The following is a 114,038-nucleotide window of genomic DNA, read 5'->3' as shown; positions in this document are numbered from 1 at the left end:
CTTCTCCCAGTCGCAATATCTGGAATTCCCGCCACGGGAATGGTCGTTGCGCTGGTACGAGGCCTATTTCTCCTCGTCGAGCTGGATGGCGGCGACCGCGACCTCGTTCAAGGCGGGTTTCTGCACCGCGCTCTTGGCGACGCCGATGGGCACGCTCGCGGCCTATGGCCTGCACGCCGCGCGCCTGCGTTTCGCCGGGCTTGCGATCCTCGCTTTGCTGACGCCGACGATCGTGCCGGTCATCCTCGTCGGTATCGCGCTGTTCTACGCCTATGTGCAGCTCAAGATGGTCAATTCCTTCCTGGGCATCGTGCTGGCGCATACGATGCTGGCCGTGCCGATCGTGATGATGATCGTCGGCTCGGCCCTGAAGAGCTTCGATCTCGATCAGGAGCGGGTGGCGCGCAGCCTCGGCGCGACGCGGACGCAAGCCTTCCTGCAGGTGACGGCGCCGCAGATCGGCTTCGCCCTCGTCACCTCGGCGGTGCTGTCCTTCCTGACCTCCTTCGACGAGGTCGTGGTCGCGCTCTTCGTCTCCGGCGGCGACAATGCGACATTGACGCGGATGATGTTCCTGGCGTTGCGCGACCAGATCGACCCGACCATCGCCGCGATCTCGACGATCATGATCGTGATCACGTCGCTGCTGCTGGCGGTATCCCAGCTCTTCGGCAAGAGCGAGAGCTGAGGCATCACCGGTAACCCTGGCCGCAGCGCGCCAAAGCGGCTGCCGCCGGGGCAAGTCGATGCACTCAGCCGCTGGTCGCGAGACCACGGCAGGCCAGCCGCACCAGTCCCTCGATCTGGCGGTCGAGTTCGCGGCGGGGCACCGCGATCAGCTTCTCTTCCAGTCCGATCGCGACGACGCCATGGACGGCCGAGAACAGCGTCCGGCCCAGCAGGTTCCTGTCGTCCTCGCTGCGATCAGGCACCAGCATGCCCAGCGGTCCAAGGATGTGCCGGAACATCGTCATCTGTTCGGTGACGGCCCAGTCGGGCACGGTCGAGCCCTCAACCATCCGGTGTTCGAACAGAACGCGCCAAAGCTGGAGGTTGTCGCGGGCGAAAGCCGAGTAGGCGAGGGCGACCGCGACGAGCGCCTCGGTGGCCTCATCCCGTGACGAGACGGGCGGCGATGCGGCGCTGAGCGTCGCGTCGAGCCGGGCAAGCGTGCGCGAGCCGACCCGCAGGACGAGCTCGTCCATATCCGCGACCAGATTGTAGATCGCGCCGAGCGAGCAGCCGATCTCCTGGGCGAGCTCGCGCGCCTTCAGGCCCGCGAGGCCTTTCGCGGCGATGGCCCGTTCCGCCGCCTCGATCAATTGCTCGCGCTGCCGGTCCCGTCTCGCCGCGGTGCTGGTCATCTCGTCGCTCTCGTCATGTCTTTTCCAGTGATTTGAACGTCGTTCAAAATATATCTTGAACGTCGTTCAAGCATGCGCTATCCATCTTCCTGTGAACGATGTTCATAGCAGGGGAAAGCCAATGCTCAAGATGTTTCTCACTTTTGTTCGCGGCGGTGCTGCCATCGCTGAGGAGCGCTATGCCGACCGCAACGCCCTCTTGATCCTCGACCAGCAGATGCGCGATGCCGCCGGCGCTTTCGAACGCGCCAAGAAGGCGTTGGCGATCGCGATCGCGCAGGACCGGCAGGAGACCGATCGCTTGGCGGCCAGCAAGGCCCGCATCGCCGATCTGGAAAACCGCGTCGCGGCGGCGCTGGCGGCCGGTGATGAAAGCCTTGCCCGCGAAGGCGCCGAGGCGATCGCCGCTCTTGAGGCCGACCGTGATGCTGCCGCGAGTGCGCAGGCGCTCTTCGCGGCGGAAATCCTCCGCCTGCGCCGGCATGTCGCCCAGGCTCAAGCCCGGATCACCGAGCTCGACCGTGGCCGGCGCCTCGCTCGTGCCTCGGAAGCCGTGCGCCAGATGCGGCAGGGCCGGATCGAGCCCGGCCCCGCTCATGAGGCGACGCTGGCCGAGGCCGAGCAGACGCTGAAGCGATTGCGCGAGCGCCAGGTCGAGGCGGAAGCCGCGGAGACCGCGCTCGACGAACTCGATGGGGCGGCTGCGGCCTCCGTCACTGAGAAGCTGGCGGCCAAGGGTTTCGGGCCTCGCTTGCGCACCACCGCCGAGGACGTGCTGGAGCGCTTGCGCAGCCGCGCGGCCGCTCCAGCCAACTGATCGCAACAATTGCATTTCAAACAGGAGATCGCCGTCATGAACCAGAACGTTCAGCCCCATAGTGGCGCCTGGGTCAGCTTCACCTACGCCTCCTTCTTCGCCGCCGCCGCGATGGTCGGCTCCGGCATCCTGTTTCTGCCGCTCGACTGGTGGGCCAAGGGCTATCTCGCCATGGGCTGCGTCATGCTGGTCCAATCCTGCATCACCATGACCAAGACGGTGCGCGACATGCACGAGGCCGCCAAGCTGGTGAACCGCATCGAGGACGCCCGCACCGAGCGCCTGCTGATGGATGCCGGCAAGCCGGCGCTTTGAAGCGCTGCCGGTAAGTCCCGCTTAACCGCAAGATCGCATCGCCCGCCGTAGGCAAGGATTGCTTTGCACGGGCGATGCGAACCTCCCTCGAACCGCGCGAGTGCATGATGTTCGACACCTTGATGCTGAAACGGCGCTTCGCGCCGCTGTTCTGGGCGCAGTTCTTCTCCGCCTTCAACGACAATTTCCTCAAGAATGCGCTGGTCTTCATCATCCTCTACCGGCTCGCCGGGTCGCATGGCGAGGCGCTGGTGACGCTGGCCGGCGGGCTCTTCATCGCGCCTTTCTTCCTGCTCTCCGGCATCGGCGGCCAGATGGCCGACCGCTTCGACAAGGCGATGATGGCTCAGCGCCTGAAGCTCGCCGAGATCGGCGCGGCCGGCGTCGCAGCGCTCGGTTTCACGCTCCATTCCGTGCCGATGCTCTTCGCCGCGCTCTTCCTGTTCGGCGTCATCGCGGCCCTGTTCGGGCCGATCAAATACGGCATCCTGCCGGACCATCTGAAGCGCGAGGAACTGCCGGCCGGCAACGCCCTGATCGAAGGCGCGACCTTCATCGCCATCCTGCTCGGCACCATCGCTGGCGGCCTGACGGCGCGCGAGGGAGGCGACGCCGCGCAGCTCAGCCTGTTGATCATGGTCTTCGCGCTCGCCTGCTGGGTCGCGACTCTGTTCATCCCGAAGACCGGCGCGGCCGCGCCCGATCTCGCGATCGACCGCAACATCCTGCGCTCGACCCGCGACCTCCTGAAGGACCTCTGGGCCGATGCGCGCTTGTGGCGCACCGGCGTCATGGTCTCGCTGTTCTGGCTGATCGGCGCCGTCGTGATGGCGCTGCTGCCAGCGCTGGTGAAGAACGGCATGGGCGGCACGGAAATGGTCGTCTCGGCCTATCTCGCCACCTTCGCCATCGCGATCGCCGTTGGTTCCGGCATCGGCTCCTTCCTGGCGAGCGGGCGCATCGTGCTCCTGCCCGTGCCGGTCGCCGGCATCGTCATGGGCCTGTTCGCGCTTGATCTCGGCTGGGCGGTCTCCGGCGTCGTCGCGCATCAGCCGGCGCAGGATATCGACGCTTTCTTCGCCAATGCCTCCGCCTGGCGCGTCGGCATCGACCTCGCCGGTCTCGCCATCGCCGGCGGCATCTTCATCGTGCCCTCCTTCGCCGCGACCCAGGCCTGGGCGCCGGTCGAGAAGCGGGCGCGCATCGTCGCCGCCGTCAACGTGCTCTCGGCCGCCTTCTTGGTCGCGGGTGCCGCGCTCGTCGCCGTGCTGCAGGCGGCGGGCCTGACGCTCAGCCATCTCTTCCTGCTGATCGGCGCCCTGACCATCGCGGCGTCCGTCTGGATCTTCCGGACCCTGCCGACCAATCCGCTCAGCGACTTCCTCTCGATCCTGTTCCGCGCCTTCTACCGCGTCGAGGTCACTGGCCGCGAGAACATAGCCAAGGCCGGCGACAACGCCATCATCGCGCTGAACCACGTCTCTTTCCTCGATGCGGCGCTGGCGCTCTCGATCCTCGACAAGGAGCCGGTCTTCGCCATCGATCACGGCATCGCCCAGCGCTGGTGGGTGAAGCCCTTCCTGAAGCTGACGCGCGCCATGCCGCTCGATCCCTCGCGCCCGCTGGCGACGCGCTCGCTGATCAACGCGGTCAAGAACGGCGAGAGCCTGGTGATCTTCCCGGAAGGGCGCCTCACCGTCACCGGCAGCCTGATGAAGGTCTATGACGGCGTCGGCATGATCGCCGAGAAATCCGGCGTCCCGATCGTGCCGGTTCGCATCGAGGGGCTGGAAGCGACGATCTTCTCGCGCCTGACCCGCGAGCAGGTCCGCCGCCGCTGGTTCCCGAAGGTGCGCGTCACCGTGCTCGATCCGGTCTCGCTGACCGTGCCCGACGCGCTCAAGGGCAAGCCGCGCCGTCAGGCGGCCGGTGCCGCGCTCTACCAGATCATGTCGGACCTGATCTTCCGCACCACCGATATCGATCGCAGCGTCTTCGAAGCGGTCGCGGAAGCCGCCAAGCTTAACGGCAAGGGCCGCGTCGCGGTCGAGGACCCGATCACGGGCACGCTGACCTACAAGCGCCTGCTGATCGGCGCCGAGGTGCTCGGCCGCAAGCTCATGCCGCTCGCGGCGAAGGGGGAGGCGGTCGGCGTGATGCTGCCCAATGCCAATGGCGCGGCAGTGACGCTGCTCGGCCTGATGTCGGCGGCGCGCGTGCCGGCGATGATCAACTTCACGGCCGGCGCCGGCAATATCGCCGCCGCCTGCAAGGCGGCGCAGGTGAAGACCATTGTCACCTCGCGCGCCTTCGTCGAGAAAGGCCGGATGGGGCCGCTGGTCGAGGCGCTCTCGACCGATGTGAAGATCATCTACCTTGAGGACGTGCGCGCCACCGTCTCGACCGCCGACAAGCTGTGGGCGCTCTGGCGCCATGGCGAGGCGATTGAGCCGGCGAAGGGCTCGGATCGCGCCGCGATCCTGTTCACCTCGGGCTCGGAGGGCGCGCCCAAGGGCGTCGTGCTCAGCCACGCCAACATGCTGGCCAACGCGGCGCAGGCGGCGGCCCGCATCGATTTCGGCCGGCGCGACAAGGTCTTCAACGTGCTGCCGGTCTTCCACTCCTTCGGCCTGACGGCAGGGCTGATCCTGCCGCTGGTCTCGGGCGTGCCGGTCTATCTCTATCCCTCGCCGCTGCACTACCGGATGGTGCCGGAGCTGGTCTACGGATCGAACGCGACGATCCTGTTCGGCACCGACACCTTCCTGACCGGCTATGCCCGCGCCGCACACCCCTACGATTTGCGCTCGCTGCGCTATATCGTGGCCGGCGCCGAGCCGGTGAAGGATACGACACGGCGGACCTATGCGGAGAAGTTCGGCCTGCGCATCCTCGAAGGCTATGGCGTGACTGAGACTGCGCCAGTGCTGGCGCTGAACACGCCGATGTTCAACCGCTTCGGCACGGTCGGCCGGATCATGCCGGGCATGGAAGCCAGGCTCGAACCGATGCCGGGCGTCGAGGAGGGCGGAAGGCTCCATGTGCGCGGCCCCAACATCATGCTGGGCTATCTCAAGTCCGAGAAACCTGGCGTGCTGGAGCCGCCGCCCGAGGGCTGGCACGATACCGGCGACATCGTCGTCATCGACAAGGACGGTTTCGTCACGATCAAGGGCCGCGCCAAGCGCTTTGCCAAGATCGCCGGCGAGATGGTCTCGCTCGCCGCGGTCGAGGCGCTCGCCGCCGAATGCTGGCCGGGCGTGCTCTCCGGTGTCGCCAGCCTCCCGGATGCCCGCAAGGGCGAGCGGCTGGTGCTGGTGACGCAGCAGAAGGACGCGACGCGCGCCGCCTTCCAGGCCTTCGCCAAGGGCAGGGGCGCGGCGGATCTCATGATCCCGGCCGAGGTCGTGGTCGTGCCGGCCGTGCCGGTGCTCGGCTCCGGCAAGCTCGACTTCGCCGGCATCGCCCGGCTGGTCAACGAGCGGGCCGCGTCGCCCGCCTTGGTGGAGGTCTGATGCTCGGTTTCTGGCTGAAGGCGCTGACCCGGCCGACGCTGGACCTGACGCTGGCGACGGCGCCAGGCCAGCAGACCCGCATCATCGAGCGGCCCGGCTTGGTGCTCGACGATGCGGAGCTGGCGGCGCTGGTCGAGCATTTGCGCACGGTCGCGGGGCGGACGCTGGCGCAGGGCACCCTGACGTACGGTGTCTTTTCCGGCGAGCGCGAGCGCCTCAGCCAGAGCATCATTACCCTGATCAGCGAGACGGCGACCGGCCGGCCGATCGCCTTCAACGCACTGGCGCAGATGCCATTGACGCTCAATGGCGAGCCCGAGCAGGTCACGCATCTCGGCCTCGTCATGGTCGATCCCGAGGTGCGCGGGCGCGGTCTCTCCTGGGTGCTCTACGGCCTGACTGTGCTGGTGCTCTTCGTCCGTGGCGGCCTGCGCCCGCGCTGGATATCGAACGTCACGCAGGTGCCGGGCGTGGTCGGCATGGTCTGCGAAACCTTCTCGGAGGTCTATCCCTCGCCCGATCCGGGCAGCCGCCAGAGCTTCGCGCATCTTTCGCTCGCGCGGCAGATCATGCGCGACCACCGCCATGTCTTCGGCGTCGGCCTTGAGGCCGGCTTCGACGAGGTCAATTCGATCATCACCGACGCCTATACTGGCGGCTCCGACGATCTGAAGAAGAGCTTCGAGCAGGCGACGCATCACCGCGAGGAGCGCTACAACGCCTTCTGCCGCGACAAGCTCGATTACGCGCGCGGCGACGACGTGCTCCAGCTCGGCCGGATGGATCTTGCCGCGGCGCGGCGCTACCTGCTCGGCCAGGTGCCGCGCGCCTCGCTGCCGGGATTGCTCGGAGCCTCCGCCTTCCTGCTGGTGCAGCGCCTGTTGCTGCCGCTCGTGCACTGGCTCGACGATACCCGACGCTTCGGCACATTGCGGCCGCGCACGGCAAGGGCGAAACCATGATCCCCGGCTTCAGCTACGAGCTCTTCGCCACCCGCAATATCGGCTTCGTCTCGGAGGCCGAGCAGGCGCGGCTCAGGCAGGCGACGGTCTTCGTCTGTGGCGTCGGCGGCATGGGCGGCGCCGCCTTCATGGCGCTGGTGCGGGCCGGTATCGGCCGCTTCGTCATCGCCGATATCGATGTCTTTGAGATATCGAACCTGAACCGGCAGGTCTTCGCCCATGCCGGCACGATCGGCCGGCCCAAGGCGGAAGCGGCGGCCGAGGCCGCGCGCGCTATCAACCCGGGGATCGAGATCGAGGTGCTCGGTGCGGAATGGGTCGATCGCCTGCCCGAGATCGCCCGGCGCTGTCCCGTGATCGTCAACGGCATGGACGATATCGCAGCTGGCCTCCATCTCTACCGCACGGCCAAGACAGCCGGCGCGACCGTGATCGACGCCTATATGGCGCCATTGCCTTCGGTGATCGTGGTCCGCCCCGGCGACCCGCGCCCTGAGGAACGCCTGGGTTTCCCGACCGTTGGCAAGGACTGGAGGACGTTGTCCGAGGATGACAAGCGCGCCGCCATGCTTTGCGAGGTCACGCATGTCATGCTGCATTCGCGCTCGCGCCATCATGTCGACCTCGCCATCGCCGGCGAGGTCGCGGCCGGGCGGCGCAGCCGCATGTCCTTCGCGCCGATGGTGATCACGACGGGCATGATGATGGCTTATGAGGCGATCGCCCTGACGCTCGGCCGGCGCACCGGCACCGATTGCCGCGGCTGGTTCTTCAACCCCTACCGGCCGGCGGTGGAGCGGCCCTGGCCGGCGCCGATTGCTGCGCTGCTGAAGCCCTTCGTGGTACGGGCGCTGAAGCAAATGGTGTCCGGCCGATGACCGGCGGCTTCGCCAATCCCGGCCTGGTCGCGGATTCGATCGTCGATCTCTGCGGCGCGCTCGGCCTCGCCGTCGCCATGGTGACCTTGCGCCGGCGCGATCCGCGCGGCGCGCTGACGCGGCGCTTCCTTGTCGCGATGGGGCTGGTCGCGGCGCTTTTCCTGCTGCGGGCGCTGGGTTGGTGGAGCGGCAGTGTATTGCTCGGGCGGCTGGCACTCGCCTGTGCCGCCCTGTTCCCGCTCGGCGCGTTGATCGTGACCGAGGGCATGCTGCGCCGGCATGCGCCGCGTCCCGGCAAGATCGCGGTACTCGGCGGTTCGGTTCTGCTCGTCCTCGCCAGCCTCCTCGGCCTCGACGACCCCGGGCAGCTTTATGATCTGGCGCTGGCCGGTTTCCAGCTCCTGACGATCGCGTTTTGCGGCATCCTGTTGTTCCGCCGCGATCAGGCTGCGCTGACGGCATCCGAGAATGCCGGCGTCTGGCGGCTCGGGCTCTGCGCCTTCCTGATCCTGCCCTTCGCGCTCAGCGATTTTCGCGAATTGCTGCCGGATATGCCGGTGAGGCTCGGCGGCGTCGGCGCCTTGCTGCTGGTCTCGATTCTGCTGGTCGCGGGCGGCGCCGCGCCGGCCCGTCGGCAGCGTGTCGCGATGCTCAGCCTGCGTGTCGCGACCGCGCTGCTGCTCGGCTTCGCGGCGGCACTCGTCACGCCGGATGCCGGCTTTGCCCATATCGCGCGGCTTTGTGCTGTCTCGCTTGCCGGCGTGCTCGCCATCGCGCTGGCGGTCGATGCGCTCTCCAGCTCCTTCGACGCCGAGGCGCCGGGCGTGCTCGACTCGCTCGCCCGCTCCAAGGCAGGCACGCGCGAGGCCTTGATCGCTCAGCTTGCCGCCCATCCCCTTTTCACCAGCGCGCGCCGGCTCGATGAAGCCGCGCTCGCCGATTACGACCCCCTGATCCTGCGGCCGGCCTTGCAGGGCATCGGCGTGCTCCATGCTTCCGGGCGTGGCTGGCGCTGGCCGCCGACCGATCCGGCCGCCGAGCGATTGGCCGCGCTGATGGCTGTGAATTCCGCGAGCCATCTGCTCGTGCTTGGTGAGGCGCCGCTCGACCTCCTGCTGGTGACGGTGCCGGTGGTCTCGGCCGATCCGGCGACCGAGACGGCGCTGGCGCTGGTGCGCCGCCTGCTCGCGACCGCACCGAGCGAGGCACGCGCATGATCGAAATTCGCAGCAACGACCGCAAGGCGGCTTTCGCTGTCACCGCCAATGCCTATCCGGCTGACAACCCCTACGTTCCGCCGATGTGGTCCGATTTCGACCGCATGCTCGATCCCGCCAGAAATCCGCTGGTGACGCAGGGCCATGGCCGCTTCGAACTGTTCACGGCGTTGCGTGACGGCCGTCCGCTCGGGCGCATCGTCGCGACGATCCATGACGCCTCCAACGCCCGGCACGGCACGATGCGTGCGCAGTTCGGCTATTTCGACTGCACTGATGATCCCGAGATCGCCGCCGCCCTGCTCGGCGCGGCGGAAGGCTGGGCGCGCGAGCGCGGCATGGTTGAGATTACCGGCAACTTCAATCTGACGGCGATGCAGCAGGCCGGCGTCGTCACCGGCGGCTTCGACAACGCGCCCTTCACGGACATGCTCTGGAGCCCGCCGCATATCGCGCGCCTGCTCGAAGCGAACGGCTATGCCCCGGCCTTCCCGATGACGACCTTCCGGATCGATCTCGCCGATATCGATCCGCGCGGCCTGCTCGGCCCGAAGCAGCAGGAGATCCTGGCCGATCCCGACTACCATTGGATGCCGATCGACCGCCGCCATTTCACGGAGCGGCTGGAGGATTCCCGGCTCATTCTCAATGACGGCTTCGACGCCAATCCGATGTTCGTGCCCCCGACCGCTGCGGAATACCGCTTCCAGGCCGGCGACATGATGTGGGTCATCGACAAGCGCATCTCGACCGTCGTCCACCACAAGGGCGAGCCGGTCGGCGCCATCATCGCCATCCCCGATCTCAACCCGTTGGTGAAGGCGGTGGGCGGGCGGCTGGGCCTGAGCTTCCCGTTCCGCTTCCTGCGGCATCGCTGGACCAACCGGCGCGCCGTCATCGTCTATCAGTCGGTCAGTCGCGCCTTCCATAATCGCGGTCTCAACGGCGCGATGCTGTTCAAGGTGGCGAGCGCGCTCAAGGCAGCCGGCTATACCGAGCTCGGCGGCACCTGGATCGCCGACGTCAACGGGCCGAGCCTCCGGCAGGCGGAGAAGGCCGGCGCGAAACCGCTGCATCGGCTGCATCTCTTCGCCAAGCCCCTGCGAGATTGAGCGATGCTCGATAGCGATCTCTTCCGGAGGTTGATCGCCGAGGCGAGCCTCGCGCCAAGCGTCCATAATATCCAGCCGACACGCTGGCGCCTGCTATCGGCTGATACGGTGTTGCTGCTTGAGGATGAGCGACGGCGCGTGCCGGCGGCCGACCCGACCGGGCACGATGTCCGTCTGTCGCATGGCGCTGCGCTCGAAGGATTGTCGCTGGCCGCTGGCCGGCACGGCTTCAGGATCATGCGTGTGGAGTTGGACGAGCGGCCGGACCGCGCATCGGGGTTGCGCGTGATCGCCCGGCTGACGCTCGCCTCCGGAGGAACGCTCGACCCGCTGGCTGCGGCGGTTGCCGGGCGCAGCAGCTGGCGCGGCCGGTTCCTGCCTGTCGATGCGGCGTTACATGACGCACTCGGCAAGCTGGCGACCGTGCCGGATCTCCGTCTCGTTCCACCTGGTCCGGCAGTGGCGGAGATCGCCGAACTGGGAGATCGCGCCGGCTTCCATTTCCTCGGCGAGGATGAGCACCGGCGCGAGCTGCTCGCCTGGATGCGGCTTTCGCGCAGCGACCCGCGTTACGGCCGCGACGGCCTCAATGCCCAAGCGATGGGGTTCGGGCGCATCGAAGCGGCGGGCGTATCGTTCGTGCTGGGGCCTCTTTTCCCATGGTTGAAGCGTCTCGGCCTCGCCGAACCGCTCTCGCGGGAGCGCGGGAAGGCCACATACAGCGCGATGGCGCTGTTTCATCGGCCCGAGGGCGAGGACCCACTGGAGACGGGGCGAGCCTTCTACCGGGCCTGGCTCGCGATCACGGCACAGGGGCTCGGCGCCTGCCCGGTCTCGGTGCTCGCCGACTGGCCTGTCAGCAACGCGGCGCTCGTCGCACGCCATCCGCTGCCGGCCGGGCGCCGGCTCGTCAATGTCTTCCGGCTGGGCCGTGTTGCGCCGGGTGCCGGCGCGGCACGCGCGCGCCTGCCGCTTGCTGAGCTGATCGTCTGACGGTGCTCAGTCCTGCTTGCGGCGCGAGCGAAAGCGATCGAGCAGGCCAAGGCACCACAGGGCGAAGCGCGCCATCGGCCGTTGCAGGATCGGCATGTCGGCGGCGAGCAGCAGCAGGCCGAGCGGCAGCATCCAGGCCCCGAGCAGCGGCAGGAACGAGAAGATCCCTCCGGCGATGAGGCCGATCCCGGCGGGAATGCGGACCAGTCGAGACTTGGGATGGCGCAGCCAGCGCAGGCCTGCGGCCAGCCGGGGCGGCAACTCGTGTTCGATGCGCTTGAAGGCGCGGCGCAATTCCTGCCTGGAGGATAGCGGCTCCATGATCTGGTGTCTGTCGCCTCTTCGGGGCTAGCGGGCGACGAAACCTTGCCGACGCCCTTTGGACGTGCGGCAGGAGCAATCGTCCCCGAGCGCGGCCGGCCGCGCCAGCGTGCATTGCCGCGTCGGCGTCCGGCAATGACGTCCGAGGCTGCTCGTCCGCTCCGCCCTGCGATAATAGCGACCCGATGACGGGCTCGGCTCGTAGAAGCGCGGGCTGGGGGCGCCGGCCCCGACCGGCGGCCCGGCTCCCGGAATGCCGCCCTGGCTCGAACGCAGCCGGAGATCCGGCACGTTGTCCGTGATCGATGGCGGACCCAGGCCTTGCCGCGGGCCGCCCGGATAAAGCGGGCCGTTGCCGGGTGTCGCGTCGAACTGGGCGCTGGCTGGCAGCGAGGCCAGCATGGCCAGCAGGGCAGCCATCGCTGCGATGAGATTGCGCGTCATGCCGTGCCTGGCCTCCCTGAATGTTCCACCGATCTAGGCGTCCAAAGCGATGAGCATAAGGCCGGTCTCGTGATCCCGCTTCTTTTTCAGGTAGGTGGGCTGCTCGGTCAGGATGATTTCCAGCGTCGGGCGGACGATGCCCTTGTTGAGATGTCCCGCGAGGGCGCTGCCATCGCGGCGCCCGAGGACGGCATGGACATGGACGCCCGGCTTGCCGCCGGGCTCGACAGCGATGTCTCCGGTCAACGACGCGACTTCGACCTGCTCATCGACCGGGATAGGCTCATAGGTCTTCGTCGCCCAATCGAAGAAGCTCAGCTCGGCACGTTCGAAAGCGCCGATGGCCTTGAAGCTCGCGGCCGTCAGCCGCTTGTCGCGGGCGAAGGCTTCCAGCGAGGCGATGGCCTCATCGCCGACATCCAGGATGATGGCAAACGTCTTCTGCCCGTCGGCTTCATGGATCAGTTTGTGTCGCATCGCCCAACCATGTGCTCGCGTCAGCATGGAACGCGAGGCGGATGGTCGTGTTCCGGGATCTTAGCGCCCCGGGCTGATCACCGACGCCACCTCCGACCATTGTGTCCAGCCGAGCGTCTGATAGAGGGCCCGGCCGTCCGGCGAGGCGATCATGATACCATGTCCGGCGCCGCGTTCGAGAGAGCGCTGCGTCAGGGCGCTCATGACCGCGGTGCCGAGGCCCAGGCGCCGATGCTCCGGCTGGGTGAGGATCTGGTCGTAGACCGTATGGCCATCGACCACCCCCGCCATGCCGCTCGCCGCCAGCTCTCCCGTCTCGTTTCGGATCTCGACCCTGATCGCGGCACCATTCTCGTTCGTCACGGTCCCGTATCCGGGTGGGAGGACAGGAGTCGAGGTTTCCAGCGTGGTTGTCATGAGATAGGCGCGCTCGCGTGCGGTCCAGTTTTCCGGCAGCAACGCCGCGGCGGTCTCGCGGGGCGCGGGGATCTCGATATAGATGTTCCGCTCCTCGATCGAGCGCGCGAGTTCCGGAAGAATTGCCGGGTCGAATCGGGGTAGCACGAACCGCCCGCGCTGGTCGGGCTTGCCGACCTCCAGCCAGAGGCCGGTGGGAACGGCGCCGGGCGCCGGATAGCCCCGTGTCAGGGCATAGCCGAACGCCCAGGTTTCCATCGGATTCATCAGACGGTCTCCAACTGCCAACGGGCCGGGAAAATCCCGACCCGCGTGACGAGCCTCGCTCGGCCGCTTCCTTACGCTTGAAAAGCCCATTCCGCAGCCATCCAGCGCAGCCGACCTTGGTCGGAGACGATGCGGCCGAGGCCTGGGAACGGCATATGAGTCGCGGCGATCAAGGCCTTCTCCTCGGCCGCGCGCGGGAAGAAGCGGGCGCGCATTGCGCGGGCAGCTTCCGGATCCTGCTCGAAGATGAAGCCGATATCGGTAGCGGCCGGGTGAAGTGACGGGTGGAAGAGCATGTCCCCAACCATCAGCAGGCTTTTGCCGCCATCTTCGATGCGCACCCCGATATGGCCGGGCGTATGGCCGGCAAGGTCGATGGTCGACACGCCTGGCACGATGCTGCGCTCGCCATCGATCGCCTGCAGCTTCGGGTAGAGCCGGATGAGCTCTGCCGACGCGTCGAAGCTGCTTTTCAGGAAATCGGGTGCTGCCGCGCGTTGCGCCGGGTCGGTCCAGTGCGCGACCTCGCGCCGGCCGATATAGATCTCCGCATTCGAGAAGTTCCGTCGGCCGCCCGCGACGAGGCCGCCGATATGGTCGCGATGCATATGGGTGACGATCACCGCATCGATATCTTCCGGCGCAAGCCCGACCGCTTTCAGGGCCGAAGGCAGCTTGCCGCTTTCGCCGAGCAGGCCCGCCGGGCCCGTATCGATCAGGATGCGCCGGTTGCCGTCCTCGATCAGGTACTGGTTGAACACCAGGCGGATGCCGCCGGGCCTTGCGGCGAACTGCCCTGCCGCGGCGGCTTCGATCTCCTTGGGTGAGCGCCCGACGAAATAGGAGAACGGCATGTCGGCGAAGCCGTCGGTCAGGGCCGTGACCTTGAACCGGCCGATCGAAATCTGCGCCAGAGGCGGCACGGCAGTCGTGACAGCGGCAACCGGGGTTGCGACGGCCCTGCCGGCGGGCAGCACTGCGCCGGCGGCGATAGACAGGGCAGGGGCCGCAAAGGCGAAAGCGCGGCGGGACAGCATGGTCATTGAAGGACTCCAGAAAGCGCGAGGGCCGTCTTCAAGCGCGGCCGCTCGGGTTGAGGATGGTGTAGGCCCTTCCTTGAATCCGAGGTATCTGGATATTTCGGGACTTTCCCTCCCGAAATATGGAAGGGTTCGATGGATCGTTTCGATGCCATGTCGGTGCTCCTCGCCGTTGTCGAGGAAGGCAGTCTTTCGGCTGGCGCACGCCGCCTGCGCGCGCCGCTCACAACGATCAGCCGCAAGGTGGCCGATCTCGAACAGCATCTCGGAACCCGTCTACTGATCCGCACCAGCCGGCGGGTCGAGTTGACGGATGCGGGCCGCGACTATGTCGCCGCCTCCCGTCGCATTCTGGAGCAGGTCGAGGAAGCGGAGCGTACGGTTGCCGGCGAGTACAGCGAGCCGCGCGGCACCCTGGCGGTGACGGCATCGGTGGTTCTCGGGCGACGTCATGTCGTTCCGCTGGCGGCTGAATTCCTGGCCGAGCATCCCCGGATCGACCTGCGTCTGTTCCTCATCGACCGTCACGTCAATCTGGTGGAGGAGCATCTCGACCTCGGCATTCGGGTCGGCCATCTCGAAGACAGCAGCCTGATGGCGCGGCGTGTCGGCGAGGTCAGGCGCATCTTCTGCGCGAGTCCGGGTTATCTGGCGCGCCGCGGCGTTCCGGTTCGGCCCGAGGACTTGAGCGACCATGACGGCATCACATTCCGGGGCTTCACGATATCGCCGGAATGGCGCTACCGCGGCGATTTAGCTGCCCTTTCGGTGGAGCCGCGTACGAGGCTCGCGGTCAATTCGACCGAAGCGGCGATTGATGCCGCCCTGGCAGGGGTCGGCGTCGCCCGGGTGCTGTCTTATCAGATCGTCGATGAATTGCGGTCCGGTGCGCTGGTGCCGCTGCTCGAAGCGTTCGCTCCGGAGGCGATCCCGGTTCAACTCGTCTATGCCGCCCAGGGCCAGTTGCCCATCAAGGCGCGCGCATTCCTGGACTGGGTCGCGCCGCGCTTGCGCGCTCGTTTGCTGCCGAGCGATGCGTAAGCCGGTCGGTGCGCCGGGGACTCAGCTTTCCTTGGCCGAGATGTAAAAGCCGAAAGCCGAAGCGCAGGCCAGAACCACGCTGATCTCGATCAAGCCCATTGTTGCCTCCCTCTTTGCGATGGAGGGGAAACCGTCTTGGACCTGCCATTGTTCCGCCGCGTATGAGGCCGGCCTTCTGAAAGGCCGCTACCTGTCCCATCGGATCAAGGCGCGCCCGCTGGTCAGATCCGTCACCAGCCGGCTGAGACCGTCGATTTCGGCCTTCGGTGCGCTGACCGAGAGGATCGCACCGGTATCCGTGAAGGCCTGATCACGCAGTTGCACGCCGGGAACTGCGCCGAGACGTGCCTGGACGCGCGTCAGGTCGCCGAAGCTGCAGGTGATCGTCGCCGCTGCCGTCTCGACGAGCTCGACCTTGCGGGCCTCGCGCAGGCACAGTGCGGCCGTGCCGCCATAGGCCCGGATCAGCCCGCCGCTGCCCAGCAGGACGCCGCCGAACCAGCGCGTGACCACGACGGCGACACCGTCGAGAGCCTGTCCGTCGATGGCCGCGAGGATCGGCTTGCCGGCCGTGCCGCTCGGCTCGCCGTCATCGTTGAAGCGATAGCTCTGCCCGAACCGCCAGGCCCAGCAATTATGGTTGGCCTCGGGATCGGAATGCGCGGCGATGAAGTCCTTCGCGGCCGCTTCGTCGGCAACCGGCGCGGCCATCGCAACGAAGCGGCTTCTCTTGATCTCCTGCCGGGCGGAGCAGGGTTCGACGAGGGTGAAACGCGCGGCCATCAGGCCCTGTAGCATGCCGGTTTGCCGAGGGAACCATCCGCTTTCGGCCGTGCTCCACGCCCGATGCCGCGCGGTTTTCCACGACCGGGAGTGGCGGGAGATGAGCACCGTTCCCGGGCCAGGCCCGATCGAAAGCGCTTCCGGAACAAGCCCATGGGCGCAGCAACATGGAAGAGTTCTAATTCAATATCAAAAACAATGGCTTGGTGGAATTTATGTTACAATGTACATGGGTTCTCAGCCGCTGGAGGCCACCCATAAAAGCTGATCCATGATCGAGTATTCCGAAGACCATCGGCTCCATGTGAGCGGCGAGATTTCCTATCGGGACGTCGAGGCCTATCTCGACGGTACGGTCTACCTGTCGATTGCCGCTCCGCGACAGGTGCTCCAGACCGGCGTCTCCTTCGCGCGTGGCAGCTACTGGATCGAACCGATCAGGCCCTCCGTCCATCTCACCGGCTGCGACCTCGAATATCTCGATGACGAGCGGGTGGTTGGCTCCTACCGGCCGAGCCTCTTCGTCGGCATTCTGCTCGCCGGCGAGCATACCGGTTTCGTCGATGGCCATTCGATCGCAACGACGCGGATTGGTGTGCCGACGTTGCTGGGCGTCAGCGATCAGGTCGATATCCGCTCGGCGCAGCGGCCCGGCCAGACCTGCCGGATGAGCGGTTTCCATGTCGGAGCCGAGTTCCTCCGCGAGCTCGGGGAGGAGGCTGGGTTGCCGGGCTGCGAGACGATGCTGGACAGCTTCGCCGACGGCTTTCTCTGGCAGGAGGTCGAGGCCCGGACGGCCTTACGGGCCCATCTCCTACAGCTCGCCGAGAATCCCTATCAGGGCAGGCTGGCGCAGCTCTATTCCGAGAGCCGGGTGCTGTCCGCGCTTGTCGAGGTCGCCAGCATCTTCCGGGAGCAGCGCCGCGGCATGCCGCAGCTCTCCCGCTCACATCGCGAACACTCCGAGCATGCGCGCCTGATCCTCGACAACCAGCTTGCCGATCCGCCAGCGGTCTCGGAACTCGCGCGCCTCGTCGGCCTCAACGAAACCAGCCTGCGGCAGGCCTTCAAGGCGGCCTTCGGCTCGACCATCATCGACTACCTGCGCGACCGGCGGCTGGAAGTGGCGCGGGTGCTCGTGCGGGAGCGGCGCCTGTCGATCGCCGAGATCGGCTATCGCGTCGGCTTCTCCAGCCCGGCCAATTTCGCCACGGCCTATCGCCGGCGTTTCGGCCTGTCGCCGAGCCAGGATCTGTAACCCTTCCAAATCCTGCGGACGCGCAAAGGAAAAACGACGGCCGGCAAAGGCCGAATGCATGGAGGCGCCTTCGTCGCGCCAATAAGAAGACGGTCCATCCTCGGATCGAAGGTCTGCCGTGACGGTCAGCGCTTCCACAGAGGCCCTCGATGTAGACGCGCGCGGGCCGGTTACGGACAAGACGGAGAAGGCCGCGACGGAGCCGCGCGCCTCGGTCTCGATTGGCGCGGTGGCCCTTCGGCTCTTTGCGATGATGCGGGAGCGGCGCTGGCTCCTCCTGCTCTCGATCATCTTCGGAACGCTGGCGGCGCTGCTCTCGCTTGCGCCCTATGCCGCAGCCGCTGTCGCTCTGGTCGCGATTCTGCAAGGCCAAGTCGACTGGCACTGGATCGGTCTGGTCGGCGCGGCGGCTCTCGCTACGGTGGCGGGGCGGCACCTGTTCTTCTCGCTGGCGACCGGTCTCTCGCATCGGATCGCCTTCCAGACCCAGCAGGAGCTGCGGCTTGCGCTGGCCGCCAAGCTTGCACGCGTCCCGCTCGGCTTCTTCGACGACCGCTCCAAGGGTGAATTGCGCACCATCCTGCTCGACGATGTCGAGGGCGTCGAGGACGGCATGGCGCATCTCGTGCCGGAGCTGAGTGCGGCGATCGTCGCGCCGGTCGTCGCGCTCGTGCTGCTGGCCGTCATCGACTGGCGCCTGACGCTCCTCGCGCTTCTTCCGATCGCGCTCGGGCTCGTCCTGATCGGGCGGGTGATGAAGCAGGGCGAAGGCCCGACGCATGACTATCTCGCGATCCAGTCCCGCATGGCCGAGACGGTCGCCGAAATGGCCGATGGCCTGCCGACGGTCCGCGCCTTCAATCAGGACGAGCAGGCCACGGCGCGCACGCAGCGCATCTTCGCCGAGATGACGCATTTCTCCGATGCCTGGATGCGCCATGCCGTGGTGCCGGGCTCGGCCGCGCAGGTGCTGCTCTCGAGCCATCTGCTCTTCGCCGCGCCTGCCGGGTTGCTGATGGCGGCGCAAGGCTGGCTCAGCGCGACGACGCTCGCAGCCTTCCTCGCCATCGCCTACGGGCTCGGTGACGTCTTCGCCTCGCTGCAGGGCATCAGCCATCGCCTGATGCGGCAGGTGCAGTTGCTCGACCGGATCGATGCGGTCATGGCGGCGCCGGAACTGCCGGTCAGTGCCACGCCGGCCGAGCCGGCCGATAAGCTGCTGCGCTTCAAGAATGTCGGCTTTTCGTACGGCGCGCGGCAGGTGCTGCATGGCGTCGATTTCACGGTGGCGCCGGGGCGCTGCCTTGCGCTGGTCGGGCCGAGCGGTTCCGGCAAGTCGACGCTCGCGCGCCTGATCGCGCGCTTCCACGATGTCGGCAGCGGCGCCGTTTCGATCGGCGGCGTCGATATCCGCGAGATGGCGCCGGATGCCCTCAACCGCGCCGTCTCCTTCGTCTTCCAGGAGGTCTTCCTCTTTGCCGGCACCATCGCCGACAATATCCGCCTCGGCCGGCCGGATGCCGATGACGACGCGGTGATCGACGCAGCCAGGCGCGCCCGGGCACATGATTTCATCGCGGCATTGCCGCGAGGCTACGAGACCATCGTCGGTGAGCGCGGGCTCGGGCTTTCCGGCGGCGAGCGCCAGCGCATCTCGATCGCGCGCGCCATCCTGAAGGACGCGCCGATCCTCGTGCTCGACGAGGCTACGGCCTTCGCCGATCCCGAGAACGAGGCGCTGATCCAGGACGCGATCGCGGAATTGTCGCGCGAGCGCACGCTGATCGTGATCGCCCACCGTTTGCACACCATCGTCCATGCCGACGAGATCCTGGTGCTCGACGCCGGCCAAGTAGCTGAGCGCGGCAGCCATGCCAAGCTGATCGTGCAGGGCGGGCTCTATGCCCGGATGTTCGCGGCGCATGAGGCGGTCGCCAGTCATCGTCATGCCGATGCGCTCAAGGGCAATGAGGTCGGCCAAACCCAGAGCACAGCGGAGGCCCGGCCATGAAGCTGCTCGCCTTCATCCACGCCCATCTCGGCGATGCGCGCGGCCTGTTCCGGCGCGCCATGCTCATCACCTTCCTCGAAGGGCTGGCGACGGCCGGGCCGGTGATCGCGGTCGCGCTCGGCCTGATGCGGCTGGCGCAAGGCCCCGCCGACGCGCTGGCCCTGCTGCCTTACGCCGTGGCGGTGGTTGCTGCCGTCGCGTTGCGCATTGTCCTGATCCGCCTCGCCTGGTCGTCCGGGTTCCGGGCCGGCAATGCCGCGACCGAGGCGATCCGCAACCGGCTGGTCGGGCATATGCGGGCCGTGCCGCTCGGCGCGCTCGGGCGCTGGAGTGCGGCGCGGCTTGCAACCCTCGTCACCGAGGACGGGCGCTGGATCAACGAAGCCTCGACCTTCACGCTGAACCGGCTGTTCGGCGGGCTCGCCGCCGGCCTGTGCCTGTTGCTGGCGGCGGCCTGGTTCGACCCGCCGACCGCGCTCGCAGTGCTCCTCGCCTTCGGCCTCGGCCTGCTGTCGCTGCCCGTGGCCGGGCGCATCCTCAAGGGCCTGATCGCACGCCGCAATGCCGAGCTGACCGATATCAGCCAGCGCATCGGCGAATATGGCGAGGGCATCGCGGTGTTCCGCTCCTTCCGCGCCGGCGAGGGCGCCTTCGCCCGCTTCGCCGAGGCCGTCGATCGCCTGCGCCGCCTGATGCTCGGCTACACGCCCGTCCTCGTCTCGCTCCATGGCGTCGCCGCGACGTTGATGGGCGCCGGCCTGCTTCTGGCGCTGATGATCCTGGCCTGGCGCGGTGGCGAAGCCGCACCGTCGCTGATCCCCGCGCTGCTGCTCGGGCTTGCGGCGAGCCATGCCCTCTCGGCGGCCGTGCTCGGCCAGATGCTGCCCTTCAGCCTGGGCATGCAGGCTGAAGCCGGCATGGCCCGCTTCCTCGCCGAGCCGGTGCTCGCACATCGGGGCAGCGAGCCGGGCATGCCGCTTGATTTCACGCTCGAACGCGTGGCGTTCAGCTATGACGGCGAGCGCGGGGCGGTTGATAACATCGCGCTGGCGGCCCGGCAGGGCGGCATGACCGCGATTGTCGGGCCGAGCGGGGCCGGAAAGTCGAGCGTCATCGGCCTGATGATGCGCTTCTTCGACCCCCAGAGCGGCCGCGTGACGGTCGGCGGCGTCGACATCGCCGATATCCCGCCGGCCCGCTTGCAGGCGCTGACGGCGCTGGTGAACCAGGACGTCCACCTCTTCCGCGACACGCTGCGCGCCAACATCCTGCTCGGTGCGCCCGGCGCCGACGAAGCCCGGCTCGCTGTCGTTATCCGCGCGGCACGGCTGGAGGAACTGATCGCGGCCCTGCCGGACGGGCTCGACACGGTGATGGGGGAGGGTGGGCGCACCCTGTCGGGCGGCGAGCGTCAGCGCGTCGCGGTCGCGCGGGCGCTGCTCAAGGACGCGCCGATCCTGCTGCTCGACGAAGCCAGCTCAGCCATGGACCCGTTGACCGAGCGGGCGATTCAGCAGGCGGTCGCGGCGCTGGAAAACGGGCGCACCCTCGTCGTCGTGGCCCATCGCCTGCGCAGCATCGCCGAGGCCGACCGGATCTACGTGATGGACCAGGGGCGGATCGTCGAGGAAGGCCGGCACCCGGACCTGCTCGCGCTGGACGGTCTCTATGCCCGGCTCTGGCAGGCGCAGGAGCGCGCCGCCGGTTGGAGGTTGAGATAAGTCGTGTCGGAATCCACCGCTCACAGCGTGCCTGAGCCCCTGCTGTTGCAGCGGTCGCTGCGCCTCGGCATCGGCGCGGTCTATGGCGCGGCGGCCGTCCCGCTCTTCTTCATCTACAACATCCTGCCGGCAAGCCTCCGCCAGGCCGGCCAGTCGCCGGAAGTCGCCAATCTTGTCTTCCTGGCCTATCTGCCCTTCGCGTTGCGTGTCGTCTGGGCGCCCGTCGTCGCCCGCATCGGCCGAGGGCAGACCTCGGTCTTCCGGCGCATCGTGCTCGCCTGCCTCGCGCTTGCAATGGCGATGACGGGTTGTCTCGTCGCGTTCGAGCCGAACAGCGGCACGCTCGGCATCATCGCGATCGCCACGCTCGCGATCATGGCGATCGCGACGGCGGCCGTGGCGCTCGACGGCTATTTGCTCGCCGGCTTCCCGCCTGAGGCGCGGGTGCGCTGCGCGCCGTTGCAGGGTATCGGCTTCGCGCTGGGTGGCCTCATCATGGGCGTCGGCATCATGTTCTTCGAGGGCGCGGGCTGGAGCGGCATCATCCTGCTGCTCGTCCTGATCACGACGGCATTGGCGCTGCCGGCTGTGCTGCTCCCGGTTGCCGGAACCACGACGGATCAGGGCGAAGGTCGTCCCGAGGCGCCATCCGGCCTCTGGCGCTTTCTGAAGAGCGCTCCCGCGCGCCGGAGGCTGGCCTTCTCGCTGCTCGGTCATGGCGGGCTCGGTCTCGCCGGCGGCATGCTGCCGGTCCTGCAAGTGGACGCGGGCCTGAGCCTCGGGCAGATCGGCCTCGTCGCCGCCGTCGGCGCCAACGGCGTCGGCGTGATCGCCTCCTGGGCGACCGGACTCATGCTGCGCGGCAGCGAGGTCTGGCGCGTAGCGCTCTTCGTCACCCTTGCCTCGGCGCTCTGCTTTGCCGGCTTCGCCGTCGCGGGCTTCCGGGCCGAGCCGGTCGTCGCCATCGTTCTGTCGCTCGCGGTGATGGCGCTCGGCTACGCCTTCTTCGTCGTCTTCCGCGCGCTCGTCCTGCCGGTCTGCGCCGGCGATGGCGGCACGACTCAGGCCGCGGCCCTCTCCAGCATCGACGCCCTCGTCGCGACGGTCTCGGCCATCGCGGCCGGCTTCGTCCTCAGCCTCGGCGGCCTGCCGGCGGTGCTCGGCCTTGCTGCCGGGTTCTGTGCCGGGAGCGTGCTCGTCGCCTGGCTCGCGGGTCGCAGCGGCGAAAACCTCAACGCATCATCATCCCACGGAGCCTGACCACCATGAAGCGGCCTCTCAGCCACTCAGCCAGCCCTTTCATGCTGCTTGCGACGACCGCGCTCGCCGGAATGCTCTGTCCGCTCGCGCCGCCCGCCCAGGCGCAGGGCCGGGATACGCAGGTGCTGCAGCTCGACGAGATCACTGTCACGGCGCGCCGGCGCGACGAGACGCTCCGGGACATCCCCTTCACGGTCGATGTGCAGACCCGCGCCCAGCTCGACGAGAAGCGCGCCTATGACGCGCCATCGGCTCTGAAGGACGTCGCCGGCGTCTACATTCCGGGCTTCGGTGACCGCTCGACCTCGTTCCTGATCATGCGCGGCGTCGGACCGATCCTGTTCCCGCTCGGCCCGGACGATTCCTCCGTGCTGACCTTCGTCGACGGCACGCCGCTGCCGATCGGCTCCTCCAACGCCAATTATCTCGATCTCGATCGCGTCGAGGTGCTGAAGGGGCCGCAAAGCACGCTGTTCGGCCGCAACACCACGGGCGGCGCCGTCAACCTGGTGCCGGCCCTGCCCGACGAGACCTGGAAGGGCTATCTGCGCTCCGAATACGGCACGCAGAACCACCGCATCCTCGAAGGCGCGGTCGGCGGTCCGCTGATCAAGGACAAGCTCGGCATGCGGCTGGCCTTCCGCCTTCGTGGCATCGACGGCTTCGTCAACAACGTCGTCGGCCCCGATCTCGGCCGGGAACAGAGTGCGACAGGCCGCCTGACGCTGCGCTTCACGCCGACCGACCGGACCACCTGGACGCTCAGCGGCAGCGCCGATTCCTCGGATGGCGTGCCGGTCTATTACGCGCTGAAGGGAGACGGCTTCCCGATCCTCGCCGCCCAGAACCTGGGGCGCGAGGTCACCAAGAACTACGCCTTCCAGTCGAAGTTCGAGCACCGCTTCGACCATTTCACCTTCACCTCGCAGACCTCCTACAACGCGATCCGGGCCGACCTGACCTATAACGGCGCCGATTTCTTCCTCGGCAACCGCGTCTCCGGCCTGCCGTTCGGCGCCTTCGGCAACATCGCTGGCAACTATTTCGACCGGAATATCGACCAGACCCGCTTCACCCAGGAGCTGCGCCTGAGTTCCAATCCCGGCGACAAGCTGCAATGGGTCGCCGGCGCCGCCTATTACCGCGACGAGGCGAAGCTGTTCTCGATGCGCAACGTCTTCCTCTATGGGCCGGCCGTCTCGGGCTTCGACAACCTGCACCAGGCGACGACCGGGCAGGCGGTCTTCGGCGAAGTGACCTATCCGGTGATCGACCGGCTGAAGCTCTCGCTCGGCGGCCGCTACACGCGCGAGCAGAAGGACTATGATGGCCAGTTCTACAGCGACGGCACCCCCGGCACCGTTCCGGTCTTCATCGAGGCCGGCAAGAAGGACTACAATTTCTGGACCGGCCGCGCCTCGCTTGCCTACGACTGGACCGACAAGGTGACGAGCTTCGCCTCGGTCTCGCGCGGCTACAAGAGCGGCGGCTTCGGCACCTTCAACTCGCTGATGTGGGCCGGCGTGCCGCGCACGCCCTATGATTCGTCGAGCATCCTCTCCTACGAGATCGGCGGCCGCGGCTCCTTCTTCGACGACCGGCTGAAGGTCTCGGCCGCCCTGTTCTACAACGATGTCAGCAAGGAGCAGATCCTCGCCTACGATCTCCAGAACTTCGCCCAGCAATCGCTCAACCTCGACACCAGGAGCTATGGCGTCGAGCTCGACGCCACGTGGCGCGTGAACGGGAACTGGGAGATCGCCGGCGGCATCACTTATACCTCGACCGAGATCACCGACGTGCCCGCTGCGGCTGCCGCGGCGCAGGCCGGGCTGAAGAAGGGCAACCAGCTGCCGCAGGTGCCGGAATGGGCCGGCAAGGCCTCGGTGACCTACCGCGCCCCGCTTGGCACGCTCGGCATCGCGGCTTTCGGCCCGGCGAACCTGCTCGCCCGTGTCGGCTACAACTATATCGGCCCGCGCTATTCGGAGGCCGGCAACCTGGCCAAGCTGAAGCCGGTCCACCTGCTCTCGGCCCGGCTCGGCGTCGAATGGGAAAAGGGCGAGGCCTATCTCTTCGGCGAGAACCTGCTCGACAAGCGCTACGTCACCTTCGCCCAGCCCTATGGCACGAGCGTCCTGACCGGCGGGCCGGTCTACGGCACGGTCTATGCGCGCGGTGCGACGATGGGCGTCGGCGCGGCGATCAAGTTCTGAGCCGGGCGCGATGATCGACAGCTCATCCTGGCCGGTCGTGCGCTGGACCATGCCGGCCCGCATCCCTGACGAGGACGCCGAGCGCGTCCTCGCGGAATTCGATGCGCTGCTCCGGCGCGGCGAGCGCTTCGTCGTGGTTTTCGACGGGGCGGAGCGGCCCGAGCAATCGCCGCTGTTCCTGCGGCTCTACAAGGATTGGTATCGCCAGCGCCGCAAGGAGCTCGGGCGATGGGTCGCCGGCGCCGTCCGGATCGAGCCGGACGAAGCCAGGCGCAAGGCCGTGCTCGGCAAGCTGATGAATGCCGCGCTCGCGGCGTTCATGCCCTATCCCTTCCGGGTCTTCGCGTCGGACGCGGAGGCACGCCCACAGCTCGATCAATGGCTCGGGCGCTAGCCTCGTTGCCGCCTTACACCTTCTCGTCGCGGGTCAGCCGCCAAAGCAGATAGAGCCCGCCCAGCAACCCCGTCGTCAGTCCGATCGGCATGTTGAGACCGGACGGGAAGCGCTGGCTGATCAGGTCGGCTGCCAGCAGCAGGATGGCGCCCATTGCCGCGCCGGGCAGGAGCGGCACGTCCGGCGAGCGGCAGAGCCGCCGAGCAAGCTGCGGGCCGGCCAGCGCGATGAAGGCGATCGGGCCGGCCGCGGCCGTCGCCAGCGCGGTCAGGCCGACCGCCGTCATCACCATCGCGAGCCGCGTGCGCTCGACGGAGACGCCGAGCTGGCTCGCGGCGTCGTCGCCCATCTCCAGCAGGGCGAGCCGCCGGGCATGCCACAGCGCGACGGGCACGATCAGCAGCAGGCCGAGTGCGGCCGGCACGGCATGCGACCAGCTGCGCGCGGCGAGCGAGCCGGCAAGCCAGATCTGCGCCGAGACCGATCGATCGAGATCACTCGCCACCAGCAGGACGGTGTTGACGCCGGACAGGGTCGCTCCGATGCCGATGCCGACGAGCACCAGCCGGTAACCGCCGGTGGCGCGCCCCTTCAGTGCGAGCAGGAAGACGAGCGCGGCCGTCGCCATGCCGGAGAGAACGGCCGACAGCGAAACGGCGAGCGGGTCCGCACCGAACAGGATGATCTGGACGATCGCGCCGGTTGCGGCCCCCGTGGTGAAGCCGATGATATCGGGCGAGCCCAGCGCATTGCGCGAGATTGACTGGAAGATCGCGCCGGCCATGCCGAGCGCCGCGCCGACGCAGGCCGCCGTGACGACGCGCGGCAATCGCAGGCCCCAGACGACACGCTCGGCCATCGCATTCCCACTTTTGCCGAAAAGGGCGGCGGTGACCTCTGCCGGGGTGAAGGTGAGTGTGCCCGTGCCCAGCAGCGCGATCGCGAGCACGAGGCCGATGCCGGCAAGTGCTACGCAGACCCATGCGGTTCGTGGGCGCCATAGCAGCGAGAGCGATCCGAAACGGAGTGGAATGGGAGCGCTCATGGGCGGCTCACCCGGAAGCGACGCACCGCCATGATGAAGAACGGGCCGCCGACCAGGGCTGCGACGATTCCGGCCGCGACCTCCGAGGGGGCCGCGACCACGCGTCCGATGAGATCGGCGCCGAGTAGCAGGATCGCGGCGGCAAGTCCCGCGCCGGGCAGAATCCAGCGATGGTCCGCACCCAATAGGGCACGCGAAAGATGCGGCGCGATCAGCCCGACGAAGCCGATCGGGCCCGCCGTTGCGGTGGCAGCACCCGCCAGCAGCATCACCGCCAGGCAGGCGGCGAGCCAGATCCTGTGCGGTGCGGCGCCGAGTGCCTGCCCGAGTTCCTGCCCCAGCGCGAGGGCGTTCAGGCCGCCGACGACCGAAAGGGCGACGAGGAGCCCGGCAATGACGCAGACGGCGAGCGCTGCGACGGCCTCGAAGCTCGCACCCTCGACCGAGCCGGCTGCCCAATGCCGGAAATCGTCGAAGGCGGTGGGCGGTGCATTGATCGCCACGATGCCGATGATCGCGCCGAGCACGATCGAGAGCCCGGCGCCTGCGAGCACGAGCCGGATCGGATTGGTTCCGGTTTCATGCGCCCGCCCGAGCAGGAAGACGGCGCTGCCGGCAAGCCCGGCCCCGAGCGCGGCGAGCCAGACATAATGCATCGGCCGCGTCAGGCCGAAGACGGTGACGCCCAGCACCACTGCGACCGCCGCGCCGGCATTGATGCCGAGCAGGCCAGGCTCGGCCAGGGGATTGCGGGTCACGGCCTGCATGATCGCGCCGGCGACGCCGAGCGCCGCACCGGCGAAGACGGCTGTGATCAGGCGCGGCACGCGCAATTCCCGGACGATCAGGTGGAGATCGTTGCCGGGATCATAGGCCCGCAAGGCGTTGAGGGCCGTCGCCAGCGGAATCGGGCGGGAGCCGATCGCCAGGCTTGCCAGTGCGAGCAGGGCGAGCACGCCCGTGCCGACGGCGAGCCACCACCCGCGCCGGAGCCTCCTCATGGCTTGCCGAAGCTCGCACGCACCTGCTCGAGGATCTGCCGGCCGGAATAGGGATCGATGCGGAACGAGGTCAGCCCGAGCGGATAGACGCGCTTGCCGATGACGGCCGGATGATTGGCGAGCACGGGCTCTGCCAGGAAGGCCGGCACGTCCTTCTCGGTCGCGCGCAACAGGAGGACGACGTCCCCGGTAATGGCGGCTGAGAGGTTCTCGCGCGAGAAGAACTCGAAATCCGAGGTGCGCCCCGTATTCGGCCGCAGCTCAGGCGGCAGGCCGACGATCTCGAAGCCCAGCTCCGAGAGCAGCTTGGCGACCGGGCTCGATGTCCGCGCGACCGAATAGCTGCCGGCGATGTTGTAGCCGACGATGCTGGCCTTCGTGCCTTTCGCTGTGAGCGTGCGGGCCGTGGCTGCGAGATCGGCGTCGAAGCTCGCGATTGCCGCCGCTGCTTCGCTTTCGAGGCCGGCTGCCTTGCCGAGTTCGGTCGCGAGCTCCTGCCAGCTGCGGCTGGAGTAATCGACGACCATCGTGGGAACGCCGAGCGCCTCCAGCTCGGCCCGGTGCTGCAGGATGCTGTCGGCGCCGGTGGTGGAGGCGATGACGAGATCGGGCTTCCAGCCGAGCACGGCCTCGATGTCGAATTTCAGGTTGGGATAGAGGACCTTCACACCTTTTCGATCGGCATCCCCGGCCCATTGCGAGAAGAAGCCCTTGCCATCGGTCAGCGGACTCGGCGTTGTCGCGGTGCTTGCCACCAGTGGCGCCTCGATCGCCAGCAGGATGCCGGTCACGCTCGGTGTGGTCGAGACGATCCGCTTCGGCTTCGCCGCCAGGGTCAGTTCCCCCGCGACATGCCGGATCGTGCGCGGCCAGCCGGCTTCCTGACTGCGCGCGGGCGCGCCGCCCAAGCTCAGGGCGCCTGCGATGGCGATGATGGCGATGAAAAGCTTGGCGAAAGGCATCGTCGTTGTTCCCGGGCGGGAGTGTCCTGTCGAGCCTGCGGGTCGTGCGCTGCCGGGCCGGCGACATCATACCGTCCGGCTCACCGCCATGCGCATCCGCGTGAAGGCTCGATATTCCTCATGGCGGATCGCATTCTGCAATGCAATATGAGCGTGTGAATTCTGTAGCGTTATCGGGTATAAACCGACGGATGTACAGGATTTCGAGGCAATATAGGTGGTGATTGCAGCGCAAGGATGGAAATCTGTAAAGCAATCGTCAGGATATAGAAGAATTAAAAAGTAGATCGATGTTCGAGAGTCTAAAGAGAATAAGCGCAGAATCCCCTCGTTCCGGCCCCACCGGTGCGGGAGTCGAGCCCGCTCTTGCGCGTCACTCCGAGGCCCGCCTCAGCGCCGAAGCCGTCACGCTCCGCTACGATGCGCGCACGATCTCGACCGGGCTCTCTGTCGCGATCGCCGATGGCTCCTTCACCGTGATCGTCGGTCCCAATGCCTGTGGCAAGTCGACCCTGCTGCGCGCCCTGTCGCGATTGCTCGTCCCGACCTCCGGGCAGGTGATCCTCGACGGATGCGAGATCGGCGAGCGCCCGGCCAAGGAGGTCGCGCGGCGCCTCGGCCTGCTGCCGCAGAGCGCCATCGCGCCTGACGGCATCACGGTGGCGGATCTCGCCGCGCGCGGGCGTTATCCGCATCAATCCTTCCTGCGGCAATGGTCGAAGGCGGACGAGGTCGCGGTTGCGGATGCGATGCGGGCAACGCGCGTGGACGGGCTTGCCGCCCGCGCCGTCGACGAGCTTTCCGGCGGCCAGCGCCAGCGCGTCTGGATCGCGATGGTGCTGGCACAGGAGACGCCGATCCTGCTGCTCGACGAGCCCACGACCTTCCTCGACATCGCCCACCAGATCGAACTGCTCGACCTGCTGGCCGAGCTCAATGCGCAAGGCCGCACCGTCGTCGCCGTGCTGCACGACCTCAACCAGGCCTGCCGCTATGCGTCCCATCTCGTCGCCATGAAGGACGGTGCCATCGTCGCCGAGGGCAACCCGGCCGAGATCGTCACGGCGGAATTGGTCGAAGCGGTCTTCGGCCTGCCCTGCATCGTCATTGCCGACCCCGTCGCGGGCACCCCGCTGATCGTGCCCAAAGGCCAAGGCCGGGTGCGCAATCCCAGCTTTTGAGAAACCAGAGACAAACGCCATGGCCAGGGCCAGACAGCTTCATATCGGATTGAGCCTGACGCCGACCTGGCTGAAGGGCCGGCCGGCCGATGATGGCGAGCCGCGCCCGAATGGCGATCCGACGGATTTCAATCTCGAACTGACCCGTATGGCGGAACGGGCGAAGCTCGATTTCGTCTTCAAGCCGGACTACCTCCTCCTGCATCCGGGCATGGGCGGCGGCTTCGTCGGCCTCGATCCGACGCTGCTGATGGCTGCGATCGCCCGCGAGACCGAGAAGATCGGCCTCGTCACCACGGTCTCGACCAGCTTCAACCCGCCCTATGTGGTGGCGCGCCAGATCCAGTCGCTGCATTGGATCAGCAACGGCCGCGCCGGGCTCAACATCGTCACCTCGATCGAGGGCGCCGAGAATTTCGGCGACGAGCCGATGCCGCCGCCGGATATACGTTACCGCAAGGCGGCGGAGTTCACCGATGTCATGCAAAGGCTCTGGCAGAGTTATCCGAACGCGGCACTGAACGGTGCGGCGACCAGCGCCGCGATCGACCATCGCGGCGCGTTCTTCAGCGTCAGGGGGCCGCTCAACGTGCCCGGCCATTCGGCAGGGCCGCCGCCGCTCTTCCAGGCGGGGGCCTCCGATATCGGCCGTGACTTCGCGGTTTCGATCGCGGATGCGACCTTCGCCGCCATGCCCGATCGGGAGGCCGGCATCGAGTTGCGCGCCGACCTTCGCCGCCGTGCCGAAGCGCGTGGGCGCAGCGCTGCGTCCGTGCGGGTCCTGCCCGGCCTGCATTTCTTCCTCGCCACGACGCGGGAGGAGGCCTGGGCGCTACACGCCCGAGCCCACGCTCATCTCACACCGGACCAGCGCCGCAAATCGGTGAAGACCGTGCTCGGGCTCGATCTCGGCGATCTCGCCCCGGAAACGCGGGTGACGGCCGCGATGCTGCCCCCGGCTGATGCGCCGGTCCGCAGCCGGACCCATGCCACGCTGCTGCGACGCTTCGTCGAGACGAGCGAGCCGACCGTGGCGGAATTGCTCTCACGCCCGGAGGTCGTGGGCTCGGCGCATTGGGTCTCCGTCGGAACGGTCGACGAGGTTCTCGCCGAGATCGTCGACTGGTTCGAGGCCGGCGCGATGGACGGCTTCATCGCGATCCCCGGCGGCTCCTTCCGGTCGCTGCGCCTTTTCACGGAGGAGCTGGTCCCGGCCCTGGCGCGGCGGGGCCTGTTTCGCGGCGAGTACGAGGGATCGACGCTGCGCGAGCACCTGCGGCTCGACGCGGCGTGCTAGGCTTGAACTCAGCCGCCGGATTCCCGCGTCGCGGCCTTCGCCGCCGCATAGAGCGCGGCGCGGTGGCCCTCCGCCTCCGCCGTCTTGACGAAGGACACCGTGGTCACGACGCAGGCGATCTCGCCGAGTGCGTTGAAGACCGGCGCGGCCTTGCCGGTCAGCAGCGAGAACAGATGCTCGTTCAGTTCGGCGCCGCCATCCTGCCGGATCGCATCGAGCATCGCGCCGGCCGGCCGGCTGCCACGAAAGGACGCCGGCTGCTGCTTGCGCACCGCGGCGATCGCATCCTTCGGCAAATGGGCCTGGAAGACGAAGCCGCAGGCGGTGTTGTCGAGCGGCAGGACGTCGCCGAGTGTCACCGTGCTGATCGCGAAATCGGTGCTGCGATACCAGCGCACGATCGTCGGGCCGCGCTCCGTCCAGATCGCGACGCCGCAGCTCGCGGCGATGCTGGCGGAGAGCGTCTTCATGGCACGCGCCGCGACTTCGACCGCATCGATACGCCGAAGTGCTCTGACGCCGATGCTCAGCGCGACGGGGCCGAGATCGTAATATCCGGTTACCTCGTCCTGTGCCGCGAGCCCCTCGCGCACCAGGCTCTGCATGTAGCGATGGGCGGTGGAGGCGCCGGTGCGCGCCCGCCGTGCGATCTCGCCCAGCACCAAAGGGCCGTCTGCCTTGGCGAGGATGTCGAGGAAGCGGGCCGCGATCGAGATCGACTGGATCGTCGCCGAGCGCTTGGCCTTGGGCGCGCCGCGGCCCTCGGATGGCGGGGGCGTCACCGACACCGCTCCGGATCGGGCGAGGCGGAGGCGCGCGCGACGGCAGAAGGGAAAAAGCTGGTCATCATGCGAATCGCGGTGAGGCTCCCGGCGGCCGCCGGAACAGGCTTTCTGCCATTGGCGGCCTTGTCAGGACAAGCGGGCCGGTGCGGCCGGCAATGGGCGTCGCACGGCTGCGGCCGGAAAACAACAGGCCGGGACAATACCGTACAGGTGCCGGCTCTCGTGTTGACATGCGGAATGCATTCCACATTGTAGGATCATCATTGCAAGCTCGCGAGCCACGGCCCTGTCCCCAGCCAGCGAGACGTCTTCGGATTGCGGGGAACATCATGTCGTCCAGGTTCGCTCTGCTGCGCGGCGTCAGCGTCGTGTCGCTCATGGCCGTCGCCGCCGCCTCGCCGGTCTTCGCGCAAGGCGCGCCCGCTCCGGCGGCCGGCACGACGATCGAGCTCGACACGATCATGGTCACCGGCGAGAAGGTCGAGCGCGACCTGCGCAGCACTGCTTCGTCGGTCGCGGTCAAGACGGCCCGTGACATCGCTCGCGAGAACACCGGCAACAGCTCGGTCTCCGAAGTGCTCGTCGGCACGCCGAACGTGACTTACACCGACACGGTCGGGGCGCCGGTCATCCGCGGCCAGGATACGCAGGGGCCGCTCACCGGCCAGAACTCGTTCTGGGGTGGCACTGTGCCCCGTGCCACGATCAACGTGGACGGCCACTATCTCAGCTATAACGAGTATTATTTCGGCGCGACCTCGCCCTGGGACGTCAAGAGCATCGAGGTCTTCCGTGGGCCGCAGACGACCTCGCAGGGCGCCAACGCCATCGCCGGCGCGATCATCGTCAACACCAAGGACCCGACCTTCACGCGGGAAGCGGCTTTCCTGACCGAGTTCGGCAGCTATGCGTCACGGCGCACCGCGATGATGCTGTCCGGTCCGATCATCGCCGAGCAGCTCGCCGGCCGCATCTCGCTGGACTATTCGGCGCGCGACACCTTCATCAACTATGTCAGTCCGAACTTCCAGACGCGCTATGCCGACCAGGACTTCAGGGCGCTCAACCTGCGCGCCAAGCTGCTCTGGCGCCCGACCGCGCTGCCTGGCTTCGAGGCGAAGCTCACCTTGTCGCGCAATTCGACCAACCGGCCGAGCCAGGAAGCGGCATCCGCCCCGTTCCACAGGCTGAGGCACATCACCACGACCATGCCGAGCTGGCGGCAGGACACCACGACCGGCATCCTCGATCTCAGCTATGATTTCGGCAACCGCTTCAAGCTGTTCAACCAGACCCAGTACAGCGATCTCTCGACCAGCCGGAAGACCGGCATCCTCGGCAGTGGCGATGCCTATATCAAGCAGACGAATGCCTCGAACGAGACGCGGCTGACCTACGGCGATCCGAGCGACGTACTCAGCGGCGTTGCCGGCATCTACTACGCCCACACCAAGACGGACGAGGACCTCTACCTCACCGGCCGCTCGACCTTCGACGACACCAAGCGCAATCTCGGCATCTTCGGCGAGGCGAGCTACCGCCTGACCGATCGCTGGACCTTCACCGGCTCGCTGCGCTTCCAGCAGGACCAGATCCAGCGCGTCGGCAGCACGGTCTTCGCACGGCAGGGCGTCGATTTCGACAAGACCTTCCAGGCGGTCCTGCCCAAGGCTTCGCTGGCCTATGCGGTGACGCCGGACTGGACCGTCGGCGCCATGGTCAATCGCGGCTACAATCCCGGCGGCGTCTCGCTGAATCTTACCGCTGGCCGCTGGCAGTCCTTCAAGGAAGAGACGCTCTGGAATTATGAGCTGTTCACCCGCGCCAGCCTGTTCGACAACAGGCTGAACGTCAGCGGCAACCTGTTCTACACCGACTTCCGCAATGCCCAGTACTTCATCCCGGTGGTGCTCGCGACGGGCGTCGTCCAGTCCTATGGCATCAATGCCGAGAAGGCCCATGCCTACGGGCTTGAGGTCAATGCCGACTATCGCATCCTCGACAATCTCACGCTCAAGGCCGGGGCAGGCCTGCTGCGCACGGAAATCGACAGGATCTCGGCCAATGCCGGCTACAAGGGCAACGAGTTCGCGAAGTCGCCTGGCTACATGCTCAGCTTCGGCGTGAGCTGGGACGTCACCAGCAAGTTCAACGTCACCGCGCAGATGCGCCATACCGACGGATACTATTCCGACGTGGCCAATACGCGCCTCTACCTGATCAAGCCCTACACGATCGCCGATCTGCGCGCGAGCTACCAGTTCACCGACAACCTGCAGCTCTACGGCTATGTGAAGAACATCTTCGACGAGCGCGCGCCGACCTATATGCAGCAGAATCGCGGCATCGGCGGCACCGAGGCGAGCATGACCGAGCCGCGCATGTTCGGCGTCGGTCTCAAGGGCACGTTCTGAGCGGATGATGCGGGCCGGCTTGGCGCGATAGCATGACGCGCCAGGTCGCTTTTCCGAAGGCAGGGAGGGCAGGGTGGCTTCACCGTCCACCCGCCCCCCTTCACTTGGTCAGGATCAGCTTTCCCTGCCGGGTGATCTTCAACCGGTAGAGCTCGCCATGATGCTCGATGCCGATCTCGGTCGCGCCGTTGAAAACGGCCGAGCTGGTGAGGCTCTTCGCGGGCTTGGCGTCAGGCTTCGCGGGAGCCTGCCTGGGGTTGCTCAAGGCGGCCCGCCCCGTGGGCCGGCGCGGATTCGGGGTGTTCATGAGAGCGCTCTGGTGATCAACGATGCCGCACATGGGTGTCGGAAACCTGCCATCGTACAAAAAATATAGCAATTACAATAGTTTATACGTGTAATCATTCAAAGTTTCCCGGTCTGCACGCGATCCGGGCAACTGTTGCCGGCGCATGATGATTTGCGGCGATCGCCGAAGCGCGAATGCCTGCTTCGGACCTCCTCTTGCCTCTGGCTGGCTTGCATCACCCAGGCTCGTGACGACGGTACCGCGTGCCGGCGTCGCTGAGGGTTTCGTCGTGTCGCCGGCGCGTCGCGAGGCGTCCGGTGCGCGAGAAAACTTCTAATTGCTAATCAATCGCACTTGCAAAATTGCTCGACTTCGGGTTAGCAATGAGTTGTTGCAATTCATTGTCAATAAGGATGCCTCGATGGCCGTTGGTTCGCGTAGATCGGGTCTGATCGGTTTGGTGGGCGCCGCTTTCGTTGTCGCTTTCGGCGGCGCGCCCGCTGCGGCGCAGGAGAAGTTCAAGGCTGTCACGACCTTCACGGTGATCGCCGATATCGCGCGCAATGTCGCCGGCGACGTCGCCGTGGTCGAGTCGATCACGAAGCCGGGTGCGGAGATCCATAACTACCAGCCGACGCCTGGCGACATCCAGCGTGCGCAGGGCGCGCAGCTCATCCTCTGGAACGGCCTCAATCTCGAACTGTGGTTCGAGAAATTCTTCCGGAACCTCAGGAATGTCCCGAGTGTCGTCGTCTCGCAGGGCGTCGAGCCGATGGGGATCAGCGAGGGACCCTACAAGGGCAAGCCGAACCCGCATGCCTGGATGTCGCCGGCGGCTGCGCTGATCTATGTCGACAATATCCGCGACGCCTTCGCCAAGCACGATCCGAAGAACGCCGAGGCTTACAGGGCCAATGCCGAAGCCTACAAGGCCCGGATCAAGGCGGCCGTCGATCCGATCAAAGCCGAGCTCGCTGCCGTTCCCGCTGAGAAGCGCTGGCTCGTCTCCAGCGAGGGCGCGTTCTCCTATCTGGCGCGTGATTTCGGGTTGAAGGAACTCTATCTCTGGCCCATCAATGCGGACCAACAGGGCACGCCGCAGCAGGTCCGCAAGGTCATCGACGCCGTCAGGAAGAACAAGATCACCGTGGTCTTCTCCGAGAGCACGATCTCCGAAAAGCCCGCCCAGCAGGTCGCGCGCGAGACCGGCGCGAACTATGGCGGCGTGCTCTACGTGGATTCGCTGAGCGAGGCGGACGGCCCGGTTCCGACCTATATCGACCTGCTCAAGGTCACGGCAGACACGATCGCGAAGGGATTGACACGGTGAACGCTCCCGTTGCCGGCCGCTCGCTTCCCACCGTCGTGGAGGAGGGCTCAGGCATCGCGGTGACCGACGCGACGGTCACCTATCGCAATGGCCATACCGCCCTCCGGGATGCGAGCTTCCGCATCCCCACCGGCACGATCGCCGCACTCGTCGGCGTCAACGGCTCCGGCAAGTCGACGCTGTTCAAGGCGATCATGGGCTTCGTGCGCCTTGCGAAGGGTGAGATCCGCATCCTCGGCCTGACCGTGCGCGATGCGCTGCGCCGCAACCTCATCGCCTATGTCCCGCAGGCCGAGGAGGTCGACTGGACCTTCCCGGTGCTGGTCGAGGATGTCGTGATGATGGGCCGCTACGGCCATATGGGCATGATGCGCATCGCCAAGGCCGCGGATCACGAAGCCGTCGCCACGGCGCTCGACCGCGTCGACATGAGCGCCTTCCGCAAGCGCCAGATCGGCGAACTCTCGGGTGGGCAGAAGAAGCGCGTCTTCCTCGCGCGCGCGCTCGCCCAGGACAGCCGGGTCATCCTGCTCGACGAGCCCTTCACCGGCGTCGACGTCAAGACCGAGGACCAGATCATCGCCCTGCTGCGGGAACTCAGGGCGGAGGGCCGCGTCATGCTGGTCTCCACGCATAATCTGGGCTCCGTGCCGGAATTCTGCGACCGCACCATCCTGATCAAGGGGACGGTGCTGGCCTACGGTCCGACGGCTGAGACCTTCACGCAGGAAAACCTGCAGCGCGCCTTCGGCGGCGTGCTCCGCCATTTCGTGCTGGGCGGAGCCGGCCACGAAGGGCAGGCCCCGGTCGGCGTCTTCACCGATGACGAGCGACCCCTGATCCTGCGCGAGGGCAAGGCATCGCGCCGGGAGGCCGAGGCGCCTGACGGAGAGCGGCAATGACCGCGCTCCTGCTCGAGCCCTTCGCCTATGGCTACATGCGCAATGCGATGTGGGTCTCCGCCCTCGTCGGCGGCGTCTGCGCATTCCTGTCCTGCTACCTCATGCTGAAGGGCTGGTCTCTGATCGGTGATGCGCTCTCGCACGCGATCGTGCCGGGTGTGGCCGGCGCCTATATGCTGGGGCTGCCCTTCTCTGTCGGCGCCTTCTTCTCCGGCGGGCTCGCGGCCGGCGCGATGCTCTTCCTGAACCAGCGCACGCGGCTGAAGGAAGACGCCATCATCGGCCTGATCTTCTCCAGCTTCTTCGGGCTCGGCCTGTTCATGGTCTCGCTGTCGCCGACCTCGGTGAACATCCAGACCATCGTGCTCGGCAATGTGCTCGCCATCACCCCGGCCGACACGATCCAGCTCGCGGCCATCGGTTTCGTCTCGCTCGCCATCCTGCTCGTCAAATGGAAGGACCTGATGGTCACCTTCTTCGACGAGAGCCATGCGCGCTCGATCGGCCTCAACCCGACGGCACTCAAGCTGATGTTCTTCACCCTGCTTTCGGCCTCGACGGTGGCGGCGCTGCAGACGGTCGGCGCCTTCCTCGTGATCTGCATGGTGGTCACGCCTGGCGCCACCGCCTATCTGCTGACCGACCGCTTCCCGCGGCTCCTGACGATCGCGGTCGCGATCGGCGCGCTGACGAGCTTCATCGGCGCCTATGTCAGCTATTTTCTCGACGGCGCCACCGGCGGCATCATCGTCGTGCTGCAGACGACGGTCTTCCTCATCGCCTTTTTCCTCGCGCCCAAGCATGGCCTCTTGGCCGCCCGCCGCCGCGCCGCCTGCGAGCTGGAGGCCGGGTGATGGTGCTCATCGAGACATTGCTGTCGCCCTTCCGCTTCGATTTCATGGTCAATGCGCTGGTGATCTCGGCGATCGTCGCCGTGCCGATGGCGCTCCTGTCCTGCTTTCTCGTGCTGAAGGGCTGGTCGCTGATGGGCGATGCGATCAGCCACGCCGTGTTCCCCGGCGTGGTCCTCGCCTACATCTTCGGCTTTCCCTATGCGATCGGCGCCTTCGCCGCCGGCATGATCTGCGCCACCGCGACCGGCTTCCTGAAGGAGAACAGCCGGATCAAGCAGGACACGGTGATGGGCGTGGTCTTCTCCGGCATGTTCGGGCTCGGCCTCGTGCTCTACGTCAAGATCCAGTCCGACGTGCATCTCGACCACATCCTCTTCGGCGACATGCTCGGCGTCTCCGGGGCCGACATTGCAGGCGCGGCCGCGATCGCGCTGTTCACCGCGGCGGTGATCGGCATCAAATGGAAGGATTTCCTGCTGCATGCCTTCGACCCGGCGCAGGCCCAGGCGGTCGGCTTGCGGGTCAAGCTGCTGCATTACGGCCTGCTCGGTCTGATCTCGCTGACGATCGTCGGCGCGCTGCAGGCCGTCGGCATCATCCTCGCCATCGCCATGCTGATCGCGCCCGGTGCCATCGCGTTCCTGCTCACGCGCCGTTTCAGCTCGATGCTCCTGGCGTCGGTGGCCATCGCCGTGAGTGGTTCAGTACTCGGCGTCTATCTCTCGTTCTTCCTCGACAGCGCGCCGGCCCCCACGATCGTGCTGCTTTTGTCGTTCGTCTTCGTCCTCGCGCTCCTCCATACCAGCCGAAGGGCGGCCGTGGTCTCTTGAGGTCTGCCTGACCCATAGAGCGCGCCGGACAGGCAGTCGGGGCCGGGCAAGGCTCCTCGCCGGCCGGCTCCGCTCTTCGCCTTCAGGCTTTCGCCTCATCGTCCGGGTGGGGCATCTCGCAGAAATGGCCGCCGAGATAGCGCCCCGTTGGCGTCTTCGGATCGAGAGCAGGCGCCTTCGCCTCGACCTTGGCCCGGAACGGTTCCGAGCTGTCCTGCGGGCGATAGCCGAGATGGCCGGCACCGCTATTGTCCACCGCCTTCACCGTGTTGTCGGAGGTGCCGAATGTGATCGTATGGCCGACGAAGGGCGCGGTCAGCGACGCCGTGACGAGGCGCACGCAATCGGCAAAGGACAGATAGGACCAGAGCATCCGGCGATCGGCCGGCTCGGGGAAAGACGAGAAGATGCGCAGGCACGCCGTCTCGATGCCGTACTTGTCCCAGTAAAGCCGGCTGAGGCTTTCCACGAAGGTCTTGCCGACGCCATAGAGGCAATCGGGGCGGACCGGCGCATCGACCGAAATATGCGCGCCGATCTCATGGAAGCCGATCGCATGGACGGACGAGGCGTAGATGATCCGCTTGACCCCGTGTTTCCGGGCGCCCTCGTAGATGTGATAGGAGCCGCGGATACTGGAATCGAGGATGACCTGCCATTCGCGTTCGGTCGGTGCTCCCCCGAAATGGACGATGGCATCGCAGCCCTCCGTCGCGGCGATCGTCGCCTCCATGTCGGCGAGATCGAAGATCGCCTCCTCCTCATGGGCGTCGAGCGGGCCGAGCGGCTCGCGATCGGCGAGGCGGATCACTTGCGCGAGCGGCGCAAGACCCGCACGGAGCTGCGAGCCGAGGCGCCCAGCCGCGCCGGTGATCAGGATGCGGTTGTAGTGCGGCATGCGATCCTCGCGTCTGACGGCAGCATCGCAGCGATGCTGCCCTGTTCAGGCCATCCATATCGAAGGACGCAATGAGGCATTGACCGGTGATCGCTGGCAAGCCGCGGCGCGGCTGGGCCGCACTGCGCAGGGTACGGGCCGCCTCGCGGCAATCTCCCGGCTAGCGAGGCAATTCACCCCGCCGGGCTGTGGCTACCACATCGATCACGCGCTCCTCGGGCAGGCCATAATCGGCGCGAGCCGCCGCGGCGGAAACATAGCCCAGGGCGAGGTCGCGTTCGATACTGCGCTGATCCCGTTCCGCCGGTAAGCCGTAGCCGGCACCGCCTGGGAAGGCCATGACGACCTTGCGGCCGTGCGGCACGAACTGCTTGCCCTTGCCCTTCATCGCCGTGCCGTCGTCGAGCGCGATGGTCGTCGGCGCGCCGCCACCCCCGCCGCGCCGGCCGCGGGCGGGATGGTGGACACGATCGAACATGGCCTGGATGTCGAACTCGTAGCCCTCCCAGGCGCCGACCTCCATATGCTGGCCGAGGCCGCCACGATGCTGGCCCTTGCCGCCGGAATCGGGCCGGAGCTCCTTGCGCCAGACGATCACCGGGCCGACCTGCTCGGTCGCCTCGACCGGCATCGTCATCACGCCGGAGGGGAAGGCGGTGGCGTTCATGCCGTCGAGCGCCGGCCGTGCCCCCGAGCCGCCCGAGTTGAAGGTCAGAACCTCCGCGCGCACCGCGTCAGCCGGCCATGGGCCGTCGCTGCGCGGCCGGAGCGAGACCTGGAAATTGCAGAGGCTCCCGGCGCCCTCGGCCGGAACGAGGCCGGGCAGGAGCTTGTCGAGCGCGTCATAGATCGTGTCCGGCACCATATGGCCGATGATGTGGCGCAGCGCGACCGGCGCCGGCCAGACCGCGTTGACGATGGTGTGCTCCGGCGCCGTGATGCGGAAGGGCTCCAGCGAGGCCGCGTTGTTCGGGATTTCCGGCGCGATCGCGCATTTCAGTGCATAGCAGGTATAGGCCTTCGTATAGACCAGCGGCACGTTGATGCCGTTCTTATCGACGCCGGATGTGCCGGCCCAGTCGCAGAGCACGCCGTCCGGCTCGATCGAGATCTTCACCTTGAGGTCGATCGGCCGGCTGTAGCCGTCGATCCGCATATGACCCTCGGCCTCCCCACGCGGCAGGGCGGCGATCCTGTCGAGCGTCGCCTGGCGGGAATTGGCCAGGATGAAATCGGAGATGCCGGCGAGATCGGCGAGCTTGAACTCGACCATCATCTCGATCAGGCGGCGATGGCCGATCTCGTTACAGGTCGCGAGCGCATAGACGTCGCCGACGAGCTGGTCGGGTTCGCGGACATTGCCGCGGATGATCATGACCAGCGTCTCGTTGACCGTGCCGCGATCGGCGAATTTCATGATCGGGATATGCAGGCCTTCCTCGTAGACCGAGTTGGCATCGGCGCCGAAGCCGCGCCCGCCGATATCGACGATATGGGCGGTGCAGGCGAAGAAGCCGACATGGCGGCCCTGGTGGAACGAGGGGCTGACAACGGTGATGTCGTGGAGGTGGCCGGTGCCTTCCCAGGGGTTGTTGGTGATGTAGACATCGCCTTCGGCGATGTTCTCGCGCCCGATCCGGCGGATGAAATGGGCGACCGCATCGGCCATGGCGTTGACGTGGCCGGGCGTGCCGGTGACCGCTTGCGCGAGCATCTCGCCCTTCTCGTTATAGACGCCGGCCGAGAGATCGCCGGCCTCGCGCACCGAGGTCGAGAAGGAGGTGCGGATCAGCGCCTGCGCCTGTTCCTCGACGACCGAGATCAGGCGGTTCCACATGACCTGATAGGCGACCTTGGAGATCTCAGACATGGGCGGGCTCCTTGCGCGCAGCGACAGCGACAGCGGCGGCGGGTGCGGCTTCGGCCAGGCGAATATCGATGCAGCCGTCGTTCAGCGTCACGGCGAAGCGGCTCGACGGCAGGACGATGGTGGTCTCGTCCTCGGTGACGATGCCGGGACCGTTGATCCGGCTGCCGGCGGGCAGAGCGGTACGGTCATGGGCTCCAGCCTCGACGCGGCGGCCGAGGCCGGCATCGAAGACGGAACGGCTGCCTTGCGCCGGTGCATCGCGCATCTGCGAGACCGGCGCGACCGGGGCGACAGCCTCCTGCGGCGTATGGGCATTGACCGACCAGACCGTGATCTCGGCGGCGAGCCCCTTCACCGTGCGCCCGAACAGGTTGGCGTATTCGTGCTCGAAGCGCTGGAGGATGACGGCCGGGTCGGCAGCGCGCGCTTCCTCCGGCGTCAGCGTGACCGGGATCTCCCAGCCCTGGCCCGCATAGCGCATGTAGATCTTGTACTCGGCCTCGATCGCGCCGGACCAGCCGCAGGAGCGCACCACCCGCGTCGCTTCCTCCTCCATCTCGCCGAAGAGTTTCGTGACGCGCGTGGTGTCGAACTGGGCCAGCCTCATGAACAGCGTGCGGTTGGCCTCGAAGCTGAACGGCGCCCTGAGGAAGCCGATGGCCGAGCCGACACCGGCGCCGGGCGGCACCAAGCATCTGACGATGCCGAGCTTCTCGCAGAGGCGCCCGGCATGCAGCGGTGCCGCGCCGCCAAACGCGATCATCGTGTATTCCGAGAGGTCCTCGCCATTCTCGACGGCATGGACCCGCGCGGCATTGGCCATGTTTTCGTCGACGACCTCGGCTACGCCCCAGGCGCTTTCCTCCGCCGCCATGCCGAGCTTGCCGCCGATCTCGGCCTCCAGCGCCTTGGCCGACTGGTCGGCGAAGAGCGGGATCGTGCCGGCCGCGAAATTGTCCGGGTCGATCTTGCCGAGGATGACGTCGGCATCGGTCACGGCCGGGCGCTTGCCGCCACGACCATAGCAGGCCGGGCCGGGCTCGGAGCCTGCGCTCTCCGGTCCGACGCGGATCTGGTTCATCGCGTCGACATGGGCGAGGCTGCCGCCGCCGGCCCCGATCTCGACCATGTCGATCACGGGGATCGAGATCGGCATCCCCGAGCCCTTCTTGAAGCGATAGGTCCGGGCCACCTCGAAGACGCGCGCGGTCTTGGGCGTGTAGTTCTTGATCAGGCAGATCTTGGCGGTGGTGCCGCCCATGTCGAAGGAGAGCACCTTCTTCAACCCGTGCCGCGCGGCGATGTCGGCGGCAAAGACCGCGCCGCCGGCCGGGCCGGATTCGACGAGGCGGACCGGGAATTCCGAGGCGCTTTCGAGCGAGATGATGCCACCGCCCGAATGCATCAGGAAGATCGGACACGCCGCGCCTTCAGCCGCGAGCCGCCCCTTCAGCCGGACGAGATAGCTCTTCATCAGCGGCTTGATATAGGCGTTGGCGATCGTCGTGTTGAAGCGCTCGTATTCCCGCATCTGGGGCGAGACTTCCGAGGAAAGCGAGACCATCGCGCCCGGCAGACGCTCGGTCAGCACCTCGTGGATCAGGCGCTCATGGGCGTCGTTGACATAGGAATGCAGCAGCCCGACCGCGACGCTCTCATAGCCGGCTTCGCGCAGTTCATCGACCAGTGCCTCGACAGCGGCGCGATCGAGCGGGATCAGGACCTTGCCGCGCGCATCCATGCGCTCCTTGACCGTATAGCGCCGGTTGCGCGGCAGCAGCGGCTCGGGCAGCGTCAGGTTGAGGTCGTATTGCTCGAAGCGGCTCTCGGTCCGCATCTCGATGACGTCGCGGAAGCCCTCGGTGGTGATCAGCGCGGTCTTGGCGCCGCGCCGCTCGATCAATGCATTGGTCGCCAGCGTCGTGCCGTGGATGATCTGCCCGATCGTCGAAGCCGCGATGCCGGCCTTCTCGCAGACGCGGTGCATGCCCTCGATGATCGCATCCTCGGGGGCGGTGTAGGTGGTCAGGACCTTGGTCGAGAACCGCTGCCCGCCCTGCTCCAGCACGACGTCGGTGAAGGTTCCCCCGATATCGACGCCCAGGCGGGCCCCGAGAATGGACATGGCTTACGCGCCTCCGTTGTCTGAGGCGGCGAGGATGGAACGCGGCGTCGATGGCGTCGAACTATTATTTTCTATGTGTTCGATAGGGAGCTTTATGGCCGCATCGCGCGCGCGGCGGCCCCCACAGTCCTTTGTGCATCGCCCTGGCGCGCGCGGTCCACATCGGCCTGACGGTGCGCCGCCTAGAGGCGTCGCGCCGTCAGGCCCTTGGCGATGATCGGGCCGGTCGGGCGTCCGGTAGGCGATCCGGAGGCCGGTTCCACAGTGATCTCGAAGAGCTGGTCGGCGCCGAGCGGCAGATTGTCCAGCCGCAGCGGCACGGCGCGGGCACGATCGATCAACCCGACGGAGCGTGGCCCGGTGGCGCGGTCCCACAATGTCCAGATCTCCAGCGCACGCCCCTGCGGCACCGCGATATCCTGAAGCGGCAGCAATTCCACGCGCCCGTCGGCGAACGTGTTCACCACGGCCGCGGCGACATTGGTGTCCGTCAACAGGACGGCGACCATCACGGGCTGGCGGCGGGCACGATCGAGGGCCGCGACAAGCCCGATGGCGAGCAGGATGGCTACGGCTGCCCCGGCAAAGGCGGCACCGCGCCAGAGCCAGAGATCGTCCCACCATCGCGCAAGCCGGGTGCCGAGCGCAGGCGATGAAGACGTCGTCCGGAGCGGCGCGGAGGTGCGGCCAAGTCCGCTCTCGATGCGCTGCCAAAGCCCGGCGGATGGCTCGATTTTGCGCGCGGTCGCGTCGATCGGCGCCAGCCGCATCTGCCAACGGACCACCGCGGCATCCAGCTTTGCGTCGCCGGCCATCTGCCTTTCGAACGCATCCCTCTCGGCCTCGTCGAGCAGGCCCAGCACATATTCTCCGGCGCGGATTTCGGGGTTCGGTTCCTGCGTCATCCGAGGCACTCCTTGAGTGCGATCAGCGATCGCCGGATCCAGGATTTCACCGTCCCGAGCGGCATGCCGAGCTTGCCGGCGATCTCGCCATGGCTCAGCCCCTGCACGAAGGCGAGCAACACCATCCCGCGCCGGGGTGCCGGCAAGGTCTCCAGGCAGCTGCGCAATGCCTTGGCGTCGGAGAGCTTCGCCATCACCGTTTCGGGGTCATCCTCCTCGCTGGCGGCTTCCGCGGCGATCGGGCTTTCGTCGGTCTCCATGCGCTTCTCGTCGCGCAGGATCGAGAGCGAGCGATTGCGCAGGATGGCGTAGATCCAGGTCATGCCCGAACCGCGTTGCGGATCGAAGCGTCCCGCATGCCGCCAGATCAGGATGAAACTGTCCTGCACCGCTTCCTCCGCCAGTGCGCGGCGCTTCAGCATGCGCTGCGCCACACCGATCATACGCGGGCACTCCTGGTCGTAGATGCGCCGGAGCGCGTTTTTATCGCCGCTGGCGCAGGCTGCCAGCGCCAGCTCGATGCCTGTTGCGTCCGACTGCGCGGCATTGACGGCCATGCGGTGTCCCTTGCTCGGCGGTCCCGGTTGGGCTGCACGACGGAAGGATACGCTGCCCCCGCTGCGATGGATGCACCCCGGCGGCTTTATTTTTTCAAGCGCATCCAACGCCTTGCCCCGGCTCTATCCGGCATGAGCGCCGCCGGCAGGTATCGAGGCCGCGGCGCCTGACAGAACCGGAGGACAAGATGACCAAGACGATCCGTTTCGCCCTCGTCGTTTCCACCTGCCTTGGCAGCGGAATCGCCGCGCAGGCCGCCACGCTCGCAGCCCTGACCGGCGACGACACGCTCACCATGATCGACACCGCAACGATGAAGGCCGGCCAGTCGATGAAGGTCAGCGGCATCGCCGGCAAGATCGCCGGCATCGATGTCAGGCCGGCCGACGGCATGCTCTACGCGCTTGGCGTCGATGGCACGATCTACACCGTCGACAAGGCCGGCAAGGCGACCATGAAGTCCAAGATGGACACCGTGTTGTCCGCCAGCGCCATGGCCACGGTCGATTTCAACCCGGCCGCCGACCGGCTGCGGGTGATCGGCTCCGACGGCACGAACCTTCGCGTCAATGTCGATGACGGCAAGACCACGGTCGACGGCAAGCTGAAATTCGCCGAGACCGACATGCACAAGGGTGAGGCCCCGATGATCGTGGCCGGCGCCTACACCAACGCCGTCAAGGGCACCAAGGAAACGGCGCTCTACGACATCGACGGCAAGATCGGTGGCCTGATCAAGCAGGCTCCGCCCAACGATGGCGTTCTCGGCGCGGTCGGCAAGCTCGGCGTCATGCCGAAGGCGATCGCCTTCGATATCGAGACGGCCGCCGACGGCTCCAATACCGGCTGGCTGCTCGCTGACGGCGCGTTACACAAGGTCGATCTCGCGACCGGAAAGGCGACTGCAGTCGGCAAGGTTACGGGGCTTGCAGCAGGGGCGAGGGACATTGCCGTCCTTCCTGCGATGTAGGCTTCTCGCCTGGCCGGGACGCTCGCTATCGCGCGGGCGTCCCGATCAAAGCGGTCCGGACTCGCATACGATCAGGCCGTTGCGACCCTCATCCAGCGCGCTCACGCGATCGCTTCCTTGTCGAACTCGATCGCGCATTCGCGGATCCGGGATCGTGATGCGCGATGGAGCGACGCCAGGCGTCGACAGTACGAATCGCAGCGGCGGCGCCGGTTCGGAAGTCGGATAGGCCGCACGCCTTCCAGGGACATTTGAGCCCAGACCATTTCCAACTGTGATGCGAGAGCGTTCGCGGATTTGTGCGCCTGAGGCAGCGAACGGGTGTGCAGGCAGGTGACGACGCGTGCCTGATCGAAGCGAGGCTGGAGCGATTGCGGTACCCTGCGGGAGAAGTAGAAAACACCCCCGCTTTTTGAAGGTATAAATCGCCTTCTGGTCTACCACTTGGCACACTCCAAGCATGCTCAACGTCAGAAAACGCCTGCTCGCCAGACACTTGGAGGAGATTGAGGGGAAGATTGACGGCGCGCCATTCAGGATAAAACTGCGAACACTTATGTGTTTGAAATAGCGATATGATTTAGTCTGCCGCAAGCCGAGGCCGCCTCGTCTCGACGCTTCCGGTCGGGGCCCTTTACGGACTCTCGAAACGTCCGCTTCCGGACAATCCGATGCTCGCTTTGCCCAGCTAGAGCGGTTCCGGACTTGGTTGAATCGAGTGTGATGTGACGTGGCGCCGGCCGGCTGATTCAACGTGATCGTTGATGAGGTGGGCGATGGCACGAGCACTGAGCGATGATCTGCGTGGACGTGTTTTGACGGCTTCAAGCACGGGGCTTTCAGCCCGGCAGGCGGCCCGGTTAGGGATCGGAAACTCGACGGCGATCCGCTGGATCGCGAGGGCCCGGCTAGGCGAGACGACGGCGCGTGTTCAAGGCCGGTGGCGTGCATCACGCCTCGATGCGCAAGAAGCCTTCATCGTGGGGCTGACCGAGGACCGCCAGGACATCACGCTGAACGAGATGATGGCGCGGCTGCGATCACATACCTGGACGTTCAAAAAAGTCCGCCCATGTACTGGAGCAGGAGCGCCCCGACGTCCTGAGACGGCGCCGGGACTGGTTCGAGGCCCAGCCCGATCTCGATCCGCAACGCCTCGTCTTCATCGACGAGACTGGCCTGTCGACCAAGATGGGCCGCCTGTGTGGCCGTGCCCCGCGCGGCGAGCGCTGCCGGGCTGTCATTCCTCACGGGCGTTGGAAGACGACGACCTTCGCCGGAGCCCTGCGCCTCGGCGGCATGACCGCCCTTTTCGTCTACGAAGGAGCCATGAACGGCACAGCCTTCCTGGCTTATGTCGAGCAGGTCCTGGTTCCGACCTTGAGACGGGGCGATGTCGTCGTGATGGATAACCTGCCTGCTCACAAGCCCGCCGGCGTTCGCGAGGCGATCGAACACGCCGGCGCGACGCTATCCTTCCTGTCGCCTTACAGCCGAGACATGAACCCGATCGAGAATGCCTTCGCAAAGCTCAAGGCCATGCTCCGAGCCAGAGCCGAGCGCTCGATCAGCGCCCTTTGGGATGCCGTCGGCACCATCGTGGACCTGTTCTCGCCAGCCGAATGCGAAAATTACTTCAAAGCCGCAGCCTACGACCCAGATTAAACCGGAAACGTTCCAGAGTATAGCTCGTTCGGGCAGTGCTGATCGCCATACCCTATAGAATGACTATCGGAGCAAAGAACTGGCCAATCGCCGAATGGAGCGAGTGAGCAACGATTTGTGAGCTCTTGGGGTTCGACTTCGACGGGGAGTTGGCGATTCTCGCCTCGAATGATCCCAGCTCGCTATCGACACGCACCAGATGCACGTTGCTTTGCAACTCGGGATCGCAGACCACCTTGACCCGTATTCCTTCGAAACCGGTCCCAGCGAGAGCAAGGGCGGCGGCGACGTTTAGGTTCTGCGGATACGCGGCCGCTGCCTGACGCGCACTTCCTTCAAAAAGGGTGATCGATTCGGACAAGGTTTCGGGCTCCTGCCCGAGTTGCCGAAGTTCGGCTTCCCACGCCTTCACCGGCTTGCGGGACTCGTACGTAATGACGGGCTCTCGCGCATCTCGAACAGCTCGAACGTAGTCAAGCGCGCCAAGAGCCCCGGACGCGAGCATGATACGAGTTCCATGCTCCATTGCCGTCCATTCGAGGCGGCTGCGGAATTCGTCATCACCTAGCGCGCCAATTGATGACAGTAGAACCGGGAAACCGGCGGCCAGCAGAGCGGGGACGGTGTCGCGTACCGATTGGTGGCCTGCCGCCTCTACGACAAGATCAGGTGCGAATTCGCAGACCTGGGCGATATCCTCGAGAACTGCGATATCAGTTGGCACACGGCTTCGAGATTGAGACCCGGGCCGCAACAGCACTGCAACGGCGTAGCGCGTGCTCTGGGCTTGCAGTTGTTGAATGAGGTCGGCAGCTATCGATCCAAAACCTATTGTTACGATGTTCTTCTTCATAGTTTTTTGATCCAAGAACGGACTTTCCTGACGAAAGCGTCATGACGCGACACGGGGAAAAAATGCCCTCCTTGCCTGAAGTTCACGAGACTCGCCTGCGGCAACGCAGCGACCAATTCGTCTTGCATGAACGACGGAATGACGAGATCGTCGCGGGCGCTGAACACTTGGATGGGAAGCTGAAGCTGAGAGGCTTGTTCGGTCCCGTCGAATGCCAGCAACGCCTCAATTCGCTGCTCGACGATGGCTCGGGCCTCAGCCGAGGCCGGGGCGTTTGCGCGAGATGCTGCAACGACCTGCATGTTCTTCTGAAGCCAGTCCGGCGGATAGGAGATTAGCGTCGCGTTGACCGCGTAGGCTGCCGGAGAAACAGTCAGGAGTTCCCGGCGCGCATCGAAAAGGCTCTGCATGTAGGCGCCGGGCTTCAGCCAGGTCCCGCTCAGGATCGCCCCCTCGAATCTGTCGGGTGCGACGCAAGTCAATGTTTGGGCAATGCAGCCGCCAGTCGAGTGCCCGAGAACGACGCAGCGCTCGATGCCCGCTGCATCCAACATGGTCAGGCAGTCCTCCGCCAGTGTGCGGATCGTGCACTCTGCCGTTCCGCGCGTGCTGTGCCCGATGCCTCTCTGGTCAAAGCGCAGGACCTGCAAGTCGCGTGCGAGCGCAGCGGAAGCTGCACGCCAGAATGCTGCGCTTCCACCCAGGCCACTGACAAGAAGCAAGGTCCGCGAGCTCGATCCTCGCATCCACCCCTTGAGGTTGGCGCCATCGGGGGTGACAGCCTCCACGGCTACGTCATCTGCCCATTGCCGGAGATTCATTCCCGGTCTCCAAGAACATTGGGCGCCGTTCCGGCGCCCAATGCGAATTGCCTATTTCTTCTGGTTGAAGCTGGAATCGACCCACCCGAACACGGTTTCCCGCTCGATTTCAGCGATGTTCTCTGGGCGCGGAAAGGGTTCGGGCGCCGTGTCTCCAGGCGTCTTTGCCCGTCCGATTCTGGCAAAGAAATCATCCAAACCACCCGGCATCAGCAAGACTGTGAAGCTTAGCGGCTCGTCATTGGGGTTGAGGAAATGGTGCTTTATCCCCGATCCGATGTAGGCGCAGGATCCTGCCTCCAGCGGATGATCGACGCCTTCAATCCTGGCAATGCCCCGCCCCTGGAGAACAAAGATGATCTCTTCATGATCCTCATGCGTGTGTTCACGGATGAAGCTGTTTGCTGCGACCGTCTGGGTCCCCATCGAGAATTGGGCAGCGCCACCGGTTTTCGCCGTGTTCAGGAGATTGCGAACGAAGCCGTTGGCGGGGAGAGGTTGCCAAAAGCTGTCCCCGTCATCGGGTCCCAAGACGATCGCTTTGCTCTCGCTCTGTTGCGTGGTCATCGATCACTCCGCTGTTTAACTGGGTTCACGCGATTTACTGAGCGGCAATTCCAAGGGGCATAGGCGCGTCGTAGCGAGCCATGGCGTCCTCGATGGAGCTGCTGAAGCGATCCCAGGGCGTATAGATGAAATTGTAGTTCCTGACGGCGAAGGCCGGCCCAACGAAGAACTTTTCATAGGATGTAGCCCGGCTGGCGAGATCCGATCCGATGAGATCCCACGCGAATTTGAACACGCGCATTCGATCGACGGCGGAGATTGCGCCGGAGGCCCAGAGCTCCTGAAAAGTCTCGGCCAATTCCTCATTCTGAAGAATGCCGATGTCCGCGGGGAACTGAAAATGCCCGCCCCCCATCAACTCTCGAAGCGTGTCGATGATGGCGCTGTGCTGCTCCATGGCCCAATGGATTGCCCCGTAGAGCTCGCGCCGCCCGTACATTACACCGGAGTCGCCGACCTTCTCGTAATTCTCGATCTGACCGGCTACCATCGCGCTGAAGCCCGCCTCGGCCGCGGCCAGTCTGCCCAGAACTTCGCGAACAGCGGGAATCTCATGCGCTCCGGTGGCTCGCGTGATCAGGTTCGCCATTCCGAGGAACGTCCTCATCTTGGTCGAAAACCGGACCATGCACTGATGGTTGGCGATCACATGCGCGGGGGTATGATGGTAAATATTACGAGAGAGTTCCGCGTCGTCGTGAACGATGACCTTCTCCCACGGCACATGTACATCCTTGAAGACGAGCATGCAGTCGGATTCGTCGTATCTTGCGGTCAGCGGGGCATCGAACTCAGCTTCGCCGCTGCGGTTGAACGGCCGGCGGGCCCAAAGTGAAAGCCCCGGCAAATTCAGGGGGATGACGCAGGTGATAGCTTCCTTCCGGCGGGCCGCGTCCAGCGGCATCACATTGCCGATGAGAACTTCATGCGCGTATGCAGCGCTGGTTGCGAGCATTTTCATGCCATTCAACGTCACGCCGCGGTCATCCTCCGCAGTGACCTGAAGGGCCGGTTGCCGCACCTTGTTGTTGTAGAATTCCTTGCTGCGCGCGCCCTGCGGAGGCACGATCGCGTAAGTGCAGAAGACGTCATTGCGGCGCATATGCCGATAGATGTTTTCGAGGTTGTCGGCATAGCCGCCTGGCCGCTCAAACACCTCGCGGGCGAGCGTCATGCCCGTGATGCTGCTGGCAACGGTATCCGGCGTCCTCCCCATCAGACCAAGCGTGAAATCGGTGATGCGGCGATGGGCACGATGACGCCGGCGCAGATCCTCCTGGGTTCTCGGTTGCAGATAGTGCATCGAGAAGCGCTCGCCGCCTTCCTCGAAAGTCATCTCGTCGCGGAGTTCGGGCGAGGCCTTCAGATCGTAGATGGCTGCGAAAGTCTGCGCCGCCCCGCGAAATGCCGGGTGGGTCGTCGCGTCCTTGATCTGCTCGCCACCGACATAGATCGTCCGCCCGTCCCTGATGCTCTCCAGATAGTCCCGGCCGCTCAGAATCATCGCATGCTCCCCGTCGTAGTGCCTGGTTAGTTGGATATCATTATTATATAACTTAGTTATATAAATTGATAAAGGACGTCCAGCGCAAAATCGCCTGTGACGCTTCAGGCCGCGTGACGAAGTGCGATCAGCTGTTCGATCTGGTCATGATCGGGATCGCGGTCCCGGCCGTTGTCGTAGACAATCGTGCCGTGATCGAGAACCACGGCGCGATGCGCAAGCGACAGCGCGATCGAGACATGCTGTTCCACCAACAGGATCGCGATCCGGCGCTCGTCCCTGATCTTGTTGATCGCAGCGATCAACATCTCGACGATGACCGGTGCAAGCCCCTCCATCGGCTCATCCAGCATGAGCAACTTGGGTTCGGCCATGAGCGCACGCGCGATCGCCAGCATCTGCTGTTCGCCTCCGGACAAATGGCCGCCCATGTTGCGGCGGCGCTCAGCGAGGCGTGGAAACAGATCGTACACCTGATCGATGCCTTCAGCGCGGGAGCGCCCTGCAATACGGAGGTTCTCTTCGACGGTGAGGCTTCGGAAGATCTCGCGTTCTTGCGGGACGAGGCCAATCCCGCTGCGGCTCCGCGCCTCGATCGATCGATTGCCCAGCGCGACGCCGTCAAAGCGTACAGACCCACCGCGAAAGCGGGCACGCCCCATAATCGTCGACAGCAACGTGGTCTTGCCTACGCCGTTGCGCCCGAGAATCGCTATCGTTTCGCCGGCATTCAGATCGAAGCCGACGCCGTTCAGCACTTCCGTCTCGCCCCATCCGGCACGCAGGTTTTCGCATGCAAGGAGGGGAAGTTCGCCGCGCTCAGCCATGAGATTGGGTCCCCAGGTAAACTTCTCGGACGAGGGGATTGTCCACGATCTGACCAGGATTGCCCTGACAAAGCACGGCTCCCTGCGCGAGGACGGTAATTTCCTGGGCGAAACGAAACACCAGGTCCATGTCGTGCTCGATAATCAGGACGGCCATGTCGCCAGGAAGACTGCCGATGAGTTCCATCATTTTTCGGGAATCGGATGGAGGCACGCCGGCCGCGGGCTCGTCCAGGAGGAGCACTTTGGGGCGCATGGCCATCGCAACGACGACTTCAACCAGACGTTGCCGGCCGTAGGGCAAAGTCGCGACGCGATCGAGGGCAACTTCTGCCAGGCCGAAGGCTTCCAGCAGGTCCAGCGCCTCTTCGGCTGCTCTTCTCTGGACGGCAACGGCGGGAAGCGGCCGTGAGCCGACACGCTCGCGCTCGAGAACTGCCAGCTGGACGTTCTCAAGAACGCTCAGGGCCATCAGGAGCTGGTTGATCTGAAATGTCCTGACCAAGCCCTTTCTGACGCGGCTGTCGAAGGACAGGGACGTCACATCCTCGCCGAGGAGGGAGATCGTGCCACTCGTTGGCCTGAGATTCCCGGTGAGCAGGTTGACGAAAGTGGTCTTTCCAGCGCCATTCGGCCCAATCAGCGCGTGTCTTGCGGCGGGCCACAGGACGAAATCGACATGATCCGTGACAACCAGCGGGCCGAAGCTCTTACAGAGGGCCTGTGTCGCAAGCAAAGCGGTCATGACCGAGCCTGGCTTAGCGCGGAAGACGCGGCAGGTTGCAACCGCATGCGGCCAAAACCGCGGGCGAGAATTCCCAAAACTCCGCCACGCGCGAACAGGACGATCGCGACAAGCAGCAACCCAAGCCAAAAATTCCAGTATACGGGATTGTCCTTGGATAGATAATCCTGCGCGATGAAGAATACGGGTGTCCCGAGAAATGCCCCGTACAGCCGACTAACTCCGCCAAGTGCCAGAATGACCAGAACCATTCCGGACAATTCGAAACTCAACATGTTGAGCGAGACGAACTGATCGATCTGGGCCGCCAATGCGCCCGCCAGGCCAGCCATGGCAGCCGCAATCGTGAAGATCGCGAGTTCGCGGCGTCTCACGTTGGCACCGATCGCGGCCATCCGAACCGCATTCTCGCGAATCCCGACGACAGAACGTCCAAAGGGCGTCGCCAGCAGCATTCGCAGAAACAGCCAGCAAACGAAGAGGACGCCGAGGGAGTAGAGGTAGATGACCTTTCCGTCGAGGCCGAAGCGATATTTTCCAAACAGGGGGGCCATCGACATTCCCGAAAGCCCATCGGCTCCGCCGGTCCAGGCCGAAGCTTGGTTCGCCGCTTCCTGGAGCAACAACAGCAGGGCCAAGCTCAAGATCAGAAGGGCAAGACCTCGGGTCCGCAGGATCATGAGCCCTGACAGAATGCCGACGACCCCGCCGACAATTGTCCCGACAGCCAGTCCGGTGAAAGGTTCGTTGATCCCGGCCGAAACACAAAGGATGCCCGCAGCGTAGGCGCCGGCACCATAGAATGCGGCGTGTCCGAGCGTCACAATTCCAGCATAGCCGATCAAAAGATCCATCGACAGGACGAATATGATCGTGACGAGGACGTGGGCGCCAAGGTTCAGAAACTGCGGGAACAGAAAGAAAATCAACGCGGCAGTGAGCCAGGGCAGCACCTCGTACGGGTGAAGCCTGTCACGGCGCTGATGGGCGTCAATGATCGAAGCCTTCAGAGACGAGTTCATTTGGCTATTCCAAAGAGGCCGTTGGGCTTGACGGTCAAAATCGCAAAAACAGCCGCGTAGGTGAAAAATGCCGCCATGTCCGGCGCGATGAGTTTGCAGGCCGTATCGGCCACACCGAGCAAGATCGCCGCAAAGAACGGCCCCTTGATCGTTCCCAGCCCGCCAACGGCGACAACGATCAGAAAGCTCGCGAGATGCACGCTGGCATAGTTCGGGAACAGCGGGATCAGCTCCGCGCCGAGGGAGCCTCCCAGTGCCGCCAGCCCGGAGCCGAGCGCGAAGACCCCAGTGTAGAGGAGTCGCGTGTTGACTCCGAGGGTCTTGGCCATCGTCGGGTTTTCGACCGTGGCCCGCACCCGGGCGCCAATGAGTGTGTGCTCGATCGAAAGCCAAAGCGCCGCGAAAACCGCAACGCCGCTGACGATCAACAAGGCACGGTAGGTCGGGAAGGAGAATTCCCCGAAACTGATCGCACCACGCAAAGCTGCTGGCAGCGAAACACGAATGGCGAGCGGGCCAAAGACATACTGAAAAGCGGCCGTGCCGATGAAAATCAGCCCGATCGAGAAGAGAACCTGATCCAGTTCGGAAGCTCCATGGAGCCTTGCATAAAGCAAACGCTCCATGATCGCTCCGAGCGTAGCGATGCCGAGAAACGAGACTGCCAGCGCAAGCGGCAGAGACCATCCCTGCGCAGACAAAAGTGTCATCGTTAGGTAGCCGCCTGCCATGGCGAATATACCGTGGGCAAGATTCGCAATCCCGAGCAGGCCCATCGTGACCGACAGGCCAACGGAGATCAGGTAGAGAACCATCGCATAGGCGAGGCCGTGCAGAAGCACGCCGAGCACTGTTTGGAACAGAGCCATGACGAGGAGCCCTATTCAGGATTGATGATTTTCCACGGATCCTTGACGTCGGGAATGACATCAATTCGCCGGTTCATCATTTTCCCGTCGATGTTTTCCATTCGATTGACGACGACGGATTGAACGATATCGCGCGTTTTCGGATCAATCGAGATCGCCCCGCGGGCTCCCGAGTCACTCTTCCAGTTGGAAAGAAACTCCAGGATGGCTTCCGGCTTGGCGTCCGGTCCGAGCTTGGCGATGGCGCTGAAGATCATATCCATCGAATCCCAACCGGTGACACCGAGATAGCTTGGCTTGTTGTCCGCTCCGTACTCGGTCGCCCAGGCTTTGAGAAAAGCGACGTTCTGCGGACTCGGGTCGACCAGATTGGAAGTGTAGATACCGCCTGTGATCACCCCCTCCGCGGCGGTGCCGATCGCTGGCATCTCGTCGTCGTTCAGAAGGTCGCCTGGCCCCATCAACTGGATTCCGGCCGCCTTCAATCCAGCCGCTTCATATGCCTTGAGGGCAGCGATGCGGGAGTTGATGTACATGAAAACCATATCGGGCTTAGCGTCCTTTATGCGCTGCATGTAGGGAGCAAAATCCGTCACGTTCTGCGGTATACGAAGCACGCCGGTAATCTGCCCTCCCTTGCCGACAAAGGCTCGGGTAAAGGCTTCCTGGGTGTCGTGTCCGGGGGCGTAATCAGCCACCACGATGTAAGCTGTTTTGTAGCCTTTCTTGGCAGCCCACTCGCCCATGGGATAGGCAAGCTGCCACTGGGTCAGGGAGACGCGGACAATATACGGCGACATCCTGGTCAGACTGGACGTCGACGCATTCGGCAGGATGAAGGGCAGCTTCGCCTCCGTCGCGAGCGGAGCGATGGCTGCGGCATCAGGCGTGAAAATCGCCCCCGTCAGGTATTTGATCTGATCCCGGACAACCATTTCCTGGACCAGGCGCTTCGCTGCTGTCGGATTGGGCCCGGCATTGTCCCGCCGAATAAGTTCGATGCTGACTCCTTTGGGCAGCTTGTCCCTGTTCAGCTTCATGTAGAGCGCCGCGCCTCTGTCGACGCCCTCGCCCATCGAGGCAAAGGGCCCCGTCAACGCAAGCACCGATCCAACCTTTACGACGGTATCCGCGCTGACGGATGGCGCTGCAAGCGCACACAAGGCCACAAGCCCGACCAATCTGTGGGTGAGTATCATGTCCATCCCCTTCGTGTTTCGCTGCTCTCATGGCAGGTGTCTGCAGGGGCTATTAGATAGGTAAATTATATAATTTCAATCTATTTTTTAGGGCGCTGGCAGTGACGCGCTGCGCGGTCGCGGACTCTCACTCAAGAGGAGAAAGCTAGGAAACTAAATTATGTAGGTTTGATAACTTTCTGGCGCCAAAGAGGCGCTTGAAGTATGGTTGATCGACGTGGACGTAGGGCTTCGCTGACACGAAGCCAAAATCAGAGAATACGGTGTCGTGAAAAAAGTCGAACCACAAGAGAAGCACGAACGCTTCCCCCCGCTCAGCACCTCGCTTCCGACCTTCTTGAAGGATGGCTGCGACGCGGGCTTCCGACAGACGATCTACGGCCTGCTCCAGGTTTCAGCGCTGATGCTGAAGGCGCGAGAATACTACGGCGCCTATATCGGCGTATCGGGACCGCAATACAGCATGATGGTCGCTATCGCCGAACTGCGCGAGACCACCGTACGCGACCTGTCGACGAAGCTGCACGTCTCCGGTCCATTTATCACCGTCGAGATCAATAAGCTGATCAAAGCTGGATATGTGGCCAAGCGGCCGGACGACAATGATAGGCGCAGTTCCTTGCTATCGCTGACGGAAGAAGGAGTTGAACACGTCAAAAAGGTCTCAACCATCCGCATGATGACGAACGATGCCATCTTTGGTTCGTTCGACGCCGCTGACGCTCAATCGCTCCAGCGCCTCGTGAAAGCGCTCGTCAGGGACCTTGAGGTCGCTGTTCATCATCTGGAATCGCCGCAATGGAAGCCGGAGCCTTCAGCGCGCGGTCCCTGGCAAAGATCGCAGGAAAAATGAGATAGACATATATAACTAACTTATATAAATAATTACCCAATGAGGCGATGGCGCCAACCGCCACGCAAAAGCTTCATGGGGAAACGAGCATGGGCGATTCCAGCCAGGACAGCGTACGTTTGAACCCGCTCCCGGATCTCAGACAGGTCCTCGGGCGATTTGCGACAGGTGTCGTAGTCGTCACAGCGCGCACGGGCAACGAGCACTTGGCCGTCACGATGAACTCCTTTTCGTCGGTATCGCTCGATCCGCCTTTGATCTCGATCTGCCTGGGTAAGCATTTGCGCTGCGGTCCGGCTCTGGAGACGGCGCCACACTTCTGCATCAGTATCCTGGGAGCCGGGCAACGGGCGATCTCGCAACGGTTTGCAAAGGCCGGTGACAAAGCGTGGGAGGATGTACCCTATCGGACGACCGAACTGGGCATCCGAGTTATCGAGCCGAGCGTAGCGGTCCTGGAATGTCGTCGGCACATCGCCGTCAAGGCTGGCGATCATTCCATTCTTCTCGGGGAGCTGACACTGGCCCGTCTGGGGGATCTGCCAGACCCGCTGCTCTTTTTTGGCTCGCAATACGCCACGCTGAATGCGGCCAGTTGCAGTCTCTGACGGCGCAGTAGCGAGCTGAATCTCGATGCCTGAGCATCGTTGTTTCGATGCCGCATGTCGCGTCCTCGGAAAGACGATCGTCGAGCTGGCACGGCAGTTCGATGTTCATCCGAGCCAGATCATGCCGTGGCGCAATCCGCTTCTCGACGGGGCTGTGGGCGTCTTCGATGGCGAGGCGAAGGTCGCAGCGCCAGCTCCGGTGATCGACGTGAAGACGCTTTACGCGAACGGGATGCTGTCACCCGTCGAGTTCGGACGACAGCACGTTATCTAGCGCTCGTGGACAAAGGTTGACTGCGGAATCCGGTTTTGATTCAAGGCTCCTCTTTGGAGGCAGCCTTGGGCGAATGGATTGGTTTGACGGGCGAGGAATGGGCGCTGATCGGTCCGCTTCTTCCTGCTGAACGAGGGCGCGGCTGCCGCCCTGCCCAGGACAATCGACGCTATTTCGAAGGCATGATGTGGATGGCGCGCACCGGCGCACAATGGCGGCATCTGCCTGACGAATATGGCAAGTGGAACAGCGTCTTCCGCCGTTACCGCCGCTGGGTCGAGACCGGCGTATTCGAGGCGATGCTCGAAACCCTGGCCGAACTGGTCGAGCGGGATCGAAGCGCCGACATGATCGACAGCACGATTGTCCGGGCGCATCATTGTGCGGTCGGCATAAAAAGGGGTCTCAGGAGGCCGAGGCGCTTGGCCGATCGCGCGGCGGCTTCACCACCAAGCTCCATGCCCGATGCGATGCAAAAGGCCGTCCGCTCGGTTTCCTCCTGACGCCCGGGCAAACCCACGACATCCAGGGCTTTGCGCCCCTTTTCCGGATGATTTCCGACCGGATCGAGGCGTTCCTCGCTGACAAGGGCTATGATGCAGACGCCATTCGCGAGGAGATCGCTGAGGCCGACATCGAAGCCGTCATCCCGGCAAAGAGCAATCGGCGCGAGCCCATCCCGCACGACAAAGCCAAATACAAATGGCGCAACCAGATCGAGCGGCTCTTCAACAAGCTCAAGAACTGGCGACGCGTCGCGACCCGCTACGACAAGACCAAAGAATCCTACCTCGGCTTCGTCGCTATTGCCGCAGTCAAACTATGGATACCATTTGTCCACGGGCGCTAGCCCGATGGCGTCCACGAAACTCGGAGCTATTCAGTGAACAGCTCTGCTTTAACGGTTGGATGTTCTTGGTTGTTTAATCAATCAGCCGGTACGGGACGGCTTTGCGAATGTCGGGATCGATCTGGATCGACGCACCGGCCGGCGGGAAAGCCCGTTGCGAGCAGGTGGACCGTTCACAGAGCCGGCAGCTCGTCCCAATCTGGACGATGGATTTGAGGTTCTTGGTATCGAGCTCGTCCGCATAGACGAGCTGGCCGGCGTCCGCCAATTCGCAGCCCAACCCGATCGCATAGCGCCGACGCGCGGCGCTATGTCCGATCCCAGCTTTCGTGATTGCTTGCGCCAGCGAGAGATACCGCGTCCCGTCGGGCATCTCCGCGATCTGCGCGAGCATGCGGTCAGGCGTTTCGAAGGCCTGGTGCACATTCCAGAGCGGGCAGGCTCCACCATAGCGCGCAAAGCGCAGGCGGGTCGCGCTGTGGCGCTTGGTGATGTTTCCGGCGCGGTCAATGCGAAGAAAATAGAACGGCACGCCCCGCGCGCCGGGCCGCTGCAAGGTGGAGAGGCGGTGCGCCACCTGTTCGAGGCTCGCCCCGAAAAGATGCATCAGGACGCCGAGGTCGTGTCGATGCAGCCGGGCGTCATCCAGGAATTTCCGATAGGGCAGCATGAGCGCGCCGGCGAAGTAGTTGGCGAGGGCGACCGAGCAGACGGCGTTGGCGCTCGCGCTGCGGAAGCCGGCCTGCGCCAGAACCTCCGTCGTAACGTCCTGCGCCTCGAACAGGGCTAGTTGGTGAGCAAGCGCGAAGGTTTGGCTGGGAGCGTCGGTGCAGCCGTCGATGCGCAAGGTTCGGGAAGCCCGGTCGAACTGTCTGATCGGCCGATCCAACCCTAAGGACCGGTCGATTTCGACCGAGAGCCGGTGGCGCAACTCGAGCCGGTCGATCAGGGCGCCGGGCAGGGCGGAGACATCGGCGCCGAGCTCCACTTGGGTCGTCTCCGCCTGCCGGTCCAGATCATCGACATAATTGCCAATCCGGTGGAAGAAATCGCGCACCTCGTCATAGGGAAAGGCGAGGGTGCTGGCCGCGGGGCTCGCTTCCGAGTGTAACAAGGTCTGGTCCAATGCCTGGTACTTGTCCTCCAGCGCCCGATGGGCGGCCTGGAGTCTGATAACGGCCTTCGCGATGCTGGGCGCATGCTGGATGGCCGCCTGCAATTCGACTGATGGGGGGGCAGGGTGAGCGAGGATCGGATCGGATAGGGCATCTTGCAAATCGATCAGCAGCCGGTCCCCGTCGCTGTTCGAGATTTGCGAGACGTCTACGCGAAAGACCCGCGTCAGCTCCACGAGGACGGCGGCGCTGAGCGGTCGCTGCGACCGTTCGATTTGGTTCAGGTAGCTCGGTGAAATGCCGATCTTCCGGGCTAGGATTTGCTGTGGCCAGCCCGCTTCCTCCCGCAATCTGCGGACGGCCGGGCCGGCGAAAATCTTGCGTTTCATTTTGCAAATTTGCCTGTTTCGCAATTTTGCAAATTGGCACGGATTGCCGAGACGAGCAACGCCGCGTGCCCTATTTCAGGCGAAACGTACCACTGCCGGACTGCGATTATGCCATGAAGGACATCCTCGAACAGCTCGAAACCCGCCGCGAGGGCGCCCGCAAGGGCGGCGGCGAGCGACGCATCGAGGCGCAGCACAAGCGCGGCAAGCTCACCGCCCGCGAACGCATCGTGCTCCTGCTCGACAAGGACTCCTTCGAGGAGTTCGACATGTTCGTGCAGCATCGCGCCGTCGATTTCGGCATGGACAAGGCCGAGAAGATCCCCGGCGACGGCGTCGTCACCGGCTGGGGCACCGTCAACGGCCGCACCGTCTTCGTCTTCTCCAAGGACTTCACCGTCTTCGGCGGCTCGCTCTCCGAGACCCACGCCCAGAAGATCATCAAGATCCAGGACATGGCGCTGAAGATGCGCGCGCCGATCGTCGGCCTGTTCGATGCCGGCGGCGCCCGCATCCAGGAGGGCGTCGCGGCGCTCGGCGGCTATGGCGAGGTCTTCAAGCGGAATGTGCAGGCTTCGGGCGTCATTCCCCAGATCTCGGTGATCATGGGCCCCTGCGCCGGTGGCGACGTCTATTCCCCGGCGATGACCGACTTCATCTTCATGGTCCGCGACACCTCCTACATGTTCGTCACCGGTCCGGAGGTGGTGAAGACCGTCACCAACGAGACGGTGACCTCCGAGGAGCTCGGCGGCGCCAAGGTCCATACCTCCAAGTCCTCGGTCGCCGACGGCTCCTTCGAGAACGATGTCGAGGCGCTGCTGCAGGTGCGCCGCCTGCTCGACTTCCTGCCCGCCAACAACACGGCCGGCGTGCCGGAATGGCCGTCCTTCGACGTGCCCGATCGCGTCGACATGAGCCTCGACACGCTGGTTCCGGACAATCCGAACAAGCCCTACGATATCAAGGAGCTGATCCTGAAGACGGTCGACGAGGGCGACTTCTTCGAGATCCAGCAGGCCTATGCCGGCAATATCGTCACCGGCTTCGGCCGCGTCGAAGGCCGCACCGTCGGCATCGTCGCCAACCAGCCGATGGTGCTGGCCGGCGTGCTCGACTCCGACGCCTCGCGCAAGGCCGCCCGCTTCGTGCGCTATTGCGACGCCTTCGAGATCCCGATCGTCTCGCTCGTCGACGTTCCCGGCTTCCTGCCCGGCACGGCGCAGGAATATGGCGGGCTGATCAAGCATGGCGCCAAGCTGCTCTTCGCCTATAGCGAATGCACCGTGCCGCTGGTCACGATCATCACGCGCAAGGCCTTCGGCGGGGCCTATGACGTGATGGCCTCGAAGCATATCGGCGCCGATGTGAACTATGCCTGGCCGACGGCGCAGATCGCGGTGATGGGCGCCAAGGGCGCGGTCGAGATCATCTTCCGCGGTGGCGACGCCGAAACCATCGCGCGCCAGACCAAGGAATACGAAGACCGCTTCATGTCGCCCTTCGTCGCGGCCGAGCGCGGCTATATCGACGAGGTGATCATGCCGCACTCGACCCGCCGCCGCATCGCCCGGGCACTCGCCATGCTCCGCACCAAGAGCGTCGAACGCCCCTGGCGTAAGCACGACAACATTCCGCTCTGAGATGAGGCAGCCGATGACCGATCGTCACCCCGTCCCTGAGGCAAACGTCGAAAACTTGGCGGAGAGGCTGATCGAGGTGGTCGACCGGGCATCGGACCCACGTCAGGCCGCAGACATGCTCGATGAAGTGTCCGAGCTCCTCTGGCTCGCGAGCAGCTTGGACCCCGCGGCTGAAAACCAGATGAGCCGATCACGCTATCTCTCACAGAGCGGGCGTGGCGACCTGAGCTGAGTTCGACCTCTTGTTGATTTCCTTAGTTGAAGAAGACCAGCGCATGTTCTCGAAGATTCTGATCGCGAACCGCGGCGAGATCGCCTGCCGTGTCATCAAGACGGCGCGGCGGATGGGCATCAAGACCGTCGCCGTCTATTCCGACGCGGATCGCGATGCGCTGCATGTCGAGATGGCCGATGAGGCCGTGCATATCGGCGCAGCCCCCGCCGCCCAGTCCTATCTGCTGATCGACAAGATCATCGAGGCCTGCAAGGCAACCGGTGCCGAGGCCGTGCATCCCGGCTACGGCTTCCTCTCCGAGCGCGAGGCCTTCGCGCAGGCGCTCAAGGATAACGGCATCGTCTTCATCGGCCCCAATCCCGGCGCGATCGCCGCGATGGGCGACAAGATCGAATCGAAGAAGGCGGCGGCTGCCGCCAAGGTTTCGACCGTTCCGGGCTTCCTCGGCATCATCGAGAGCCCCGAGCATGCCGTGACCATCGCCGACGAGATCGGCTATCCCGTGATGATCAAGGCCTCGGCCGGCGGCGGCGGCAAGGGCATGCGCATCGCCCATTCGGCCGGCGAGGTGGCGGAGGGCTTCGCCCGCGCCAAGTCGGAAGCGGCGTCCTCCTTCGGCGACGATCGCGTCTTCGTCGAGAAGTTCATCGTCGATCCCCGCCATATCGAGATCCAGGTCCTCGGCGACAAGCACGGCAACGTCATCTATCTCGGCGAGCGCGAATGCTCGATCCAGCGCCGCAACCAGAAGGTTCTGGAGGAGGCGCCGTCGCCGCTGCTCGACGAGGCGACCCGTCGCAAGATGGGCGAGCAGGCGGTCGCGCTGGCCAAGGCCGTGAACTACGACTCGGCCGGCACGGTCGAGTTCGTCGCCGGGCAGGACAAGTCGTTCTACTTCCTCGAGATGAACACCCGTCTCCAGGTCGAGCATCCCGTGACCGAGATGATCACCGGCATCGACCTCGTCGAACAGATGATCCGGGTAGCCTTCGGCGAGAAGCTCGCGATCGCGCAGGCGGATGTGAAGCTCGATGGCTGGGCGGTGGAGAGCCGCGTCTATGCCGAGGACCCGACGCGCAATTTCCTGCCTTCGACCGGACGGCTCGTGACCTATCGCCCGCCGAGCGAGGGGCCGGATGGCGAGGCCATGGTGCGCAACGATACCGGCGTCTTCGAGGGCGGCGAGATCTCGATCTATTACGACCCGATGATCGCTAAGCTCGTGACCCATGCGCCGACGCGCGAGGCCGCGATCAAGGCGCAGGCGCGCGCGCTCGATGCCTTCGCCATCGACGGCATCCGCCACAACATTCCCTTCGTCGCCGCGGTGATGCAGCATCCGCGCTGGATCGCCGGCAATCTCTCGACCGGCTTCATCGCCGAGGAGTTCCCCGAGGGCTTCTCGCCGCCGGTGCCGCAGGGCGAAACCGCGCAGCACATGGCGGCGATCGCCATCGCCTGCGACCACCGCATGAACCAGCGCAAGCGCAACGTCTCGGCGCAGATGGAGGGCTGGCGCAAGGTCTCCTTCGATCGGCAGCGCATCGTCCAGCTCGGGGCGGAGCGCTTCGAGGGCGAGGTCACGGAGCAGGGCGGGGCGGTCGTCATCGCCTTCCCGGCCGGCAGCATCAGCGTCGTCAGCGACTGGGTGCCGGGCGAGCCGGTCTGGCACGGCACGCTCGACGGCGTGAAGGTCGCGGCGCAGGTCCGGCCGATCCTGAATGGCGTCGCGCTCGGCCATGCCGGCGCCTATGCCAACGCCCATGTCTATACGCAGCGCGAGGCCGAATTGGCCGCGCTGATGCCCGAGAAGGTCGCGGCCGATACCGGCAAGTTCCTGCTCTGCCCGATGCCGGGGCTGGTCAAGGCGATCTCGGTGACCGGGGGGCAGGAGGTCAAGGCCGGCGAGCCGCTCGCCATGGTCGAGGCGATGAAGATGGAGAACGTGCTGCGCGCCGAGAAGGACGTCACCATCGCCAAGATCCTGGCGAAGGAGGGCGACTCGCTCGCGGTCGATGCCGTGATCATGGAATTCGCATGAACTCGGCTGCTCCATCCGACCTTCCCTATCTCGACGCTTTCGCGGCGCCGTCTCATGACGCGTGGCGTGCAGCGGTCGACAAGGTCCTGAAAGGCGCCGATTTCGAGAAGAAGCTCGTTGGGCGCACTGCCGACGGCATTCGCATCGAGCCGCTCTATCTTGCCGCCGCCGCGCCCCAACGCGCCCTGCGGGCCGAGGCCGGGCGCTGGCAAGTCGCTGCCCGGCTTGATCACCCGAAGCCGAGCGAGGCACGCACGCTGGCCCTCGCCGATCTTGAGGGAGGAGCCGACACCCTGACGATCAGCTTTGCCGGCGCGCAGGCAGCCCGCGGCTACGGCCTTCTCGCCGACGATGTCGCGGCGCTCGATACCGCGCTGCAGGGCATGATGCTGGACCTGATCCATCTGCGGCTCGACCCTGCCCCGCAGGCCCGTATCAACGCCCTCCTGCTCGCCGCCCTGATCCAGAAGCGCGGCCATGCGCCGAGCGAGCTCTCGGTCTCCTTCGGCCTCGATCCGATCGGCGTCTTCGCCGGCCGCGGCACGCTCGCCGCGCCCTGGCCGGAGCTGGGCCGCCGGCTGGCGGCGACGATCCGCACGCTGAAGGAGCGCGGCTTCGCCGGGCCGTTCATCGAAGTCGACAGCCGCCCCTATCACGAGGCTGGCGCTAGCGAGGCGCAGGAACTCGGCGCAGTGCTCGCGACCGCCGTCGCCTATCTGCGTACGCTCGAAATGCAGGGCATGCCCCTGTCCGAGGCGCGCGATGCGCTGGCTTTCACGCTGGTCGCGGATACCGACGAGTTCCTGACGGTGGCGAAATTCCGGGCCGCCCGCCTGCTCTGGAACCGCATCCAGCAAGCCTGCGGCCTGACGCCGAAGCCGGCCCGCATCCATGCCGAGACCGCCTGGCGCTCGCTGACGAAGCGCGATCCGAACGTCAACCTGCTGCGCGGCACCGTCGCCGCATTCGCGGCCGGGGTCGGCGGTGCCGATTCGATCGCCGTCCAGCCCTTCACCGCCGCGCTCGGCCTGCCCGATGCCTTCGCGCGCCGCGTCGCCCGCAACACCCAGCTCATCCTGCTGGAGGAGAGCAATCTCTGGCGCGTCGCTGATCCCGCCGCCGGCGCTGGCGGCTTCGAGACACTGACGCAGGCGCTTTGCGAACAAGGCTGGCAGGCTTTCCAGGAGATCGAGCGGCGGCGCAGCGGCAATCTCGGCGGCATCGTCGCGTCCCTGGTCGAAGGCCATCTCCAGAAGGTGCTCGCCGAACAGCGCGCCGCTCGCGCCAAGGCCGTGGCCACGCGTCGCGAACCGATCACCGGAACTAGCGAATTCCCGAATATCCGCGAGGAAATCGCCAAGGTGCTCGCCGTCGCGCCGGTCAAGCTCGACGGCAAGCGCGTGCAGGGCAGCCTGGCCGAGCGCAACCAGGGCGAGATCATCCGCTCCTTCGTCGACGGCGCCGGCCGTGCCGACGCTCTGGCCGGACCCGCTGACGGCTTGCGTGCGGAGCGGCTGCCCTCGCTCCGGCTGGCGGAGCCGTTCGAGGCGCTGCGCGACAAGGCCGACGCCCAGCCGAAGCGCCCGGCCGTCTTCCTGGCGACGCTAGGCCCGATCGCCGATTTCACCGCGCAGGCCGGCTTCGCCCGCAATCTGTTCGAGGCGGGCGGTCTGGCGGCCTCTAGCGGCGACGGCTTTGCCAAGGAGGGCGTGACCGATCTCGATGCGCTTGTGGGCGCCTTCCGTGCCTCGGGCGCGAAGCTCGCCTGCCTCTGCGGCTCGGATGCGGCCTATGCCGCCGAGGGCGCGGCGGCTGCCGAGGCTCTCGCCACGGCCGGCGCCACCGTCTGGCTCGCCGGCCGGCCGGAAGACGGCCAACGGCTGAAAAAGAGCGGGGTAACTTGGACGATTTTTACGGGCTGCGATGCACCTGAAGCTCTTGAATGGGCACAGGCATTCGCCCGAAGCGGGAGTCAGTCATGACCGCGATCCCGGATTTCACGAAGCTCGCCTTTGCCGGGGCTCGCCCCGCCGCCAGCGCGTTGCCCACGGGCGAGAGTTGGCAGACGCCCGAGGATATCCCGGTCAAGCCGGTCTACACCGCCGCCGACCGTGACGGCCTGCCCTTCGTCGAGACGCTGCCCGGCGTCGCGCCCTATCTGCGCGGCCCCTACCCGACCATGTATGTCAACCAGCCCTGGACGATCCGGCAATATGCCGGCTTCTCCACGGCCGAGGATTCGAACGCCTTCTACCGGAGGAACCTCGCCGCCGGGCAGAAGGGGCTCTCGGTCGCCTTCGATCTTGCGACGCATCGCGGCTATGATTCCGACCATCCGCGCGTCGCCGGCGATGTCGGCATGGCCGGTGTCGCGATCGACTCGATCTACGACATGCGCACGCTGTTCTCCGGCATCCCGCTCGACCAGATGAGCGTGTCGATGACGATGAACGGCGCGGTGCTGCCGGTGCTGGCGCTCTATATCGTCGCCGCGGAAGAACAGGGCGTGCCGCAGGCCAAGCTCTCGGGGACCATCCAGAACGACATCCTCAAGGAGTTCATGGTCCGCAACACCTATATCTACCCGCCCTCGCCCTCGATGCGGATCATCGGCGACATCTTCGCCTTCACCTCGGCGAATATGCCGAAGTTCAATTCGATCTCGATCTCCGGCTACCATATGCAGGAGGCTGGGGCGACGCAGGACCTCGAGCTCGGCTACACGCTGGCGGATGGCGTCGAATATATCCGCGCCGGCCAGCGGGCTGGGCTTTCGGTCGACGTCTTCGCGCCGCGCCTGTCGTTCTTCTGGGCCATCGGCATGAACTTCTTCATGGAAGTCGCCAAGATGCGCGCCGCCCGGCTGATCTGGGCCAAGCTCGTCAAGGATTTCGGCGCGCAGAACGAGAAGTCGCTGCCGCTGCGCACCCATTGCCAGACATCCGGCTGGTCGCTGACGGCGCAGGACGTGTTCAACAACGTGCCACGCACGATGATCGAGGCGATGGCGGCGACGCAGGGGCATACCCAGTCGCTGCACACCAACGCGCTCGACGAGGCCTTGGCGCTGCCGACCGATTTCTCTGCCCGCATCGCCCGCAACACCCAGATTCTGCTGCAGCAGGAGAGCGGCACGACTCGGATCATCGATCCCTGGGGCGGCTCCTATTATGTCGAGCGGCTGACCGCCGAGCTCGCCGAGAAGGCCTGGGGCCATATCCAGGAGGTCGAGAAACTGGGTGGCATGGCCAAGGCGATCGAGGCCGGCATCCCGAAGCTGCGCATCGAGGAGGCCGCCGCCAAGACGCAGGCGCGCATCGATGGCGGCCAGCAGGCGATCATCGGCGTCAACTGCTACAAGCCCGACAACGAAGCGGCGATCGACGTGCTCAAGGTCGACAATGCCGCGGTACGCGCCCAGCAGCTCGACAAGCTGAAACGCCTCAAGGCGGAGCGGAACGAGACCGAGGTCGAGGCTGCGCTGACCGCACTGACCAATGGCGCGGCCGGCAACGGCAACCTGCTCGATCTTGCGGTCAAGGCCGCCCGGGCCAAGGCCACCGTCGGCGAGATTTCCATGGCGATGGAACAGGTCTTCGGACGCCACCGGGCCGAGATCAAGGCGATCTCGGGGGTCTACAAGCGGGAGGTCGGCGAGATGAACCCAGCCGTCACGCGCGTCCAATTGATGTGCGAGGCCTTCGAGGAGGCGGACGGGCGCCGCCCGCGCATCCTCGTCGCCAAGATGGGCCAGGACGGGCACGATCGCGGCCAGAAGGTCATCGCCTCGGCCTTCGCCGATCTCGGCTTCGACGTCGATATCGGCCCGCTTTTCGCAACGCCCGACGAAGCAGCGCGGCAGGCGGTCGAGAACGACGTGCATATCGTCGGCGTCTCGTCGCTGGCGGCGGGGCATCTGACGCTGGTGCCGGAATTGAAGGCCGCGCTCGCCAAGGCCGGCCGGCCCGACATCATGATCGTCGTCGGCGGCGTCATCCCGCCGCAGGATTTCGAAGCGCTGATCGAAGCCGGCGCCTCGGCGATCTTCCCGCCCGGAACGGTCATTGCGGACGCCGCCGAGAAGCTGCTGCAGGAACTGAACGAGCGCCTCGGCTACGCCCAGCGAACCGCGGCAGAGTAGGAGAATACTTTGATGAAGATCTTGGTGCCCGTGAAGCGGGTGGTTGATTACAACGTGAAGATCCGCGTGAAAGCGGACGGGTCCGGCGTCGAGCTCGCGAACGTCAAGATGTCGATGAACCCGTTCGACGAGATCGCCGTCGAGGAGGCGCTGCGCCTCAAGGAGGCCGGCAAGGCGACTGAGGTCATCGTGGTCTCGATCGGCCCGGCGCAGGCCGCCGAGACGATCCGCACCGGCCTCGCCATGGGTGCCGATCGCGGCATCCTGGTGAAGGTCGACGGGATCGTCGAGCCGCTCGCCGTCGCCAAGCTCCTGAAGAAGGTCGTCGAGCAGGAGAATCCCGGCCTCGTCATCCTCGGCAAGCAGGCGATCGACGACGACTGCAACCAGACCGGCCAGATGCTCGCCGCCCTCCTCGGCTGGGGCCAGGGAACCTTCGCCTCGAAGGTCGAGCTCGGCACGGATTCGGTCGACGTCACCCGCGAGGTCGATGGCGGCCTGCAGACGGTCTCGCTCAAGCTCCCGGCGATCGTCACCACGGACCTGCGTCTCAACGAGCCGCGCTATGCCTCGTTGCCGAACATCATGAAGGCGAAGAAGAAGCCGCTCGACGAGACCACGGCCGAAGCGCTCGGCGTCGATGTCGCGCCGCGCCTGAAAGTTCTGAAGACGGTCGAGCCCGCCGGCCGCTCCGCCGGCGTCAAGGTGGCCAATGCTGCCGAACTCGTCTCCAAGCTCAAGACCGCCGGGGTGATCTGATGACCACGCTGCTGATCGCCGAACACGACAACGCCTCCGTCAAGGACGCGACCGCCAAGGCGCTGACGGCTGCCGCCAAGCTCGGCGCGCCCGTCCACATCCTCGTCGCTGGTGAGGGCGCCAAGGGCGCGGCCGATGCGGCCGCCAAGCTCGCCGGCGTCGAGAAGGTGCTGCTCGCCGATGACGCGATTTACGGCCATGCCCTGGCCGAGCCGCTCGCCGCGCTGATCGCCAAGCTCGCCGACGGCTACGACGCCGTCGTCGCGCCCTCGACCACGACCGGCAAGAACGTGCTGCCGCGCGTCGCCGCCCTGCTCGACGTGATGCAGGTCTCGGATGTCAGCGCGATCGTCTCGCCCGACACCTTCGAGCGCCCGGTCTATGCCGGCAACGCCATCCAGACGGTGCAGTCGACCGACGCCAAGAAGCTGCTGACCATCCGCACCGCCTCCTTCGCGGCGGCGGGCGAAGGCGGCTCGGCTACGGTCGAGAGCGTCTCGGCGGCCGAGAACCCCGGCAACTCGTCCTTCAAGGGCGAGGAGGTCGCGAAGTCCGACCGTCCGGAACTGGCCTCGGCCAAGATCATCATCTCGGGCGGCCGCGCGCTGGCCTCCGCCGAGAATTTCGGCAAGGTGATCGAGCCCGTCGCCGACAAGCTCGGCGCCGCGATGGGCGCCTCGCGCGCCGCGGTCGATGCCGGCTACGCCCCGAACGACTGGCAGGTCGGCCAGACCGGCAAGGTCGTGGCGCCCGAGCTCTACATCGCGGTCGGCATTTCTGGCGCCATCCAGCATCTCGCCGGCATGAAGGACTCCAAGGTCATCGTCGCCATCAACAAGGACGAGGAAGCCCCGATCTTCCAGATCGCCGATTACGGCCTCGTCGGTGACCTGTTCACCGTCCTGCCGGAACTCGACGCCGAACTCGCCAAAGCCGGCAAGTAAGGCCGGCGCCGTCCTTCCGGGCCGCCTCTGCGGTGTTCAAGGCATTGTTGCCGTTGGTCCGGTGTGATCTGTCTGATGCAAAGCTGGCCGAGGCGCTCGATAACTGCGCCTCGGCCAGCTTTGCCGTGGATTCTCATGCTGCCAGGCAACGCAGGAGCGGTTGGCATCCGCGCCTGCGCTCATGCGGCAGTAACGGGTCGATCAATTCCCATTCAGAATCCAAAAAGCCGATCCGGTCGTCCAAATTGGCCTCCAAAAGGCGATCTTGAAGGAAGCCGGTATGATGCCACCAAGCTTTTCCCACGAAACCCAGTTCTCCGCAGCATAATTGCGTTGTGTGTTGTGATGGCCGGTTGGGGTTGCCTTAGGCCTCCTTTGCAAAGCTGGATCAGCTGAGCCTCAGGGCAAGGCGTGTCGTATCGTTCTCATGACATGATTCATGTTTGAAGCTCTGGCAGATTCACGAACAAGTCCAGTGCCTCCGGATTTGCCAGCGCATCCTTGTTCGTCACCATGCGGCCGTGGATAAGGTCGCGAACCACCAATTCTGTGACCTTTCCCGATTTAGTGCGGGGGATGTCGGCAACGGCGACGATGCGGGCGGGGACATGCCGTGGGCTCGCGCCGGTGCGGATCTGGGTCTGGATTTTCTGAGTCAGCGCTGAATCCAACGAAACACCCGCTGCAAGGCGCACGAACAGGACGACGCGGACATCGTCTTCCCAGCTTTGCCCGACGCAGAGCGCCTCGACGATTTCCTCGAGCTGCTCGACTTGATTGTAGATTTCCGCAGTGCCGATGCGGACGCCCCCCGGGTTCAAAGTGGCATCGGAGCGCCCATAGATGATCATGCCGCCGCGCTGTGTCCATTCAGCGAAGTCGCCGTGGCACCAGATCTGGTCGAACCGCTCGAAATAAGCTGATCGATACTTCGCGCCATCGGGGTCGTTCCAAAAGCCGATCGGCATCGAAGGAAACGCTGCGGTACAGACCAGCTCGCCCTTTTCGCCGCGTACCGGACACCCGTCATCGTTCCAAACATCGACAGCCATGCCGAGGGCAGGTCCCTGGATTTCGCCGATCCACACTGGCTCGGTTGGAATGCCTGTGACGAAAGAGGCCACAATGTCCGTTCCGCCGGAGACAGAGGCTAGGTGAACATCGTCCTTGATGTGCGAATAAACATAGGTGAAACTGTCCGGCGCCAAAGCCGAGCCGGTCGAAAGGATAGCTTTCAGGCTCGAAAGATCATGGGTCTTTTTCGGGTTTAACTCGGCCTTGCGCACCGCATCGATATATTTGGCAGAGGTGCCGAAATAGGTCATTTTTTCGGCTTCGGCGTAATCGAACATTGCGTTGGCCTGCGGATAGAACGGCGAGCCATCATAAAGCAGCAGGGTCGCCTCGCTGGCGAGGTTTGATACCAACCAGTTCCACATCATCCAGCTGCAAGTGGCGAACCAGAAGAAGCGCTCCCCCGGCAGCACGCCGGCATGCAGCTTTTGCTCCTTGAGATGCTGGATCAGCGTGCCGCCCGCCGAATGCACGATGCATTTTGGAATGCCGGTGGTGCCTGATGAGAACAGGATATAGAGGGGGTGGTCGAAGGGCTGTCGCGCGAAATCGATCGTCTTCGTCGTGTAGGGAGCTATTGCGTCCTCCAGCGACATCGCGCCGGGGATGGTGGGTGCCACCTGCCGCGCCGTGCCGAGATAGTCGACGATGATAGTCGCGCGGACCGATGGCAGCTTTGTCGCGATCTCTTTGACCTTGGCCGACACGTCATTCTGCTTGCCGGCGTACCAGTACCCGTCCGGAGCGATGAATATCACCGGCTCGATCTGCCTGAAGCGATCGAGCACGCCCTGTGAGCCGAAATCGGGCGAGCAGGATGACCAGACCGCGCCCAGTGACGCGGTAGCGAGCATGGCCGCCACGGTCTCCGGCATGTTTGGCATCATCCCAGCGACACGGTCGCCTGCCTTAACGCCATGGGCCTCGAATAGCTGGCGGATGCGCGACATCATGGCCGCAAGTTCGTCCCAGGACCAGCGGCGAGCGACCTTATTCTCTCCGCGGAATATAATCGCGTCGGAGCTACCGCGGCGGCGCAACAGGTTCTCGGCAAAGTTCAACCGGGCGTCGGGGAAGAACCGCGCGCCGCGCATTGCGGCTCCATCCTGAAGAACGCGGGTTCCCTTTTCGCCGATGACACCGCAGAAATCCCAAATCAGACTCCAGAAGGCGTCCCGGTCCTCGACCGACCATCGGTGTAGCGCAGCGTAGTCGACAATAGGCCTCCCGGATACTTCAGCTGCACGGCGCATGAAGGCCGTCATCGGTTCGGAGGCGATTCTGTCAGGAGATGGTTCCCAAAGCGGAGCGGTCATCCGGTTGTCCCTAGTTGATCTCGAACAGGCCGGCAGCGCCCATGCCGCCGCCCACGCACATGGTCACGACGGCGTAGCGAACGCCGCGCCGCTTGCCTTCGATCAACGCGTGGCCCGCCAGCCGCGCGCCGCTCATGCCATAGGGGTGGCCGAGGGCGATTGCGCCGCCGTTGACGTTCAGCGTTTCGGGGGCGATCCCGAGCCGGTCACGACAGTAGAGCACCTGCACGGCGAAGGCCTCGTTGAGCTCCCAGAGTCCGATGTCGTCGATACTGAGGCCGTGGCGTTCGAGTAGTCGCGGCACAGCGAAGACCGGGCCGATACCCATCTCGTTGGGCTCGCAACCGGCAACGGCAAACCCGCGGAAGATGCCGAGCGGCGAAAGACCACGCTTCGAGGCTTCCCGCCCGTCCATCATCACGGCGGCCGATGCGCCATCAGACAGCTGGCTGGCGTTGCCGGCCGTGACCGTGCCGCCTTCCCGCACCGGCTTGAGCCCGGAAAGGCCCTGAGCGGTCGTATCACCGCGCGGTCCCTCGTCATGAGCGATCTCCACCTCGCGGTGGCTGACCTGCTTGGTTTCCTTGTCGATCACGGCCATACGCGCCGTGATCGGCGCGATCTCGGACGAAAACCGGCCGGCCTCGCGGGCGACGGCGACCCGTCGCTGGCTTTCCAGACCGTATTCATCCTGCTGTTTGCGGCTGATGCCGTAGCGCTTGGCAACAACCTCGGCTGTGTCGATCATCGGCATGTAGACGTCAGGCTTCACTGCCATCACATTCTCGTCGATCAGGCGGAAGGTGTTGCGATGCTCGTTTTGCACGAGGCTGATCGATTCCAGCCCACCTGCGATACCGGCGGTCAGACCGTCATTGCGAATCGCGTTGGCCAGTACTGCCATTGCATTGAGGCCCGATGAGCATTGGCGGTCGATCGTGGTGCCCGCAACCGTTGCCGGAAGGCCAGCCGCCAGCAGCGCACGGCGAGCAGCATTGAGGCCGGTCGTGCCCTCCTGCATGGCGCAGCCCAGCACCACGTCCTCGATCTCGGCGCCGTCGAGCCCTGCACGTGCGAGCGCATGCTTGATCGCGTGGGCGCCGAGCGTGGCGCCGGGTGTATCGTTGAGGCCCCCGCGATAAGCCTTGCCGATCGGTGTGCGGGCAGTCGAAACGATAACAGCGTCGCGCATGGGCGATTCCCCCCCCATCACATCGGGCAGGCTCCTTCGTCAGGCGCCTCTCAACCGTCAATGCGATGCGGAGAACTTAGCCATGGACCTGTGGACGACGGAGTAGTAGAAACACTACATGTTGGCACTTCGTCGGGACGCTTCCCTTGGCATTGAAGACATCCCGCTCCCCGCCGTAATCGGGTCGTTTCGGGTGATGAGGGAATGCAATCAAGCGTTCTGCGAGCTTTTTGAGTATGAAAAACAACAAATTATCGGGAAAAGTTTCCGCATTATCTATCCTAATGATGATGAATACATAAGCAGAGGAAAAAGCTGGAAGCTGAACCTCGAAAACAAACTCTTCCACGTTGATGAGCGCTTCATGAGCAAGTCGGATGGTGAGAGATTCTGGTGTCGTGTGCACGGAAAGGCGCTAAACCGTAACAACCCGACTTCACATGCAATCTGGTTGATTCAGCCTATAAGCTGGCCTGTGGCCGTTGCCCGCCCGGCCCTGACAAGAAGGCAACTGCAGATCGTCGGGCTCGTCGCGCAAGGCATGAGCAATCACGGCATTGCGCAGGAAGTCGGCATATCCGTGCGCACCGCCGAGACGCATCGATCACGGATCATGAAAAAGGTCGGCGTGAGGAATGCAGCGGAACTAGCGTCGTGGTTCGGCGGATTGCGGCAGCCGGGCTTTCCTCGCGCCGTCCGATAACTTGATCGGGTGAGCCGGGGCTGGCGCCGCGCCGTGTCAAGACTTGCCGCTGAATGACGACACGTCGGCAGGGTGGCTTTCAGCTAGAGCATTTTCGCGCTTCGTTAAAACGAGGAAAAGCTCTTTTCAGGCAAGCTGGCGGCCATTTCGACCGAAGATGCTCTACTCGTCGGTTCGCGCCGAGCAGCCGTTCAAAAAGATTCGGACGATCGTCGTCCCGAGTTCATCAAAGCTACGCTGCCCTTTAGGCTTGAACCACTCAAGCGCCCAGTTCATCGAGCTGAGTAGCAGGAGGCGGGCAAAGCGCAGGTCGACATCGGTCGCCACAACACCCTCGCGCACACCTTGGGCAAACAGATCGGCCCAAAGCTGCTCGTACGCGTCTCTGGTTTTAATATTTTTCGTTCGGGCGCCAAGCGGAGCCTGCTTGAACTCGCGAATATGGGTGGCCGTATAGTGACGGTGCAGAAAAAATGCGTTGAGGTGCGCACGGATTGCCGCATGGAACCTATCGGAAAACCCGACATCTTTGCCCAATTGCTCAAGCTCCGCTTTCACGGCGTTGGCGATGAGCTCAATACCCAATTCGAGGACTTCGGCAACGATTTCATCCTTGGATTTGAAATGATAGTATAGGCTGCCAGCCTGGATGCCACATTCTTTCGCAATTTGGCGCATTGACGTAGACGCTATACTGTTTTCCGAAAAAAGTCTCGCGGATTCGTCCAATATCCGCTGCCGCATATCGGGTGAAGATTGCTCCAGTGTCATTTTGTCGAGATCGCATTTCCGATTTTCTGGAGGCTACATAGATTTTGGTGAATTTCTGTCAAGTAGGGCCCATTTTCGATCATTAGCGAGTTTCTCAGGATTTCGATTTCCCGGCCATTTTCAGCTCTAGAGCAGTTTTGGAGCGCGCCAGCAAGTCGGCGCATTGCGAGATTTCAAAAAATTATCTGCAAAAATATTTGATTTCGACAGAGACGATATCGATTTTTTAAGTAAATCTGGCCATAGCGATAAGTAAAACTCATGTATTAATTTCACATAGGCGAATATTTGGTGATTAAAAAACCTATTTGAACTGCCCGCAGCCGGTCGGCGCCGCGGCGACCTGTCGCAAGTTGTCGTGATATCTCCAGACGAGAATTTTTTCGGCAACCATGCGGTTTACATGCGCGTGTGTCTCGCTGAAAGCGAAGCCGCGCTGGTGCGGGTCGAGTGGACGCGGAAAAAGCACCGGCAAGAGCTCCGCCAAAGTCATGAATTTGGACCGGCAGGCGTCCGTGATAAGGGCGCAGCGGTGCTGGTGATGACTGATCAGTTCCGAGCAACGGTGATGGAGGCCGATGAATGGCAGCTGGTGGCCGGGCAGAACCAGCGTATCCGCCGGCAGGCTGGACATCAGAGCGTGAAGCGAACGCAGATATAAGCCCAGCGGGTCTCCGTCCGGTTCGATAGCCCAGACGCTGATGTTGGGAGTAATCTTTGCGATGACCTGATCGGCAGCAAGCAGGATATGGTCTTGGGGCGAAAAGAGCATGATCTGCTCCGGTGCGTGGCCATCGCCTGAAAGGACGTCGAACCGTCGCCCGCCCAGCAGGAGATGATCTCCCGCCACGAGCCGGCGAAAGGTTAGCGGCAAAGGCGCAACCATTCTTTGATACGCATGGCCCTGCGTACTGACGATTGACGCCATTTCCTCCGTCAGGCCATGCTGCACGTAGAAGTCGCGGTAGGGTCGTGCTTCTAGCGCGCCGGGATCGAGGGCAAGATTGATGCAGCTGAGATATGACGCCTGACTGGTCAGAAGCGGAACGTTGAAGCGTTCGCAAAGCCAGCCAGCCAGCCCGATATGGTCGGGGTGATAATGAGTGATGATCACCTTCGTGATTGTCCATCCTGCCAAAGGGCCGGACAAGAGCGCCTCCCATGCGGCCTTGGCGTCATCATGCGCTATCCCCGTATCGACGATGGCCCAGCCCTCGTCGTCCTGGATAAGGTAAACATTGACGTGGTTGAGTTGGAAGGGCAGCGGGATGCGTGCCCAGAAGATACCGGGCGCTACCTCGAATATTTGGCCGGGGCCAGGCGCGTCGACGAACGGGTATCGCGGGGCGTCCTCCAGGGGCATAGGCGGCATCTTCGCGTCGATCCTTCGCATTGCTTCTTTCCATAGTGAGGTGGGACGACAGCTTAGAAGGGAGTCGTCCCAAGGTCGTTGCGCCAGCCGAAATCGCTCCAGGGATCGGGCTTCGATCAGATGGCGTCTGCCCGCCGCAGCGCGGAGATCGCCTCGGGAGACGTGCCCCAGGCGCGCAGGATCTCTTCGGTATGTTCGCTGGGGGCAGAGGGTGCGCGCGGCACCACCGTAGGCGTGCCGCTGAACCGTACGGCCGGTCCCGGCTGGACCACGCCGGCAATCTCGATGAACGAGCCCCGATCGCGGTTGTGCGGATGCTGGATGGCTTCGTCCCAATCAAGCACCGGGCTCAGGCACGCATCCGCGTTCTCGAACAAGGCCGCCCAGTCGTCTCGCGGCCTGGTCCGGATGATCTCAGCCAACTGCTGCTTCAGCTGCGGCCAGCTTTCCTTGTCATGCTGCTTCGCAAAGGCTTGGTCTCCCGTTCCGAGTAGCGAGAGAAATTCTGCATAGAATTGTGGCTCGATCGCGCCGACCGCGACGAATTTCCCGTCCGCACATTCATATGTGTCGTAGAAGTGCGCGGCGCCGTCGAGCAGATTGTCATGTCGTTCGCTCGACCACGCGCCCGCTGCTTTGAACCCGAACACCATCGCGGCGAGAAGTGCGGCGCTATCGGTCATCGCGGCATCTACGACCTGCCCCGCGCCGGTCATTCGCGCTGAAAGAAGAGCGCAGACTACGCCAAATGCGAACTGGGTTCCGCCGCCGAAATCGCCCACCACATTGAGCGGAACGACGGGCGGCGCGCCTTTGCGACCGATTGCGTTGAGCAGGCCCGACAGGGCAATGTAATTGATGTCATGACCTGCCCGCGACGAGAGCGGGCCTTCCTGGCCCCATCCGGTCATTCTGCCGAAGACCAGCCGCGGGTTGCGTTCGAGGCAGGCGTCCGGCGCGAGGCCGAGCCTTTCCATGACGCCAGGCCGAAATCCTTCGATGAGGGCATCGGCTTTTTCGATAAGGTCGAGCAGGACCCCACGGGCGCCGGGCTTCTTAAGGTCGATCGCCATCGAACGCCGTCCGCGCGCGAGGACGTCGTAGCGCGTGTTCAGCAATGGCAGGACAGGCTTCGCGCCTTTTGCATGCACACGAATGACTTCGGCTCCCATGTCGGAGAGCAGCATTGCCGCAAAAGGGCAGGGGCCGATGCCTGCCATCTCGATGATGCGAATGCCGGCGAGCGGGCCACTCACGGCTGTTGTCCAGCCACAGAGGGGGGAGCCGCTTCGCCGTAGCCTGCAGGTCTGACAGGGCAAGGAATCGCTGCCTTGTTGCTCATTTGAATGTCTCCTCCGGGGGGGGGGGCTTGCGACCTTAACTACGGCTTCGGAATTGCGGCTGGGCAACTGTCACCGCCAGTCGGGTGAAAAGCTCGATTGACAAAGCGCAGCGTGTGTCTTTACTACAGAACAAACGTTAGGTAGTCAAAGGGAGGTGGCGATGAACGGGCTCTTGAAGTTCTCACTAGGCATGAGCATGGCGCTTTCTGTGATGTCGTCCGAGGGGCGCGCGCAGGATGTGAAGGTCGGAGTGATTTACGACGCGACCGGTCCGGTTGCGACGCAAAGCGTTCCGTATGCAAAGGGCGTGCAGGCGGCTATTCGCTCGATCAACCTGAATGGCGGCATCAATGGCAAGAAAATCACCGCCCTGGTTGAGGATTACGGCTATCAGATCCCGCGCGCATTCACGGCCTATAAGAAGCTGAAGGGCGCCGGGGCTGTCGCCATCCAGGGGTTCGGTAGCGGTGACACTGAGGCTCTCATGGAGACCGTGGCGAAGGACAAGATGCCCTGGTTCTCGGCATCCTACGCGGCCAGTCTCGCCGATCCCAAGGGCGCTCCTTACAATTACTTTGCTGGTGCTGACTATTCCAGCCAGGCTCGCGCCGGATTGAAGCATATCGCAGACAACTGGGCCGACACGACGCGTCGGCCGACGCTCGCGATCATCTATACGGACAATGCGTTCGGCAAAAGTGTCCTTCCGGCGATTGAAAGCTATGCCGCCGAGCTCAAGATCAAGGTCGTCGGGAAGGAAGTGGTCAACCCGGGCGCGTTGGATGCGGTCAGTGCGGTAACGCGCCTCAAGGATTTGAAGCCGGACTATATTTGGCTCCAGCAGATCGCCTCGACGGTCGCTCCCATCGTGCGTGATGCGAAGAAGGTCGGGCTCAACACGAGCTTCTACGGCGGTGTGTGGACCTACGACCCCAATCTGATCAAGCTTGCCGGCCCTGCCATCGAGGGACTGGTCTCGGTTCAGATCGCCGCGCTGAGCGCGCGCGGGTTGCCGGTCGAGGCTGCAGTGAGGGCTGCTGCCGAAAATCCAGGTGACGTGGACGATCACAACTTCCTGCGGGGCTGGGTGGCGATGATTGCCCTTGGCGATGGCATGAAAGCCGCTGACGCGGCCGGCAACCTGACTGGCGAGGGGATCAAGACGGCGCTCGATTCCGGAAAGCCGATCGATGTCGGCGGGCTGATGCCGCCGTTGGTCTATTCCCCAACCGATCATCGCTCGGGCGATACCGTATTCATCTACCGGATCGCCGATCAAAAGCCGGTCCTGTTGGGAGAAGTGGTGCTCGAACGGCGCGCCGACTGGCTCGGCAAATAGGCTCCTGGCCGATTTCTTAGGCGAGTGGCCCGTTGCCGCGCCACTCGCGGTCCCTCACCCTCACGATCAGACCGGTATCATGCCCAAATTGAAGACGCGGATCGACCGAGCCAGCGCCGATTTTCAACGCAACCACGCCGACAATACGGCATTGGCCGAGTTGCTGCGGGAGCGTCAGTCCTGGGTGGTGTCGGGTAATCGTGAGCGGGAGATTCGTCGCCATCTGGATCGGGGCAAGATGCTGGTTCGCGATCGCATCAACTGCGTCGTCGATCCCTGCTCGCCGTTTCTCGAACTATCGACCCTCGCGGCGTTCGGACAGTATGACGATCAGTCTCCCGGCGCGGGAATTGTGACCGGCATCGGCATGATTCATGGCATCCATGTCATGATTATCGCCAATGACGCCACCGTAAAGGGTGGCACGCTGTTCCCTCAAAGCGTGGAAAAGCATATTCGGGCTCAGCGGATTGCCGAGGAAAATCGCCTCCCTTGTCTGTACCTGGTTGATTCAGGCGGCGCTTTCCTGCCAACGCAGGACCGCTCGTTCCCCGGCAAGGACCATTTCGGGAAGTCCTTCTTCAACCAGTGTCAGATGTCGACGGCTGGTTTGCCGCAGATTTCGGTTGTTCTTGGCGGCTGTACGGCAGGGGGCGCATACGTGCCGGCCCTATCCGACGAGGTGATTATCGTAAGGGGGATTGGACGGATTTTCCTCGGTGGCCCGCCCATCGTAAAGGCTGCCCTCAAGGAAATCGTCGACGCTGAAACCCTGGGAGGCGCGGAGCTCCATACCTACAAGTCCGGCGTCTCCGATCTGATGGTGGACACCGAGGAGCAGGCCTATAGCGCGGTTCGGTCCATTTTTGAGAGCCTGAATTGGCCCAGGCAGAATACGTTCGACCGTCGGCCTGTGAGCGCGCCCTTGTATGATCCGGAAGAGTTGTCCGGCATTGTCCCGACCGATTACAAGGTTGGCTATGACGTTCGCGAGGTGATCGCGCGCCTTGTCGATGGCAGCGACTTCCAGGAGTTCAAGCCCGCCTACGGCACGACGATCGTCACCGGCTTCGCCTTTATCCATGGTTATCCGATTGGGATCGTTGCCAATAACGGCATCCTGTTTTCCGAATCCGCGTTGAAGGCCACACATTTCATCGAGCTGTGCAACCAGCGTGGCACGCCGCTGCTCTTCTTGCAGAACACGACTGGCTACATGGTCGGCCAGCAAGCCGAAGAGGCCGGCATCGCCAAGGATGGTGCCAAGATGGTTGCCGCCGTCGCTTGCGCAACCGTGCCGAAATACACCGTGCTGATCGGAGCCTCTTTTGGCGCTGGAAACTACGGCATGTGCGGGCGCGGATTTGAGCCGCGTTTCCTGTTCGCCTGGCCAAACTCGAAGATCGCGACGATGAGCTCGGAAACGGCGGAGACCGTGCTGGTCGATATCCGCCGCAGCGGCCTCAAGGGGGGGACCGAGGAAGAGCTTGAGGAGCTCAAGCTGGGCGTGCGCCAGCAATACGAAACCCAGAGCGACCCATTCTACGCCACCTCGCGCCTTTGGGATGATGGCATCATCGAACCAGGGCAGACACGAGACGTGCTCGGATTGTGTTTGAGCCTTGCCGATCGCGTGCCACGGGCGCCGGCGCGCTTTCGCGTTTTCCGTATGTAGGGTGCAGTAATGTACGAGACTTTGATCGTAGAGACCGATCGACGGGGTGTGGCCCGCATCACGCTCAACCGCCCCGAAGCCGCAAATGCGCTGAACGATGCCCTCCTGCGCGACCTGAAGGATGCGTTTCACGACTGCGGTCGCGACCTGAATGTAAGGGTGATCGTGCTGACCGGCACCGGGAAGGCCTTCTGCGCCGGCGGCGACCTTGCCTGGATGCAGGCGATCAACAATTCCAGCCGCAGTGAGCGCGTGCTCGGTAGCCGCGCCGTCGCGGACATGCTGTACGCCGCCGATACCGTTGGGAAGCCGGTGGTCGCACGGGTCAACGGTGCTGCGTTCGGAGGCGGTGTCGGCCTCGCCTGCACGGCAGACGCCGTAGTCGCCGCGCAAAGCGCCTCGTTCGCGCTGAGTGAGGTCAGGCTCGGTTTGGTGCCGGCAAACATCGGCCCTTATGTCGTCCGTCGCATGGGCGCCAGCCAGGCGCGCAGATACGCCCTGTCGGGGCGGCGGTTCTCCGCCATGGACGCCCAGAAGCTGGGTATCGTTCACGAGGTCGTCGCCGACGAACAATTGGAGGACGCTGTCGAACGCGAAGTCGCGACCTTTCTCGAGGCCGCTCCAGAGGCGATCAGCATCACCAAGTCGCTGATCGCCTATGTTGATGGGCACAGCGAGCAGGACAACATTCTCTACACCGCCGATCGGCTCGCCGATGCGTGGGAAACAGAATGCGGTCGCGAAGGCATCAAATCATTCCTCGGCAAGACGGTTCCTTCATGGCGCGCGTGATAAACAAGATCCTGATCGCCAATCGCGGCGAAATCGCCTGCCGTATTGCTGCAACCTGCCGGAGCCTGGGAATCGGCTCGGTGGCGGTCTATTCAGAGGCGGACCGCGACGCGCTGCATGTGCGTGCCTGCGACGAGGCCGTGGGCATCGGCCCTGCCGAAGCGAGCCGCAGCTATCTGTTGCCCGAAAAATTGATTGCCGCTGCCCTCGAAACAGGGGCGGACGCGATCCATCCGGGTTACGGCTTCCTGTCAGAGAATCCCGTGCTCGCGCAGGCCTGCGCAGATGCAGGCCTGATCTTCATTGGCCCGAGTCCCGACGCCATCGTGGCGATGGGTTCAAAGCTCCAGGCGCGCCGGATTGCTAAGGAGCACGGCGTTGCCACTGTTCCCGGCTATGATGGGGAAGACCAGAGCGACGAGACGCTGACGGCAGCGGCCGCGGACGTCGGATTTCCTCTGCTGATCAAGGCGAGCGGCGGCGGCGGCGGCAAGGGAATTCGTATCGTCGACGATGCGAGCGGCTTTTCCGTCGCGCTTGATCTGGTGCGCCGCGAGGCTTCGACGGCATTCGGTGACGCGCGAGTTGTTTTGGAGCGTTTCGTTCCCTTCGGCCGGCACATCGAGGTTCAAGTTCTCGGCGATAGCCATGGCAACGTAGTCCATTTGTTCGATCGCGAGTGTTCGCTGCAGCGTCGACATCAGAAGGTCGTGGAGGAGGCTCCTGCTCCAAATCTCTCCGAAGAGCTGCGCCATCAGTTGTTTGACAGCTCGGTGCGTCTGGCCAAGGCGATTGGCTACAGTTCGCTCGGAACGGTCGAGTTTCTCTACGACGCCTCGTCTGGAGAAGCTTACTTTCTGGAAATGAACACGCGCATCCAGGTCGAGCATCCGGTCACCGAGATGGTGACCGGGCTGGATCTCGTGGCTCTGCAGGTGGGCGTGGCCGAGGGGGGCGTGCTGCCGTTCGCGCAGATCGATATTCGCGTCAATGGCCATGCCATTGAAGCGCGACTCAATGCCGAGCAGCCCGAACGCGATTTCATGCCGTCCATAGGTCGCATCGAGCGGCTGACTGCAGTTGCCGAGATGGGGCATGGCCAGCGCTTCCGCATGGACACCGGCGTCGCCGCCGGCAGCAGCGTAACGCCCTATTACGACTCGATGATCTCGAAACTCCTAGTCTGGGGAGAAGATCGGGAACGGGCCCGCAACGGCCTGCTCAAGGCCCTGGACGGGTTCGAGTTGCATGGTCTCGAAACAAACAAGGCCTATCTGCAGGCCATCCTGAAAACAGCCGAGTTCCGCTCCAGTACAGTAACGACGCGCTTTCTCGATTCCTTCCGACCTTGGGAAGATGTCGTTCCTGCCGAGGAACTGCAGAATGCGCTCGTGGCGGCTGCCGTGGCGGGAACCTTTGCGGCCGAGGATGCGCTCAAGGCTCGGCACGGCGATGACCCATGGGGGTCTCTCGCTGGGTGGCGTCTGCTGGAGCGGGCGGGAAGTTCGTCCCATCTGGTCACGAACATCGTGGACGACACCGGCGAGAGCCACCGCGTCGTAGTGCATGGGCGGAAGGGCAAATACCGGGTCGAGGGTGCAGGCGAAGACGAGATGTTCGACGCGCGCCGCGACGGTGGACGAATTCTGTTACGTGCCGGCGACCGGGCATACTCGGTCGATGTCGACCAGTTTGGCGCCAAATATGAAATTCGCAGCGGTGTTGCACAACGCATGCTGCGGGCCGTGGAAGCACCGACCCAGGCGGCTACGGGCGGCCCGGAAGGCAGGGCCGGTTTGGACATTGTCGCACCGATCCCTGGCCTCGTCATCGAGGTGCCGGTGACGGCCGGTGACAGGGTTGAAACAGGTGACGTTGTCGTCGTCCTCGAGGCCATGAAAATGGTGCATCGTCTCGTGGCCATAGGCCCTGGGACGATCGGCGAGGTGACCTGTCGGCCCGGTGATACCGTGGAGATGGGTCGTCTCCTCGTCAGCTTCGCCAGTAACGCCTGAGGGGCAGAGCCGTGCCTGAAACCGCCATACTGACCGATGTCGTGGTGCGCGACGGCCTGCAAGCCCTCAAAACCGTCGTGCCGACGCAGCGCAAGATCGAACTGGTTCGAGCTCTGATCGCTGCCGGATGCACGCGGCTCGAGGTGGCCAGTTTCGTGAATCCGAAATTGGTTCCAACAATGGCCGATGCCGACGAGTTGTGCGGGCAGTTGCCGCGTGCCGCGGGCGTCCAATATGGCGGAGTGGTGCTGGATAGCCGCGGGATGGATCGACTTCTGGAAGCCGATCTCGATTGGGGCGGCGTCGTCATTGCGGCGTCCGATACGTTTCTTGAGCGCAACCAGCGTTGCGACAGGGCTGGCGCGCTCGCTCGCATCGTCGAGATTGAACGGATGCGCCGCGACGGCAAGACGCGCATCAGCGGTTATGTATCCTGCTGCTTCGCCTGCCCGTACGAAGGACCAACTGATTTCGAAGTTGTGGCGGAGTTGTGTGACACGCTGCTCCAGCTCGGAGTCGACGACGTCTATCTCGCGGACACGAACGGTCACGGAACGCCGCCGAAAACGCGCGAGCTCCTGAACCGCGTTCTGGCTCGTGTCCCGGCCGACCGGTTGGGATGCCACTTTCATGACACCCATGGGCAAGCGATCGCAAACCTGGATGTCGCATTGCTCGCGGGCATCCGCGCGGTCGACGCCGCTACGGCAGGGCTCGGCGGCTGCATGTTCGCACCGGGAGCGACGGGTAATGTCGCCAGCGAAGATGTGCTGGTCCTGTTGGCTGCTCATGGAATCGACACGGGTATCGATGCGCAGCGGATGGCCATAGCGGGACAGTCATTGTGCGACGAACTTGGATTACTCAATAACAGCAAGTCAGGCCAGGCACTTCTAGCTGCATATCAATAAGATAAATCGAGGAAACGTCAGTGGACAGCATCTATTTTACTGAAGAGCACCACGCGCTACGCGAGCAAATCGCACGGTTTGTGGAGAACGAAGTCAGGCCGAATGGGCGCGCCTGGGAAGCGGCGGGGTTCGTTCCTCGCGATGTTCTGCGTAAGATGGGCGAACTCGGACTGTTCGGCATTCGCTACCCCAGCTGCTATGGTGGCTCCGAGCTCAGCCAACTTTCCACGGTCATTCTTGCGGAAGAGCTTGGTAAATCTGGCTTTGGCGGCTTCAGTGCGACGGTTCTTGTCCATACGGATATGGCCTCGCCTCACATCGCGCATTTTGGCAATCCGGCTCAGCTCGACAAGTACATGCCGAAGATCATCTCTGGCGAGACGATCACTGCCGTCGGGGTGACCGAGTCGGACGCCGGGTCAGATGTGGCGGCTCTGCGCACCAATGCCCGCCGGAACGGCGATGGCTGGGTGCTCAATGGCAGCAAGATGTTCATCACCAATGGTGTTCATGGCGACCTCTTTTTTGTTGCCGCCCGAACGGACCCGGAAGCAAAGGGGTCGCGAGGGATATCGATGTTCATCGTCGAAAAGGGCACGCCGGGCTTTGAGGTGGCGCGGCCTCTCGAAAAGTTTGGTTGGCATTGTTCGGACACCGCTGAACTGGTTTTCACTGATTGCCAACTTCCGGCGGAAGCGCTGCTCGGAGAGGAAAACCGCGGCTTCTATGCGGTGATGAGCAATTTCCAGAACGAGCGACTGGTTATCGGAGCGATCGCTGCTGGCGAATGCGCGCGTGCGCTTGAGTTGACCCGTCGCTACGTCAAGGACCGCAAAGCTTTTGGCGGCACGCTGTGGGACAAGCAGGTCGTGCGTAATCGGCTGTCCATGATGGATGCACGTGTCCAAGCGTTGCGTCAGCTGGTCTACCACGCTGCTTGGCTCATGGAGCGCGAGATCCCGTGCGTCAGTGAAGTGTCGATGGTCAAGGCCCTGGCAGGCGAACTCGTCAATGAAGTCACCTACGCCTGCCAGCAATTCCATGGCGGCTTTGGCTATATTCGCGAAAGCGACATCGAACGCATGGTTCGAGACGCGCGTATCCTGTCCATCGGCGGCGGTGCCACCGAGGTGATGCTCGAAGAAGTGGCCAAGCGCTACGAGTGAAGGTGGACATGGCTGACAATCCCTCATCCTTCGGGCCTGCACCCGAGGAGCTGGCATCGCTGCCGATCGCGTTTGCCCCGGAGCTTTTCAAGGGCAAGGTGGCTCTGGTCTCGGGAGCCGGAAGCGGCATCGGGTTGGCAATCGCCACCTTGTTCGCCCGCCTCGGCGCGTCGCTGGTTATCTGTGGCCGTGATCCGGCGAAGCTGACGAATGCGAGCGACTTTCTCACCGGTCTCGGGGCGGACGTTACCGCGGTGCCGATGAGCATTCGGGATCCGGAAGCGGTGGATCGACTGATCGATACAGCCAGCGGCGGGCAGGGGCTTGATATTCTCGTCAACAATGCTGGCGGCCAGTTTCCTCAGGACGCTTTGAACATCTCGAAGAAGGGATGGAACGCTGTTGTGGACACAAATCTCAACGGCACCTGGTACATGATGCAAAGCGCTGCGCAGCGTTGGGTTGCGCAAGGTCGCCCAGGGACGATTGTCAATATCGTCGCCGACATATGGCGCGGCATGCCGCAAGTCGCGCACACCTGCGCGGCGCGTGCGGGTGTGATCTATCTGTCGAAGTCGGTGGCGGTTGAATGGAGCCCCCATGGAATCCGGGTCAACTGTGTTGCTCCGGGTATGATCGAGAGCACCGGGTTTCGTGTCTACCCGCCCGAGGCCTCCGCGCGGTTCGCTGCCTCCAACCCCATGTTGCGTTGCGGGTCACCATGGGACATCGCGGGCGCTGTAGCCTATCTGGCTGGCCCAACAGGCGCCTTTCTCAATGGCGAGGTCATCACGGTGGATGGCGGGCAGCAGATGTGGGGCGATGTCTGGCCCGCCGGCGAGCCGGAATATTTCAAAAAAGCCCGGGTAGTCTGACATGGCCACGACGTTGCTTGATGTCCGGAACCTTGTTCTGTCGTTCGGCGGGGTCAAGGCTCTCCGCAATGCGTCGATCACAGTATCGGCCGGCGCTCTTGTTTCCATCATTGGACCCAACGGCGCCGGCAAGACCAGTCTGCTCAATTGCATCAGCGGGCGCTATCGACCCCGCGAGGGAAGCATCAGTTTCGACGGTCACGATCTGACCCATAAGTCTCCGGCGATGCGTGCGTCTCACGGGATTTCGAGGACATTCCAGAATCTAGCGCTCTTCAAGCATCTTGATGTCATCGATAACATTCTGGTGGGGCGCCATCGTCGTTTCAAACCGAATGTGTTTCTCGATGGCGTGTTCTGGGGGCCGAGCCGTCGACGCGAAATCGAAGCTCGCGCCGAGGTCGAGGAGATCATCGACATTTTGGAGCTACAGCCGCTTCGGCACCGGCCCGCAGGCACTCTTGCTTATGGCCAACAAAAAAAGATCGAGCTTGCACGCGCTCTGGCAATGAAGCCCCGGTTGCTGCTGCTTGACGAGCCGATGGCGGGCATGACGCTGACCGAAAAGGAGGATATGGCAAAGTATATCCTCTACGTTAATCGAGTCATGGGCGTGACTATCGTCATGATCGAGCATGACATGAAGGTCGTTATGGATCTGTCTGAGCATATAACCGTTCTCAGCTTTGGCTCTGTCATCGCTGAGGGGACGCCGGATGACATCTCTTCCAATGCCGAAGTACAGCGCTCTTATCTGGGCGAGCCGGGCATGTTTGAGACGATGGTGGAGGCGCGGGCGTGAAGACCTTTCCACAGGAGTTGCTCGACAATGCGCGGACGCTTCCGGCTTCTGCCGTGGCGCTGCGGCAGAAGCGATACGGAATATGGCAAGAGATTAGCTGGCAGGATTATGCGCGCCGAATGATCGACACGGCGCGCGGCCTGCTGGCGTGCGGCCTGAAGCATGGTGACCGTGTCGCCATTATCGCGGCAAATCGCGAGGAGTGGCTCTATGCTGAACTTGGCACACTCGCGGTCGGCGCCGTCGCTGTCGGCATCTATATCGAATCGGTCGCGTCCGAGATCGAGTACGTCATAAATCAGTGCGAAGCCACGGTCGTCTTTGCCGAAGACCAGGAGCAAGTCGACAAGCTGCTTTCCCTCCGCGGGAACCTGCCATCCGTCCGCGCGATCATCTATTTCGAGCCGAAGGGGCTCGGTGAATACCGCGATCCACGTGTGATGCATCTGGGTGCCTTGTGGGCCAAAGCGGAGGCTGCGGCCATACCGGTGGCCGAGATTGAGCGCTTGATCGGCCAAACCTCCATCGACGACCTGGCGCTGCTCGCAGTGACCTCGGGGACCACAGGGGGGCCGAAGCTCGCCTGCATCACCTATTCGGCGATGACTATAATGGCTGCGGGGATGAACTCGGTCGATAAGAAGAATCGAGGTGACAATTACCTCTCCGCGCTGCCGATGCCCTGGATGGGCGAGCAGATGACGATCGTTGGCTGTCATCTTGCTGCGCATTTTACCGTCAATTTCCCAGAAAATTTGGAGACAGTTGAGCAGGATATATATGATATCTCGCCGCAGTTTCTGGTTGGGCCTCCGCGCTACTGGCAAAATCTTGCCTCGCAAATTCGCTCGGGGATCGACGATACGACCGCGTTCAAGCGCGCGGCTTACAACCTTCTGTTGCCGCTGGGCGAGCGTTACGCGGCGGCCGTCGAAGCCGAACGGGCCGGGAAGGGGCATGTGCCTCTGCTGGTGAAGCTCGGGCGCATTGTGGGCGAGCTGTTGCTGTTCAGGCATCTCAAGGACACTCTGGGCCTTGCACGCATGCGGGTTCCGATGACGGGAGGGGGCAGTCTGGCGCCGGATGCCATCCGGCTGTTCCATGCCTTGGGCATCCCCCTGAAGCAGGTCTATGGACAGACCGAACTCTGTGGCATTTCGGTCATGCACCAGGCTGGCGACATAAATTTCGAGACTGTAGGCCAGCCGCTCCCGAATACCGAAATCCGGATTGCGGAGAGTGGCGAAATCCAGACGCGCAGCAAGGCGTCTTTCGCCGGCTATTGGAACAATCCTGCAGAGACGGAGAAGGTGCTGGTCGATGGCTGGCTCTACTCTGGCGACGCGGGTTATATCGACGAGGCATCAGGCCACCTGGTCGTGATCGACCGGCTGCGCAATCTCTGCCATCTCGCTGACGGTACCAGCTTCTCCCCGCAGTTCGTCGAGGACAAGATCAAGTTCATCCCTGTCGTGCAGGAGGCCGTGGTTTTCGGCGATGGTCGAAGCTTCTTGGTCGCGCTCATCAACATCGACGCCAGGCTGGTCAGCCTCTGGGCGGAAAACAATCAGATCGCGTTCACGACCTATAGGGATCTTGCCGCTCATCCCAAGGTATACGAGCTCGTGGCCAGGCATCTCGACAAGCTTAATTCGCGCCTGCCGGAGAGCTTCCGCGTCCAAAGGTTCGTTCTGCTTCCCAAGGAGCTCGACGCTGACGATGGCGAGCTGACGCGCACCAATAAGGTACGGCGCAGTGCTGTTTCGGAAAAATACCGAAGCGTGATCGAAGATCTTTACGGGGTCGAAAATAAGACCGCACGTCTATCGATCGAGATTTCGTACAGGTCTGGTCGTGTGCAGAGACTTGAAGAAGATTTAAAAATCCGGGAGATGTTATGTCCCTAGATGCATTAATATCGCTGTGTGTGAGCGGGATTGTTGTCGGTTCTGTCTACGCCATGACAGCGATTGGTTTTGTCGTAATCTACAAGACCACACGTGTTATCAATTTCGCTCAAGGTGAATTGATGATGGTGGGAGCCTATATCTGCCTGTTTCTGACGGTCGACTACAAGCTGCCGTTTTGGGCGGCATTCCTGATGACGGGCATTGTCTGCGCCTTGTTGGGGTATGTGATCGAGCGCGTTGTTCTGCGTCGGGTGATCGGCGACCCTATCGTCTCGGTCATCATGATCACGCTTGGGCTTGGTATCGTACTCAAGGCGATCGTCGGGGCCATCTTCGGAGTCGACGTGCGGGTTCTTCCAACTCCCATTCCCGACGGAGCGGTGAGCATCGGGGGAACGCCGGTGTCTTACCATTATCTGTTCAGCATGGCGTTTTCCGTGTTGGCGATGTGCGCCTTCGCGGCATTCTTCCGCTGGTCGCGTTTGGGGCTAGCTATGCGCGCCACCTCGTCGGATCAGCAGGCGGCCATGGCGATGGGGGTTAATGTCGGTCAGATTTTTGCGCTGTCCTGGGCGATTGCCTGTGTCGTGTCGGCGGTCGGCGGAATGTTGATCGCAACGATCAACGGCGTAAACCTCGGCGTTTCCGCCTTCGGATTGAAGGTCTTCCCGGTCGTCATCCTTGGTGGGCTCGATTCAATCGTAGGTGCGGCTGTCGGCGGAGTTCTCATCGGCGTACTCGAGAACGTTGCCGATGGTGTCTTCAAGAGCGTGTTTGACCTGGACGGCTTTCGGGACGTCGCAGCGTTCGTTGTTCTCGTGTTGGTGTTGATGATCCGACCTTATGGATTATTCGGCCAGCACGATATTGAAAGGATCTGAGCAATGAGCAGTGGCGAGTTCATCACCAGCCATGCGCAGGCCATTCGTTTGTTTCCGACAAAATTGACGCGGTTTCGCATTGCGTTAGCCGCAGCATTCGTTCTTGTGTTTCCTTTCGTGGCGAGCGGTTATCAGCTCGGCCTTGCCAACTTGATATTCATCAATGTGATCGCCGCCCTAGGGCTGAACGTGATTACCGGGTTTACCGGCCAGATCTCGATCGGACACGGCGCCTTTCTTGGGGTCGGTGCTTATACTTCAGCCTATCTCGTAAGCGTCTTGGGCGTTCCCTTTTTCGCAGCGATCGTGATCGCGGGTTTGTTCACGGCGCTCGTCGGGAGTTTTTTCGGCGTCCCATCGGTGCGACTGAAGGGGCTCTATCTGGCGATAGCCACGCTGGCGGCGCAGTTCATTCTGGAGTTCGTGTTCCGGAGTTGGACGTCCGTCACCGGAGGTAGCAACGGCATGTCCGCTGGTTCGGCATCTGCGTTCGGGCATGAATTGTCGGGCGACACAGCCTTCTATTGGATCCTGCTCCCAATAGCGGCCCTGTCGCTGCTCTTCGTGAGAAACCTCGCGCGAACGGCTACCGGCCGTGCGTTGATGGCAGTGCGCGATCACGATCTCGCCGCGGAGATCATGGGCATAAACCTGTTCCGCAGCAAGCTCATCGCCTTCGCCATCGGGTCATTCCTGGCAGGTGTGGCGGGCGCCTTGTGGGGGCAGTATGTCGGCTATGTCACGCCCGAGCAATTCACGCTGGGGCTGTCGATTAGCCTGCTGGTCATGATTATTGTCGGCGGTTTGGGCAGCGCCCTTGGTTGCGTGCTCGGTGCCGTATTTGTGACCCTGCTTCCGGAAGCGCTCTCGGAGGGGGCCGCGCTGTTTGTCGCTGATCCTGCGGCTGTGGCGGGCACCCTGGCTTTCCTGCGCGAGGGGCTTTTTGGAGCATTGATTATCTTTGTCCTAGTTGCCGAACCGGCAGGTCTTGCAGCGCGTTGGCAGCGTATCAAGACCTATTGGAACGTATATCCATTCGCCAGGTGACGACAAAATGCTGACAATCGAGAATATTGAAGTCGTCTATGATACCTACGTTCTGGTTCTGAAAGGCCTCTCCCTTCAGGTGAAAAGCGGCGCAGTGACTGCATTGCTTGGCGCGAATGGCGCGGGCAAGTCGACGACGCTGAAGGCGGTGTCGGGACTTCTCGCGTCAGAGGAAGGAGAGGTCACGCGCGGACGCATCACCTTCGACGGCGTGGACATCACCCACATGTCGCCTGATCGAAGAGTGGCGTCGGGCCTCGTGCAGGTGATGGAGGGGAGGCGCATTTTCCAGGACCTTACGGTCGAAGAAAATATTCGCATCGGCGCCTTCCTGGAAAAGGATTCTCGCAAGATCGCGTCGCGCCGGGAGCTTGTTTATGAATACTTTCCGAAATTGAAGGAGCGGCACACGCAGGTCGCGGGATATCTGTCCGGCGGCGAACAGCAGATGCTGGCGATTGGCCGCGCATTGATGGCGGGCCCCCGGATCATGATGCTGGACGAGCCCTCGATGGGTTTGTCGCCGCTGCTCGTCCAGGAAGTATGCGGGATCGTCCGGCGTCTCAATCGTGAGGAGGGGCTGACGATCCTCCTGGTCGAGCAAAACGCGAGCTTTGCGCTTGCTGTGGCGGACCAGGGCTATGTCATGGAGGACGGGAAGGTGGTGCTCGAAGGTTCGGGGGCGGAGCTGAGGGGCAATCAGGACGTCCAGGAATTCTATCTGGGGGCGGGAGCTTCTGAGCGCGGCAGATTCAGTAGCGTCAAATGGTACCGCCGCAAGAAAAGATGGGTTTAGGTATTTGTGGAATTTTGAATTCTGCAAAACTTTGCCTTGATTTGAGAATAATTTCCAAAAAAACTTATTTTTCTCTATTTTTGCGTTACCGTTCCTGTGTTGTTCTCGAAAATGTGTCAGTCTAATCATGATAACGTCTTATAGTTGGGTGAGAACGATATGAAGAGACAAACGATGTTTGCGAATTTGCGGGAGAGCCAGGCTGAAGCCTACAAGCGCGCTCCGGCCATTCGCGAGATTTACGACCGCGCCGGCATTCGGCCGGATGATCTGCGGACGGCGGATGATCTGTCGCGCTTGCCCGTGCTCAAAAAGGAGCGGCTGCTTGATCGACAGCGCGAGAGTCCGCCCTTCGGTGGCTTCCTTGCTGCACAGAACGAGGATATCGCCCGCATCTTCGTATCCCCCGGTCCGATCAATGAGCCGCAGATGAGAGGCGAGAATGATGGGTTGGGATTTGCGCGTGCTTTTGCCGCGGCTGGAGTTGGGCGCGGTGATCGCGTGCTCAACACATGGTCTTATCATCTGGTTCCCGCAGGCCTCCTGCTCGACGACGGCTTGCGCGACAGGGGAGCCTCCGTCATTCCGGCCGGCACCGGCGGCAGCGAGGCGCAGGCCAAGTTGATCATGGACCTTGGCGTGACCTGCATCTGCAGCTCGACGGCATTTTTTATCACGCTCGCCGAGACGATCGAAGGCCAGGGGTACGCTTTGCCGGAGGCATGGAACGTCAAAACAGCGCTGCTCGGCGGCGAATTCGGCGACTGGATGGGCAAGCGGCGCCGGCTTGAAGAGCGCTATGGCATCCGTACGTTTTCGGTTTATGCGACGGCTGATTTCGGCGTTATCGGTTTCGAGAATAATGGCTCTGAGGGTTATGAAATCCACGAAGACCGCATCGTGCAGATATGTGACCCGGTTAGCGGCGTTCCTCTGCCGATGGGAGAGTCTGGAGAGATCGTCGTCACCACGCTGAGGCCGGGCTGGCCGCTGATCCGTTTTGGTACTGGAGACGTCGCCTTTGCTACTGCCCTGACCGAGGAGGGCACCGTCCATCGCATCGGCATGCTGCAGGGGCGCGTCGGCCAGGCTGTGAAGGCGCGTGAAATCTTCATCTACCCAAGGCAGATCGATGAACTCGCCATTGCAAGTCCGGGAGTTGCACGGGCTCAGGCCGTCATCAGTCGGCCGGGGCATCGTGAAGAGATCACGCTGCGACTTGTTCTGGCCCCCGACGCCGACCGCGATACGGTAACCGGATGGGTGCTGGGCCGGTTCAGGGAACTCACGCGACTCAAGGTCGATCATCTGGAATTTATTACCGCAGGTGAGCTCCCTGCCGATGCGCCCTTTCTGGTCGACAGAAAGGACCAATGACAAGGGCGCTCATCCAATCATTGCTCAAATGTCAGGACGTTGATCGGCCTCGTGTTGCGAGATCTTTTCGCGTGAAGCTCGAACGTCTTCTGAATGGCCGCTCCGACTGGGGAAGCGCTTGATGTCATCCACTGCAACTGTATCGAGGAACTCCGAAGAGCGTGTAAGAGTATCATTCTCACGCCAGAATGCGATGTCTACCATCGGCGCAACATTGACGGTTGTGACCCCGGGCATGGTGGAAATCGAGATGCCCTATTGCGATTCACTGACCCAGCAATACGGATTCATTCAAGGTGGAATTCTCTCAACTGCGCTGGATTCGGCCTGCGGCTATGCAGCTTACTCTCTTATGCCGGAGAATACAGCGGTTTTGACCGTTGAGTTCAAGGTTAATTTCCTCGCTCCAGGCAAAGGAGAGCGATTTTTGTTTCGCGGTTCGGTGATCAAGCCCGGCCGCACGATCATCGTGGCTGACGGGCAAGCATATGGATTTGCCGCGGATGGCGCCACAAAACTGCTCGCGACCATGACAGCCACGATGATGGCACTGCCTGACCGCGCCGACATCGTGGACTGAGGTGTTGGCAAACCGTGATATGAAATCGTTGTCCAAAATCGATCGAGGCGTGCAGAGATGCTCCTGCACGTGTTTCTATCGATGTTTTTCTGACGCTGTGCGTCTCGCTTTATTTAGCGTAACACATAATCATTGGCTCTGCTCACCTCGGCGGCTTGACGGATTATCTCAAGACGCGATCCGAAAAATTGGCGAGCGCGCAGTTTTACGCATCGCGGAGTGATGATGCAGAGAGGGCGCCGGAAAGCCGGTGCTGCCGGCCCGTTCGACACGCTTTCAACCTCGAGACACACAAATGCCGGAGACGGCTGATGACTTCGTATTGAACGGAAAGAATGACAGAATGGTAGCCTATATCCCGCCGGTTGATGATATCCGTTTCCTCTTGAATGAAGTCTTCGATTTCAACGAAACGATGAAAACTCTTCCGGGGTACGAGGAGATCGACGCTGATCTTGCTGTGTCCATACTGGAGCAAGCCGGCAAGTTTTGCGCCGCCGTGCTTGAGCCTTTGAATCGGCCAAGCGACGAAGAAGGTTGTCGACTGGAAAACGACCAAGTTTTTACACCCGATGGCACTTCCGAAGCCTATAAGGCGTTCATCAACGCTGGTTGGAGCGGGCTCTCCGGCGACCCTGAGTTCGGGGGGCAGGGCCTCCCGCGCGTGATGCAAGTCTTGCTCGATGAAATGCTTTCATCTGCAAACCTGTCCTTTGGTCTTTTCCCCGGGTTGACCCGCGGTGCAGCCGAAGCCATCTCCATTCACGCCAGCGATGCCCTGAAGCAGCGTTACCTGCCGAAGATGATATCTGGTGAGTGGACCGGCGCCATGGCGCTTACGGAAGCGTCCGCCGGCACTGATCTTGGCCTTTTGAACACGCGCGCCGAAGCTTCGGTAGACGATTCGTATCGAATCACTGGGACGAAGATCTTCATCTCTTCCGGCGATCACGATTTCGGCGGCAACATTATCCATCTCGTGCTGGCGCGCCTTCCGGATGCGCCGAAAGGGGTCAAAGGCATCAGCCTGTTCCTGGTGCCCAAATTCCTCGTCAATGACGACGGTAGCCTGGGTGCTCGCAATGGCATGTCCGTTGGCTCGTTGGAGCACAAGATGGGCATCCATGGTCAGCCGACCTGTGTCATGAACTATGACGGGGCCACTGGTTGGCTCGTAGGCGAGGTGGGGCGCGGCCTCAATGCCATGTTCACCATGATGAATGCTGAACGCTTGTTTATTGGCATCCAGGGACTCGGGATTGGAGAAGTGGCGAACCAGAAGGCCACCGCGTATGCCCGCGAGCGCCTACAGGGCCGCTCGCTCGACGGCTCCAGGGGGCCGGTTCAGATCGTCGAACATCCCGACGTCCGCAATATGCTGCTGAGGGGGCGCGCCTATGCGGATGCCGCCCGCGCGCTGGCCATTTGGACCTCCATGCAAATGGATATCGCGGCGCGTCATCCAGACGAGGGGGCGCGCAAGAGTGCTAATGGCCTGGTTGCGCTCCTGACCCCGGTGGTCAAGGCAGCCTTCACGGATTTCGGTTTTGAGACGGCGGTGTTGTCTCAGCAGGTTTTCGGCGGTCATGGCTACATCCGCGAATGGGGCATGGAGCAATTCGTGCGCGATGCCCGCATCACCCAGATTTACGAAGGCACCAATGGTGTTCAAGCCATCGACTTGGTCCAACGCAAATTACCGATGGAGGATGGGGCGCTGCCAAGCCGCTTCTTCGCCCTTATCAAGCAGGATCTTCAGTCGCCCGTGACCTGTCGGAATGCCGATGCTATCGTCGGAGCAACAACCGAAGCACTTGAGCGGCTTGAACGAGCCACTGAGCGGCTGCTTTCCGGCCGTCTCGATCCATTCGCCGCTGGGGCCGCCTCAACAGGTTATCTCAGGCTCTTCGCACTGGTTGCCTATGGCTGGATGTGGACAAGAATGGCCAAAACGGCGGCGATGTCCGACGCTGGCGACCGAATTTGTCGCCGAAAGATTGCGGTTTCACGCTTCTTTGCCGAGCGCGTGCTGCCGGAGACTATCGGATTGGAAGTCGCGCTTAACGCCAGCCCCGAGTCCGTGATGGCTCTCGATGCCGACTCCTTCTGAATGGGATGGCGAGAGCGGGTTGGGCTCCCAATCGGGAGCGGTGCCGGTGAGACGATCGTGAAGTCATGGTCTTGGACCCGGCCAATCCCGGTGTTGGCCAAGCGCTAACCAAGTTAGGCCGGGCGAAGGGCCCAACCGCGTTCAGCCGAGCCAGCCTGCCGGTGGTCTATCTCGTGCGAGATTGCGCTTGATGGCGAGGCCCGAGTGGTTCTGAGGCGCATTTGGGGCTCGAGTGTCCGCGCTTGGAGTATCGCCGGGGTTTTTCGGATCGCGGCAATGTTCTGGTTCTTTGTTCTCGCATTTTCTTCACGCGAGCCGGTGTCCGCTTCGCTCGAAAATGCTCTAGCAGGATCGCGATGGCATGCTGAGTGAACTCTATGTGCCGGGTGACAGCTTCCTTCATAGAATGCCGCCGCAATACATGCTGTTAGCGCTGGCGGCGTTCTGCACGCTGCTTTTCTTGTTCAGCGATTGGGGCGTTCTGGCGGCTGCCGGCCTGCTGGTTCTGGTCGTCTATCGGGTCGCGGGGCTTCGGCTGCACCATGCGGTGACGTCGGTGCGCCCGGCATTTTGGGTTCTGGCCTTCATCTTCGCTGCGCATGTGCTGACGACTGATATCTCGCAGGCGGCCATCGTGGTCGTGCGCTTCGTCCTGATGATCCTAGCAGCGTCGGTCGTGACGCTCACCACCCGAACGAGCGAGTTCGTCGGCGGCATCGAGGCCATGCTGAACTATGCTCCGGCCTGTGTCCCGACCAAGCGCATCGCGCTGGCGATCACGCTCACGATCCGCTTCATTCCCTCTGTGCGCGTGATCTTCACCGAGGTTCGGATGGCGCAGAAGACACGCGGTCTCGATCGAAATCTCACAGCTACGCTGGTGCCGCTCGTCGTGAGGACGTTGAGGATGGCCGATCAGGTGTCCGAGGCGCTCGAAGCGCGCTCAGCCGGCAAGCTCTGAGCGGCCAAGAGCCTTCTCTATATTTGAGAGCGGGCGATATAGTCCGGGATCACTGCGACTGGAGCGCCATCGCCGACGAGGGCGCCGTCTTCGCAATGGAGCACCCGGTCAAAATTCGCGATTAGGTCGAGGTCATGGGACACCATGACCACATGTTCGGTCAGTTCTGCGATGGCCTTCATGAACAGGCTCTTATTGCGCAGATCGAGCAACGTCGTCGGTTCATCGAAAACGATCATCTTTGGCTTCATCACCAGAACGCCCGCCAGCGCGACGAGTTGCCGCTCACCGCCGCTAAGCTGATGCGTAAAGCGATCCCGCAAATGTGCGATGTCGAAGCGTGTTAGAACTTCATCGATACGCTCGCGGATAACGGCGTCGGGGAGCTTTAGGTTCTTGAGGCCGAATTCCAGATCCTCTTGCACGATCGGATAGACGATCTGGTTCTCCGGGTTTTGGAACAGGAAGCCGACATGCCGGCGCAACTGGCCGTCATTGGGAGCGCCGTCCCAGGTTACCGTGCCGGTGGTGGGCTTTTCCAGCCCGTTGAAGAGTCGAGCGAATGTGCTCTTGCCGGAGCCGTTGCGCCCGATGATTCCCACCCGCCGCTCGCCGATGCGCAGGTTGATGTTTCCGAGCACGCAAGTGCCGGATTTCCGGACGGATACGTTGGTGAATGTGATCATTCGGTTCGTCGAGGTTCCGGCAACTTCAGGCGCGGGCAGTCGGGATAATGATCGGATAGGAGCGCTTGACGATCACGACGACCAGGCCCGCGACGTAGCATTTGAGGATGTCGCCGATGAGGAAAGGCAGCGACCCAAAAAAGGCGTTCGGAACTGATATGCCGGCGACCGCGGCGCTCCAGGGGATGCCGATCGCATAAAGCACCACGACGCCGCCGATTGCGCAGATCAGCGTCGCCTTGAGTGTGGTCAGGCCGTTCCAGAAGAGTTCGACGAGAAATCCGACGACGAAAGCAGCGAAGATCCAGCCGAACAAATAGCCTGCAGTCGGTCCGAGGAAGACCCCGATGCCGCCACGCCCGCCGGACAGGAGTGGCAGGCCCATGGCGACCAGAGCGAGAAACAGCACCATTGAGAGCGCGCCGCGACGAGCGCCCAGAACGCCGCCCGCTAGCATCGCGCCGAGGGATTGTGCCGTGACTGGCACGCCAATTGCTGGCAGGACGATGGGAGGAGACATTGCCAGACCAGCCGTGATCGCCGCAAAAAGCGCAATGAGGACGATGTCGCGCATCTCGTGTCTCTTCCAGAATGCCGATTGAACGAACCCGCTGACGTAGGAGAGCTGCGGGTTTTTTTATGGGATGGTCGTGGTGGGAGGGTTTGGGCGTTGCGCCTCTTGTCTAGCCGAAACTCCCGATGGCCGGAGTCGAGCCGAGAAATGTCCTTGGTCGCTGCGTGATCGACGGCATGACGCCCCGCAACCTACTACCGAAGACACAACCATCATATCTGCAAGTGGGAACCAAGTTCGGCCGCCATTTCGGTTGCGTCGATACATTCGTCATGCTCGCCATCGAACTGGGGCTGGCGGCCCACCGCCTACAATGGCTGACGCAACCGGCGCTGCCCGAAGTGCCAGGAGCCGACCAGCGAGGCTTGACTCGCCGCGCGTGCGAAGGGCCTCCTGCCCACACCGTAGTTCCATGTCGAGCTCACCGTGCCATCGCGACTTGACGCCATTGCTTTCTAGAACAAGGCCGTCGTGTTTGCCATCCTGCTCGCAAGTTGGGCTAATCCACCCCGACTGAATGGTTCATCCTGAAGAGTGCTCTTTAGCGGACGGGGACGGTGGTGTCGAAGAGACGCTACAAGCCCGAAGGGATCGTCGCGGAGCGGTGTCAGGTGGGTGCTCTGGGCTTGCCGCGCCAGCTCGCCGCTGCCGCAATCCGCTCGATCGGCGTGACGGAGTTAAATTGGTAATGCTGGCGTCGAGAATTTGGCAGGCCGAAGACGGATCAGGTGAAGCGGATGAAGGGGAGCTCAAGGCCGAGATCGCCCGGCAGCGCCTCGCTGTCGCTGACCCGATGCTCGACAATCGGATCCAAAAGAGTGCTTCGCTCATGACGATGAGGTCGAAATTACCAGGGCCGGATTTCATCTTCCCGTCGTGGCGCCCGTAGTTCAGTTTCATCATCGGATAGGAAGAGAGGAAGACGAGCTCCTAAGGTGGGCCGCCGATGCTACGCCATGTTGGAAAACTAGCCATGGCGGCATGACACACGCCAAACGGCCTACGGCGACCCGTAGCGGTTCAATTGCGAGCAGCGCTTGACGGTGCGGCGGCAGCAAGCGGACGATCGGATCGCGTGTGAGATCGCCTGCAATGTTGGGTCTGACGCAATCTCGCTGACGTTCGGGATCATTGCGCTCCGATGAGGCGCGCCTGGAGAAGGTCGATCTTTCCACGGCCGTACATCTGGCGTTTGACGAGCTTGAGACGGGTGATCTGTCCTTCGGTCTGGCCGTTTGACCAAGTCGAGAGGATTGCCGCTCGCACGGCGGCTTCGTCGCGCCGGACGCCATTCGCCAATGAGGCGACCAGGCTTTGCGACGCGCGCTCGATCCAGGAAGCCAAGGGCTCGGCCCGCCTCGACCTGATCATGGCGTGGAAGCCGGCGACGATTTCACGGGCCTCGACCAAGGCCGGGACGCCGTTCTCGATCGCCGCGATCGTAACAGTCTTGGCCTTCGTGAGATTGTCGCGACCCGTGGTCATCAACCGTGCGATGGTCCGAGCCGATGGGACGCGCGCGAGGCTGCTAGCATCCGTTTTCTCTGCGCGCCGCCGGCGTGTTGCCCATTCGGAGAGGACCCTGAGGCTTCCCCGGAAGCCGCTTCTCCGCATCGATCGCCAGAGGGCGGATGCATTGTGGACGCCAGCATCCCATTGCGCATCGAGCCAGGGTAGGTGCGCCTCCAGCGAACTCTGGCGCGGTCGGAAGACGTCGCCGCGCTCGCCTCGGACGATGCGCCTGACGGTCTGGCGGTGATGGCCCGTGCGCCTGACGATCTGTTTGATCGGCACGCCTTCCTTCCAGAGGGCAAGAACCGCTGCGTTTGTCTCCTCGCGCCGCAGATACCCTTCGTATTGCAGCCTCTCCGCCGCCGTCAGAAGCGAGGGGTTGACGACCGTGGTGCCGATGGCGCTGCGGATCTGGCGCATCGACTTGCGCACGGCGTCGAGGAACGCACGGCTGGCATTCTCCATCAGGTGCCAGCGATCGGCGACCTGAACGGCATGCGGCAGGGCTCGCGCCACCGCCTCTCCGTACCCACCGCCGCGGTCACGGGCGACCGTATGGACAATGGGCTGGTGCCTGAGCCAAGCCTCGGACGTTGCTGGCTCCCGATCCGGAAGCAAAACGACCGGTCGGCGACGCTCAAGATCGCAGACGATCGTGCCGTAGCGGTGATTGCGCCGCCAGGCGAAATCATCGATGCCGATCACGCGCAACGGCTCGCTCGGCACCCGAGCGCGCTGCCGTACCACACGCAGCAGGGTATCGTTGCTGACCGGCAGCATCATCCTCGCGGCAAAACTCGCTCCAGGTCGGCCGCCCAGGGCGAGGCCGAGATGCTGGACGATATGATCGAGACGATCAGTTCGGCGTGCTCGTGGCGCGAGGATGCGGTCACCAAAGCGCTCTGCGAAGATCTGGCGGCCGCATAGGACCGCATCGCACCGAAAGCGCCGGACCAGAACGTGGAGTTCGACGCGTCGGCTGCTCAGCGGCAGATCCTTTGCTCGCCGGAAATACCGGCTTTGGATCCGCGGCGAGAACGCCCCGCAGTCAGGACATGGACAGGCCCTGACGGCGGACCGTGCTCGGACAACAATCCGATCGCCTTCGATCGCGATGCCGTCGACGATAAGACCTGCGGGAACCAAGCTGGCCGGTCGAAATCGCTGCTTCATCATGCTGATTCCTTCTGGAAACCAGCGTCAGAACAGCCCCAACCTGCAGCGAAACTGAGTCAGACCCCAATGTTGGCCCCGTGAGGGGCGGTTATTGGCCGAGTTCGGATTCACTCCATCGATTGGCCGCAAAGGTTATGCTCGATGCCGCGCCTACCGTCGCAGACATACCATCCCGATCTGAGAATCTCGGCGATGGCGGGAGCGTCGTGCTTGCCGGCGTTGTTGCATATGCCGAAAGTGCGGCGCCGCCCTGATGTGCCTCCAAGTGGATGACGTCGTAGCCGATCTTGGCCAGCTCATAGGTGATGGGCTGTGTCAGCGCGCCCAAACCCGTTTAGCATTGGAGATGCACAGGTGTGAACAATTCGATTTAATTTATTTTGATCTGACATAATTTAATTTTATGCGGTAAGATTTTATATGTGAGAGCATGTCTATGGGCGTGGTTTGTTGCAATCGGCGGGGATGAAGGCAGGGGATGGCGAAGCGGTCAGTGATCAGCGACGAGGTTCTGCTGAAAGGAGCAGAAGCGATCGCGGCCGATATGCAGGGGCCGGAAGGGCAGCGCCTGAAGCTTGCGAGGGTCATCGATGTCCATCTCGACTGGTTCGATCAGGCTCGTCGTCGCGGCCTGGAATGGAACGACATCGTCGCGTTGCTGTTCCGAGCGGGAGCGACCCGAAGCGATGGCCGTCCGCTGTCGCGGGGACATCTGCAATCGCTGGTCTGGCGCAAGCAACCTGCGGAGCGGCAGCCCACGGAGGCGAAGCCGACGCGCAACGATGCTACACCGATGATCACGAAACCGACCGCTCGATCGCCTGCGACGGGCCAGAGCATCAAGCCCGCGCGCGGACGAAAGCCGCAGCCTGCGGAGGGAACGCTGGCTTTCTCGGGGGCTCTGCCGAAACCGCCTGCCGCCGGCGCAGGCCCCGATGGAATTCCCGCCGCGCAGCCAGAGGGGGACGCGCTGCTCGCCTATATGAAACGGGCCGCCCGCCTCAGGCGGGAGGAATGACATCAGCCGGGCGCGTCTCCGCGGCCTGGTCCGTCTCCGAAACAGCATGGGCGATGCCCCGCCGGAAGCGTCCGGCGGGGCATCGTCAGTGGTCTCATTCGCCGTTGCGGCGGCTGGGGCGGGACCAGATCAGGCTGTAGCTCTCGCCTTCCTCGTCGTCGAAGAGGTTGGCGAAGATCGGGGCGGTGAAGCTGGGATCGTCGAGCTTGAGCCCGAGATAATCGCGGCCTTCGCTGGAGCGCTTGGACCAGGCGGCACCGATCTCGGCGCGGCCGACGAAGACGCGGTGGCTGGGAGCGTTCTCCCCGGTGACGCGGGTCTCCGGGACGATGCGGACGCCCTTGGCCTGGACGCTGAGGGTGACAATGTCGCCGGCGAACTCGTTGGTGGCGGTCTGCTTGAAGGTGCCGATGGTGGCCATGGTGGTTCTCCTTGATGTCTGCTTCGAGCCCGCACCGTTGCGGCCTCGATGGCGATCGGCAGGCCGAAGGCGAGCGCCGGCGCACCCCCGGCAGGGGGCTTGACAGCAGAGGAGGAAGTTTCTTGGCTCGTGAGGAATGAGGGGTTCGGGGTCCCCGCGCGACCTGTCGCGTGGGGTGGCCCCTCAGGGGAAGAAAGTTTCGACGGAGCTGTTGCGCCTGAGGCGGTCGAGGCGCCAGCCGTCCTTCGGCCAGATCAGCCCATTGGAGAGGCCGTTTCGGAGCGCGCGACTGGCGGGTCAAGGAGAATCTGGTCGGGCTCGGCGGGTTCAGGATGACCGGCACCGAGGCACGCCGACTGCCGGTTGGCTCTTATCGCGTCGGGGCTGTGAAACATGATCATCGTGAGATGTGTCGACGGGGATGCTCCCGCTTCGCCTGCCCCAGTCCGACCGGGGTGATGATGACGCCCGGCGCCAAACGCTCTGCGCGGCCTGGATGAGCGGCAGTCGTCGATCCGGTTTTCCGGCCGACCTGCCCGTCTTCGACGATGAGGTGACGGGATCGGCTGTTCCGCGTTCGCCTGACGGAACCAAGGCGGGCAGCACGCCTGCTCAACCGAACATCTCCGGCGGGGAATCGCCATTGTCGGCTGAACAGGACGACGCCGGCCGCGGCGGTGCGGCCGGCCGCAAGACAGGAGGGAGCTTACGCTTCCTCCTCCTTCTGGAGTCGCGCGACCTCCGCAAGCAAGGCTTCGAGGCGTTGCAGGGTCGCGGCGCGCTCCCGGCGGGTGAGGATGCACTCCGAAAGCTCGGCGCGCAGCTCGGCGATGTCGGCGTGGATATCGAAGAAGTTGGTCATGGTGAACCTCCGTTGTCTCGATGACGGAGGTCGCCGACCAGGTGTTGGGGGATCGGGTCAGGGATCGCGCAGCGACCGGCCTGCCGGCGGGCGGGGGAGCCGATTTTGTGGTTCGGCTTCGCCGGATCGCAAAATTGGGGGAACCGCCCGTCCTTGACGCGAGCCGCCTGCCGGTAGGATCGCGGTAACAGAGAGAAGGACGGCCTGGCTCGACGCCGGGGCCGGGCTCCTATCGCGCATGCGGGGGGGCGGCACTCACCGGCATGCGCTCCGGGCGGCAAGCTGCCGGTAAGCCCACCGGCAAGCGTCACCGCCGGCGTTCATGCACCGCTGAATCTCCAGACGGGGATACCGAGCTTTTTCGCCTTGTCGGCAAGATTGTCCTGGATGCCGGTGCCGGGGAAGATCATGACGCCCATGGGCAATATCTCCAGCATGGTGTCGTTGCGCCGGAACGGTGCTGCCCGGCCATGCCGCGTCCAGTCGGGCGCGAAGCCGATTTGCGGCACCTTGCGATGGTCGGCCCAGCAGGCGGCGATCCGCTCGGCCCCCTTCGGTGACTTACCGTGCAGCAGCACCATGTCCCGGTATTTCGCATGGACGCGATCGAGTGCATCCCAGATCAGCCGGTGGTCGTTGCAATCGAGCCCGCCGGTGAAGGCGATCTTGGGGCCGGACGGCAGCAGCACCTCCTGTTCGGCACGCTTTCGCGCCATCAGGAAGTCGTGGCTGTCGATCAGCGTCGCGGTCAGAGACTTGTGGTTGACCATCGAACCTGCGCGCGGGCGCCAGGGCGTGCCGATATGGCGCTCGTAGTGCCCGGCGGCCTCGTCGCGCATGCTCTCGAAGGCGTCGCGGCGTTCGATCAGGTTCTGTGCGTCGACGAGCAGGCGTTCGAGGATGACGGATTGCACTTCGCTGCCGTCTTGTTCCGCCTGGGTTCGGCGCTGCGCCTGCTCGTTGCGGTCGAGTTCGCGCTCGATCCGGCCGGTGGCCCGGTGGAAGAGCTGGACCGCCGACCAGAGCAGGTCGTCGAGCTCCGGTTCGAGGCGGGTGTCACCGAGCGTGCCGGCAAGCGCATCGAAGATTTCGGTAACGGCGCCGGCGAGATCGGCCTCGTCCGGCAGTGGGCGCGGATCGGGCTCGTCGGGCTGTGGATGGTAGCCGTAGAGTTGCAGGCCGGCCAGGACCTGTACGGTCGGGGATGAGGCGTGCGGTTCGTGGTGATGGTCCGGATCGCGGGGCATCGGCGTGGTCTCCTTCGTCGGGCTGGCCGCGCCCTTGCGGCCTTCATGGCGACGGACAGCCCACGGGTCGGCCGGACCGGCAGCCCTCGCCTTGCGAGGGCCCTGATGGCCAAGGCCGGCGATTTTGGGTCGCGATGGAACGCGCGGGCCTGCCCCGCGCGCCGGAAAATCGTCGGCCGCGGCCATTGCCTGGCCGGCCGGCTTGTGGGCCGATCGCCCTCCCGAAGGCCGGGCGCGGCCTCTTCGACCTGGTGACGGCGCGAGGCGTGACGGCCACACCGCCGCCCGTCTTCTTCCCTTTCCGGATTAACCTGCCGGGTTCAGGAAGCGGCTGACATCCTCCTGCGCGAGCTGACGGCGCAGCCATGCCCTGAGCGCGGACGGGCCGAGATGCAGCAAATCCTCGTTGAAATCCCGCTGCCGCGGCGAGAGCATCACGGTCTCGATGCCGGCGCTCGTCGCCCGCCCGCTCAGCCGGTCACAGGCTTCGCTGCCGGCCGGATCACGGTCGCGCAAGATATAGAGACAGCGCAGCCCCTGCGGAAACAAGATGGCGGCGAGATGTGCGGCCGAGCCGGCGGCCAGCATCGGCATGCGCGGCAGAACGGAGCGCGCCGAGAGCACCGTCTCGATACCTTCACCGGCTGCGAGCACGTCGCTGGCAACGCCGAAGCGGACGGCATGGCCGAGCAGATCACCCATGGCCCGCCTCGGCGTGTCGACTGGCGCTTTGCCAAAACCGTCGCGCGCGAGCCAGGTGCGATGCAGGCCGGTGATCCGCCCGTCGCGATCGGTGACGGCGGCGATCAACGCTGGCCAGGTCTCGGTCGGCGCGCTCGCATCGGGGCGATAGTAGCAGCGCGGATGGAAGCGCAGGCTCGACAGATCGGTCTGATCGGCGATCCCGCGCCGATGCAGATAGGTTTGTGCCAACGTGCCGGCGATCGGTTGCGACATGGCGAAGAGCCGCCGGGCCGCCGCGGGCGAGCCAGGCTGCGTGGCGCGATCGGCATGCCGCTCCGGTTCCGGATGCGGCAGGGAGAGGAAACGCCTTGCCTCCTCGGCGACATCGCGGAAGTCGACGAGTCCGTGCGCCTCGCGGATCAGGTCGAGCAGATCACCATGCTCGCCGGTGGCGGCATCGCTCCAGCGGCCGGCGGCACCGCGACCGGTCTCTGGTCCGGCGAGCCGGACGAAGGTCGATCGACCGGGTGCGTTGCGAATATCACCGACCAGCCAGTAGCGGCCAGAGCGCCAGCCATTGGAGAGATAGTGGCGGCAGACCGCCTCGGCGCGCCGGCCAAGGCGGCGCGCCAGATCATGCGGGGATTGCGCCATGCGGCACCTCGACAGGGAAGAGGCCCGCCGTCGCCGGCGGGCCGATCGGAGGTTCGGGGACGATCATTCGGCGGCGATGAGGGCCGTCGAATCCCCGTCGTCATCGGAAGGGCGCGTGTCGCGAACTCCGGTTTCGTCCGCGCCGTCAGCAGAACCCGGCGTGCGCAGCGGCTCCGGCAGCCAGCCGGTCTCGGCCAGCAGGCTCTCGGCCTCGGCGGCCATGTCGCCCTTTTTCAGATGTGCGATGCGCTCAGCGGCACGCTGGTCCTTCGCCTCGGCAACCGCCTGCAGGATGCGGGCCTTCGTTACCCGGCCGAGGAAGTTGTCCACGGTGGGCTTCCACCCTGCCGCCGCCATGTCGAGAGCGATGGCGCCGGCCAGATGGTCGGCATGGGCGAGCGCCCGCGGCCGGCGGTTCCAGGGCTCATGCACGGCGTTGACCGAGAGGCTGACGATATGGGCGAACAATCCTGCCTGACTGTCCCCGTCCCACGACTGCAAGGCGTCCCAAAGGTCGCTTGCGTCCTTCGGAAGCGCGTTGGCCCAGTTGTCGTGCCGCACACGGATCGCTTCAGCCGAGGCGCTGTCGTTCAGCCCCGGCGCCTGGGAGCTGAAGGCGACGCTCTTCAGGTCGAGCTCCAGGCAGCTCTCCGAGGCGTAACGGTAAAAGATCTTCTGGGTCAGCGCGTGCAACGCCGCGAGGAAGGCGACATCCGGACGATCGCCGAGCGCCTGGCGCAAGGCGAGCGTGCGATGCGAGGTCAACTCCGTCATGAGCCGGTCGGAGATTGGCGAAAGACCTTCATCCTCCTCCGCTTCCGAGTCCGCCTCCTCGGCATCGGTCACGACGGTGGCGTCGCCGGCGCGCTGAGCGGCGGCAGCCCGAACGGCGTTCACCTCGGTGTCGTCGACGTCCGGCTCGATCGGTGCCTCATCCTCCGGGCGGACATAGCCGCGCTCGACCTGCAACCGCCCGTCATGGGCGATGCTGACGAAGGCGCCGGCGCGGGCGATCTCGGCCGGATCGAAGACGAGCGGCCGGTTCTCGAACGCTTCAAGCGCCGTTTCCAGCTCGCTCAGACGCTCGTCGACCTCGCCGGGCAGTTCGTCTGCGCTCGAATAGGCGTCCGAGAGGCTGTCATATTCGGTCTGGAGGGCGTCGCGGGTCGCTTCCTCCTCGGGCGTGAGCGCGACGGTTTCGCCGCGCAGCCGGCGCAGACCGAAATTGTGGCCATAGGCAAAGTCCGGCGCGACCTCGATCCACTTCCAGCCCTCGGCGGCGACCGCTTCGGAATCAGCCTTCAACTTTTCGGCGACCATGCGGTCGACCAGCGCGACATCCTGCAGCCAGCCGCCATCATCGCCCTGGAACAGGTCGCGCAGCGCGGTGCCGCCGGTCGCCTCGTAGGCCTCCACGCCGATAAACTGCGCCCGCTTGTCCGAAGCGCGGACCGCGCCTTCCGTCAGCATGCGGCGGATGACATAGGGCTGTTTGTCGTATGAGGCTTTCAGCCGCTCGAACACCTGTTCCTGCCGCTCATGGTCGCCGGAGACGGTAAAAGCCATGAGCTGGTCGAGCGTCATGCCGTCCTCGGCATAGATATCGAGCAGCGTCGGCGCGACCGAGGCGAGCTTCAGCCGCTGCTTAACGACATTGACCGAGACGAAGAAGGCGGCGGCGATCTCCTCCTCGGACTGGCCTTTCTCGCGCAGCGTCAGGAAGGCCCGGAACTGATCGAGCGGATGGAGTGGCGCGCGCTGGACGTTCTCGGCCAGCGAATCCTCTTCGGCCAGACCTCCCTCGCGCACGACGCAGGGGACCGGCGCGGTCTTCGCCAGCCGCTTCTGCTTCACCAGCAGTTCGAGCGCCCGGTAGCGCCGGCCGCCGGCCGGAATCTCGAACAATCCGGTCTCGACGCCGGCTGCGTCGGTGACAGCCCGGACACTCAACCCTTGCAGCAGGCCACGCCGGGCAATGTCCTCGGCAAGTTCCTCGACCGAAACGCCGGATTTGATCCGCCGGACATTTGCCTGGCTCAGCACCAGCCTGTCGAACGGGATGTCGCGCGAGGGCGAGAGGGTGATCTTCTTCGCAGCCATCTGGATGATCTCCGTGACGGACGGCCGGGAACTTCTCTCGACCTCGAAACCCGTCACGAAGGGCAGCGCCACCCTCTCGCTCTGGAGGGCAGCGCCGCGAAAACGATGACCGCGTGAAGCTGGACAGCGCCGATGCTATGGCCGAAGCGTCAGGCGGCCCGGTCGAGGAGTTTCTTGGCCCGCCCCTCCAGATCGAGTCTCGCATCCTGATGGGTCTTGTCCCGCGCGACCGCCGTGATGCCCTGCACGAAATCGAAAACGGTTTCAGGCGGCCGGCCTTCGTCGGCCAGCACCGTCTCGATGATCTTTGCCGTCTCGGCTTTGGAGAAGCCGCGCTTGCGCAGGAAGTCGCTGCGATCCTCGTCGCTTCGGGCGACGATCTTCTCCCGCGACGCCTTGATGCCGTTGATGAAAGGCATAGGCGAGGAATTGGCGAAGCGGGTCAGCGCCGGAGCCGCCTCATGCGCGAAGCGCGAGGCGGCGTATTTGGAGTGGCGGATGGTGATCTCCTGAAAATCCTCGACGCCCCAGAGATTACGGTTCTGGCAGACGGCTCGCAGATAGAAGCTCGCCATGCCGAGCGTCTTGGCGCCGACCTCGGAATTCCAGCAATAGAATCCGCGGAAATAGAGGTCCGGAGAACCGTCGGGCAGCCGGCCGGCCTCAATCGGGTTCATGTCGTCGACCAGGAAGACGAAGACGTCCCGGTCCGAAGCGTAGAGCGTCGTCGTGTCTTTGGTGATGTCAACGCTCGGGTGGTAGGTGCCGGTCGACCAATCGAGCACGCCCGGAACCTTCCAACGGGTGTCGCCGGTGCCGTTGCCGGCGATGCGCTGCACGGCCGCGACCAGATCATGGTCGAAGATCCGGCCATAATCCGGCCCGGTCGCGGCGCGCAATTCGACACGACCGTCCGCGACCTCCAGCGTCTTGACCTGCTCGGCCCGATGCGAGGTCAGGCCGTATTGCAGGTTGATCGCGGCGAGCGGCGCCGGGAGCTGCCGCAGATAGGATGCCGGTGCGCCGACCAGGCTGGCAAGCTGGCCAAAGCTCCAATTTGTCGGCGCAACCGGCGCATCGGCACCCGGCAGCACCAGCGCCAGCCGCTCCGGATCACCGCGACTGGCTTCGACCCGGATCGCGGCACTCTCCACGGTGCGGGTCCGGCTGCGCTCGGCCCGACCCCGCACGGACGTATAGAGCTCCGAGAGCGATAGATAGCGCTCATCGTCGGGCCGCGAGAACCATTCCGATGACACCCGGCCGACCCGCTCGCCGCGGCTCGCATCCACCTTGTAACCGCCGCTCGCATCGCGGCGGGCTTCGAGCACCTGCATGGTCATGGGGCAAACCTCCATAACGGGCGCCGGGAGCCTCTCTCCCTGTCTGAAACCCGTCGTGATGACGGGTTCGATCCTCTACCTCTCCCAGGTCCCGCTCATCCGGTGTGCCGGGCTCGGCGCACTCACCGTGACGGCACCCGGCCGCGACGCCAGCCGCGATGCGGCGTGGGTTCGATGGCCGAACCAGACGCCCCGGCCCGCCGAATCGAGTTAATCCCAAACTCTGTCGGGCCACCCGCGCCATCGTGTCGGTATGGCGATCCATCCCGACGATATCGGCACGAACATCGTGTCCACCGATCAACCGGCGCGGTCTGGCGCGAGCAATCGCGTCTGTGCCGAGATGACGATCGTCGACAATGCGTCGTACGATGCAAATTCGGGGCGGGAATTTCCGCAAAACCCCACTGTCCTGACCTATGGGCATTTCGTCGCCGCGTACGCGTTCTTCAACGCGCGCCTCTTTGCCGGTTCGCTTCCGGGTTGCCTGATCACGATGCAGCGCAAGAAAGGGGCCCGCGGATTTTTCCACGGGGAGCGCTTCGGGTCGCGCGATCAGGCCGAGATCACCGACGAGATCGCGCTCAATCCGACCTCCTTCGCTGTTCGCGACGACAGGGCGATCCTGTCGACGCTGGTTCATGAGATGGCGCATCTCTGGCAGCATCACTTCGGAAAGCCGTCGGGCGCCGACTATCACAATCGCGAATGGGCGGCGAAGATGCAGAACATCGGGCTCGTGCCCTCCGACACCGGGATGCCCGGTGGGCGGCAGACGGGGCGCCGCATGACCCATTACATCCAGGCCGATGGGCCTTTTGATCGCGCCTGCGAGGAGTTGCTGTGGTCCGGCATCCTCGTCGCCTATGTTCAGCGGGGCGACGACGAGAGGGGCGAGACGGTCCGTGCCAAGAAAGCCGCCAGCAAGAGCCGCTACACCTGCGCCGGCTGTGGATTGAATGTCTGGGGCAAGCCCGGCATCCGCGTAATCTGCGAAAGCTGCCGCCGGCCGCTGCTTCGTTCATCCTGCTGAGTTCGAGGTCATCATGGTCAATCGCGACAAGTCCAACGATGTTCCAGACCAGATCGAGGAGGTGGTCCGGGCTCAGCTCGAAAGCCTGGGGTCCCGCGGGAAGCCGTTCGCAATTTTCGATCCCGAGTTGATCGATGAGGCCGGTGAAAGGGACGTATGCGAGCTGGCGCGCTTGCTGTCGCCGGAAGAATTCGCCGTGCTGGCGGTACCGGTGGCGATGCTGCCTGCTTTGCTCCCGTTTCTCGCTCCCGATCACCGTGAGATGTTTCAGGCCGGGCGCCCGCTGGTGATCGCGCCGATCGCGGTGGAGGACCGCGAGGCGAATGCCGCGCACCGTCCTCCCGATACCCAGCCCGTCAAGGCCGCCAAGGCCGCACTCGAGACACAAGCCTTCCGGCTTGTTACGGCTCAGAAGGCCGCCGAACTCGCCCGAAACAACCAGGCCCGCCTGCTAACCGCCGCAGAAGCAAATGAGCGGGCGAAAGAGGCGATCGGCGAAGCTGTCTGGCGTGAAGGTTCCGACCCGGACGGTAGCCGCAGGATCGGTCGCGTGGAGGGATTGATCGATCGCGGGCGGCGTCTGGCGGCAGAGTTCTTCGGCGTCGCAAATGCTCGCGATGTCGGCAAGGCCGAGACCTTTCGTGTTGCCGACAGGTTGGGGGAGAGCCTGCCGGGCTCCGCAGAGCGCAGGGAGATTGTTGCGACGCTCGAACGCGATCATCGCGAGCGGGCTGGCGGACTGGCCGATCACGAACTCCGTGCAAGGGCGCATGAAGGAGCGATGGGGCGCTGGTCGGGCTCAGTGCGCGAAGGTGCGCCGATCGAATTCGCGGACGGCCTCGACGTGACGAACGGCATCGCGACGCGACAGTCAGCTCCGGCCCTGATGCGCGTCGCGATCGACGGCGATCTCAACCCGGGCGAGGTGCACCGGAATCTCGCTACGATGAGCGAACCCTTCGAGATCGGCCGGCTGATCGGGCGTTTGAGCCGCGGGCGCTCCATCGAACTGAAGCCGGAACAGGCCAAAATCCTGGTGCAGTCGCTGCATGTTTTCGCCAGCCAGCTTCATGGCTCCGGCGAGCCAGAGACGGAGGCTGACGGCTGTGCGTGGTATCTCGCGCATGCGGCGCTGAGCTGCCACGATCTGGGCTTCTGGAACAAGACGATCACGCGCATTCTCGAGACCGGCGCTGCCGAGACGATCGAGCCCGGGGCCCCGTGAGTTAATCCCAAAGCCGGGAATTCTCCGGCTGCCATGATCCTCCCTGTCGACGTCACCTCGACCCGACAGAAAGGATCGATATGGCCCAGTTGAAACGCAATCTCATCAGCGGCACGGCGATGCCGCATCTCATCATCGTTGCGAACGAGAAGGGCGGCCAGGGCAAGAGCCTGGCCGCGCTCGCGGTTGCGGATCATGCCCATCTGCACGAAGCCCCGCTCGGGGTCGCGCAGGTGGATGCGCAGCACCGGCTTGCCCATGCGCTCGGGCGCAACGTCTTGACGATCGCGCCGGTTGCGAAGGACGCGCGGCGCGATCCCGCAGCCGAAGCGCGATCGTTCACCCCGCTCTATACGATGATCGAAAAAGCCGCCGGACGCGGCGCCAGCGTGCTGATCGACACTGGAGCCAACCAAGCGACGCGGTTGGCGCATTGGAGCGGCCTGGTCGATCTCGCCGAAGATCTGGCGCTCTGGAAGATCGCGACCACCGTGATCGTTCCGTATGTGGCCGAAGCTGAAGCCATGCGACAGGCGGCTCATACGGCCACCCTTCTGCTGGACCGGATCCCGCAGGCCCGGCTCGTGCTGGTTGAAAACGAGCGGGATGGGATGTTCACCCTGCTCCACCCGGCGTCGGACGCTGCCGGGGTGCATCGTACGATGATCGCGCCGCTGAAGGCGCAGGCGACGGTTCTGCGGATGCCGACGATCGAAGCCGGCTCCTGGCGGCCCTTTGAGGCCGCGCGCTGCCGCCTTGTTCAGGTCGCCCAGATGCCGGTCGAAAAAGTCATGACCCTCACGGGTTTGCCCCGACCGGAAGCGAAGATCGTGCGTGGCGACGTCGCCGCATGGACCGCGACGGTCTTCGACGAGCTCGATCGCGTGCTCCCGTGGAGCAAGCGCGGAGGTGGTCATGACTGAGCGGCGCGGAGCCTTCGAGCGGGCAGCGAAACTCGCCTCAACCGAGAGGCGCGAGGGGGAGCGGGGCCTGGTGCAGCGTCTCGCCGACGATTTCCGGCAGGACCCGGGCGCGTTCGATCCGCGCCGGCTGTCCTATCTCAGCACGCTGGGCTGGGTCGACCTCCTGAAGACGCTGGAGATTTCTCCGGCCGGGGGCGAGAGGCCCTTCCTGGGCGGGTTGGTTGATGCCCCGCAGCCGGATCAGTGGCCGGCTCCCGGATGGGCAAACCTGCGCCGGCCGGAGCGCTCGGCCTGGCTCGCCGGCGTCGCGTCCGGCGCCGGGTTCGGAATTGTCGTCCTCCTTTTTGCCCTTCTGCTCGGCGCGACGCTCGGTTGAGCGACTCTCAAACCCGCGAGGCTTCCCATGACCACCCATAACCCGTTCATCGAGATGAAGCGGGTCGCACCTGCGGTTCTCGGTGCGATCACGGCGGCCGCGATCGTCCTCGTTATTGGATCGCTTCTGCTGTTCGAAATCCGCCCGCCGCAGGTTGTCGGAGCACGCGGGACCGTCGATCTCGATCTGGCCAGCCTCGCCTGGATCGGCGCTGTGATGCTCACCAGCGACGGCTGCCTGCCTGTCGTGCCGTATTGGATCGGGCTGGAGTGCCAGCCTGGCGTGAGTTCCCGCCTGATCGGCGTGATCGCGCAGTCGCACTCGGCGAAGTTTCAGCTGAGCATGCTCGCAGCAGCTGTTCTCTCGGCCGCTGCGATCGCCTTCGTGAGCATCGTTTCGGCCACGCCGAAGCGGGAGCAAACAAAGACCCTGAAGGGTAAGCGACCGGTTTTCGATGGCGACGCCCGCGCATCGTTGCGCAGCGCCATCGCCAAAACAGGCCGCGTGCTGAAGCGCGGCCTCTGGCTGGTGCCGCATGTGCAGCTGACGCCGACCGTTGAAGGTTACAACATCCTGGCGTTGGGCACGCAGGGCTCGGGCAAATCGTCGACGCTGCGCGCGCTGATCGAACAGCTCGTCCTCCGCGGCGACAAGACGCTCATTCACGACTTCAAGGGCGACATGACCGCCGGGCTCCCATCCGACGATTTCATTCTGGTGGCCCCGCACGATGCCCGCTCCTGGGCCTACGACATCGCCGCAGACATCCGGAACCCTCAACACGCGCGCGAGTTCGCAGCCCACGCGGTCCCGACATCGGCCGGCGAAACCATGTGGGGCGACGGCTCGCGCGCCGTCTGGTCCGATCTGGTGATGGCACTGCGGACCGACACGCAAGGCCACTGGGGCTGGGTCGAGCTCAGGGATGCGCTGCTCTCGCCTGGAGCTGATATCAAGGCGGTGCTCGACCGTCACGGTGCGGCGAGCGCGAGCCGTTTGATCTTCGGCAGCGAAGATCCCGAAGAGAACCGAACGACGATGTCGGTTCTCATCACCATGTGGATCGCGGCGCTGACCGTCGTCCACCCCCTCGCGGAAGCCTGGTCCGAAACTCCTGCGGATCGACGGTTCAGCCTGCGTCGCTGGCTCGACGACGATAATTCGCTGCCACGTGTTCTCATCCTGCAGAAATCCAGTGAATATCCAGAGCTGACGACGCAGCTTTCTGCGTTCTTGGTCGATCGCCTGGTCGGACTGGCCTTGCGTCCGGGACGGGAACGCAACCCTGCGACGAAGCTGGCGTTGTGCCTCGACGAGCTTCCCGAATGTGGCCGTCTCCGTCGCCTTCCAAACTTGCTGAATATCGGTCGCGAATTCGGCGTCGTGACGGTCGCGGCGGTCCAGGACATCGCCCACCTGATCGAGCTCTACGGCGAAAGCCTCAGCCGCATTCTCCTCGCCAGGTTTCGCATCAAGCTCGTCCATCAGCTCGATCCTGGCGATACCGCGGAGCGCGTCGCCGGATGGCTCAAGCAGCGGACGATCGAATATGACGGACCCGAGCGATACGATCCTGCGGCCAAGCGAAACATTCGTGACACCGTTCGCGAAACGGCTCCCGTCCTGGCTGAAGATCGTATCGAGACCGAACTCGGCGTCCGGATGGAGAAAGGACAGCCCATCGTCCGCGCGATGATCCTAGGCTTTGGCAACCCCGCGATCCTAGATATTCCGGCGACCGGATGGCCCGATCGCCGCCCCGGCCATGAGCCGGCGCCCTGGCTCGACCCGTAAATCCCGTATCCGCGCAGTACGCGTTTGCGAGATGGACGAAGTCGGATCGCCTCCTGTCGGAGAGCGATCCGATCACTCTATACCAGTCAAGCGGCGCTATGCGAGGGTAGCGGGTCAGTTTGAAATTTAAGCGCGCACTCAAGGTGGAAAGCACGATGAGAAAGTATCATCGTATGATCCATGACCGATCCTGCACCGGGCCTCACCATTGTTCGCGTCTTTATGACCGATAATCTCGTTGGTCCGGAGCGACAGCCCGCTGTTCAGTTGTGGGTGGCAGCGGTGCCTCGCGACGAAGCCGTCGCGGCGGTGCTCAAATGGGTTCCGAACCGTTACAAAGCGGAGCTGACAGACGATATTGTGTAAGCGCTGTTCTCAGGCCACGGCCTTGAGCGGCTGAGGCGCATAGGCCCAAGGCAGCAGATCGTCGATCTGGCTC

At 64.0% G+C, this 114,038-nt stretch carries 101 protein-coding genes and 2 pseudogenes (1 of these 103 running past the window's edge); 61 read left to right on the top strand and 42 right to left on the bottom strand.

All coding sequences use genetic code 11. From position 1 onward, the window contains the following. Positions 1–688 carry the 3' portion of an ABC transporter permease gene (locus AC3WMA_RS23485; RefSeq protein WP_454658598.1) on the top strand. 128 nt of this gene lie to the left of the window's left edge, so only the last 688 of its 816 coding nucleotides appear in the window; its start codon lies off the left edge, out of view; the stop codon is at positions 686–688. Between the two features lie 64 nt (positions 689–752). Here the strand turns inward: AC3WMA_RS23485 and AC3WMA_RS23480 are convergent, their stop codons facing one another. Then, positions 753–1,364: a TetR/AcrR family transcriptional regulator gene (locus tag AC3WMA_RS23480; RefSeq protein WP_492287689.1), complete on the bottom strand. Its 612-nt coding sequence runs from the start codon at positions 1,362–1,364 to the stop codon at positions 753–755. A 121-nt stretch (positions 1,365–1,485) separates the two neighbouring features. Here AC3WMA_RS23480 and AC3WMA_RS23475 point away from each other — a divergent pair, with 121 nt between their 5' ends. The 8 genes from AC3WMA_RS23475 to AC3WMA_RS23440 all read left to right on the top strand — a co-directional run bounded on the left by AC3WMA_RS23475 (position 1,486) and on the right by AC3WMA_RS23440 (position 11,173). Next, a complete protein-coding gene (locus tag AC3WMA_RS23475; protein WP_492287688.1) occupies positions 1,486–2,181 on the top strand; it encodes a PspA/IM30 family protein in 696 nt (231 codons plus the stop codon). A gap of 36 nt (positions 2,182–2,217) precedes the next feature. Beyond that, positions 2,218–2,496, top strand: coding sequence for a YiaA/YiaB family inner membrane protein (locus AC3WMA_RS23470; RefSeq protein WP_492287687.1), 279 nt, complete (start codon positions 2,218–2,220; stop codon positions 2,494–2,496). A gap of 107 nt (positions 2,497–2,603) precedes the next feature. Further along, positions 2,604–6,011, top strand: a complete 3,408-nt coding sequence (locus AC3WMA_RS23465; RefSeq protein ID WP_492287738.1) for an acyl-[ACP]--phospholipid O-acyltransferase — start codon at positions 2,604–2,606, stop codon at positions 6,009–6,011. After that, entirely contained in the window at positions 6,011–6,973 is a 963-nt protein-coding gene (locus AC3WMA_RS23460) for a hypothetical protein (RefSeq protein ID WP_492287686.1), read from the top strand. Before AC3WMA_RS23465 ends, AC3WMA_RS23460 begins: the two co-directional genes overlap by 1 nt. Continuing rightward, complete coding sequence (locus tag AC3WMA_RS23455) at positions 6,970–7,851, top strand: ThiF family adenylyltransferase (protein ID WP_492287685.1); 882 nt, start codon at positions 6,970–6,972, stop codon at positions 7,849–7,851. Before AC3WMA_RS23460 ends, AC3WMA_RS23455 begins: the two co-directional genes overlap by 4 nt. Further along, positions 7,848–9,068, top strand: a complete 1,221-nt coding sequence (locus AC3WMA_RS23450; RefSeq protein ID WP_492287684.1) for a hypothetical protein — start codon at positions 7,848–7,850, stop codon at positions 9,066–9,068. Before AC3WMA_RS23455 ends, AC3WMA_RS23450 begins: the two co-directional genes overlap by 4 nt. Further along, entirely contained in the window at positions 9,065–10,180 is a 1,116-nt protein-coding gene (locus AC3WMA_RS23445) for a GNAT family N-acetyltransferase (protein ID WP_492287683.1), read from the top strand. The genes AC3WMA_RS23450 and AC3WMA_RS23445 overlap by 4 nt, the downstream gene beginning before the upstream one ends. Before the next feature lie 3 nt (positions 10,181–10,183). Continuing rightward, on the top strand, positions 10,184–11,173 hold the full coding sequence (locus tag AC3WMA_RS23440; RefSeq protein WP_492287682.1) for a nitroreductase family protein: 990 nt from the start codon (positions 10,184–10,186) through the stop codon (positions 11,171–11,173). A gap of 6 nt (positions 11,174–11,179) precedes the next feature. Here AC3WMA_RS23440 and AC3WMA_RS23435 read toward each other — a convergent pair whose 3' ends face one another. The 5 genes from AC3WMA_RS23435 to AC3WMA_RS23415 form a co-directional block, all read right to left on the bottom strand. Continuing rightward, on the bottom strand, positions 11,180–11,494 hold the full coding sequence (locus tag AC3WMA_RS23435; protein ID WP_492287681.1) for a hypothetical protein: 315 nt from the start codon (positions 11,492–11,494) through the stop codon (positions 11,180–11,182). A gap of 27 nt (positions 11,495–11,521) precedes the next feature. Beyond that, on the bottom strand, positions 11,522–11,938 hold the full coding sequence (locus AC3WMA_RS23430) for a hypothetical protein (RefSeq protein WP_492287680.1): 417 nt from the start codon (positions 11,936–11,938) through the stop codon (positions 11,522–11,524). A 33-nt stretch (positions 11,939–11,971) separates the two neighbouring features. Next, entirely contained in the window at positions 11,972–12,415 is a 444-nt protein-coding gene (locus AC3WMA_RS23425) for a PPC domain-containing DNA-binding protein (protein WP_492287679.1), read from the bottom strand. Between the two features lie 60 nt (positions 12,416–12,475). Next, positions 12,476–13,099 carry a GNAT family N-acetyltransferase gene (locus AC3WMA_RS23420; protein ID WP_492287678.1) on the bottom strand — a complete coding sequence of 208 codons (624 nt, stop codon included), beginning with the start codon at positions 13,097–13,099 and terminating at the stop codon, positions 12,476–12,478. A 71-nt stretch (positions 13,100–13,170) separates the two neighbouring features. Next, positions 13,171–14,142 (bottom strand): MBL fold metallo-hydrolase, encoded by a 972-nt coding sequence (locus AC3WMA_RS23415; protein WP_492287677.1) that lies wholly within the window; start codon positions 14,140–14,142, stop codon positions 13,171–13,173. Positions 14,143–14,274: 132 nt separating this feature from the next. On the opposite strand from AC3WMA_RS23415, the gene AC3WMA_RS23410 reads away from it, so the two are divergent. After that, on the top strand, positions 14,275–15,180 hold the full coding sequence (locus AC3WMA_RS23410; RefSeq protein ID WP_492287676.1) for a LysR family transcriptional regulator: 906 nt from the start codon (positions 14,275–14,277) through the stop codon (positions 15,178–15,180). Positions 15,181–15,366: 186 nt separating this feature from the next. On the opposite strand, the gene AC3WMA_RS23405 is transcribed toward AC3WMA_RS23410, so the two are convergent. Continuing rightward, positions 15,367–15,978, bottom strand: coding sequence for an IMPACT family protein (locus tag AC3WMA_RS23405; RefSeq protein ID WP_492287675.1), 612 nt, complete (start codon positions 15,976–15,978; stop codon positions 15,367–15,369). Positions 15,979–16,063: 85 nt separating this feature from the next. Between AC3WMA_RS23405 and AC3WMA_RS23400 the strand changes: the two genes are divergently transcribed. From AC3WMA_RS23400 to AC3WMA_RS23370, 7 genes are all read left to right on the top strand, one after another. Then, the gene (locus tag AC3WMA_RS23400; protein WP_492287674.1) at positions 16,064–16,231 is read left to right on the top strand and encodes a hypothetical protein; all 168 of its coding nucleotides are present in this window, start codon (positions 16,064–16,066) and stop codon (positions 16,229–16,231) included. A gap of 3 nt (positions 16,232–16,234) precedes the next feature. Continuing rightward, complete coding sequence (locus AC3WMA_RS23395) at positions 16,235–17,221, top strand: helix-turn-helix transcriptional regulator (protein WP_492287673.1); 987 nt, start codon at positions 16,235–16,237, stop codon at positions 17,219–17,221. 118 nt (positions 17,222–17,339) lie between these two features. Then, entirely contained in the window at positions 17,340–19,232 is a 1,893-nt protein-coding gene (locus tag AC3WMA_RS23390; RefSeq protein WP_492287672.1) for an ABC transporter ATP-binding protein, read from the top strand. Further along, the gene (locus AC3WMA_RS23385) at positions 19,229–20,953 is read left to right on the top strand and encodes an ABC transporter ATP-binding protein (protein WP_492287671.1); all 1,725 of its coding nucleotides are present in this window, start codon (positions 19,229–19,231) and stop codon (positions 20,951–20,953) included. Before AC3WMA_RS23390 ends, AC3WMA_RS23385 begins: the two co-directional genes overlap by 4 nt. A 3-nt stretch (positions 20,954–20,956) precedes the next feature. Next, positions 20,957–22,213, top strand: coding sequence for an MFS transporter (locus tag AC3WMA_RS23380; RefSeq protein WP_492287670.1), 1,257 nt, complete (start codon positions 20,957–20,959; stop codon positions 22,211–22,213). A 5-nt stretch (positions 22,214–22,218) separates the two neighbouring features. Continuing rightward, positions 22,219–24,429 carry a TonB-dependent receptor gene (locus AC3WMA_RS23375; RefSeq protein WP_492287669.1) on the top strand — a complete coding sequence of 737 codons (2,211 nt, stop codon included), beginning with the start codon at positions 22,219–22,221 and terminating at the stop codon, positions 24,427–24,429. Positions 24,430–24,439: 10 nt separating this feature from the next. Further along, on the top strand, positions 24,440–24,823 hold the full coding sequence (locus AC3WMA_RS23370; RefSeq protein ID WP_492287668.1) for a hypothetical protein: 384 nt from the start codon (positions 24,440–24,442) through the stop codon (positions 24,821–24,823). 13 nt (positions 24,824–24,836) lie between these two features. Here the strand turns inward: AC3WMA_RS23370 and AC3WMA_RS23365 are convergent, their stop codons facing one another. Genes AC3WMA_RS23365 through fepB form a run of 3 tightly spaced genes read right to left on the bottom strand, consistent with a single transcriptional unit; the run spans position 24,837 to position 27,831 of the window. Beyond that, on the bottom strand, positions 24,837–25,868 hold the full coding sequence (locus AC3WMA_RS23365; protein ID WP_492287667.1) for a FecCD family ABC transporter permease: 1,032 nt from the start codon (positions 25,866–25,868) through the stop codon (positions 24,837–24,839). Then, positions 25,865–26,869, bottom strand: a complete 1,005-nt coding sequence (locus tag AC3WMA_RS23360) for a FecCD family ABC transporter permease (RefSeq protein WP_492287666.1) — start codon at positions 26,867–26,869, stop codon at positions 25,865–25,867. Before AC3WMA_RS23360 ends, AC3WMA_RS23365 begins: the two co-directional genes overlap by 4 nt. Next, positions 26,866–27,831 (bottom strand): Fe2+-enterobactin ABC transporter substrate-binding protein, encoded by a 966-nt coding sequence (gene fepB / locus AC3WMA_RS23355; protein WP_492287665.1) that lies wholly within the window; start codon positions 27,829–27,831, stop codon positions 26,866–26,868. Before fepB ends, AC3WMA_RS23360 begins: the two co-directional genes overlap by 4 nt. Positions 27,832–28,121: 290 nt before the next feature. On the opposite strand from fepB, the gene AC3WMA_RS23350 reads away from it, so the two are divergent. Both AC3WMA_RS23350 and AC3WMA_RS23345 read left to right on the top strand, forming a co-directional pair. After that, a complete protein-coding gene (locus tag AC3WMA_RS23350) occupies positions 28,122–29,012 on the top strand; it encodes an ABC transporter ATP-binding protein (protein WP_492287664.1) in 891 nt (296 codons plus the stop codon). Positions 29,013–29,031: 19 nt separating this feature from the next. Further along, complete coding sequence (locus AC3WMA_RS23345) at positions 29,032–30,309, top strand: NtaA/DmoA family FMN-dependent monooxygenase (protein WP_492287663.1); 1,278 nt, start codon at positions 29,032–29,034, stop codon at positions 30,307–30,309. Between the two features lie 8 nt (positions 30,310–30,317). On the opposite strand, the gene AC3WMA_RS23340 is transcribed toward AC3WMA_RS23345, so the two are convergent. Then, the gene (locus AC3WMA_RS23340; protein ID WP_492287662.1) at positions 30,318–31,091 is read right to left on the bottom strand and encodes an IclR family transcriptional regulator; all 774 of its coding nucleotides are present in this window, start codon (positions 31,089–31,091) and stop codon (positions 30,318–30,320) included. A gap of 332 nt (positions 31,092–31,423) precedes the next feature. Here AC3WMA_RS23340 and AC3WMA_RS23335 point away from each other — a divergent pair, with 332 nt between their 5' ends. Further along, a complete protein-coding gene (locus tag AC3WMA_RS23335; protein WP_492287661.1) occupies positions 31,424–33,508 on the top strand; it encodes a TonB-dependent receptor in 2,085 nt (694 codons plus the stop codon). 100 nt (positions 33,509–33,608) lie between these two features. Here AC3WMA_RS23335 and hemP read toward each other — a convergent pair whose 3' ends face one another. Continuing rightward, on the bottom strand, positions 33,609–33,815 hold the full coding sequence (hemP, locus tag AC3WMA_RS23330; protein ID WP_492287660.1) for a hemin uptake protein HemP: 207 nt from the start codon (positions 33,813–33,815) through the stop codon (positions 33,609–33,611). A 403-nt stretch (positions 33,816–34,218) separates the two neighbouring features. On the opposite strand from hemP, the gene AC3WMA_RS23325 reads away from it, so the two are divergent. From AC3WMA_RS23325 to AC3WMA_RS23310, 4 genes are read left to right on the top strand one after another with little or no spacing between them, the layout of a single operon-like run. Continuing rightward, positions 34,219–35,127 (top strand): metal ABC transporter substrate-binding protein, encoded by a 909-nt coding sequence (locus tag AC3WMA_RS23325; protein ID WP_492287659.1) that lies wholly within the window; start codon positions 34,219–34,221, stop codon positions 35,125–35,127. Next, positions 35,124–36,029 carry a manganese/iron ABC transporter ATP-binding protein gene (locus tag AC3WMA_RS23320; RefSeq protein ID WP_492287658.1) on the top strand — a complete coding sequence of 302 codons (906 nt, stop codon included), beginning with the start codon at positions 35,124–35,126 and terminating at the stop codon, positions 36,027–36,029. The genes AC3WMA_RS23325 and AC3WMA_RS23320 overlap by 4 nt, the downstream gene beginning before the upstream one ends. Continuing rightward, positions 36,026–36,883, top strand: a complete 858-nt coding sequence (gene sitC, locus AC3WMA_RS23315; RefSeq protein ID WP_492287657.1) for an iron/manganese ABC transporter permease subunit SitC — start codon at positions 36,026–36,028, stop codon at positions 36,881–36,883. The genes AC3WMA_RS23320 and sitC overlap by 4 nt, the downstream gene beginning before the upstream one ends. Further along, positions 36,883–37,713, top strand: a complete 831-nt coding sequence (locus tag AC3WMA_RS23310) for a metal ABC transporter permease (protein WP_492287656.1) — start codon at positions 36,883–36,885, stop codon at positions 37,711–37,713. The genes sitC and AC3WMA_RS23310 overlap by 1 nt, the downstream gene beginning before the upstream one ends. 82 nt (positions 37,714–37,795) lie before the next feature. Here AC3WMA_RS23310 and AC3WMA_RS23305 read toward each other — a convergent pair whose 3' ends face one another. The 5 genes from AC3WMA_RS23305 to AC3WMA_RS23285 form a co-directional block, all read right to left on the bottom strand. Then, positions 37,796–38,611 (bottom strand): NAD-dependent epimerase/dehydratase family protein, encoded by an 816-nt coding sequence (locus AC3WMA_RS23305; RefSeq protein ID WP_492287655.1) that lies wholly within the window; start codon positions 38,609–38,611, stop codon positions 37,796–37,798. Between the two features lie 160 nt (positions 38,612–38,771). Beyond that, on the bottom strand, positions 38,772–40,481 hold the full coding sequence (locus AC3WMA_RS23300) for a hydantoinase B/oxoprolinase family protein (RefSeq protein WP_492287654.1): 1,710 nt from the start codon (positions 40,479–40,481) through the stop codon (positions 38,772–38,774). Continuing rightward, on the bottom strand, positions 40,474–42,606 hold the full coding sequence (locus tag AC3WMA_RS23295) for a hydantoinase/oxoprolinase family protein (RefSeq protein WP_492287653.1): 2,133 nt from the start codon (positions 42,604–42,606) through the stop codon (positions 40,474–40,476). Before AC3WMA_RS23295 ends, AC3WMA_RS23300 begins: the two co-directional genes overlap by 8 nt. A 182-nt stretch (positions 42,607–42,788) precedes the next feature. Then, positions 42,789–43,511, bottom strand: coding sequence for an anti-sigma factor (locus tag AC3WMA_RS23290; protein ID WP_492287652.1), 723 nt, complete (start codon positions 43,509–43,511; stop codon positions 42,789–42,791). Further along, entirely contained in the window at positions 43,508–44,068 is a 561-nt protein-coding gene (locus AC3WMA_RS23285; RefSeq protein ID WP_492287651.1) for a sigma-70 family RNA polymerase sigma factor, read from the bottom strand. The genes AC3WMA_RS23290 and AC3WMA_RS23285 overlap by 4 nt, the downstream gene beginning before the upstream one ends. A 188-nt stretch (positions 44,069–44,256) precedes the next feature. Here AC3WMA_RS23285 and AC3WMA_RS23280 point away from each other — a divergent pair, with 188 nt between their 5' ends. Beyond that, entirely contained in the window at positions 44,257–45,039 is a 783-nt protein-coding gene (locus tag AC3WMA_RS23280) for a DUF4394 domain-containing protein (RefSeq protein WP_492287650.1), read from the top strand. Positions 45,040–45,140: 101 nt separating this feature from the next. Here the strand turns inward: AC3WMA_RS23280 and AC3WMA_RS23275 are convergent, their stop codons facing one another. Further along, on the bottom strand, positions 45,141–45,461 hold the full coding sequence (locus AC3WMA_RS23275) for a DUF6538 domain-containing protein (RefSeq protein ID WP_492287737.1): 321 nt from the start codon (positions 45,459–45,461) through the stop codon (positions 45,141–45,143). Positions 45,462–45,815: 354 nt separating this feature from the next. Here AC3WMA_RS23275 and AC3WMA_RS23270 point away from each other — a divergent pair. Continuing rightward, positions 45,816–46,704, top strand: a protein-coding gene (locus AC3WMA_RS23270; protein ID WP_280174209.1) for an IS630 family transposase whose coding sequence is annotated in 2 segments (ribosomal slippage) — positions 45,816–46,097 and positions 46,099–46,704 — 888 coding nt in all. Because the reading frame shifts where the segments join, the coding sequence is not laid out codon by codon here. Between the two features lie 52 nt (positions 46,705–46,756). Here AC3WMA_RS23270 and AC3WMA_RS23265 read toward each other — a convergent pair. The 9 genes from AC3WMA_RS23265 to AC3WMA_RS23225 all read right to left on the bottom strand — a co-directional run bounded on the left by AC3WMA_RS23265 (position 46,757) and on the right by AC3WMA_RS23225 (position 55,111). Then, entirely contained in the window at positions 46,757–47,557 is an 801-nt protein-coding gene (locus tag AC3WMA_RS23265; RefSeq protein WP_076442370.1) for an aspartate dehydrogenase, read from the bottom strand. Then, positions 47,554–48,378, bottom strand: coding sequence for an alpha/beta fold hydrolase (locus tag AC3WMA_RS23260; protein ID WP_076442368.1), 825 nt, complete (start codon positions 48,376–48,378; stop codon positions 47,554–47,556). Before AC3WMA_RS23260 ends, AC3WMA_RS23265 begins: the two co-directional genes overlap by 4 nt. A gap of 51 nt (positions 48,379–48,429) precedes the next feature. Further along, complete coding sequence (locus tag AC3WMA_RS23255; protein WP_076442366.1) at positions 48,430–48,945, bottom strand: cupin domain-containing protein; 516 nt, start codon at positions 48,943–48,945, stop codon at positions 48,430–48,432. Positions 48,946–48,979: 34 nt separating this feature from the next. Then, entirely contained in the window at positions 48,980–50,449 is a 1,470-nt protein-coding gene (locus AC3WMA_RS23250) for a 4-hydroxyphenylacetate 3-hydroxylase family protein (protein WP_076442364.1), read from the bottom strand. Positions 50,450–50,553: 104 nt separating this feature from the next. Continuing rightward, positions 50,554–51,276: an ABC transporter ATP-binding protein gene (locus AC3WMA_RS23245; protein ID WP_076442362.1), complete on the bottom strand. Its 723-nt coding sequence runs from the start codon at positions 51,274–51,276 to the stop codon at positions 50,554–50,556. Continuing rightward, positions 51,269–52,021: an ABC transporter ATP-binding protein gene (locus tag AC3WMA_RS23240; protein WP_492287649.1), complete on the bottom strand. Its 753-nt coding sequence runs from the start codon at positions 52,019–52,021 to the stop codon at positions 51,269–51,271. The genes AC3WMA_RS23245 and AC3WMA_RS23240 overlap by 8 nt, the downstream gene beginning before the upstream one ends. Further along, entirely contained in the window at positions 52,018–53,043 is a 1,026-nt protein-coding gene (locus AC3WMA_RS23235) for a branched-chain amino acid ABC transporter permease (RefSeq protein ID WP_076442358.1), read from the bottom strand. The genes AC3WMA_RS23240 and AC3WMA_RS23235 overlap by 4 nt, the downstream gene beginning before the upstream one ends. After that, positions 53,040–53,912 (bottom strand): branched-chain amino acid ABC transporter permease, encoded by an 873-nt coding sequence (locus AC3WMA_RS23230; protein ID WP_076442357.1) that lies wholly within the window; start codon positions 53,910–53,912, stop codon positions 53,040–53,042. The genes AC3WMA_RS23235 and AC3WMA_RS23230 overlap by 4 nt, the downstream gene beginning before the upstream one ends. An 11-nt stretch (positions 53,913–53,923) precedes the next feature. Then, positions 53,924–55,111 (bottom strand): ABC transporter substrate-binding protein, encoded by a 1,188-nt coding sequence (locus AC3WMA_RS23225; protein WP_076442382.1) that lies wholly within the window; start codon positions 55,109–55,111, stop codon positions 53,924–53,926. A gap of 268 nt (positions 55,112–55,379) precedes the next feature. On the opposite strand from AC3WMA_RS23225, the gene AC3WMA_RS23220 reads away from it, so the two are divergent. The 4 genes and pseudogenes from AC3WMA_RS23220 to AC3WMA_RS23205 all read left to right on the top strand — a co-directional run bounded on the left by AC3WMA_RS23220 (position 55,380) and on the right by AC3WMA_RS23205 (position 57,696). Beyond that, on the top strand, positions 55,380–55,964 hold the full coding sequence (locus tag AC3WMA_RS23220) for a MarR family winged helix-turn-helix transcriptional regulator (protein WP_076442355.1): 585 nt from the start codon (positions 55,380–55,382) through the stop codon (positions 55,962–55,964). Positions 55,965–56,053: 89 nt separating this feature from the next. After that, a complete protein-coding gene (locus AC3WMA_RS23215; RefSeq protein WP_076442353.1) occupies positions 56,054–56,572 on the top strand; it encodes a flavin reductase family protein in 519 nt (172 codons plus the stop codon). 70 nt (positions 56,573–56,642) lie between these two features. Continuing rightward, positions 56,643–56,798, top strand: a pseudogene (locus tag AC3WMA_RS23210) (transposase); the annotation flags it as partial. 83 nt (positions 56,799–56,881) lie between these two features. Further along, positions 56,882–57,696, top strand: a pseudogene (locus AC3WMA_RS23205) (IS5 family transposase). A gap of 73 nt (positions 57,697–57,769) precedes the next feature. Here the strand turns inward: AC3WMA_RS23205 and AC3WMA_RS23200 are convergent. Beyond that, positions 57,770–59,200 carry a helix-turn-helix domain-containing protein gene (locus AC3WMA_RS23200; protein ID WP_076442348.1) on the bottom strand — a complete coding sequence of 477 codons (1,431 nt, stop codon included), beginning with the start codon at positions 59,198–59,200 and terminating at the stop codon, positions 57,770–57,772. 113 nt (positions 59,201–59,313) lie between these two features. Between AC3WMA_RS23200 and AC3WMA_RS23195 the strand changes: the two genes are divergently transcribed. Genes AC3WMA_RS23195 through AC3WMA_RS23165 form a run of 7 tightly spaced genes read left to right on the top strand, consistent with a single transcriptional unit; the run spans position 59,314 to position 68,963 of the window. Next, the gene (locus AC3WMA_RS23195; RefSeq protein ID WP_076442347.1) at positions 59,314–60,843 is read left to right on the top strand and encodes an acyl-CoA carboxylase subunit beta; all 1,530 of its coding nucleotides are present in this window, start codon (positions 59,314–59,316) and stop codon (positions 60,841–60,843) included. A 13-nt stretch (positions 60,844–60,856) separates the two neighbouring features. Further along, entirely contained in the window at positions 60,857–61,075 is a 219-nt protein-coding gene (locus AC3WMA_RS23190; RefSeq protein WP_139333861.1) for a hypothetical protein, read from the top strand. A 43-nt stretch (positions 61,076–61,118) separates the two neighbouring features. Continuing rightward, positions 61,119–63,119 (top strand): acetyl-CoA carboxylase biotin carboxylase subunit, encoded by a 2,001-nt coding sequence (locus tag AC3WMA_RS23185; protein ID WP_076442344.1) that lies wholly within the window; start codon positions 61,119–61,121, stop codon positions 63,117–63,119. Then, positions 63,116–65,101, top strand: coding sequence for a methylmalonyl-CoA mutase subunit beta (locus AC3WMA_RS23180; RefSeq protein ID WP_076442342.1), 1,986 nt, complete (start codon positions 63,116–63,118; stop codon positions 65,099–65,101). The genes AC3WMA_RS23185 and AC3WMA_RS23180 overlap by 4 nt, the downstream gene beginning before the upstream one ends. Next, the gene (gene scpA / locus AC3WMA_RS23175) at positions 65,098–67,260 is read left to right on the top strand and encodes a methylmalonyl-CoA mutase (RefSeq protein ID WP_076442341.1); all 2,163 of its coding nucleotides are present in this window, start codon (positions 65,098–65,100) and stop codon (positions 67,258–67,260) included. Before AC3WMA_RS23180 ends, scpA begins: the two co-directional genes overlap by 4 nt. A gap of 12 nt (positions 67,261–67,272) precedes the next feature. Further along, the gene (locus AC3WMA_RS23170) at positions 67,273–68,019 is read left to right on the top strand and encodes an electron transfer flavoprotein subunit beta/FixA family protein (protein ID WP_076442339.1); all 747 of its coding nucleotides are present in this window, start codon (positions 67,273–67,275) and stop codon (positions 68,017–68,019) included. Continuing rightward, positions 68,019–68,963: an electron transfer flavoprotein subunit alpha/FixB family protein gene (locus tag AC3WMA_RS23165; protein ID WP_076442338.1), complete on the top strand. Its 945-nt coding sequence runs from the start codon at positions 68,019–68,021 to the stop codon at positions 68,961–68,963. Before AC3WMA_RS23170 ends, AC3WMA_RS23165 begins: the two co-directional genes overlap by 1 nt. A gap of 437 nt (positions 68,964–69,400) precedes the next feature. Here the strand turns inward: AC3WMA_RS23165 and AC3WMA_RS23160 are convergent, their stop codons facing one another. Together AC3WMA_RS23160 and AC3WMA_RS23155 are read right to left on the bottom strand one after the other, a co-directional pair. Further along, positions 69,401–71,353, bottom strand: coding sequence for an acetoacetate--CoA ligase (locus tag AC3WMA_RS23160; protein WP_076442336.1), 1,953 nt, complete (start codon positions 71,351–71,353; stop codon positions 69,401–69,403). A 10-nt stretch (positions 71,354–71,363) separates the two neighbouring features. Beyond that, positions 71,364–72,545, bottom strand: a complete 1,182-nt coding sequence (locus AC3WMA_RS23155; protein ID WP_076442334.1) for an acetyl-CoA C-acyltransferase — start codon at positions 72,543–72,545, stop codon at positions 71,364–71,366. Positions 72,546–72,663: 118 nt separating this feature from the next. Between AC3WMA_RS23155 and AC3WMA_RS23150 the strand changes: the two genes are divergently transcribed. Continuing rightward, the gene (locus AC3WMA_RS23150; RefSeq protein ID WP_076442333.1) at positions 72,664–73,248 is read left to right on the top strand and encodes a PAS and helix-turn-helix domain-containing protein; all 585 of its coding nucleotides are present in this window, start codon (positions 72,664–72,666) and stop codon (positions 73,246–73,248) included. A gap of 162 nt (positions 73,249–73,410) precedes the next feature. Here AC3WMA_RS23150 and AC3WMA_RS23145 read toward each other — a convergent pair whose 3' ends face one another. From AC3WMA_RS23145 to AC3WMA_RS23135, 3 genes are all read right to left on the bottom strand, one after another. After that, the gene (locus AC3WMA_RS23145) at positions 73,411–74,019 is read right to left on the bottom strand and encodes a TetR/AcrR family transcriptional regulator (protein WP_076442331.1); all 609 of its coding nucleotides are present in this window, start codon (positions 74,017–74,019) and stop codon (positions 73,411–73,413) included. A 304-nt stretch (positions 74,020–74,323) separates the two neighbouring features. Continuing rightward, complete coding sequence (locus AC3WMA_RS23140; RefSeq protein WP_492287648.1) at positions 74,324–75,412, bottom strand: MBL fold metallo-hydrolase; 1,089 nt, start codon at positions 75,410–75,412, stop codon at positions 74,324–74,326. A gap of 95 nt (positions 75,413–75,507) precedes the next feature. Next, positions 75,508–76,647: a CaiB/BaiF CoA transferase family protein gene (locus AC3WMA_RS23135; RefSeq protein WP_076442330.1), complete on the bottom strand. Its 1,140-nt coding sequence runs from the start codon at positions 76,645–76,647 to the stop codon at positions 75,508–75,510. Positions 76,648–76,894: 247 nt separating this feature from the next. Here AC3WMA_RS23135 and AC3WMA_RS23130 point away from each other — a divergent pair, with 247 nt between their 5' ends. From AC3WMA_RS23130 to AC3WMA_RS23055, 16 genes are all read left to right on the top strand, one after another. Beyond that, positions 76,895–78,073 carry an ABC transporter substrate-binding protein gene (locus AC3WMA_RS23130; protein WP_076442328.1) on the top strand — a complete coding sequence of 393 codons (1,179 nt, stop codon included), beginning with the start codon at positions 76,895–76,897 and terminating at the stop codon, positions 78,071–78,073. A 79-nt stretch (positions 78,074–78,152) separates the two neighbouring features. Beyond that, a complete protein-coding gene (locus AC3WMA_RS23125; protein WP_076442326.1) occupies positions 78,153–79,748 on the top strand; it encodes an acyl-CoA carboxylase subunit beta in 1,596 nt (531 codons plus the stop codon). Positions 79,749–79,796: 48 nt separating this feature from the next. Further along, positions 79,797–80,540, top strand: a complete 744-nt coding sequence (locus tag AC3WMA_RS23120; protein ID WP_210188708.1) for an enoyl-CoA hydratase-related protein — start codon at positions 79,797–79,799, stop codon at positions 80,538–80,540. Continuing rightward, on the top strand, positions 80,528–82,555 hold the full coding sequence (locus tag AC3WMA_RS23115; RefSeq protein ID WP_175624179.1) for an ATP-binding protein: 2,028 nt from the start codon (positions 80,528–80,530) through the stop codon (positions 82,553–82,555). Before AC3WMA_RS23120 ends, AC3WMA_RS23115 begins: the two co-directional genes overlap by 13 nt. An 11-nt stretch (positions 82,556–82,566) precedes the next feature. After that, the gene (locus AC3WMA_RS23110) at positions 82,567–83,466 is read left to right on the top strand and encodes a hydroxymethylglutaryl-CoA lyase (RefSeq protein WP_076442323.1); all 900 of its coding nucleotides are present in this window, start codon (positions 82,567–82,569) and stop codon (positions 83,464–83,466) included. A gap of 20 nt (positions 83,467–83,486) precedes the next feature. Then, positions 83,487–84,632, top strand: a complete 1,146-nt coding sequence (locus AC3WMA_RS23105; RefSeq protein ID WP_076442321.1) for an acyl-CoA dehydrogenase family protein — start codon at positions 83,487–83,489, stop codon at positions 84,630–84,632. A gap of 8 nt (positions 84,633–84,640) precedes the next feature. After that, positions 84,641–85,507, top strand: coding sequence for an SDR family oxidoreductase (locus tag AC3WMA_RS23100; protein WP_076442374.1), 867 nt, complete (start codon positions 84,641–84,643; stop codon positions 85,505–85,507). A 1-nt stretch (position 85,508) separates the two neighbouring features. Then, the gene (locus AC3WMA_RS23095; protein ID WP_076442319.1) at positions 85,509–86,309 is read left to right on the top strand and encodes an ABC transporter ATP-binding protein; all 801 of its coding nucleotides are present in this window, start codon (positions 85,509–85,511) and stop codon (positions 86,307–86,309) included. Beyond that, complete coding sequence (locus AC3WMA_RS23090) at positions 86,306–88,216, top strand: AMP-binding protein (RefSeq protein WP_076442318.1); 1,911 nt, start codon at positions 86,306–86,308, stop codon at positions 88,214–88,216. Before AC3WMA_RS23095 ends, AC3WMA_RS23090 begins: the two co-directional genes overlap by 4 nt. Next, a complete protein-coding gene (locus AC3WMA_RS23085; protein WP_076442316.1) occupies positions 88,207–89,100 on the top strand; it encodes a branched-chain amino acid ABC transporter permease in 894 nt (297 codons plus the stop codon). The genes AC3WMA_RS23090 and AC3WMA_RS23085 overlap by 10 nt, the downstream gene beginning before the upstream one ends. Positions 89,101–89,103: 3 nt before the next feature. Next, positions 89,104–90,147 carry a branched-chain amino acid ABC transporter permease gene (locus tag AC3WMA_RS23080; protein ID WP_076442314.1) on the top strand — a complete coding sequence of 348 codons (1,044 nt, stop codon included), beginning with the start codon at positions 89,104–89,106 and terminating at the stop codon, positions 90,145–90,147. 7 nt (positions 90,148–90,154) lie between these two features. Beyond that, on the top strand, positions 90,155–90,943 hold the full coding sequence (locus AC3WMA_RS23075) for an ABC transporter ATP-binding protein (RefSeq protein WP_076442312.1): 789 nt from the start codon (positions 90,155–90,157) through the stop codon (positions 90,941–90,943). A gap of 174 nt (positions 90,944–91,117) precedes the next feature. Then, a complete protein-coding gene (locus AC3WMA_RS23070; protein WP_210188707.1) occupies positions 91,118–92,320 on the top strand; it encodes a phenylacetate--CoA ligase family protein in 1,203 nt (400 codons plus the stop codon). 121 nt (positions 92,321–92,441) lie between these two features. Next, on the top strand, positions 92,442–92,900 hold the full coding sequence (locus tag AC3WMA_RS23065) for a PaaI family thioesterase (protein WP_076442308.1): 459 nt from the start codon (positions 92,442–92,444) through the stop codon (positions 92,898–92,900). Positions 92,901–93,243: 343 nt separating this feature from the next. Next, on the top strand, positions 93,244–95,010 hold the full coding sequence (locus AC3WMA_RS23060; protein ID WP_076442307.1) for an acyl-CoA dehydrogenase C-terminal domain-containing protein: 1,767 nt from the start codon (positions 93,244–93,246) through the stop codon (positions 95,008–95,010). A 361-nt stretch (positions 95,011–95,371) separates the two neighbouring features. After that, on the top strand, positions 95,372–95,971 hold the full coding sequence (locus tag AC3WMA_RS23055) for an energy-coupling factor transporter transmembrane component T family protein (protein WP_083712322.1): 600 nt from the start codon (positions 95,372–95,374) through the stop codon (positions 95,969–95,971). Between the two features lie 17 nt (positions 95,972–95,988). Here AC3WMA_RS23055 and AC3WMA_RS23050 read toward each other — a convergent pair whose 3' ends face one another. The 3 genes from AC3WMA_RS23050 to AC3WMA_RS23040 all read right to left on the bottom strand — a co-directional run bounded on the left by AC3WMA_RS23050 (position 95,989) and on the right by AC3WMA_RS23040 (position 99,916). Next, positions 95,989–96,657 (bottom strand): energy-coupling factor ABC transporter ATP-binding protein, encoded by a 669-nt coding sequence (locus tag AC3WMA_RS23050; RefSeq protein ID WP_076439576.1) that lies wholly within the window; start codon positions 96,655–96,657, stop codon positions 95,989–95,991. 25 nt (positions 96,658–96,682) lie between these two features. Continuing rightward, positions 96,683–97,231 carry a biotin transporter BioY gene (locus tag AC3WMA_RS23045; RefSeq protein ID WP_076439578.1) on the bottom strand — a complete coding sequence of 183 codons (549 nt, stop codon included), beginning with the start codon at positions 97,229–97,231 and terminating at the stop codon, positions 96,683–96,685. Positions 97,232–98,359: 1,128 nt separating this feature from the next. Beyond that, on the bottom strand, positions 98,360–99,916 hold the full coding sequence (locus tag AC3WMA_RS23040) for an ISL3 family transposase (RefSeq protein WP_492287736.1): 1,557 nt from the start codon (positions 99,914–99,916) through the stop codon (positions 98,360–98,362). A 481-nt stretch (positions 99,917–100,397) separates the two neighbouring features. Between AC3WMA_RS23040 and AC3WMA_RS23035 the strand changes: the two genes are divergently transcribed. After that, positions 100,398–100,937, top strand: a complete 540-nt coding sequence (locus AC3WMA_RS23035) for a hypothetical protein (protein ID WP_076439580.1) — start codon at positions 100,398–100,400, stop codon at positions 100,935–100,937. A 94-nt stretch (positions 100,938–101,031) separates the two neighbouring features. Here AC3WMA_RS23035 and AC3WMA_RS23030 read toward each other — a convergent pair whose 3' ends face one another. The 6 genes from AC3WMA_RS23030 to AC3WMA_RS23005 all read right to left on the bottom strand — a co-directional run bounded on the left by AC3WMA_RS23030 (position 101,032) and on the right by AC3WMA_RS23005 (position 108,248). Further along, positions 101,032–101,358: a DUF736 domain-containing protein gene (locus AC3WMA_RS23030; protein ID WP_076439582.1), complete on the bottom strand. Its 327-nt coding sequence runs from the start codon at positions 101,356–101,358 to the stop codon at positions 101,032–101,034. 706 nt (positions 101,359–102,064) lie between these two features. Further along, positions 102,065–102,220 carry a hypothetical protein gene (locus AC3WMA_RS23025; RefSeq protein WP_175624114.1) on the bottom strand — a complete coding sequence of 52 codons (156 nt, stop codon included), beginning with the start codon at positions 102,218–102,220 and terminating at the stop codon, positions 102,065–102,067. Between the two features lie 320 nt (positions 102,221–102,540). Beyond that, positions 102,541–103,467, bottom strand: coding sequence for a DUF2493 domain-containing protein (locus tag AC3WMA_RS23020; protein ID WP_076439885.1), 927 nt, complete (start codon positions 103,465–103,467; stop codon positions 102,541–102,543). A gap of 306 nt (positions 103,468–103,773) precedes the next feature. Then, positions 103,774–104,805, bottom strand: coding sequence for a DUF7146 domain-containing protein (locus AC3WMA_RS23015; RefSeq protein WP_076439584.1), 1,032 nt, complete (start codon positions 104,803–104,805; stop codon positions 103,774–103,776). 63 nt (positions 104,806–104,868) lie between these two features. Beyond that, on the bottom strand, positions 104,869–106,905 hold the full coding sequence (locus tag AC3WMA_RS23010) for a ParB/RepB/Spo0J family partition protein (protein WP_076439887.1): 2,037 nt from the start codon (positions 106,903–106,905) through the stop codon (positions 104,869–104,871). Positions 106,906–107,054: 149 nt separating this feature from the next. After that, a complete protein-coding gene (locus AC3WMA_RS23005; protein ID WP_076439585.1) occupies positions 107,055–108,248 on the bottom strand; it encodes a DUF932 domain-containing protein in 1,194 nt (397 codons plus the stop codon). Positions 108,249–108,501: 253 nt separating this feature from the next. Between AC3WMA_RS23005 and AC3WMA_RS23000 the strand changes: the two genes are divergently transcribed. The 6 genes from AC3WMA_RS23000 (at position 108,502) to AC3WMA_RS22975 (ending at position 113,965) form a co-directional block, all read left to right on the top strand. Then, positions 108,502–109,281, top strand: coding sequence for a SprT-like domain-containing protein (locus AC3WMA_RS23000; RefSeq protein ID WP_244560307.1), 780 nt, complete (start codon positions 108,502–108,504; stop codon positions 109,279–109,281). A gap of 13 nt (positions 109,282–109,294) precedes the next feature. Continuing rightward, a complete protein-coding gene (locus AC3WMA_RS22995) occupies positions 109,295–110,506 on the top strand; it encodes a hypothetical protein (protein ID WP_076439587.1) in 1,212 nt (403 codons plus the stop codon). Between the two features lie 80 nt (positions 110,507–110,586). Then, positions 110,587–111,429, top strand: coding sequence for a P-loop NTPase family protein (locus AC3WMA_RS22990; protein WP_083712323.1), 843 nt, complete (start codon positions 110,587–110,589; stop codon positions 111,427–111,429). Then, the gene (locus AC3WMA_RS22985; RefSeq protein WP_076439588.1) at positions 111,422–111,805 is read left to right on the top strand and encodes a hypothetical protein; all 384 of its coding nucleotides are present in this window, start codon (positions 111,422–111,424) and stop codon (positions 111,803–111,805) included. The genes AC3WMA_RS22990 and AC3WMA_RS22985 overlap by 8 nt, the downstream gene beginning before the upstream one ends. 27 nt (positions 111,806–111,832) lie before the next feature. Further along, positions 111,833–113,599: a type IV secretion system DNA-binding domain-containing protein gene (locus AC3WMA_RS22980; RefSeq protein WP_076439590.1), complete on the top strand. Its 1,767-nt coding sequence runs from the start codon at positions 111,833–111,835 to the stop codon at positions 113,597–113,599. A 180-nt stretch (positions 113,600–113,779) separates the two neighbouring features. Then, positions 113,780–113,965 carry a hypothetical protein gene (locus AC3WMA_RS22975; protein WP_492287647.1) on the top strand — a complete coding sequence of 62 codons (186 nt, stop codon included), beginning with the start codon at positions 113,780–113,782 and terminating at the stop codon, positions 113,963–113,965. The last annotated feature ends 73 nt before the right edge of the window (positions 113,966–114,038 follow it).

This window comes from Allobosea sp. FW305-C-101, assembly GCF_058783685.1.
The sequence above is the reverse complement of the archived record's forward strand: the minus strand, read 5'-3'. Positions and strand labels throughout refer to the sequence as shown.

Bases quoted from the DNA above. Each gene is read 5' to 3' on its own strand.
- AC3WMA_RS23215 (WP_076442353.1), top strand. From the start codon at position 56,054: ATGGGCGATTCCAGCCAGGACAGCGTACGTTTGAACCCGCTCCCGGAT.
- AC3WMA_RS23070 (WP_210188707.1), top strand. From the start codon at position 91,118: ATGTTTGCGAATTTGCGGGAGAGCCAGGCTGAAGCCTACAAGCGCGCT.
- AC3WMA_RS23375 (WP_492287669.1), top strand. From the start codon at position 22,219: ATGAAGCGGCCTCTCAGCCACTCAGCCAGCCCTTTCATGCTGCTTGCG.
- AC3WMA_RS23290 (WP_492287652.1), bottom strand. From the start codon at position 43,511: ATGACGCAGGAACCGAACCCCGAAATCCGCGCCGGAGAATATGTGCTG.
- AC3WMA_RS23160 (WP_076442336.1), bottom strand. From the start codon at position 71,353: ATGACCGCTCCGCTTTGGGAACCATCTCCTGACAGAATCGCCTCCGAA.
- fepB (WP_492287665.1), bottom strand. From the start codon at position 27,831: ATGCCTTTCGCCAAGCTTTTCATCGCCATCATCGCCATCGCAGGCGCC.
- AC3WMA_RS23365 (WP_492287667.1), bottom strand. From the start codon at position 25,868: ATGAGCGCTCCCATTCCACTCCGTTTCGGATCGCTCTCGCTGCTATGG.
- AC3WMA_RS23000 (WP_244560307.1), top strand. From the start codon at position 108,502: ATGGCGATCCATCCCGACGATATCGGCACGAACATCGTGTCCACCGAT.
- AC3WMA_RS23075 (WP_076442312.1), top strand. From the start codon at position 90,155: ATGCTGACAATCGAGAATATTGAAGTCGTCTATGATACCTACGTTCTG.
- AC3WMA_RS23080 (WP_076442314.1), top strand. From the start codon at position 89,104: ATGAGCAGTGGCGAGTTCATCACCAGCCATGCGCAGGCCATTCGTTTG.
- AC3WMA_RS23335 (WP_492287661.1), top strand. From the start codon at position 31,424: ATGTCGTCCAGGTTCGCTCTGCTGCGCGGCGTCAGCGTCGTGTCGCTC.
- AC3WMA_RS23245 (WP_076442362.1), bottom strand. From the start codon at position 51,276: ATGGCTGAGCGCGGCGAACTTCCCCTCCTTGCATGCGAAAACCTGCGT.
- AC3WMA_RS23425 (WP_492287679.1), bottom strand. From the start codon at position 12,415: ATGCGACACAAACTGATCCATGAAGCCGACGGGCAGAAGACGTTTGCC.
- AC3WMA_RS23130 (WP_076442328.1), top strand. From the start codon at position 76,895: ATGAACGGGCTCTTGAAGTTCTCACTAGGCATGAGCATGGCGCTTTCT.
- AC3WMA_RS23400 (WP_492287674.1), top strand. From the start codon at position 16,064: ATGAGCACCGTTCCCGGGCCAGGCCCGATCGAAAGCGCTTCCGGAACA.
- AC3WMA_RS23310 (WP_492287656.1), top strand. From the start codon at position 36,883: ATGGTGCTCATCGAGACATTGCTGTCGCCCTTCCGCTTCGATTTCATG.
- AC3WMA_RS23300 (WP_492287654.1), bottom strand. From the start codon at position 40,481: ATGTCTGAGATCTCCAAGGTCGCCTATCAGGTCATGTGGAACCGCCTG.
- AC3WMA_RS23180 (WP_076442342.1), top strand. From the start codon at position 63,116: ATGAACTCGGCTGCTCCATCCGACCTTCCCTATCTCGACGCTTTCGCG.
- AC3WMA_RS23235 (WP_076442358.1), bottom strand. From the start codon at position 53,043: ATGAACTCGTCTCTGAAGGCTTCGATCATTGACGCCCATCAGCGCCGT.
- AC3WMA_RS23430 (WP_492287680.1), bottom strand. From the start codon at position 11,938: ATGACGCGCAATCTCATCGCAGCGATGGCTGCCCTGCTGGCCATGCTG.
- AC3WMA_RS23295 (WP_492287653.1), bottom strand. From the start codon at position 42,606: ATGTCCATTCTCGGGGCCCGCCTGGGCGTCGATATCGGGGGAACCTTC.
- AC3WMA_RS23415 (WP_492287677.1), bottom strand. From the start codon at position 14,142: ATGACCATGCTGTCCCGCCGCGCTTTCGCCTTTGCGGCCCCTGCCCTG.
- hemP (WP_492287660.1), bottom strand. From the start codon at position 33,815: ATGAACACCCCGAATCCGCGCCGGCCCACGGGGCGGGCCGCCTTGAGC.
- AC3WMA_RS23010 (WP_076439887.1), bottom strand. From the start codon at position 106,905: ATGGCTGCGAAGAAGATCACCCTCTCGCCCTCGCGCGACATCCCGTTC.
- sitC (WP_492287657.1), top strand. From the start codon at position 36,026: ATGACCGCGCTCCTGCTCGAGCCCTTCGCCTATGGCTACATGCGCAAT.
- AC3WMA_RS23165 (WP_076442338.1), top strand. From the start codon at position 68,019: ATGACCACGCTGCTGATCGCCGAACACGACAACGCCTCCGTCAAGGAC.
- AC3WMA_RS23145 (WP_076442331.1), bottom strand. From the start codon at position 74,019: ATGACACTGGAGCAATCTTCACCCGATATGCGGCAGCGGATATTGGAC.
- AC3WMA_RS23115 (WP_175624179.1), top strand. From the start codon at position 80,528: ATGGCGCGCGTGATAAACAAGATCCTGATCGCCAATCGCGGCGAAATC.
- AC3WMA_RS23195 (WP_076442347.1), top strand. From the start codon at position 59,314: ATGAAGGACATCCTCGAACAGCTCGAAACCCGCCGCGAGGGCGCCCGC.
- AC3WMA_RS23230 (WP_076442357.1), bottom strand. From the start codon at position 53,912: ATGGCTCTGTTCCAAACAGTGCTCGGCGTGCTTCTGCACGGCCTCGCC.
- AC3WMA_RS23460 (WP_492287686.1), top strand. From the start codon at position 6,011: ATGCTCGGTTTCTGGCTGAAGGCGCTGACCCGGCCGACGCTGGACCTG.
- AC3WMA_RS22975 (WP_492287647.1), top strand. From the start codon at position 113,780: ATGACCGATCCTGCACCGGGCCTCACCATTGTTCGCGTCTTTATGACC.
- AC3WMA_RS23035 (WP_076439580.1), top strand. From the start codon at position 100,398: ATGGCGAAGCGGTCAGTGATCAGCGACGAGGTTCTGCTGAAAGGAGCA.
- AC3WMA_RS23350 (WP_492287664.1), top strand. From the start codon at position 28,122: ATGTTCGAGAGTCTAAAGAGAATAAGCGCAGAATCCCCTCGTTCCGGC.
- AC3WMA_RS23360 (WP_492287666.1), bottom strand. From the start codon at position 26,869: ATGAGGAGGCTCCGGCGCGGGTGGTGGCTCGCCGTCGGCACGGGCGTG.
- AC3WMA_RS23475 (WP_492287688.1), top strand. From the start codon at position 1,486: ATGCTCAAGATGTTTCTCACTTTTGTTCGCGGCGGTGCTGCCATCGCT.
- AC3WMA_RS23285 (WP_492287651.1), bottom strand. From the start codon at position 44,068: ATGGCCGTCAATGCCGCGCAGTCGGACGCAACAGGCATCGAGCTGGCG.
- AC3WMA_RS23020 (WP_076439885.1), bottom strand. From the start codon at position 103,467: ATGCCCCGCGATCCGGACCATCACCACGAACCGCACGCCTCATCCCCG.
- AC3WMA_RS23395 (WP_492287673.1), top strand. From the start codon at position 16,235: ATGATCGAGTATTCCGAAGACCATCGGCTCCATGTGAGCGGCGAGATT.
- AC3WMA_RS22980 (WP_076439590.1), top strand. From the start codon at position 111,833: ATGACCACCCATAACCCGTTCATCGAGATGAAGCGGGTCGCACCTGCG.
- AC3WMA_RS23050 (WP_076439576.1), bottom strand. From the start codon at position 96,657: ATGATCACATTCACCAACGTATCCGTCCGGAAATCCGGCACTTGCGTG.
- AC3WMA_RS23030 (WP_076439582.1), bottom strand. From the start codon at position 101,358: ATGGCCACCATCGGCACCTTCAAGCAGACCGCCACCAACGAGTTCGCC.
- AC3WMA_RS23005 (WP_076439585.1), bottom strand. From the start codon at position 108,248: ATGACCATGCAGGTGCTCGAAGCCCGCCGCGATGCGAGCGGCGGTTAC.
- AC3WMA_RS22990 (WP_083712323.1), top strand. From the start codon at position 110,587: ATGGCCCAGTTGAAACGCAATCTCATCAGCGGCACGGCGATGCCGCAT.
- AC3WMA_RS23040 (WP_492287736.1), bottom strand. From the start codon at position 99,916: ATGAAGCAGCGATTTCGACCGGCCAGCTTGGTTCCCGCAGGTCTTATC.
- AC3WMA_RS23170 (WP_076442339.1), top strand. From the start codon at position 67,273: ATGAAGATCTTGGTGCCCGTGAAGCGGGTGGTTGATTACAACGTGAAG.
- AC3WMA_RS23420 (WP_492287678.1), bottom strand. From the start codon at position 13,099: ATGAATCCGATGGAAACCTGGGCGTTCGGCTATGCCCTGACACGGGGC.
- AC3WMA_RS23155 (WP_076442334.1), bottom strand. From the start codon at position 72,545: ATGCGCGACGCTGTTATCGTTTCGACTGCCCGCACACCGATCGGCAAG.
- AC3WMA_RS23255 (WP_076442366.1), bottom strand. From the start codon at position 48,945: ATGACCACGCAACAGAGCGAGAGCAAAGCGATCGTCTTGGGACCCGAT.
- AC3WMA_RS23045 (WP_076439578.1), bottom strand. From the start codon at position 97,231: ATGCGCGACATCGTCCTCATTGCGCTTTTTGCGGCGATCACGGCTGGT.
- AC3WMA_RS23305 (WP_492287655.1), bottom strand. From the start codon at position 38,611: ATGCCGCACTACAACCGCATCCTGATCACCGGCGCGGCTGGGCGCCTC.
- AC3WMA_RS23190 (WP_139333861.1), top strand. From the start codon at position 60,857: ATGACCGATCGTCACCCCGTCCCTGAGGCAAACGTCGAAAACTTGGCG.
- AC3WMA_RS23265 (WP_076442370.1), bottom strand. From the start codon at position 47,557: ATGAAGAAGAACATCGTAACAATAGGTTTTGGATCGATAGCTGCCGAC.
- AC3WMA_RS23150 (WP_076442333.1), top strand. From the start codon at position 72,664: ATGTTGGCACTTCGTCGGGACGCTTCCCTTGGCATTGAAGACATCCCG.
- AC3WMA_RS23100 (WP_076442374.1), top strand. From the start codon at position 84,641: ATGGCTGACAATCCCTCATCCTTCGGGCCTGCACCCGAGGAGCTGGCA.
- AC3WMA_RS23435 (WP_492287681.1), bottom strand. From the start codon at position 11,494: ATGGAGCCGCTATCCTCCAGGCAGGAATTGCGCCGCGCCTTCAAGCGC.
- AC3WMA_RS23370 (WP_492287668.1), top strand. From the start codon at position 24,440: ATGATCGACAGCTCATCCTGGCCGGTCGTGCGCTGGACCATGCCGGCC.
- AC3WMA_RS23240 (WP_492287649.1), bottom strand. From the start codon at position 52,021: ATGACCGCTTTGCTTGCGACACAGGCCCTCTGTAAGAGCTTCGGCCCG.
- AC3WMA_RS23385 (WP_492287671.1), top strand. From the start codon at position 19,229: ATGAAGCTGCTCGCCTTCATCCACGCCCATCTCGGCGATGCGCGCGGC.
- AC3WMA_RS23280 (WP_492287650.1), top strand. From the start codon at position 44,257: ATGACCAAGACGATCCGTTTCGCCCTCGTCGTTTCCACCTGCCTTGGC.
- AC3WMA_RS23140 (WP_492287648.1), bottom strand. From the start codon at position 75,412: ATGCGAAGGATCGACGCGAAGATGCCGCCTATGCCCCTGGAGGACGCC.
- AC3WMA_RS23470 (WP_492287687.1), top strand. From the start codon at position 2,218: ATGAACCAGAACGTTCAGCCCCATAGTGGCGCCTGGGTCAGCTTCACC.
- AC3WMA_RS23200 (WP_076442348.1), bottom strand. From the start codon at position 59,200: ATGAAACGCAAGATTTTCGCCGGCCCGGCCGTCCGCAGATTGCGGGAG.
- AC3WMA_RS23325 (WP_492287659.1), top strand. From the start codon at position 34,219: ATGGCCGTTGGTTCGCGTAGATCGGGTCTGATCGGTTTGGTGGGCGCC.
- AC3WMA_RS22995 (WP_076439587.1), top strand. From the start codon at position 109,295: ATGGTCAATCGCGACAAGTCCAACGATGTTCCAGACCAGATCGAGGAG.
- AC3WMA_RS23410 (WP_492287676.1), top strand. From the start codon at position 14,275: ATGGATCGTTTCGATGCCATGTCGGTGCTCCTCGCCGTTGTCGAGGAA.
- AC3WMA_RS23015 (WP_076439584.1), bottom strand. From the start codon at position 104,805: ATGGCGCAATCCCCGCATGATCTGGCGCGCCGCCTTGGCCGGCGCGCC.
- AC3WMA_RS23250 (WP_076442364.1), bottom strand. From the start codon at position 50,449: ATGATTCTGAGCGGCCGGGACTATCTGGAGAGCATCAGGGACGGGCGG.
- AC3WMA_RS23060 (WP_076442307.1), top strand. From the start codon at position 93,244: ATGGTAGCCTATATCCCGCCGGTTGATGATATCCGTTTCCTCTTGAAT.
- AC3WMA_RS23225 (WP_076442382.1), bottom strand. From the start codon at position 55,111: ATGATACTCACCCACAGATTGGTCGGGCTTGTGGCCTTGTGTGCGCTT.
- AC3WMA_RS23085 (WP_076442316.1), top strand. From the start codon at position 88,207: ATGTCCCTAGATGCATTAATATCGCTGTGTGTGAGCGGGATTGTTGTC.
- AC3WMA_RS23025 (WP_175624114.1), bottom strand. From the start codon at position 102,220: ATGACCAACTTCTTCGATATCCACGCCGACATCGCCGAGCTGCGCGCC.
- AC3WMA_RS23450 (WP_492287684.1), top strand. From the start codon at position 7,848: ATGACCGGCGGCTTCGCCAATCCCGGCCTGGTCGCGGATTCGATCGTC.
- AC3WMA_RS23455 (WP_492287685.1), top strand. From the start codon at position 6,970: ATGATCCCCGGCTTCAGCTACGAGCTCTTCGCCACCCGCAATATCGGC.
- AC3WMA_RS23465 (WP_492287738.1), top strand. From the start codon at position 2,604: ATGTTCGACACCTTGATGCTGAAACGGCGCTTCGCGCCGCTGTTCTGG.
- AC3WMA_RS23440 (WP_492287682.1), top strand. From the start codon at position 10,184: ATGCTCGATAGCGATCTCTTCCGGAGGTTGATCGCCGAGGCGAGCCTC.
- AC3WMA_RS23065 (WP_076442308.1), top strand. From the start codon at position 92,442: ATGTCATCCACTGCAACTGTATCGAGGAACTCCGAAGAGCGTGTAAGA.
- scpA (WP_076442341.1), top strand. From the start codon at position 65,098: ATGACCGCGATCCCGGATTTCACGAAGCTCGCCTTTGCCGGGGCTCGC.
- AC3WMA_RS23125 (WP_076442326.1), top strand. From the start codon at position 78,153: ATGCCCAAATTGAAGACGCGGATCGACCGAGCCAGCGCCGATTTTCAA.
- AC3WMA_RS23480 (WP_492287689.1), bottom strand. From the start codon at position 1,364: ATGACCAGCACCGCGGCGAGACGGGACCGGCAGCGCGAGCAATTGATC.
- AC3WMA_RS23405 (WP_492287675.1), bottom strand. From the start codon at position 15,978: ATGCTACAGGGCCTGATGGCCGCGCGTTTCACCCTCGTCGAACCCTGC.
- AC3WMA_RS23445 (WP_492287683.1), top strand. From the start codon at position 9,065: ATGATCGAAATTCGCAGCAACGACCGCAAGGCGGCTTTCGCTGTCACC.
- AC3WMA_RS23185 (WP_076442344.1), top strand. From the start codon at position 61,119: ATGTTCTCGAAGATTCTGATCGCGAACCGCGGCGAGATCGCCTGCCGT.
- AC3WMA_RS23055 (WP_083712322.1), top strand. From the start codon at position 95,372: ATGCTGAGTGAACTCTATGTGCCGGGTGACAGCTTCCTTCATAGAATG.
- AC3WMA_RS22985 (WP_076439588.1), top strand. From the start codon at position 111,422: ATGACTGAGCGGCGCGGAGCCTTCGAGCGGGCAGCGAAACTCGCCTCA.
- AC3WMA_RS23260 (WP_076442368.1), bottom strand. From the start codon at position 48,378: ATGAATCTCCGGCAATGGGCAGATGACGTAGCCGTGGAGGCTGTCACC.
- AC3WMA_RS23345 (WP_492287663.1), top strand. From the start codon at position 29,032: ATGGCCAGGGCCAGACAGCTTCATATCGGATTGAGCCTGACGCCGACC.
- AC3WMA_RS23095 (WP_076442319.1), top strand. From the start codon at position 85,509: ATGGCCACGACGTTGCTTGATGTCCGGAACCTTGTTCTGTCGTTCGGC.